Below are 115,343 nucleotides of genomic sequence, written 5' to 3'. Positions count from 1 at the left end.
AATGGCAAAACCTTTAACGGGCCCGTAGCCTATGCCATATAAGATAAGTGCGGTGATCATGGTGGTTATATTGGCATCAAATATTGTATTTGCGGCTTGTTTATAACCCTCTTGAATAGCTTGATATGGTGCACGGCCTTGGCGACGTTCTTCTTTAATGCGTTCAAATATTATTACGTTAGTGTCTACCGCCATACCTATGGTTAACACCAGGCCTGCAATACCCGGAAGCGTTAACACAACCCCTGGTAATAATGACATTAAGCCCACAAGCGACGTTAAATTTAATATAAGTGCCACGTTTGCAATAAGGCCTAAACGACGATACCAAAGCGCCATAAATGCAAGCGTAATACCCATGCCTAACATAAGCGCGGCTAAGCCATTACTAATATTTTCGCTGCCGAGGCTTGGCCCTATTGTTTGTTCGTGCACAATTGTAACGGGCGCTGTAAGCGAGCCTGCGCGAAGTAACAATGCCAGATCGGCTGCCGCTTGTTGGCTTTTCATATTGGTAATACTAAAACGCGAACTTAAATGCTGAGCAATATTGGCAACGTTAATAATTTCGCTTTTTTTAACGACTTCGCCTTTAGCGTTTTGAGAGTACTCAGAGTAAACCGTCGCTATTGGCTTACCAATATTGGCTTTTGAAAACGCCGACATTGCATCCCCGCCTTGGCCGTCTAGGCTTAGCTGTACCAATGGTTTACCCCAATCGTCGCGGCCTATGTTTGCATTATTAATATGATCGCCTGTAAAAATTGGCACAGGATCGAGCTTTATGGTCCCGCCCGATTGCATATTAAATGTTTGCCCGCCAATTTCTTTTAATTGATAAAAACCAAGCGATGCTGTTGCACCAATAATACGTTTTGCTTCGGTTGGATCTTGCACGCCCGGTAGCTCTATACGAATGCGATGTTTTCCTTGTTGCTGTGTTACCGCTTCGGTAATGCCTAACTCTTCAATACGTGAACGAAGGGTTGTGAGTGTTTGCCCCATTACTTCTTTATCAAAGCTGCTTCGGCCTTGCTCCGAATAACTAAATTTGGCAGTTTTAACGCTGCCGTTATTGCTTGTTACAACGGCTAAATTGGCAAATCGGCTTTGTAGCTCTTCAATAACGGGGGTTAACTTGTCTGTTGCATTAGGCAATGCGTTTATTTCAAACCCGTGCTGAGTTTGCTGCGCTTTTACGCCATGTGCTTTTTGTTTAATAATGATTGATTTAGCTTGTTGATACGCACTGACTAACTGCTCATCAACGGCTTTATCTAAATCTACGTCTAGTACAAATAGCACACCGCCATTTAAATCAAGGCCCAGCTTTATTGGTGATAAACCAAAATCTTGTAACCATGTAGGGCTGGTTGCATGCTCAACAATTTTAACTTGCGTGTTTGGGTATTGCGCTTTTATAGCCGCTTGCGCCTGAGCGCTTTTAGTTGGCTCGTTTAAAAGTACATTAATAGTTGATTGCTTATCTAAGCCCTGCTCAACCTCTAACCCTTGGTTATTTAAAAAAGTAACTAAGGTTTTAGTGCTTGGTAAAGATTGTGTTTCGCTGTGCGGCACGGCACTGATATGCAACCACGATTTATTTGGATATAGGTTTGGTAATGCGCTAATAGCTAATAAAACCAATACTATTAGCATGGCGATATAGCTTAATTTAAACTTAGCCGTAGACGGCTTTTTATCTTTTTTAAAACTTAACATGTTTAATCCTTATTGCCAGCAAAGCTAGCAACGTACTTTTTAAAAGCACAATTAATCTGCAGGCTAAAACTTTAAAGTTAAAACCTAATAAAATTAAATAAGGAAAATCAAGCGTGGTAGGTAGTTACAGCTCTGTAGAGTAAGTTTACGTCTTTCCAGCCACTCAAGCGCGACTTTTTACTATTAGTTACAAGCGTATACCAAGGCTGTATAGGATTAACGGCTCTTGGTGGTAAGAATATATGCCTAACAAGATTTTGAGCAAAAAATTCAAAAACCACATCGTATTCTGGCTCACTTTGAACAGTGTGCAAAAACAATGATGAATTATTGGCTGTTAACCTTGGTTGGTGCGCGTCAAAATCGGTTTGATGCGTTTTTTTATGCTGCGCAGTATCTACAGACTTACTAATAGGCTGTATTTTAGTTAAATCACCAATATCAGTAAGCGAAACCTGCGTACTAACAGTAATATTTAAATTTTGTGAGGCGCCCATAGCATTGCTCTGCACACTAAAAAGTGCAGCAAGTAGCAAAAAGGCAGTTAAAAACACTCTAAATTTAAACATTCACGTTTTAAAACTAAAATAAGGGATGCGTAGTATATAAGGGCAAGCATTTAAAATACAATACTTATTAATTAAGTATTTAGTTTTAACAGAGATCACTAATGCGCCCCAAACAAAGCACAGAAAAACGACCAGATGCCATGAATTTACGCCAAAGTGTAAAAACACTGTGGCCCTACCTTACAAAATTTAAAGGCCGTGTTTTTATTGCACTTATGGCGCTTATAGGCGCAAAAGGTGCCACTTTGTTGATGCCGTGGGCACTTAAAGAAATTATAGACTCGGTAGATAAGTCAATTAACCCACTGTTAGTTATCCCCGCTTTATTGTTATTGATGTACGGTGCACTGCGTTTTGCTAGCGTATTTTTAGGTGAGATAAGAGATGCTGTATTTTCTCGCGTAACCGAGCACGCAATGCGTGATATTGGTTTAAAGGTATTTAAGCATTTGCACTCACTTGAGCTGGCTTTTCATTTAGATAGGCAAACCGGTGGTATTAGCCGCGATATAGAACGCGGTACAAGTGGGTTAAGCTTTTTAATGCGTTTTTTAATGTTTAACATTGTGCCTACTTTATTTGAAATACTGACTGTTGCGATTATTTTTGGCACGTTGTTTTCTGTTTGGTTTGCGCTGATTACATTATTGGCAGTCGCTATTTATATTACCTTTACTGTGGTGGTTACTCAGTGGAGAAACCGCTTTATTAGAGAAGCAAACGCTGCCGACAATCAAAGTAATACCCGCGCTATAGACAGCCTACTTAATTATGAAACTGTAAAATATTTTAATAACGAACAGTTTGAAGCAAAAACTTACGACACCTTTTTAGCAAACTGGGAAAAAGCCCGTTTAAAAAATAGAATGTCGTTGCTCGCCCTCAATTCAGGCCAAGCACTTATTATTGCTTGTGCTATTACCGCGTTAATGTGGTTGGGCTCAACCGAGGTAGTTGCAGGTACGCTTTCTATTGGTGAACTTGTGATGATTAACGCGTATATGATTCAATTGTTTTTACCGCTTAACTTTTTAGGCTTTGTGTACCGCGAAATAAGACGAGCCCTAACCGACCTTGAAAACATGCTTGGGCTACTTAACAAAAAACCACAAATAACCGATGCACTTAATGCTAAAGAGCTCAATATTAGCCAAGGTGAAATAACATTTAATAATGTAAGTTTTAGTTACGATGCGCATCGCCCTATTCTTAATAACCTTAGTTTTAGTGTTAAAGCTGGCAGCAAAGTAGCCATTGTTGGTGCCAGTGGTGCAGGTAAAAGCTCATTGGCGCGACTGCTTTATCGTTTTTATGATGTAAGCACCGGTGAAATTAGCATTGATAATCAAGTAATAAACTCAGTAACACTTAATAGTTTACGAACAGCCATTGCAATAGTCCCGCAAGACACCGTGCTGTTTAACACCACCATTCGTGAAAATATCGCTTACGGTAGACCATCAGCAAGCGATGCTGAAATTGACGAAGCCATTGCTATGGCGCATTTAAAAGACTTTATAGGCACACTTGATAAAGGCGATAAAACACTGGTTGGTGAGCGCGGTTTAAAAGTATCCGGCGGCGAAAAACAGCGTATTGCTATTGCGCGCGCCATTTTGAAAAAGTCCCCTATTTTAATTTTTGATGAAGCAACATCTGCACTCGACTCTCATTCTGAGCAAGCAATACTTGCTGCAATGCGCGAAGTTGCCAGTAATCATACGAGTATTGTTATTGCTCATCGCCTTTCTACAATTACCGATGCAGACACCATTATTGTGCTCAAAGCCGGGCAAATTATTGAGCAAGGTAAGCACGATGAGTTACTTACTCTCGACGGAGAATATGCCCGTATGTGGGAGCTCCAGCATAAAAAATAAATAGTGTGTAACCCCTCTTAGCTCGGATACTTTTAAGTATTCGAGCTAAATAAAGCGTTTATAGAACCTATTAGCCTTTCTCTTTTCTCCTATATTAGTTTTACCGAGCACTGTGGTGATTCACCTCAAAAGATTTGTTTGTCTGATTAATATCAATAACAATCGATAAGTTAAATATTCGTAACAATAAAAATAATTCACTGCTGCTTTAATTCAATCAGTGATATTCAGGAGTAAGTAATGAAAAAGAGTTTAATTGCCGCAGCATTAGCTGCCACATTTATTACCGGTTGTTCAGAGCCGCAAACAACAAAAACACACGAGCAACAACCTAAAGTAGCCACTGCAGCAGTGACAGAAAAAGCAGAGTTAGGTAGTTTTGGTGTTGATCTAACAGCTCGTAATGAAGCCGTTAAACCAGGCGATGACTTTTTTATGTATGCCAGCGGCACGTGGTATAACAACTACGAAATGCCTGCAGATAAAACCCGCTATGGTGCATTTTCTGGATTAGCTGAGCGAAGCGAAGACGATGTTAAAGCTATTATTGAAGAAATAGCCGCACGTAAAGACTTAAACGCAGAAGAAAAACTCGTTGCTGATTTTTACAATGCCTATATGGATACCGAAACACTCAATAAACTAGGTGTAGCACCTATTAAGCCATTGTTAAGTGAAATTAGTGATATAGCGTCGACCGACGATTTAGCTGAGATGTTTGGTAAGTCTTGGTTAACCGGTAATAAAGCCCCTTTTGGCGGCGGTATGTGGTTTAATCGCCTAGACCCTAACAAATATGAAATGTCACTAGGTGCTGGTGGTTTAGGCTTACCAGATCGTTCTTACTACCTTGAAGACGCTGAGCGTTTTGTTAAAACCCGTACAGCTTATGTTGCTCACATTGCTGACATGCTTAAGTTTGCAGGAGTAGAAAATACCGCTGAGCGTGCTCAAGCAATTGTTGATCTTGAAACCAAAATTGCACAAGGTCATTGGCCCCGTGAAAAGCGCCGTAATCGCGATTTAACGCTAAACCAAATTGAACGCGCCGATTTAAGCACTACTTATCCTGGTTTTAACTGGGATTTATATTTTGCGCAAACAGGTTATAAAGTACCTCAGATAAATGTATCTCAACCTGAACCTATAAAAGCGATGATTGAGCTAATCAATCAAGAAGATATTGCAGTATGGAAAGACTACCTAACGTATCATGCTATTAGCGGTAACGCAGGCTTACTATCAGAGGAAGTATTTAATACTAACTTTGCTTTTTTTGGCAAAGAACTAAACGGACAACAAGAGCCTCGCCCTCGTTGGAAGCGTGCAATAAGTGAAATGTCAGGTACAAGTTCGCTTGGTTTTGCTATTGGTAAAATATACGTAGCACGTTACTTCCCTGAGTCATCAAAACAACAAATGTCAGAGCTGGTTGAAAACCTACGTACAGCCTTGGGTGAACGTATTGATAACCTAGAGTGGATGGGCGATGAAACTAAAGTAAATGCGCGCGCTAAACTGGCTGCCTTTGTACCAAAAATTGGTTATCCCGATGTTTGGCAGTCTTATGATGGTTTAAACATTACTAAAAACGATTTAATCGGTAATGTGAAAAACATGCGTGAATTTTTCCATGCAGAAAGTGTTGAAAAAGAGCTACAAAAAACAGACCGTAACCGCTGGGGCATGACGCCACAACGCGTAAACGCTTACTACAATAGCTCGTTTAATGAAATTGTATTTCCGGCTGCGATATTACAACCGCCGTTTTTCGATCCAAATGCCGATTCGGCTGTAAACTATGGCGGTATTGGCGCTGTAATTGGTCATGAAATGGGTCATGGGTTTGACGATCAAGGTTCAAAATCAGACGAAAACGGTGTGCAACGTAATTGGTGGACTGATGCTGACCGCGCTGCATTTGACAAAAAAGCCGATCAACTGGCTGCGCAGTACAGTAAATACGAGCCAATCGAAGGTAACTTTGTTAATGGTCGAAATAGCCTTGGCGAAAACATTGGTGATGTAGGTGGGCTATCAATGGCTTATCACGCTTATAAGCTCAGTTTAAATGGTAAAGAAGCGCCTGTTATTGACGGCGTTACTGGCGATCAGCGTTTCTTCCTTGCGTGGGCACAAGTATGGAAAGAAAAACGTACTGAGCAAAGCATGCTTAACCAACTGCGTGGTGGCACACATGCCCCTGGTCGCTTTAGAGCACAAGCGCCGCGTAACCACGATGCATGGTACAAAGCGTTTGATGTAAAACCATGCGATGCGTTATACCTTCCTGAAGATGAGCGTGTACGTATTTGGTAAGTAACACTTACTTTTTATTACTTAGTAAGGCAACCTGTTATACAGGTTGCTTTTTTATTGAATTAAATTTACACATAATAGATATAATTCCAACGTCTAGAACCCTCGATGATCCCATTAATAAAATACAGTTTACATGGCTTTTAAACGTTACCGTTTTAATCTGTTTTAATACTTACTAGCCCTTGAATGCATTTACCTTTAGAATACGCATTATAATCTTATTCTATTATTTACATATATTAAGGCGAAACGCAGATGGGAAGAGCTTACCAAAACAAAAAAGATTCAATGGCTAAAACTGCGGGTGCTAAAACTAAAGTTTATTCTAAGTACGGCAAAGAAATTTATATTTGTGCAAAAAACGGCGGTGTAGATCCAGATGGTAACTTATCATTGCGTCGTTTAATTGAACGCGCTAAAAAAGACCAAGTACCAGCACACGTTATTGACCGCGCAATCGACAAAGCAAAAGGCGGCGGCGGTGAAGACTACGCAGCAACACGTTACGAAGGTTACGGTCCTGGTAACTGTATGATTATTGTTGACTGTTTAACAGACAACAACAAGCGTACCTTTGCTGATGTACGTGTTTGTTTTACCAAAGCAAATGCTAAAATTGGCGCTCAAAACTCTGTGTCACATTTATTTGATCACCTTGCTATTTTTGTATTTGACGGTGATGACGACGAAGCAGTACTTGAAGCTCTTATGATGGCTGATGTTGATGTAACTGACGTAGAGGTAGATGACGGTAAAGTTACTGTTTTTGCTCCTCACACAGAGTACAACAATACACGTACAGCGCTTGAAGAAATGGGCGTGACTGAATTTGACGAAGACCTAATTAGCTTTGTGCCACAAATTGAAACGCCGATTGAAGGCGAAGACGTTGAAGTTATGGAACGCTTTTTAGCAATGTTAGAAGATTGCGACGACGTGCAAAACGTTTACCATAACGCGCAATTCTAAAGAGCGATTTAGTAAGTTAGAACGACTTTAAGCCAACAGCTATGTTGGCTTTTTCATTTTTAGAACATGGTATTAATATGAACTCCCTTAAAGAGCTTAAAAGTGGCAAACTTGTTGGTGCTACTCGCCTGCAATTGGTAGAAGAGCTAACGACATTTCCTGAAGAAATTTTTAGCTTAGCTGACACGCTTGAAGTTCTCGATTTATCAAATAATAATTTATCAACACTACCTGATGAATTTGCCTGTTTAACACACCTGAAGCGTGTGTTTTTATCGTTTAATCAGTTTAAGCATATTCCTAAAGTGCTCGCTAAATGCCCTGCTTTAATTATGGTCGCGTTTAAAGGTAACCAAATTTCTGAATTTGCTTTAAACAGCCTGCCAAAAAATATTGAGTGGCTAATACTCACCGATAATACGTTAAGCGAATTGCCTGAAGATTTTGGTAATTATACCCAGCTTAAAAAGCTCGCGCTTGCGGGCAATCAACTTAAGCAACTGCCAAGTAGTATGGCGCAGTGCAAAAACCTTGAGCTTGTTAGGCTCTCTGCTAATAACTTAACACACGTAGACGGCTGGCTGTTTGAATTGCCTAAACTTGCTTGGCTTGCATTCGCCGGTAACGATTTTAATAAAGCCCAGAGCCTTACAAAATGCAGCTTAGAAAATAAGCCTCTTGACGATTACACGCTTAGTCATGTTATTGGCCAAGGTGCATCGGGCGTTATTCATTTAGCGCAAGCTGCTGATAGGGCTGTAGCTATTAAATTATTTAAAGGTGCAATTACCAGCGACGGCTACCCGCTTGATGAAGTAAATTGCTGCTTACAAGCAGGCGATCACGCTAATTTAATTAAGGTACTTGCCTACATAGAGCAAAGTGATCAGCTAGGTTTAGTGATGGAGCTAATAGATAAAAGCTTTACTAATTTAGGCCTGCCTCCAAACCTTGAAACCTGTACGCGTGATACCTTTGATGATGATTGCCATTACTCAACTCACGCTATTTTAAAAATTGCACAGCAAATGGTAAGTACGCTGCATCACTTACATATTTGTAAAGTAAGCCATGGCGACGTGTATGCGCATAACACCATGATAAACAAAGATGCTGATGTATTATTTGGTGATTTTGGTGCAGCCACAAACTTAGCCATGTTAAGTGATTATCAACAAAAGCAAATCGAGTTAATTGAAGTACGTGCATTAGGGTGTTTAATTGAAGACTTATTAGGCACGGTAACTGGCGATGATAGACAAAGTGAGCTCTTTGTTAAAATGTCCGATATGGCAAAATGTGCTATGCAACCTGCATTAAATCAAAGACCAACATTTACTGAGCTATTAGCTGAGCTAAAATAAGTTTAATATTAATAATATAAGCGAGCAAAATGTAACACCTTGCTCGCTTTTATTTTATGTTTATTCGGATTTTCCGCACTTATTTAGTGCGCTTAAACGGGTAAACCTGTTGTTTAAGCATACCTACGGGCATGTAATCCCCGACTACACCATACGCTTGTGGCCACTCTTTTTGGCCTTTAACAGCAGTACCAAACACATAATCTAAAAACGAAAAATGTGCAGCGTAATTTCGGTCAATCGCGGCTTTATCTGACGCATGATGCCAATGATGAAACTGCGGTGTAACCATAAAATACTTTAGTCAGCCAAATTTCACACGTACATTTGCATGATTAAACACAGCCTGTAAACCCACAATTATTACGTACAAACTAATTATTTGCTGTGAAAAACCAAGTACAAATATAGGCGTGAGCACTAAGCTGCGCGTTACGAGTATTTCAAGAATATGCTGGCGAGAGCCCGCTAACCAATCCATTTCTTTAGCACTGTGATGTACGCCATGAAAGCGCCATAATAAAGGGACTTCGTGATAGGCACGATGCACCCAATACTGCATTAAATCTGCCACGAGTATTATTAAAAACAACTGCACTATAAAGGGTGTTTGCTCTATATAACCTTGTACTGTAGATGATACAGCCCAGCCAAAGCCATAATGCACAAAGTGGTTAGTAACGAGTAATACAAAACCAATAATTAAATGATTTACAAAAAAGTGGTTTAAATCGCCCCGCCATTCGCTACGTAATATTTTTTGATCTTTACGATGAGGTAATAACTTTTCAATCACAATAAATATGAGTGTTGAGCCGAGTAAATCTAAAATAAACCAATCAAGCCCTATATAAGGTGTGTCGGTAGCAAATTCGTTTACTTCAACGTTTGGTCCGCCAAACATAATAGCGAGTAAAATAAAAAACCACGCTGTAGCCCCTAAACGCTTATTGGTATTACGTACAAAGTTAAGTAATCCTAAACTGCCCGAGACCAATAATCATGCAAACATAAGCTGACGTAAAAAGTCGACGCTGTAGCTTTTTCTCAGCTCTGGTGTGGTTAAGTATTCAGGGAAGTGAAACGCTAATACGCCTAAGCAACTCAGTATTGCTAAAAAGCAGGCTATGTAGCCACTTATGTTGCCCTCACCTATCTGAAGATGATTTGTGCGAAATACTTTTCGCGATAAAGCTCTGATCATTTTTATTATTCCTTGCGTCGTTGAGTTGATTAAATACAACGAAATTCCTTTGATTTACACACCCACATATTAACAAAATTTAGGGTATAAAAAATACAAATAGTTCCCTCCTAATTTTGAATTGCAAATATACAGATAAACCAAACGCAAAAAAGCCACGCAATGCGTGGCTTGGTTGGATAAAGCTAAACTTTTACAAGGTCAATTATAAGTACTGACCTAATGCTTTAACTTGGTCTAACATGCGGTTTGAGAAACCCCACTCATTGTCGTACCAAGCCATTACTTTAACTAGTTTGCCATTGGCTTTAGTTTGCGTTGCATCAAAGATAGACGACGCTGGGTTATGGTTAAAGTCGATAGAAACAAGCGGAAGCTCGTTATATTCTAAAATACTCTTCATTGAACCCGTTGATGCTTCTTTCATGATTGCATTGATTTCTTCTGCAGTCGTATCACGCTTAGTGATAAACGTAAAATCAACTAAAGAAACATTGATTGTAGGTACACGTACCGACATACCATCTAATTTACCAGCAAGTTCTGGTAATACTAAACCAACAGCTGCCGCAGCACCTGTTTTAGTTGGGATCATAGATTGAGTTGCACTACGCGCACGGTATAAATCTGGGTGGTATACGTCAGATAAGTTTTGATCGTTGGTGTAAGCGTGAATAGTCGTCATGCTACCTTGCTCAATACCTACTGTGTCGTTAATTGCTTTTGCAATTGGCGCTAAACAGTTAGTAGTACAAGAAGCGTTAGAAATGATATTGCTATCAGCATTAATTACATCGCTGTTTACACCATGCACTACTGTTGCATCTAAACCAGTACCTGGAGCAGATACGATTACTTTTTTAGCGCCTGCAGTAATGTGCTTAGCAGCGTCATCACGTTTAGTGAAAAAACCAGTACATTCTAAAACGATATCTACGTTTAGCTCTTTCCACGGTAAGTTTGCAGGGTCACGCTCTTGCGTTAACGTAATTACGTCATCCCCAATTAGCATAGTGTTGTTTTCAAGTGTTACTTTTTTAGAAAATTGACCATGAACTGAGTCATACTGCGTTAAATGTGCATTTACGTTAGCTGGTGCTAAATCGTTAATTGCTACAATTTTAATTTCGCTGTTTTGAGCTGACTCATAAAGTGCACGTAAAACATTTCTACCGATACGGCCGTAACCGTTAATTGCTACATTAATCATTTTAGACTCCTATTTAAGTTCACTTGCTTGGCGAGCAAGCGCTTCAATTGCTTGCCAGTCTTTATTTTCAATTAGTTGTTTATCTAGCATCCACGTACCACCAACACAAATAACGTTGTTAAGCGCTAAATAATTAGGAGCAGTTGCTAGGCTAATGCCGCCAGTTGGGCAAAAAGTAATATGTGGTAATGGGCCACCGATTGATTTAAGCATAGCTGTTCCGCCTGCAGCTTCTGCTGGGAAGAATTTTAAATACTTAAAACCATGCGACGCAAGTTGCATAACTTCACTTGCAGTTGCAGCGCCTGGTAAAAATGGTATATCTGATGTTTTAGCTAAAGCAATAAGCTCATCGCTCACACCTGGACTCACCATAAAATCTGCACCAGCAGCAACCGAAAGATCAAAACTTGCCTTGTCTACTACCGTACCAGTACCTACATAGGCTTCAGGTACTTCTGCTTTCATTAGCTTTACAGCTTCTGCAGCAATGGGTGTACGTAGTGTTATTTCTAAGGCTTTTAAGCCACCGTTGTATAAAGCTCTTGCAAGTGGTGCTGCATCTTCTAATTTTTCGATTACAACCACTGGCACTACGGGTGCCGATGCTAAGATTTTTTCAATACTCATTACTTGTTCCTCATTACCCAGTATGGCTAATATTTATTCAAGTCCAAAAGCACTCGCGCCTAAATCGGCACTGCTTACGATATTTCTAAATCCAGTAAATAATTCACGACCTGTACCAAATGTTGCACTTGGCAGGCTAAGCTCTGCTTCACGCTTAGCAAGTTCTTCGTCGCTAACATGTACTTTTAATATTCCGTTTGGTGCATCAAGCGTCACTAAATCGCCTTCTCGGATTTTAGCAATAATGCCGCCTTCTACTGCCTCTGGTGCTAAGTGAATAGCAGCAGGTACTTTACCTGATGCACCCGACATACGACCGTCAGTAACAATGGCTACTTTAAAGCCTTCATCTTGAAGCGTTGCCATTACTGGCGTTAACTTGTGTAGCTCTGGCATACCTTTCGCTTTAGGGCCTTGCTCTTTTAGCACGGCAATAAAGTCTTGGTTTAATTCGCCACGAGTGTATGCATCTTGCAGAGCACTTTGTGAACTAAATACTTTTGCAGGAGCAGTAACGGTTTGATGTTCTTCAGCAACAGCTGACACTTTGATAACAGCTTTACCTAAGTTGCCAGTTAGAAGTTGCAGACCACCTTGCTTACTAAATGGGTTACTCACTGGGCGAAGTACTTCTTCATCGTGCGAGTTTGCTGGGCAATCTACCCATTTAACTTTAGTTGGGCCAGTTGAGTCGCTCATGATCAAGCTATCGTCTTTATCCAAACGAGGCTCTGTCATGTATGGTGCTAAACCATCGCCAAGCATTGTTTTAACGTCTGTATGTAAGTAACCAGCGCTTGCTAGTTCTCTCATTAAGAAACCCATACCGCCTGCTGCTTGAAAGTGGTTTACATCAGCTGAGCCGTTAGGGTAAATACGTGTAAGAAGTGGTACAACTTCTGATAAGTCAGACATATCTTTCCACGTAACCTGAATGCCGGCAGCTTTTGCTATCGCAACAATATGGATTGCATGATTAGTAGAACCACCTGTAGAAAGCAGGCCTACTAAACCGTTTATAATCGTTTTTTCGCTGATCACATCGGCTAAACACGGGCTTTCTTTATCATCTATAAGCTGCTTAAGCATTGTTTCTACAGCATTCCCTGTAAGGCCATCGCGAAGCTCAGTGTAAGGGTTAATAAACGAGCTACCTGGAAGGTGTAAGCCCATTATTTCCATCAACATTTGGTTTGAATTGGCAGTACCGTAGAACGTACATGTACCAGCGCTGTGATAAGACGCACTTTCAGCTTCGAGTAAGTCTTCGCGGCTCACTAAACCTTGTGCAAACTTTTGGCGAATACGTGCTTTTTCTTTATTCGGAATACCTGATTGCATTGGACCTGCTGGTAAAAAGAACACAGGTAAATGACCAAACGACAATGCACCAATTAATAAACCAGGAACAATTTTGTCACAAACGCCTAAACAAAAAACGCCATCAAACACATCGTGCGAAAGAGAAATTGCTGTAGACATAGCAATTACATCGCGAGAAAAAAGTGAAAGTTCCATGCCGTCACGCCCTTGCGTAACACCATCACACATTGCAGGCACGCCACCAGCAACTTGAGCTGTAGCATCGTATTTTGTTGCAATTTCTTTAATTAAATCTGGGTAGTCTTTGTATGGCACATGAGCCGATAACATATCGTTATATGAGTTGATAATAGCAAGATTTGGCTGCTCATCTGCCTTTAAGCGCGCTTTGTCATCACTGCTACATGCAGCCATAACATGGGCTATATTTCCACAACCTAAACCGGCACGAACTCTTGTTTGTTTTTTTGCGTGCGAAATGCGATCTAAATAATCTTGACGGGTATTTTTACTGCGTTCGATAACGCGCTGGGTAACTTCTTGAATACGAGGATGTAACATAATTTAACTCATCTCTATTAGTTAGAGGATAAAGGCTCAGTAGCAACTACAGACTCCACGTAAATAACTGTACTGAGCATCTTTGATTTACCCGTTCAAAGGTACGCTACCAGGGAGCCTCTCACAACAACCCTGACACCGGTGTCACTGTATTAACGCATAGCAATGACACCGGTGTCAACCCCGGGTAACAAAAATAGTTTAATATTTTAACATGACCGAATAATGACCTAATTGATTTTTAGGCACAAACCATGTTTTAGCAAGTTCAGAGTAAAAAAAGCCCGAATAAGCGTCACTCATATTCGGGCTACTGTGAAAGTGTTTTAAACTCACTATTTTATTGCTGAGGTAGACTCGCGTGTAATCAAGCGCGACTCAAGCGTTACCTGATACGGCTGCTCTTGTGGTTGAGCTATGTGTGAAATAAGTTGCGTTACGGCTTGTTTAGTCATTTCTTCAACGGGCTGTGCAATCGTTGTTAACCCAGGCCAAATATGACGTGCAATGGGCGCATTATCAAACCCAGCTATTGAAATGTCATCAGGCACTTTTAATTGGCGCTGAGTTGCTAATTTAAGTACGGCAGCCGCCATGTAATCGTTTGATGCAAATACAGCGGTTGGCCTAGGGGATAAATCTAATATGCTGCGTGCACTATCTACACCTGAGTGATAACTAAAGTTACCCTCCTCGACTAAGCGCTCATCAAATTCTATACCATGGCTTGCAAGTGAACGCCTGTAACCTTTAAAACGTTGTTGCGTGGCACTGTGATCCGGGTGCCCTTTAATAAAAGCTATAGATTTATGACCGAGGTTAATTAAATGCTCGGTAATCTCAAATGCGCCTTGCTCGTCGTTACTACGCACTGAAATTGAATCATCTTGTAGTAAAGCTGAAGCAACTCTTGCATAAGGAATTTTTTTAGATTTTAAAAAAGAAGCAAGCTCAGCAAAATCACCAAAAGGAGGTGTTAGCACAATGCCATCTAATCGAGAAGTTTGTAGTAATTGCTCAATATTATTTATAAGTGCTTCACCACGAAACTCACAAGGGTGTATCAATAAATTATAATTGTTTTCTTTACACGCTTCTAAGGCGCCCGTTTGCACTCGGGTAATATAACTTTTACTTGGGTTATCGTATAAACAGCCAATAATAAAGCTACGATTTTGAGCAAGACCTCGTGCAATTGGATTTGGGGTGTAATCAAGCTCTTTAAATACCGCAAGCACCTTTTCTCGGGTGGCGGCACTTACATTAGGCTCATTGTTTAACACGCGTGAGACGGTTTTTTTAGAAACCCCTGCATGGCTTGCTACACTATTTATGGTTACTTTTTTCATCTGTCCATTATCCAAATACAACCTGTAAGACAAAAGCCCTATTTGCTATTGTGTAAACACGCAGCAGCGCCAATAAGCGGTATGTTGTCTTGTGTTACGAGTGTTACAGGGATTTGTCCTGCGTACTGCGACATAATACCCTTTTGCGAAAATCGTTCAACAAAACGACTCTCAAGAAGTCTCGCTTGCATACGAGGTAGTATTCCACCGCCAATAAATAATCCACCTAACGCGCCATAAACAACCGCTAAATCACCGGCAACACTGCCAATCCAATCACAAAACTGGTTTAAGGTTGCATCACACACATCACATTCACCACTATTTGCAAGGCTGCTAATTTGTGCGGCATCTAAATTTTTAGCTATTACACCCTTAACCGCAGACATTGCTTTGTATAAATGCGCTATGCCAGGACCTGAAAAAACTGTTTCGATAGAAACATGGGGATGATCTTTACGTAACTCATTTAATAATAAAGTATCGAGTTCATTAACAGGTGCAAGTGATATATGCCCCCCTTCTGAACTTAGCACTGCGGTAGATTGAGACGTTCTAACTAAGCACGCGGCACCAAAACCAGTACCTGGACCTATAACACCAATGTTTGCGTTATCATCAGCTTGACCTGATTTAACAATGACATTTTGTTTAGGATCTAAGTAAGGGGCAGCGTAAGCAAAGGCAGCAAAATCATTAATGACTTCAAGTTGTTGTAAATCAAAATGAGTTTTAAATTCACTGACGCTAAAATGCCAACCTAAATTGGTTAAATGCACTTGCCCGGCTTTTATTGGCCCTGCAACGGCTAAACATGCGCGTTTGGGGGCAATATGTGGGGCTGTTAGCAAATATTGCTCGAGCGCACTTTCAAGAGAACCAAAGTTGGCACTAGGAAAAATATTAATGTGCTCTATTATAAATTGGTTAGTCTGTTCATTAAAAGCAGTTATTAAAGCAAAGCGGGCATTAGTGCCGCCGACATCAGCAACTAAGATGGGATCAAATTGGGCAGAAGCGTTTGGGCTCATAGTATTATCTCTTTTGTTAAGCGACTCATGCTTATTATTTTACAATGGTGTACCATTGTTATTTATACTTTGAGCTATCACCTCAAAGTAGCTATCACAGTAAAAAATGCTGCCTATAAAGATATAGACAGCGAATACGTTTTGACAACAAAATGATAAAACACTGACATTATGACACCGGTGTCAGGAATTTATCAATAAAAATATACGTTAATTCACAAAAAGCTTGAAATTATTCATCAATAAACGAAAATGACACAATTATTTATCAATTTAATTAAGTTGTAACAATGAAAGGTAAAGCTACCTCATTTGATATTGCCCACTATGCAGGGGTATCTCAATCGACTGTATCTCGCGCTTTACGTAACAGCCACCTTGTTAATGAAGAAACACGCAAGCGTGTTTTCGATATAGCTAAAAAGCTTAATTATAAAGTTGATAAAAATGCGAGTAACCTTCGCACTCAACAAAGTAGTACGCTTGCATTATTGTTGTTTGAAGATCCCACTTCTGACGAGTCCCAAATAAATCCTTTCTTCTTAGCCATGCTTGGCAGTATTACCCGTGCTTGCGCTACAGAAGGTTACGATTTATTAGTTTCATTTCAATCGGCCAGTGCTGATTGGCAAGCAGACTACGAAGACAGCCACAGAGCCGATGGCATTATTTTACTCGGGTATGGCGATTACATTGATTACCAACCAAAATTTAACACCTTACTTGAACAAAATACTAAGTTTGTTTGCTGGGGTGCAACGGTAGATAACCGTCCCGATTTAACTGTTTGTTGTGATAACTACGGTGGCGGTAAGCTCGCCGCTGAGCACTTTATTGCGCATAGCAGAACTGATTGCGCTTTTATTGGTGATGCATCTGATCACAGTCCTGAATTTTTTAGTCGATTTCAGGGTTTTAAGGATGAGCTATTGGCTAACAACGTTAAAATAAATGAGCGTAAAATGGCTAATGCTATCTCTACTGAAGAATCTGGCTATCACGCCACACGCTCACTAATTGCTAATAATATTAAATTTAACGCCTTATTTGCTGCAAGTGACTTAATTGCTATAGGGGCTATACGCGCACTTAAAGAAGCAAATATCAACGTGCCGAAAGATGTTGCGGTTGTCGGCTTTGATAATATAGCCATTGCAAGTTATGTAAACCCACCACTAACTACAATAGAGCAAAACACCACTATTGCTGGGCAAATGTTAGTAGAGAACCTATTAAAACTGATACGTGGTGAAGAAGTTCAAAGCACCCTGTTGCCTCCTATTCTCATTCCTAGAAGTTCAAGCTGAGCCGGGCTGATAAAATAAAGTAGAATTTATAAACGGTTTTAATTGGAAGTTACAACGACACTAATTTATTCAGTATATTTTTATCCATTCATTTCACTTTTCTTTCTGATCTATTCATATCTCATGAAAATTCAAAATTTAGATATAAAAAAAGCCTCTAACGAGGCTTTTTTATTAAACAACTTTTAACTCATACTAACAAGTTATTAGAAATCGTAAGACGCTGATAATTGAATTCTACGAGGAGACTGGTAAGACTGAGCTAAACCAAATGTAGCATTTCCATCGCCAGCAGCTATTTCTGCAGCTTCGTCGTAACGAGTTTCAGTAGAAGCATCAAATACGTTAAATACATCCATAGCTAAACGAACTTTCTGATCGTTAAAGCGAAGGTTATAAGTAAAGTTAAGATCTAAACGTGCTGTCCATGGTGTAGTACCCATGCTGCCACGAGGGAAACGTTTGTCACCTACATAGTAAGTATCACCATATTGGTATTGATCAGGATCTGGAGTATAACCTTGACCTAAAGCAGTCCAAGGACGTCCAGATGCGATATTAACATTAGCACCAATTAAGAAGTCTTCTGTAACAGCAAAAGCACCATAAATTTTAATGTTATGACGACGATCTGCAGGTAGATTACCATTAGCACCATCCATTAAATAAGGGTAATCCCAATCTTGCGTAAGACCAGCATCATCTTGACCATTATCAGATTTAACAAAACCTTCTGTATTACCATAGTTGTGAGACCATGTGTATAGCGCTTTTAAAGACCAAACCTGATCCCATGTTTTCTCTAATGTTAAATCAACTGATGCGTATTTACGCTTAGCTTCCGGGTAACCTAACTCTTGTGCAGTAAAGCTATATTCTTCAGTGGTACCGTCACCATCAAGATCGAAATTGAAAGTAGCGCCATTACCAGGATTAAATAAGAACCAGTTCTCACCTAAATATTCACCATTTTCATCATTAAAGATATAAGAACCATCATCAATTTGATTACCTAAAACACGGTAAGTTGCCTTGATACCCCATGACCAATCATCATTAATTGCTGCTTGATAACCAATCATATACTCATCGTTATACATTGGTTCAAGATCTTTATCAGATAAGGTATTTGATGGTTTCGCAGTACCGTCACCACCATTAGAAATAGCAGGATCACCTAGCTGAGTACCTAAACCTACAGGAGTACCGTCAGCATTTAAGCCTTCATAGGCGTACCAAGTTTGGATAAATGTTTCTGCACCCGCTAAACGAATATTTGTATTAGCTGCTACTGGTAGGTAATAACGACCAGCAGTGAAGAATAACTTACTATCGCCATCTCCATTAATATCCCAAGAACCACCTATACGAGGGGCAATTTGGTTATCAATAGAAACAAACTCTTCGCCATCTGCATTGTAGTTAGTAAAACTATCATTACGAAGGCCTAATGTTAATGTTAAATCTTCAGTAACTGACCATTGATCTTCAATATAAATAGCCCAGTTTTCTACTTCAAACGAACCGCCATTTTTATAATCGCGTACACGTGTTGTCTTCATTTCTTCAGGTAAGACATAACCATTAGCCAGCCTTGCGCCTTCTTCATATGTACGATAATAGTAGTAAACGCCACCAGAGTTTTGTGTTGTTGAATCAGCTGTATTAGTTTCAGAATCATAGCCAAATCTTAACGTATGCTCATCGTTTAGGTAGTAATCAAAGTCAACTCGCAATTGCTCACGTTTATCTTCATTTTCACCAACAGTAAAGTTTACATAACATGTAGTATCCTCACCTAAATCGGCATCATAACCTGTAGGACAATCATCGAAGTCTGAGTAATCAGTTTCTGAAAACTTAACTTGGCCAAACATTGCTGACATACTTAGATCATCTGTAAGGTTACCAGTATAGCGAACTGCAAAACTTTCTCCGCCTCGCTTATGATAAGCTGTACCACCATCTACAGTATAATTACCATTTCCTTGAGGATCTGAAATTGTTTTTTCTGAATAAGTGCGTTTGTCACTAAAGCCCCAAAGCATTAGTTGATGATCTTCGTTAATATTCCAATCAAAACGAGCTAGGTAATATGGGTCATCATCTTTTTCAACTGTTAAATCTGTTTGAGATGCATTACCGTATTCGTAGTCATTATCTCTTGCAGTGTAAATACCATAGAAGAATAATGTGTCTTCAACTATCGCACCTGAAGCATAAATACTTGTTTCAAATGAATTGTCGTAGTCGTCTTGGTTATTAACATATAAATCACCAATACAATGGCCATCCGCGTCTTCACAGCGATCATTTTGCTTGTAAAGTGAATCAGGAGCTTGCTCACTTAACGAGTCAGATGAATAAATCGTTTCAACACCAAAGTGAAAATCATTAGAACCAGATTTAGTAACTGATGAGATTAAACCACCGGTAGTACGCCCGAACTCTGCAGAATAACCACCCGTTTTAACTTGGAAGCTATCGTACGCGGTAAATGGGATTGTTGCACCGCCAAGACCATTTCGGAAATTAGTCATATTTAGACCATTCACGTAATAAGCATTTTCAGCTACAGAAGCACCACCAAATGAAGCTTGGTCGCCAAAACGACTATCCCCTTCAGTTGCGCCTGGCGCAAGCAATGCAACTGAAGTTACAGAGCGAGATATAGGTAAAAGTTCTAGTTCTTCAGAGCTAATATTGAGTGAAGATTCTGATGCAGAAACATCTATCGCACGAATAGAACCACCGACAACTGCAATTCTTTCGATATTACCTGTAGTTAGTGGAATTTCAATAAGAGCTGTTTTACCAACTCCTATTACTACATCTTTAACTTGAGCTTGGTCAAAACCAGCTTGTGAAACTACTATATTATACTTGCCTACCGGTACCTGTTTTAGATCGAACTCGCCGTTAGAATCTGCAATAAGCGTTTTTGAATAACCTTTAGTGTCATCTGTTATTGTTATTGTTGCACCCGCTAGCGAAACACCTGACTGAGCCGTTAAGCTACCTTTTATAGCGCCGTTAACGTTATCTGCCATTGCAGGCATTGCCGCACTCAACGTCATTGCAACTGCTGCTGCAGTAAATGAGCGTTTAAATGTCTTAGAAAAATTGTGGTTCATCTTGATTTATCCCTAGATAATTAAATTATTATTTTTTATGTATTACATTATTTAAATTCACATAAAAATTACTTATATAAATTAAATAACACCTCTTAACCTACAAGAGAAACAAATTAATAACACAACGAAAACGAACTTACCAACTAAATGCGACAGAAATTAACAGAAAAACAATCAACAAAAACAATAAATCAACATAAGAACAAAGATAAAACCAAAAAACAGAACGGCAAACATAATATTTACATAACCATCTATGCATAATTATTTACGAGACCAATAAGCCAAATTTAAAAAGTGAGTTTAAGACATCAACATCGCAAGGCTTTAAAGTTAAAACAGGAACAAAAACCACACAAACATTTCATTATTCTATGAGGCATATAGCAACGATTAGTTAGCATAAATATTCAAAACAGATTCACCCTAACCGAGGTTATTGTAAAAAACAAAATTAATTTAAGTAAAAAAAAAGCTTCAAATAGAAGCTTTTTTTCATGTTTCGTAATTTATAAAACCTAATTAAGTGACTCGCCAACCACTGGATAATAATCCCAAACTTGTTTATCACTGAGTGAGCGTACCAGCTTAATGTATTCTGCATGAGTCCATGCAAGTGGTGTTGCTGAATTTGTGCCTTCACCTAGCTCATACCCAGCTTTATTTTCACCTACACCATCCCATACTTGCTCTGGTAGCATCATTCCATTATTGGCAAATTGCTCTAACCCTTTAACATAGCTGTTTTTAATTTGCGCTTGTTTAGCATCATCAAGGGCGTTGTTTGCGTTAGCTGCAGCTATTTCATAATGCCCACGTTCACCTGTGAAAAATGGCCAAACACGACCACGTTGGCCTGGTGTATTACTGCCATCCTCTGCGTAATTAGTACCTGTTACTTCATCTTCGCCGTAGCCATCATTACCATAGCGGCGGTAGCCTGCAAATGTGCCGCTGCCGTCGTCAAAGCTAAAGCTGTATTTAACCTGTAGGTTATCTTCAAGCGTTTCGTCATCGTACTCAGGCAGTGTTTTAACAATGCTTTCGTCGTTAGCATCACGTACGCCATAGCGTACTAGCTCTAAGAAGCCGCCATCTAAAATTTGCTTTTTATTAAACCCTTCGCGGCCATTATTAGCGTTAATTTTAGTGTTTGAGTTTGCATCGGTATCTTGGCCTATACGGATAAAGTATTCACCATCACTATTTTCGCCGTTTAAGTTACCTTTAGTGGTAAACATTTGCGATTCAATATCGTTGTTATACTTTTTAGCCGTAGCTAGGTAACGCTTTGCGTTTTTATCATCACCGCTAAGCGTTGCGATATCGCTTGCGGTAATAAGGCCTGCCACTATTGCTGCAGTTGTAGAAGGCGAATAACCACTTTGCTCTTCCCAGCGCTCTTGTTGGGTTGCCGGTGGTGTAATTTGCGTGTCGTTCCACAAAATTTTAGCAAGTCCCCCCTCAACCAAAAAATCAGCCGCGGGTTTTAACATTTTTCCGTACCAGCTTTTTAGCTCTTCATCACTAAGTACATTGGCTTTATGTAACTTCCAAGCAAGCATAATAGGCATAGCTGTTTGGTCAAGCTGTACGCCGACCCATTCTAATTCACCATCGACGTGCGTTTTTTGTAAAAACCAGCCTGTATCGCCTTTATTACCTGGTGTTTTGCTATTTACTTGCACTTTTTCAAGGTATTCAAACGCTGTTTTTGCTGTGGCAGTATCGCCAAGCGCCATAAAGGCCATGGCTACTTGATAAAAGTCGCGCACCCATACCGCTTTATAGCCAGTAGAGCCCTCTTTAGCCGAAACCGTTTCGCCCCATGGATTAGATAGAGAAGCAATTAATGCCCCTGCGTGTGTTTTATCTTCTTGTGCTTTTAGAACCATGGCGCTGGTGTATAAAAGCTTACCGTTATCGGCTGTTTGTTCAATCATTTTATTGAGCGGTTTGAGACTTTGTAGGTAATCTTCCCAGCCTAGCGCTTCACCTTTACCGTTATAGTGATCAAGCACCGCTTGGTACCCTTTTGCTAAGCTTTTTTCGCCTTGCTTTATACTTTGCTGCTGCGTTTTACCAAAACTAAGTGCTAAATCAAAGGTGGTATTCGCGCTTATGTCGCCAAGCTCTGCAAGCATGCTTACATTACCTGCTGTATCGCCGGTATTTGTGTATTGTGTATTTATAGATTGCGTAGTTTTAAGTGCGTTAATGCCGTCACTTTTTCCTGTAAACCCTACCGTTTTTGCTTTAAATGGTGATGTGGATTGAAGTAATAGATAGTTATCATCGTCCCATGCTACAAGCCCTTTCTCTGTTGTTTTAGCGAAGTCACCTAGCCCGTTATTATTAATATACGGATTAACAGACACATACGCTTTTAGCCCTTCAAGCTCAGTGTTAAATACACTGCGTACAAATAATGTTTGCCCATCTGGGTCAGTAAAAATGTGTTTTTCTAGGCTAAAGCGGCCTTGTTTATCAGTGCTTGTTACTTTGTAGGCAAGCGATAACGGGCGACCTTGTGCATCTTTATGTAAGTAATCAATGGTGACATCTAAATCATCAGCTTCACTAACGGTAAAGTCTTTACCTGTTACTATAAATTGCATGTCTTTTATTTGTGCCTGGTGAATAAGCCCAAACATGGTTTCGGTGATCATACCTTTAGCGATTGAAAACCATACTTTAGATACATCCCCCGTTGCAGCTGTATCAGTGTATTGGCCGTTTTGGTATTGCTCGTACGATGTACCAATACCGGTTTTACCCGCGTAAGCCCAAAATGGTTCAGCACCTGGGGCGCCTGGTGCAGATTTAATCTGTGCGCCGGTACTTTCATTGGTTGTGCTTGTGTTTTTAGCGCCACAGGCGGTTAAACCTAACGTTAAAAGTGAGGCGGTTATAAGGTTATATTTTTTCATTGTGTGTCCTTAATGTGAATTTTTAACGCGCATTACTGCAACGGCAGCGACAACGAACGAGGCTGCACCAATTAACAATGCGTAAATAGGCTGATTAGAAAATACGTGGCGTAAAATGAGCCCTAAAATGCTGGCGGCAAGTAACTGAGGTATAACTATAAAAAAATTAAAAATACCCATGTAAACGCCCATTTTATTACTTGGCAGTGCGTTACTTAGCATGGCGTAAGGCAGCGATAAAATAGACGCCCACGCAAACCCCACCCCAATCATAGGAATAAGTAACATTTTAGGGTCTTGAATAAACATAAAGCTTGCAAGACCTAATGCGCCCAGCAATAAATTAAAACAATGCGCGCCTTTTAAGCCCATTTTTTTAACTAAAAACGGAATACACATAGCGGCAATAGCTGCAAAGCCATTGTAGGCGGCAAATAAAATACCCACCCAGTCTGCACCATCGTTAAATGCTTTAGAGGTTGCATCGCTACTACCATAATGAAAGCTTGTTACTGCTGCGGTGGTATAAATCCACATGGCAAATAAAGTAAACCAGCTAAAAAACTGCACCCATGCAAGCTGCTTCATGGCTTCTGGCATTGTAAATACATCTTGTACTACTTGGTAAAAACCACCTTGAGTTTTGTTAGCACTTTTAAGCGCTGCTGCAATCCACTGCACAATACCAAACGCTAATAAACCACCAGCTAATAGGTATAATTCTTTTTCAAGCGATAAGCCCATTACTAATGCAAGGGTTGCTAAACCCAGCACTACAAAAATAATGGCGCCTTTATTAAAGTTAATATCAACCAGTTTGCTGGTAGTAGGTTGAGCGCTTTGCTTTTCAAACTCAGCTAATTGCTCTGGGCTGTACTCTTTTGTACGTGCAACGGTCCAAAGCACTGCAACAAGTAGCACCACCCCACCCCAATAAAATGAGTATTTAACAGACTCTGGAATTTGCCCAGGCGCTGCGGTATTACTTACATCAAACCAGTTGGTCATCATCCACGGTAGTGCTGAGGCTAGTACCGCACCAATACCAATAAAAAAGCTTTGTAACCCGTAACCTGTAGCGCGTTGTTTTTCTGGCAGGTTATCGCCTACAAGTGCTCTAAACGGCTCCATGGTTACGTTGATTGACGCATCCATAATCCATAACATACCGGCAGCAATCCAAAGCGTTGGCGAATGCGGCATAATAAATAGTGAAAGCGTTGTTAACACTGCGCCTATAAAAAAGAACGGACGACGGCGGCCAAAGCGCCCCCACGTTTTATCGCTCCAGTAACCAATAATAGGCTGTACGATTAAGCCAGTAAGCGGTGCTGCAACCCATAGAATGGGAATATCATCAACTTGTGCGCCTAATGTTTGAAATATTCGGCTCACATTGCCGTTTTGTAGTGCAAAGCCAAATTGAATACCTAAAAAACCAAAGCACATATTCCATATTTGCCAAAAACTCAGGTTTGGTTTGTTGCTGTCATAATTATTATTTTGATTATTCATGATTAGCCTTATTAGTTAATACTGCGCTGCTAAATGCATCAAGTGTGAGTTTAAATGTAGCGCCTTGCGGGTGAGCTTTAAGCTGGGTGGTGTGATTTTCAAGTAAATCATTTAATAGCGTATTTTCACTCATTGCACCTAATTGTGCCTTTGATAAATTAACCGTAACTATTTGTGGCTGCTCGCTAAAGTTACTTAACACATGCACACTTTGCTGGCCTAAAGAGCGGGTAAAACCAACAACACGTTCACTTCCTACAAGGTTAAGTGCCGACATTTCTCCGCCTACTACAGCAGGTAAACTATTAAGTGACATAACCGCTTTGTAGTAATCACGAAGTGCTACTTGCTCTTTTGTTAAATTAGCGCCATCAAATTTTCCGTTATTCATCCATGCTTGGTGCGCTGGCACGCCAATGTAGTCAAAAATACTGGTGCGTGTGGCTGTGCCAAATCCTGCGTTTTCAGAGCCATCTTCTCCCACATCTTGAGCAAAATATAAAAGCGTTGGCGCGCGACTAATTAGATTAGAAACTACTAAAGCAGGTTTACCCCACTGGGCATTACCTGCAAAGTCTGGACTTGCGATACGTTGTTCATCATGATTTTCTAAAAAGTGCAGCATGTGTGCTTCAATATCAGTAACTTGGCTTTGGGCAGCAAAAATAGTATTAGCAGCTTGCTTACCCTGCATAATGGCTTTTAGTGTGTCATAAAAGCCCACTTTATCGTAAAGGTAGTCCATTTTACCTTGGTGAATATACGCACGGTACATTAGCGGGTTATACACTTCGGCTAATAAAAAGGCGTCGCTTTTTTGCATTTTTATCGACGAATTTAAAAAACTCCAAAATTCTACAGGCACCATTTCGGCCATGTCGTATCTAAAGCCATCAACGCCTTTATCTAACCAAAATAGCGCTATGTCTCTAAATTTGTACCAGCTATTAGGGAGCTCTTTATCTTGCCAAAACTCGTAGTGAGCACGGTAATCCTTGTCTTTATAGTCGTTTGGCAGCTGAGCAAAATCGTAGCTGCCATCAGACTTTACACCGTAATTCACTTTTACAGTTTCGTACCAATCGTTAATGTCGGGTTTTGGTGCACGGGCACCGTTACCTGTCCATTTAGCAGGTGTTTCATCAAAAAAGCCATCAGCAAGTGGGTGAGCTTTTCCACCTAATACGTTATAGGTTGTAGAAGTAGGCACTTGAAATGACTGCCCAGGCACATAGTAAAAATTGTTGTTTTTATCGTACGTTTTACTGGTGTCGTCTTGCGCGCCAAAATCTTCAACCCCTTTAGGCTTTCCTAATGATTGATAATTTCGCGCAACATGGTTAGGCACGATATCAATAATGACTTTCATGCCATGGCTGTGCGTACGCTCAATGAGCTGGCTAAACTCTCCCATACGATTCGTCACGTTAATTGCTAAATCAGGATTTACATCATAATAATCTTTTATTGCATATGGCGAACCTGCTCGTCCTTTTACAACATCAGGATCATCTTGAGAAATCCCATAATCGCTATAATCGCCTACTAAGGCATGGTGTAATACGCCGGTATACCAAACGTGCGTTGTACCTAGCTCCTTTATACCTTTGAGGGCGGCATCGTTAAAGTCGGCAAATTTACCTACACCATTTTGCTCTTTAGTGCCCCATGGCACATTGGCAGTTTCGGTATTACCAAACAAACGGGTAAATACTTGATATACAACCGGCTTGGTAAGCTCATTTTGTGTGTGTGCGGGTGTTTGCTGTTGTTCAGGTTTGTTATTTTCTGAACACCCTGTAGCAATAAGTGCACTACAAAGTACTGCGGGTACATAAACTAATTTTTTCATTGTGTGTCTTTTTTGTCAGTATTGTTATTACTTTATACTAAAGATTACTGCAGCAACCATACAGTTGCTGCATACGTATTCAGGTAAACTATTGAGAGGTATTTATAATTAATACCGTTGCACTCATTGCCGGTAAAGCAACTGTATTACCCAACACCTGTGTTTTGTGGGTGAATAAGTTAAGTGCTTTGGTATTTTTTGGTATTACTTCCTGCATATACTCAATATTCTTAGTTAGCTCTTTTGTGTTTTTATTCATAAATACCAACACAGTTTGCTCGTCGCTAATACGCGCGTAACTATACACGCCTTGTTGAGGCGTAAAATGCACAAGTTTTCCTTTATCAAGTGCTGGGCTGCTTTTTCTAAAATTAAGCAAGGTACTAATTGTTTTGTGCATGTCTTTTTGCTGTTTTGTTAGCCCCTCGCCCGTAAAGGCGTTCCGAGTTTGGCCTTTAAATCCACCCGGGAAGTCTATTCTAATATCGCCATGATCTTTACTTGGGGTGTTATCTAATAGCACTTCCGTACCGTAGTACATTTGGGCTATACCTCGTGTGGTTAAAAATAGAGTCATTGCCATTTTAGTTTTGGCTTCGTCTTGGCCAAGCTCGGTGTATACACGGCTCATATCATGATTATCTGCAAATACCATAATGTTATTAGTATCAGGGTATAAAAAGTCATTAGCTAACGACTCATAGACTTTAACCCAGCCCGTGTTCCAGCTTTCTTCTTCATTTAGCGCTTGAATTACCGACTCTTGCAACGAAAAGTCCATAACGCTTGGTAAGCTTGATGTATATCCATCTTGGTTATGCTTACCACGTTGCCAGTAAGAGGCAATAGCAGGGTTAGAGGTCCACTCTTCTCCTACAATATTAAAATCCGGATACTCTTGCATAATTGCTTTTGTCCAATCGCTCAAAAATGCTTTATCTGAGTAAGAGTAAGTATCAACGCGAATACCACTTAAATCTGCGTATTCAATCCACCAAATCGCATTTTGAGTTAAATATTCGCTCAAGAGTGGTTGGCGCTGGTTTAAATCCGGCATGCTGGCTACAAACCAGCCATCGTTAAACTGGCGTTTATCGTAATCGCTTGCGTGTGGGTCTTGAATTGTTTGGCGGGCATGGCTTGTCGCATTTTTACCATTTTCAAATTCGCCATTAAAGTTGATCCAATCTTTGCTCGGTTTATCCTTCATCCATGTATGCTCTGCACCAAAGTGATTAAGCACCATATCCATTACCAAGCCTATACCCTGCTCTTTGGCCTTTACTGAGAGCGATTTATAAAGTGAATTAGAACCCATGCGTGGGTCTACGTTATAAAAATCAGTAATAGCATAACCGTGATAAGAGTAATCGGGCATGTTGTTTTCAAGCACCGGCGTTAACCACAACTGCGTTACACCTAAATCTTTTAAATATGGCAATGCATTAATAACACCTTGTATATCACCACCGTGTCGCCCTCCTTTAAATGTTGGATTTACTTCCTCCAACATACCGCTCACGGTGTCATTTTGTTTATCGCCATTTACAAAACGGTCAGGATTAATTAAATACACAGTATCTTTACTGCTAAAACCTTCTCGCACAGCACTATTTTTTGTTCTCTCAAGTAAAGAGAAAATGAAATTATTCTTACCATTGCTATTAAATTTTAATGTGCCTGCTTGGGCTGTATCGCTAATGGCTATATGTAAAAATACGTAATTAGGGTTTTCGGTGCGCGTAATATTGGCCAGCTCAACTCCTTGATAAGGTAAAAGCTTAAATTGGGTGTTTGCAATGTTTTGTTCATGCAACATTAGCGTAATTGTATTTTTTTTCATGCCCACCCACCAATTAGCTGGTTCAACGCTAAGAGCATAAGACATGCTTGGTATAGTATATAAACAGATTAAGAGTATTTGCTGTATAAATCGCATTATGACGCCCTTTTAATACTGGCTAAAAATTCTTTGTGGGTAGGAAGTTTTTCAACTGTCGAATTTACTAATGTTTTTAAACTAATAAACAAATCACTTAACTGCTCGTCCGTAAACGAATTAGCAATAGTGCAATAGTCATCAGATATTAAGCCTTGTCCAATCATCACTTGCTGCCATGCTATTTCGGCAAATAACTCATCGTCTTCGCGCATAACCTTACCTGTTTGTTTAAATAGATTAAGTTTATGGATCAGTGAATCCGGTATATCCATTTGCATGCATTGACGCCAAAATGCGGAGTCTTCGCGCACAGTAAGTTTGTAATGCAGAATAATAAAATCACGAATATGCTCTATTTCAGTCACGCTTTGTTTATTAAACTCGCTTGCTAACGCATCGCTGATACCATGGTGTGGAAATAATTTGATCAGCCGTGTAACTGCGCTTTGAATTAGGTGAATGCTTGTAGATTCCAATGGCTCTAAAAAGCCACTTGATAAACCAACCGCGACTACATTTTTATGCCATTGTTTTACACGTCTACCTGTTTTGAATTTAATAAATCTAGGTTCTGTTATTGGATCTGCCGGTAAGTTATTAAGCAACAACGCCTTTGCGTCTTCATCCGATAAGTAACGACTACAATAAACCAAGCCATTGCCTATTCGGCTTTGTAACGGAATTTGCCACTGCCAACCGGCACTGTGAGCAATTGATTGCGTATAAGGTTTTAATTCATCGTTTGATTTTGTTTGTACTGCGATGGCACTATCGCATGGTAAATAATGAGACCAATCTACAAATCCGGTATTGAGTGTTTTCTCAATAAGCAACGCACGCAACCCTGTGCAATCTATAAATAAATCACCGTTGATTTGCTTATTATCATCGAGTATGAGTGTTTCTACATTACCCGTTGCTAAACATTGTGTAACTTCACTAATTTTGGCATCAATGTGTTTTACACCGCGCGATATTGCCAGCTTTTTTAAATATTCAGCGTAAAGTGTGGCGTCAAAATGATAAGCGTAACTTAGCCCAGGTAATTGGGTATTGGGTATTGTGTTTAAGGGAGCAAATTTATGCTGTTTAGCGGCTTGGTAATTTAACGAAAAATCCCATAAATCGTCTTCGCAACCCGTGATTCGACCTTTTAACCAAAAGTTATAAAAGTCGCAAAACGGGAAGTCTTTTCCAATCGGGCCAAACGCATGCATATAACTGTGCGTTGGTTTTTTCCAGTTTTCGAATTCAATACCGAGTTTAATTGTTGCGTTGGTTTCGTTTATAAACTCTTTTTCGTTAATGCCTAATGCGTTATTAAGTTGGATAATAGGTGGTATGGTTGCTTCTCCAACTCCCACGGTGCCAATAGATGATGACTCTATCAATGTGATATTAATTACTTTACCTAACACTTTATTAAGCAGTGCTGCAGTTATCCAACCTGCGGTACCACCGCCTGCGATCACGACGTGTTTTATTGATTTCATCTTATTATCCACGTTTTATTAAATCAAAGTATGATTAAAAAGTTAGGTAAAGTAGCTATAAAAAAGCCCTTGTAAAACAAATTACAAGGGCTCCTACACACAACCTTTATTATAGCTTGTAGCTAAAGCCTAACAAGTAAGTACGACCGTAATCTTGGTAGTCACGAACTTGTAGCGCGTTATCGCCAGAAAGCGATGTAAACGGCTCTTCTGTTAAGTTTTGAACTTGGAACTGAATTGATAACCCTTCAAGGCTTTCAACACCGCCCTCACTAAAGTCGTAGCCTGCTTGAATATCCCAAATTGTTTCGCCTAGGATATCTACTTGTTCAGTATCAAAGCCTAGCCCGTATACATCACCTTTAAAGGCACTACGTTTACGCATGCTGGTGCGCAGCTGAATACCATTCATTTCGTAGTAAACCGTTAAGCTTTGAATTTTGTCAGACAGACCCGGTAGCTCGTACTCATTACCGTTTTGATCTTCAATGTCTGATTCAATACCGGTATGGCTTGCAATTAAACCAAAGCCTTCAAGTGATGGGTGGAATATTTTAAATGGAAGCGCCAGTGATAGCTCGTAACCGTATAGGTCACCCCCACCGCCATTGATTTTACCACTCCCCGTACCCTCAGATGTAGCAGGAATTTCACCTGTTGATGGGTCAGCAACGCCCGACATATCAATTTCGTATGTGCCGTCAAAAATCCACTGGGTTAAATCTTTATAAAAGAATGCAGCAGAGAAGTAACCTTCATCACTAAAGTAGTTTTCGTATGTTAAATCGTAACCAGTGGCCTCTTTTGGCTCTAAATTAGGGTTACCACCCGATACAGACCAGTAGTTACCATTTTCATCAGGTATTGTGTTGTATGACGCATCAATAGATGAATTCATTTCGTCTAAACGTGCACGAGAAATTGTTTTAGCCGCACCAAAACGCACTGTTTGTTGCTCATCAATCGCAAGTGATAAGTTTAAGCTTGGTAATACGTGTGAATAATCGTGGCTAATATTAGTAGGTGAAGCCACTACAATACCATCTACAGTGCTAAATGCATTACCCTGAGATGATTGGTCGGTATGAACATAACGTACACCCACATTACCTGTAAGTGCTAAGCCGCTAACTTCTGCATTTATATTTGCTTGAACAAATGCAGAAGTGATTTCTTCTTTTACAGTCCACGATTTAGTCGCATGACTTGTATTTGTTAAGCTCTCTGCAAGTAAGTCATAATAACCATCGTTAACTAAGCCATTTACGTCATAAGCAATCATGTCGCCCATGCCAATAAAGCCTAAATCAACACTTCCGTTACGGTGCTGTTCTGGCACGCTAAGCATGCCTGGGTTATCAAGCGAAAAGCTAGATAACGTCATGAAGTAACCTTCTGAATCTTTTGTTTTCTCACGTTCTTTGTAAGACATACCAAATTCAATAGAGCTTATGTACTCGTTTTCTAATACCTTTGAAGCGGCTATTTTTAATGTTGATAATTCATCTTCAATAGTAGGTGCATTTATAAAACCGTCTTGCGCTTGGTTTTCATATTCAGTACCAGTTAAACCGTATTTATCGTTAAGTGCAGAGCTTTCACCCCACGAAAGCGGGCCACCTAACTGAATTAAACCATAATCGCTATAATCTAAATCATGTGAAAAAGTAGCCCCAGTGTTACCACCATTAAATGTGTAACCCAAGTTATCTGCAATACCGCGAGCATCGCCACGGCCAGTGCCTGAATAGCTTTCAACACTCCAGATTTTACGTTCTACTTGTGAATAACTTGCATCAAACTCTACTGACCACGAATCGTCAATATCGTATTTAGTATTAAAACCAAAAGCTGTAAGTTCTGCTTCGCGTTCTTCATAGTCATTACGAACTACAACACGCTGTCCTTGGGTTACTGCGCTTGTTATAAAGCCTGACGCTTCATCAACTACTACACTGTTTGAGTCGATACTACCTTGTCCCCACGCGAACGGAACTTCAATACCGCGTAAGATTTTTTCATCTGTAAAATCTACGTATAGCGCATCAAACGTCATACTTAGATTGTCTGTAGGTGCAGCTTCTAAAACAAGCATTGCCGAGTCACGTTCAAGCGTTGATGAGCGCACGTAAGGTTTAGCACCACCTAAAATTGAATAATCGTTACCATTTTCATTGAATTCTGGATAACCCCACGAGTTCCAACGCTTTTCTTGATTTGGTGAACTCATCGTATTTAAAGCAAATGCAACACCAATGGTATCGTCTGCAAACTGGTCAATGTATGAAACTGTACCTCGGTAACCGTCGTCGTTACCGTCTGGGTTTAATTTATCAAAGCTAGTTTGCTCATACTGTCCATTTACTTGTACAACACGTTCGCCTTTACTTAAAGGACGAACTGTTTGCATGTTAATTACACCTGCAATGCCTTCAGCATCAATACTTGCATTTGGCGTTTTATATACAGTTACACCGCTCATAATTTCTGAGGGGTAAAGGTCAAACTCTACGCCGCGGTTATCACCAATAGAGACTTGTTCACGACCATTAAATGTAGTACCACTTTCGTTTTCACCAAAACCACGAATTGATACTCTACTTGCGCGACCATCTAAGCGTTGCGCTGTTAAGCCAGGTAAACGTGCAATAGACTCAGCAATAGATGAATCAGGTAGCTTACCTATATCTTCTGCTGAAATTGACTCAACGACTTGAGTAGAAAAACGCTTTGTGTTGATTGATTCTACAACACTGCCACGAAAGCCTTTTACTTCGATAACCTCAACGTCATCATTTTTAACTGTATCTTCTTGTGCTGCTACAGAGGCAAAGCTTGCTAATCCTGCAGTAGCCATTGCCAACGTTAATATACTTGGTTTGAACATAGACATGATGTTTTTCCCGTTACCCATATTGTGATACTCGCTTCTTTATTTGAGTGATAGTCAAACAGGCGAGCTAATTTTGTTGTCAGGATGGATATTAACGCCAGTTTTATTTTATTAACAACTTTATGCATACGTATTCAACAGTTATAGCATGACTTCAGATTAATAAAAACCTTACCAAACAAACATTAAACAATTGATTTTGTTATAAATAAAATTATTTAAAATGACGCAATCAACATTACATGTAAAATCTACTGTATCAAAAACTAAAAGTTAACAGGACGCAATGTAAACAAAGTGAAACTAATTAGTATCGCTATTCAAAATAAGAAATATTAGACACAATTCAAATGTTTAATTGGTCAGACCATTAAATTCAAACATAAAATATATTTTCTCTTGTATGACAAACCGTTATGTTTAATAAAAGTCAGAAAGTAAGTGAGCACCATAATTGGTAAAAACCCAACACATAAATAAAACACCTTTAAACTAGCTATAAGTACTTATTTTTAATAATTTAATTGCGTTAATTTTAGTGCATACGTATGCAGACTTTTTACAGTGCACAAGGCTTCACGTATGCTTTTTGCAAATAACGTGATTAATCGTAATCACAAATAAAAATAGTCTAAATACTGTGTGGAATGAAGGAGAAAAGCATGACCCAAAAGCAGTGGTATAAAGGTGCGGTTATTTATCAAGTTTATCCGCGTAGCTTTCAAGATAGCAACAACGATGGCATTGGTGATTTAAGAGGGATTATTAATCGTATTGATTACATTAAAAGCTTAGGCGTTGATGCTATTTGGATTTCACCTTTTTTCAAATCGCCAATGAAAGACTTTGGCTATGATATTAGCGACTATCGTGACATTGACCCGCTTTTTGGTGACCTAAATGATTTTGATGAGCTAATAAGCGAAGCCCACACTCGTAATATTAAAATAATTATTGATCAGGTGTTAAGCCATACATCAGATCAACACCAATGGTTTACTGATAGCCGTGAAAATCAAAATAACAGTAAAGCCGACTGGTATGTTTGGGCTGACGCAAAAGATGATGGGACAGCCCCAAACAACTGGCTATCTATTTTTGGTGGTGGTGCTTGGCAGTGGGAGCCTCGTCGCGGGCAATACTACCTACATAATTTTTTAACCGAACAACCGGATCTTAACTTTCATAACCCAGATGTTCGAAAAGCTGTGCTTGATAATGTTGAGTTTTGGCTTAAAAAAGGCGTTGACGGTTTTAGGCTTGATGCAATTAATTTTTGCTATCACGACGCGCAATTACGTGATAATCCGGCTAAACCAAAAGATAAGCGCCAGGGGCGTGGTTTTAGTGAAGATAATCCGTATGCATTTCAGTACCATTACTACAATAATACTCAGCCTGAAAATATTGAGTTTATGCAAGATATTCGCACATTACTTAATAAATACCCAGGTACTGTATCGCTTGGCGAAATCTCATCAGAAGATTCATTAGCTACAATGGCGCAGTACACCCAAGGTGGCGACAAACTGCACATGGGTTATAGCTTTGAGCTATTAACAAATGATTACTCAAGTGAATATATTAGAACTACGGTTCAAACTCTAGAACAACGTATGACTGAAGGCTGGCCATGCTGGGCATTCAGTAATCATGATGTAGAGCGCGTAGCGAGCCGCTGGAGCGAAAATGGCGAAGTAAACCCTCAACAATGTAAAATGCTAACCGCCCTATTAGCTTCTCTTCGTGGCAGCGTGTGTATGTATCAAGGTGAAGAGTTAGGTCTAGGTGAAGCAAGTGTGGCATTTGAAGATTTACAAGACCCATACGGCATTACATTTTGGCCTAATTTTAAAGGGCGTGATGGCTGTAGAACACCAATGCCTTGGGATCTAGCTGATTCATCTCATGCAGGTTTTAGTGAAGTAAAACCTTGGCTACCCGTTGATAATGCACATAAGCAGCAATCAGTAGCTATACAAACAGATGATAATAACTCAATTTTAAATGCCTACCGTGAGTTTATGGCATGGCGAAAAGGTCAAACAGTTTTACTTGAGGGTGATATTGAATTTATTGAAACGCCAGAGCCTGTGCTTGCTTTTTATAGAACGCTTGGAAAGCAAAGAATGCTTTGTATGTTCAATCTCAGCGCTAAGCAAACAAGTATTGATATGCCAACATCAATCGTTAAAGAATACACCGAGCTTAGCCACCACAGCGCAAAGTTAGACCAAGGCACCACAACGCTTGAGCCTTACGCATGTTTTTACGCTCAGTGTTAATCACTCAAAAGTTGCGTTTAATATTTACCTAAGTGCGTTACACACGAAAAAGCCCAAGCTATTCACTTGGGCTTTTTTGTATTTAACGCATTCTAGTGACTTTTAGTTTCACCATTTAGACATTCAGTTAAAGCAAATAATACGGCTGATATTACAAACTTAAAATATCCTCATAGTAGAAATAAACAATGACGCTTATCCATTTCATTTTTGAACCTAAGAAATCAATTTTCCCTAAAACAATCTAAAGGTTATTAATATAAAGCGTAGAATCAGGTTTTCGTAGCTACTAAATATATTACTCCAGCTAATAATGCTGTACTTACTAAAGTTAAAAAACTGACAAGTAAATTACTCATCCTCACGATAAAAAAATTTCGTTATCTTTTATTTCAATTTCGATTAAAAATCAGTATACCAACAGAGTTGTTCTGAATTGGGCACTACTGATTTATACCTAACCTTAAACTGGATAAATTAGTCATCACACCATTTTTTTAGGAATAAACGAATGAAAAAAGCATTGCTAGCATTAATCGTAGCACCACTATTTGCAGTATCTGCGACTTATGCGGTTGCAGACGATGCGCCAACAGCTTCAGCCGAAATAATAAAAGAATACACAGAAATGTGTGTTAATTGGGCTAAAGATGATGACGTAAGCAATGAAGAGCTAAATGCCTACGTATTAAGATGCGTAAATGATGAGCTTGAATCTGAAGGGTATAAAAAAGTATCTTCTGTTAAGATTTAATTATACCAATTGCATTAAAGTAATGATCAATTATAGCGCTAAGAGTATAGCTCAATAACTAAGCGAAAAGCATAACATATATTTGTTCTCGGCAGCTGCTCCCTGCAATGCCTACTTTCTGCACCTTTGCAGTCATATATGAATAGTTTTTAACGCAGTAGCTGAGTTATTTAATACGCTATAATGACCATGTATTTAATCAAATTGGTAACACGCTCAGGTGAATGTACTGCTAATAAAGCCGTTGCGAAAGCATTCAACTAGGCACAAAAAAACCGGAATAGACACAAGCTGTGCATTCCGGTTTTTTTATGACTTTTTAAATCTACAAAAGCTATGAATAAGCAATAACGAGCTTATTCATCTTCTTTTTTAGCTTTCGCTTTAGGCTTAGCTTTAGCTGGTGCCTTTTTTGCAGCTGCTTTCTTTTTAGGCGCTGCTTTTTTCTTCGCTTCTTCTGTCCATTTACCTGCCTCATAATGAGCAGTCCAGCCGGTAGCTTTACCGTCAACTTCAGTCATAACATACTGAGATTTATTTTTACGGCTATAGCGTACAACAGCAAGATTACCATCAGGATCTTTAGCTGGTGCATCTGCTAAATAATAAAACTTAGGCGAAATGCGGTCTCTAAAGCGTTTTAGTTCTTCAACCTTAGGTGCACGTGTTTCACGTGACTTAGGAAAAGTATTTGCGGCTAAAAATATACCCGCAGCGCCATCACGTAAAACAAAATAAGCATCTGACTTTTCACACTCTAATTCAGTAATGTGAACAGGATCTTCTTTTGGTGGAGCAGCCTCGCCATTTTTAAGTAACTTACGTGTGTTCTTACACTCGTCGTTATTACAACCAAAGTACTTACCAAAGCGACCCGATTTAAGCTCCATGTCAGAACCGCACTTATCACATTCGATAATTGGTCCGTCGTAGCCTTTAATTTTAAAGGTACCTTCTTCAACTATATGCCCTTTACATGCTGGGTTATTACCACACACATGTAGTTTACGGGTTTCGTCAATTAGGTATGAGTCCATTGCAGTTTCACAAATAGGACAACGCTTCATCTGCATTAATTTTTCGGTTTCTACGTCTTCGACATCAGCAGCAACCGCTTCATCGCCCGACACTAAGTTCATTGTTGTAGTACAACGCTCTTTTGGTGGAAGGCTGTAACCAGTACACCCTAAGAAAACACCGGTTGAAGCCGTACGTATGCCCATTTTGCGGCTACATGTAGGACATTCTATATCGGTTTCAACCATCTCATTAAGACGCATGCCGCCATTCTCTGGCTCGTCTTTAGCGACAGTTAGTTGCGTTGAAAAATCAGCATAAAACTTATCTAAAACTTGAGTCCATACACGCTTGCCTTCAGCAATGTCATCTAAACGACCTTCCATTTTAGCTGTAAAATCAAAGTTCATTAAATCAGTGAAGTTTTCAACTAAGCGGTCAGTAACAATTTCACCCATTTTTTCAGCAAAGAAACGGCGATTTTCTACACGTACATAACCACGATCTTGAATTGTTGATATAATCGACGCATAAGTAGATGGACGACCAATACCACGCTTTTCAAGCTCTTTTACTAAACTAGCTTCACTAAAGCGAGCTGGCGGCTTAGTAAAATGCTGCTTAGGATCAAGTTCTATTAAAGTAAGTATTTCACCTTCTTTAACAGCTGGCAGTGATTGATCTTCTTCGTTCTTTTTACGCACCGCAGGTTGTACTTTTGTCCAACCATCAAAGCGAAGCACGCGGCCTTTTGCTTTGAGCTGGAAATCGTTAGCTGCAACAGTCAGTGTTGTTAAGTCGTATTCAGCAGGTACCATTTGACACGCTACAAACTGACGCCAAATTAGCTCATACAGCTTTTTAGCATCGGCATCTACGCCTTCGATATGACCAGACAACACAGTAACGCTTGAAGGACGAATTGCCTCATGCGCTTCTTGTGCATTGCCTTTAGAGCTATAGTTAATTGGATCTTTTGGTAAATATTTAGCACCAAACTCGTTCGTTACATACTCACGACACATTTCAACCGCATCTTTTGAAAGATTGGTTGAATCGGTACGCATATAAGTAATATAACCGCCTTCATACAAACGCTGAGCGAGCATCATAGTCTTTTTAACGCCATAACCTAGGCGTGTACTTGCCGCTTGTTGCATGGTTGAAGTAATTAATGGCGCACTTGGGCGACTTTTACTTGGTTTTTCTTCAACGCTAATTACTTTGTATTCTGCACTCTCAAGGCTTTTAACAGCTGCGCTAGCCTGAGCTTCATTTACAGGCTTAAATGCCTTTCCTGCTTGTTTGGTTACTTCTAAGCGTAACTCAGACTCAGTATTCTTAACATCAGCGTGAATATCCCAAAACTCTTCAGGGATAAATGCCTTAATTTCACGTTCACGCTCAACTAATAAGCGTACCGCAACAGACTGAACTCGTCCTGCAGATAGACCACGTGCAACTTTTGCCCACAACAAAGGAGAAACCATAAAGCCTACAACACGGTCTAAAAAGCGTCGTGTTTGCTGAGCGTAAACCATGTCAGTATTAAGCTCGCCAGGTGTTTCGAAAGCTTGCTGTATTGCGTTTTTGGTAATCTCGTTAAAAACTACGCGCTTATACTTTTCAGGTTCGCCGCCAATGATTTCTTGAAGGTGCCAAGCAATTGCTTCCCCTTCTCTATCCAAATCCGTTGCGAGGTATATTTGATCTGCATTTTCAGCCAGCTTTTGTAATTCTTGAACAACCTTCTCTTTACCTGGCAGGATTTCATAATGCGGCTCCCAACCTTGCTCAGGATCAATACCCATACGCGCGACCAGGTTAGTATAATCTCGTTGCTTTTTATACGCTGCTTTCTCTTCAGGTTCCATTTTGCGAACTTCTGCTGGCGTTTTAGTTGCCGGCACTTTAGCTTTGCTCGAACCTGAAGTAGGTAAATCACGTACATGCCCAATACTGGACTTTACGATGAAGTCATTACCTAAATATTTATTAATTGTTTTAGCCTTAGCAGGTGACTCTACAATTACTAGCGATTTGCCCATAGTTGCCTATTTCTAACCAAATATTAAAAATGTGTTTTGCCGACATAAGCGGCGCGAATATTTATAGGTATATCTACAAACACTAGTTGTTACAAGCTTTTAATACAAACTTTTCAGTATTTACTGAATAAACGAACAATTTTTGTCGTTAAATTAAACAAACAGGTGTTTTTAGATTAATTGATGTGGAATATATAGAACAGAAACAAAAATGCCAACCTAAAGGTTGGCATTTTTTATTTTAAACGATTATAAATCGTCGATTACTGAAACTGAAAATGGCGAAACTAAACCTGAAGGAGCTTCAACTGAAATGTTTAAGCTACCCGATGGACTATCGTTACCACCTGTCAAAGGTTCCCGTTTAATACCAAAAGAAACACCTACTGGAACAAAGCTCGTAGTATTAGGAAATACATAACTAGTTTCGCCAGTAATTTCACCGTTATCAGTACTAATAGTTACCTCAGTACCTGCAGGCATAGGATTATTATACATATCTGCAATATACATAATCAGACTGACACTACTAGTCCCTGTTGGACTCTGGGTTAAATCTATTTCACTGACTTGACACATCTGTTGGCTTGTTGGATCAGCTTGTGAGCGACGTACTAATGGGCTCGCTGGATCACTGTTTATATGCACCTCAGATGCTGTTACGCCTGCAATAGCCGAGCAATCATCAGCATAGGTTACTAATCTAAAGAATGCCGCATCACCCGACATAACAATCTCTTGGTTTTGAAATACATTAACCAATTGACGGCTACATAGCCCTGCGGTTTCGTCTTCTTCACGACATAGTAAACCATTGTATAAACCGTTTTGGGTAGTCCAAGAGCCATTACCATCAAAATCTACGAACTCTTCAAACTCATCACCTGTTGAATTGTCACGAGAACATGGGTCTGTTCCATCACTACAATCTTTGCCGCCAAAAGTACCATCTTCATTGTTATCAATAAAAGCTTCTGGGATATCAAATAAATCATCAAAGAAGTCTTCGCTATCAAAGTAACCATTACCATTTAAGTCTGAAAAAGTCTCTTCACCAATAGCATATGCATGAACGGTTGCTCGTCCACCAAGTGGTAAATCTATTGTAAGATCATTATTTAAAATACCTAATGGGCACGGTAATCCACCATCACATTTTTGAGCAATTGTATTTTCGTACATTGAATCAGTAAAAGGACGCGGGTTGCTACTTGTCCAAGTAACGCTACATGCTCCATTCGTTGTAGTACAACTTGGCTCAATAACTCCACCTTCTGTAATAAAAGTAACGGCCGTACCATCTGGAACAGGATTATTAAAGTGATCGGCTAAACGTGCGTTAACCGCTACTGTATTACCATCAACATTTAATGCATGGGGATTGAAAATAGAACGCGATAGCGAAAAACTATTTTGATCGGCAATACCCGTACTAACAACAAGAATATCTGAGGGAGCCGTAACAATGACTGTATTGCCTCCAACCTCTTCCTCACTTGATGCAATAACACGTACAGGTGTTGCAATCGAACCAGATAGTACTGATGTTTTCACTTCGCCACTGGCATTAGTAATAGCGCTTGCTGTGCCTAATGTAATGCCACCTACAGCAGTTGAAAGTTCAAAGTTAACCGTTCTTGACGCTAAATCGTTCCCGTTTGAATCCACAAGTTTGAAAGTCACTTCTGAAATTTCAGTACGGTCAGCACCACCTGTACCTTTTAATGCAATTACAGGCTCTGTAACATCTATAAACTGTAAAAAACCAATATTTGCAGGTGATACATTAATTGTAGTATTTGCAGAAACCGTATCTCCACCAGTAATAACCGTTGCAGTAATAATATCACCACCCACACAAGTTAAAGGGCGATAAGTTGAACGTGCAAATCCACCAATACTTGTCACAGTTTCATCAATTGATGCCTGCTCCGAACTTACACAGCCCGATGTAAATTCAACCGTTAATGGCGTTGTATATAACTCACCATCTTTAGTAATTTCAATAGAAACTAGAGCCGTAGCCCCTGCCGCTAATAGCTCATCATCAGCAATAGAACTCGAAATAGAAATTTCAATATCTACCGCAGCAATCTGAAACGCCTTAGTCAAGTTACTATCAAGTACAGACACGGTGATTTCACCTGCCCCTACATCCAGTCCAGGAACAATATCGAGTAGTGCAATACCATTAGAATCTGTAATTGCAGTACCTGTAGTAGGTGAAATTGCACCAATAGTGGTAGTAGCGGTTACTAAAGTTTGAGTAAGTGGTGTTGTTGAATTTTCATTAGTCACTTCAATAAATAAAATAGCTGAAGAATCACCTGAGATACTTGTTATCTCTTCACATAAACTTGCATCTCTAGTTGTTTTAAAACCAACCGGACAGTTTTGCAAAATTTTAAAATTGATATCCGCAGTGCTTTGATTAGGGTCGATAGCATCACCACGAGTATAAAACCCTACCGTTTCTGTAATAGCTTCGTACTGTGCTGTAACATTACCGGCTCCTTCAATTGTACCTGGTGTTAGATTTAGAGTAGCAATACCGTTAATATTTGTTAGCGCAGTACCTGAACTAGGTAATAGGTTACCTAAAGTAGAGCTAAAAGAAACCACTTTTCCAATTACTGGGGCACCATTTGAATCTAGGACTAGAGCTTCTACTAGGCCATTATCGTTGGCACTAATTTCGCTTATTTGGTTTCGTGTTGTTGACGACCTTAAGCTCAGATCAATTGTGAAATTATCTGCATCACCTTGGGCTGGAGAGTCCCCGGCAGTTGTATATGTAAAAGCTTCAGCTGTGTAACTCGTGTTATCGCTATCAATATATTCGGCCGTTATTGAGCCAGCCCCAGCTTCTGTCCCTGCTAATAAATCAACCTTCGCAATCCCCTTCTCATTGGTCAGTGCAGTACCATTAGAAGGATTAATAGTCCCTAAGCCTGATAAATTAAATGCGACTAACTTAAACGCACCTGGTTCACCGTTTAATAAGAGTTGCGCCTGGGCAACAGCAGGGTTTAAAAAATCCACATTGCGAGTTGTCGAATCATCACTTGCTAATAAGCTAACTGTAATTTCCGCTTTTTCAACAATGATAGATTCAAAGTCAAAGGCTTCCGATGAGTACGTAACACCATTATTTATGTAAGTTACAGATAATTCTGAAGCACCTTCAATATTTCCAGCTAGGAGCTCAATAGCAGCTATACCATTGCTATTGGTTAAAACACTTCCAGAACTAGGGTTTAAAACACCGATATTACTAGCTAACGAAAAATTAACACTTTGTGAGCTAACTGGAGTACCGTCATTAAGTAACGTTGCTCTTAGTTCAAGTGGCGCTAATGAAGTAACTGTATTTGATTGAAGATCCGTTCCATTTGAATACCCTTGCAAAGTTAAACTATAAGCAGGTTGGTTACCTTCTTTACCGTCGGATTGAAACGAGAAACTTGAGGTGTAAGTAACACTATCAATGTTGAAACTTGCTACAACTTGACCAGCGCCTTCAATTGTTCCTGATGTTAATTCTACTTTCGCTTGTCCATTAGTTTGTGTAAGTGCTGAACTTGCATTTAAAGAACCCACATTACCCGATAGAGAAAATGTTATTACCTCACCAGATACTTGATTACCGTTATTAGTAAGAGTGGCGATTAAATCGATTGGAGTATCCCCTGAAACTGAATTGGTTTCAGATCCATCCCCTTGAGAGAAGCCTTGTAATTGGATCACGTATTCATTATTTGGATTTAGTCCAGCATCACCTGTTGAGCTAAACGAAAAACTATCTGTATAGGTCGTGCCATCAACTGTATATGTGGCAGTTACTTCTCCAGCACCTTCGACAGTACCAGCCATTAGTTCAACTTCGGCTTCCCCATCTGTATTTGTTAGTGCAGATGTCTGGCTTAAAGCCCCTACGGTATCGGTTAAAGTAAACGTAATTCGCTGACTATCAACAACATCACCGTCGTTATCAGTGAGTATTGCTCTTAAGTTTAAGGGAGAATCTGCCGTAACAGCATTTGACTCTGTTTCGTCTGTTTGAGAGTATCCCTTTAATGAAACCGAATATGTAGCAGCCTCTGTAGTGGAATCACCATCACTTATAGAACCGTCTTTTTCAAGTGACCCACCGCCACCACAGGCTGTGAGTAAAAAACTTAGCAATGAAATGCCGAGCAGTCGCATTAAAGGCATGAACCTCTCCCTAGCGTTGTTATTATAATCAAAATTAATTTACACTTAATATTAACCTATAACTTAGTCTAAAATCACAGTTTTTTATTACTTTTTTGTGCAAAATATTTTTAAATAAATACTAACTTTTTCTGTAGTAAATATTTCCTTGCTGGTAGTCTATGGCAAATTTATAAAATGTAGATCAGGAAATATGTCAAAAATCCGTTCAATGAGTTTAACCACTCGCATCATGATTGGTATGGCGCTTGGGGTTGCAGTAGGTTTTATATTTCAGGCTATATTAGCTGGTGAAGACGATTATCTAATACCACTTGGGTTATTCTCTTTGCCAATTAAAGCCTTTTTTGTTGATGGTATTTTCCATGTTGGTGGCCAAATATTTATTGCCAGCTTAAAAATGTTAGTTGTGCCTCTTGTTTTTGTATCGCTCGTTTGTGGTACCTGTAGCTTAAGTGACCCTAAAAAACTAGGCCGCCTAGGTGGTAAATCTATTGTTTTATACTTATTAACTACGGCTATTGCTATAACGGTGGCTATTACACTTGCCTTATTATTTAGCCCTGGTGAAGGTATAAGCTTGCCATCTAATGCAGCTTACGACGCGAAAGAAGCGCCTACCCTAGCGCGTGTAATTATAGATATGTTTCCTACAAACCCTTTTGAAGCGATGGCCAAAGGTAATATGCTTCAAGTTATTGTGTTTGCACTTTTATTTGGTGTAGCAATGGCATTAAGTGGTAAAGCAGGAAAGCGTGTTGCTACCGTATTTGAAGATTTAAACACTGTGATTTTAAAACTAGTTACGCTGTTAATGAATATTGCCCCTTATGGCGTGTTCTTTTTAATGGCAAAACTGTTTACAACAATTGAGCTTAACTTAATTGTTAGCCTAGCCAAATACTTTGGCGTTGTAGTGCTTGCACTGTTATTACATGCTTTTGTAAACTACACATTGCTTTTAAAAGTATTAACGGGCTTAAACCCGCTTATTTTCTTAGCAAAAATGAAGCACACATGCTTATTTGCATTTAGTACCTCGAGCTCAAGCGCAACTATGCCTATTACACTTGAAACTGCTACTAAAAAACTAGGTGCTAATAACTCGGTTGCCTCATTTACTATCCCACTGGGTGCTACCATTAACATGGATGGCACTGCCATCATGCAAGGTGTGGCTACCGTGTTCATTGCACAAGTGTTTAGTGTCGATTTGACAATATCTGATTATTTAATGGTTATATTAACAGCAACACTTGCCTCTGTAGGTACAGCAGGCGTACCTGGTGTTGGTTTAATAATGCTGGCCATGGTACTTAACCAAGTTGGCTTACCTGTAGAAGGGATTGCAATTATTATCGGTGTAGATAGATTACTTGATATGACACGTACAGCAGTTAATGTAACCGGCGATTGTATGGTTACCTGTGTTGTTGCTAAATCTGAAGGGGAACTTGATGAGAGCATCTTTAACGACCCTAATGCAGCTAAAGACTTAGAAGATTATCATAAGTCTATTGACTCTTAAGCTACATTTATACAGCTATAAAAAACCTTGATGCAATACATCAAGGTTTTTTTTGAGTAGAAAGAATTAAACTGAATCGTAAAAAAAATTCTAATCTAAGGATTTAGGGATTTAAATTTAGAGAGTAAGTTTATTCCCACTTTATTTACACCACTACTCAGGCCAAGAGCTAGCTTATCGCTTAATCCCTTTTTAATTTTGTATTTAATCTTATAAATTTGGCGCTCATGTTGCTGCTCCAGCAATGCATCATCACTTGTCTTTATGACATCTACCAAACCTTTATCAATCGCTTGAGTTGCAAACCAATGCTCGCCTGTCGCAACTAAGTTTATATCTAAGCTTGGACGTTGAGTGCTTACAAACGTTTTAAATAAATCATGTGTTTGTTCAATTTCTTCACGAAATTTTTCACGGGCCTTATCTGTGTTTTCACCAAATAAAGTAAGCGTACGTTTAAACTCACCTGCAGTTATTTGCTCAAATTCCACATCATTTTTCTTTAATATTTTATTAAAGTTTGGTATTTGAGCTATCACACCAATAGATCCAACTATGGCAAAAGGGGCTGCAAGTATCTCATCGGCTACACACGCCATCATGTAACCACCGCTCGCTGCTACTTTATCAATTGCAACACTCAGAGGAATACCTGCACTTTTAATACGCTGTAACTGAGATGCAGCAAGTCCGTAGCCATGCACAACACCACCACCACTTTCTAAACGAATAAGTACTTTGTCTTTACTTGGATTGGCAATAGAGATAATGGCCGTTATTTCTTCTCGTAAGCTTTCTACTTCGTGAGCGTCCATACTGCCTACAAAGTCAATTACATATAAACGAGGTTTAGGCTCATCTTTATCTGCTTTTTTACTTTGCGATTTAAGCTGTTTTTGGTGCGCTTTAAGCTCTTTTTTACCCAGCGTATTTTGTAAAAAGCTTTCTTTAAGCTCAACTAATTGCTCTGATATGTCGTCAATTTGTATTTCGCCTTTTTTGGCTTTAGGCTTAACTGCAGCGCCAACTATTAGCATTAGAATAACTGCTATAGCAATAACAAAAGTAATTGTTTTAGCAAAAAACAAACCGTATTCGTATAAAAATTCCAACTGGTTTCTCCATTTATAAATTTCAGCTAATTTAGCATGCTTTAAAGCAAAAAAAAGCCACTTTTCAGTGGCTTTTAAAGGTTAATTATTTTATTGGCTATTAATCAGTCACAACCTCAGGGTTGGAAACTAATAACATTCGACCACGAGCAGCTAAGTAAGTAGCTACTTGCAACTGCATTTCTGTATTAGCGGCCGCACTACCTTCAACAGTTGCAGCTTGTGCATCATCTTGAGCTGGCGTTAATATAGAACCATGATGCCCTTTAGTAAATTTAACTAAGTAGCTTGCTGGTATTTCACTCAATGCTTGCGAAGTACTTACTGTTTCAAGACCCATCAAGTTAGCTAATGGAATTGTGCCAGAAATAGGATTATTAGCTGCCATTGGTGGTATCACTTGGTCAGGCTTGTTATCAACACCATCACCCACAACAACATTAGTATAAACAGGAGTACCTAATGCTTTCACAGTGGCTGCGTAGTTCGTAGGGTCGCCACTATCTAATGCTGTTTGAGCCGCAAAAGCAAACTGTGTAAATACACCTTGAATGTTAGTAAGTTTAGTCGTTTCACCCGCAGTAGTAAGTGATGTAATATATTCTCTGTAACCACATGTTAAATAAGCTTCCATATCCTCCGATGCAAATGAACCACAGTTAGAAAGCGCAGCGCCCTGTAAGTAAACGTTAAGTTCATCAGCTTCTGTTGTACCCGCTTGTGAAAGTACTGAACCTTGAATAAATGGACCAAACGCAGCGGATTCAAGTAAGAAGCTTGCTATACCGCCACCGCCACTTGCAAGCGCTACCGTATTTACATTAAATAGCGGATCAAGCGTTTCTGCCATTGGCGTATTAGCTTGAGCAATAAATGCTGGAGCAACAATTGAACCCAAAGAGTGTCCAACGTAAGTTACATCTTTACTGTTAATAGTTGCATCATTAATAAAGTTTAAGCCTAAACGCAAACCTAATAAATCAGCAGCCGATTGACGTAGACTATCACGTGCAACTAGTAACGAACTTAAGTTCATGTAGCTAAGGACAGAGCCCGTTGTAGCATTAAAATCGTCTGTCCCATCATCACCAACATCTATACCACGCTCACCGTGGCGAGGATGATCAATAGCAACCGTTGCAAAGCCTTGAATAGAAAGCTGCGCCGTTAAAGCAAGCATACTTTCTTTTTGTGTTGTAATACCGTGTTGCATAATAACAACTGGCCAGCCACCTTCTGGGATACTTTCAAGCTCAGGTAAACCATAAGCTGAACGATAAACATTTATATCTGCTAAAATTGGCTTTGTGATTTGTACAGGTATAGTCTCACTGCTTTGAGCTAGTGGAACTGGGTTATATTTAGTTAAATGCCGAGTAATATCTATTTTTGGATAGTCATGTAGACGAGCATTTATTTGCTGGCAAACGTCTTCATAAGGACCTTCATCAAACATAGTTGCATCAATATCTTCTTCTTTACCCTCATCTCGTAACTTTTGATCCGCAGCTAACTGATTTAATACTGCAACAGGGCTTGAACACATTGCTTTCCAGTATGTGTCATTCAAAGCGCTTATATCTTTACCTGTTGGTGTGCCTAGATACATTGGTAAAGTAATCTCGCCTTTAATATATTCAACAGCATCAAATGGAGCAAAAGTAGCTATATCAGGAAATTTTAAAAAATCTTTAACCGTTTCAACCTCATCAGACTTTGTAACAGTTATTTTTGGTATAGTTGCAGGGTTTATCAAACTACCAGCTAACAATTGTTTAATAGTACCAAGCACTGGCCCTGCTGATTGAATAGTCATTGCACTAGAAAAAATAATATCGCCTTTTGAAATGTCGCCTGAACTTACCACTACATTTTCGTAGCTATTTACAGCACCTTGCAAACCAAGTTGGGCTTCTGTAATTAACGGCGCTTCTTCACTCACAGAGGCATAAGTAGAAGAAGGTTCAATAGAACGCCCTAATGAATCTTTAAGCCCTGTAGTTAATACATTGATGTATGAGCTACCGGCTGTAAATGGTTTTAAAGGAATAATGGCAACGGCATCACCTGAAGCTTGAGTTACAAAGTCAACGCCAAAAGTAAGTTCACCCACTAATTTACAAGCAGTGCCTGCCGCTACAACAGAACATTCTGCGTCAGTTAAGCTTGCACCCATTACAACTTCAAAAATCCTTACCGTTCCAGGGCTTCCCGCAGACGCTTCATCTAAACTTACATTTGGTGGGAATGTTAAATCAATTTTATAAGGAACCTGCGAAGACCAACCATCAAGTGCACCTAGAGCAAGCTGAGGGTCTGCATAAGCTGCACGAGAAATAGATGCATTATCGTCATCTAATTCGCCAGGGATATTAAGTGTACCGTCTTGAGTCCCACTCATTAATAAATCATTAGGTACCGATAAGATACCTGCAGCAGGGTCAAATGTAACTGTTGCTGTTGGAATAACGGGTGCTGTGTCATTTTTGACATCTGTTAACGTTTCTCCACCGCCACAGCCTGCTAAAGCAGCTGTAACCGAGAGTGAAAGTAGCATTTTTTTCATATTGTTGGCTCCGCACATATTTTATTTTTATAGTGTGTTTAATCAGTGTATTAAGTTAAAACAATGTAATCAGGTTATTAATGAGACATTAGACCAGTTAAACTTAACGTAAAGTTTCTATTTTCGCCACCTAATTTTACAATAAATTCGATTACTTCACGTTTCGCTATGTTAAAATCAAAAAAAATAGATGAATGGGTACTTTTATGCACACATATCAAGCGGCTGAAAACGCACTTAAAGATAAAATTATTTTAATAACAGGCGCCGGTGATGGTATTGGCCGAGTAGCAGCAATTACGTATGCAAAATACGGCGCTACAGTTATCTTATTAGGAAAAACAACTAATAAACTTGAATGTGTTTACGATGAAATTGTTAATGCGGGTTACCCTAAACCTGCAATTGTGCCCATGGATTTAAAAGGCGCAACTAAACAAAACTATCGTGACCTTGCTGCAACAATTGAATATCAATTTGGCCGCCTTGATGGCTTGCTTAATAATGCAGGTATTTTAGGGTCACTTGGTCCACTTGAACATTTTTGCTCATCTACGTTCGAAAACATAATGAAAGTAAACGTGACCGCGCAAGCGATGATCACTAAAGCGCTTTTTCCTGTTCTTCGTAAATCTGACAATGCATCAGTGGTATTTACATCATCAAGCGTTGGTCGAAAAGGCCGTGAATTTTGGGGGCCATACGCCATCTCAAAATTTGCTGTAGAAGGCATGATGCAAACATGGGCATGTGAAGTAGGCAAAACGAATATTCGTATAAACTGTATTAATCCAGGCGCTACTCGCACTTCTATGCGTGCTGCTGCATACCCAGGAGAAGATAGAGACGCGCTTGCTACACCAGAAGATTTAATGCCAACCTACTTATACTTGATGAGCGATGATTCTAGTAAAGTGAATGGCGAATCGTTAGATGCACAAGTAAAAAAGTAATTTAGTGTTTAAAAAATTTATACAACACACATTAAAAAAGCCGCAATTAGCGGCTTTTTTGTGTTCAATAAATAACTAATTTATTATTTACGTTTAGTAGGCTTAACACGTTGATTGTGTTTTTTAACTGCTTTGCGGATCTGGTTGATTTTAGCGCGTTTATCTTTGCGTTTTTCAGGCATAACAGAAAGCTTAGTTTGTGTCTCGCGCCCTAATTTAACGGTTTTGCGTAAGTAGTTTACTGTTTCTAAATCATACTCCATCCAACCACCTTGTGGCACGCGCTTATCAAGCTCTAGTTTACCGTAACGAATACGAATAAGACGAGATACTTCCGCATCTTGAGACTGCCATAAACGACGTACTTCACGGTTACGCCCTTCATTTAACGTTACGTTAAACCAGCGGTTAACGCCTTCGCCACCCATAGGGGTTACAGTCGTGAATTTGGCTGGACCATCTTCAAGCTCAACACCACGTAGTAAGTTTTTAACCGTTTCATTGGTTACTTCACCAAATACACGCGCAGAGTATTCACGCTCTACTTCATAGCTTGGATGCATTAAACGGTTAGCTAATTCACCATCATTAGTAAAGAGCATCAAACCCGATGTATTAACGTCTAAACGACCCACTGCAATCCAACGTTCACCATCAATGCGAGGAAGTCGATCAAATACTGTACGACGCCCTTCTGGATCTTTACGTGTGCTTAACTCACCTTCTGGTTTGTTATACATAATTACACGACAGATTCTATCTGCTTTTTCTTCAATCTTTACAGTGTGTCCGTCAACACGAATCAAATCGGTTTCTTCAACACGGTCACCTAACTTTGCCACTTTACCGTTTACGCTAACGCGGTTTGCGTCAATGTATTTTTCCATTTCACGGCGTGAGCCTACGCCTGCACGGGCTAAGACTTTTTGTAACTTTTCACCTTGTATAATACTCATTCGGATGGTTCTCTCACAGAAGGATCGCTCAATAACTGGTTAATTTTACTTTGCTGCTCAGTTGGCAACGCAGGTAAATTTTCAAGCCCAGTTAACGAAAAATAATCTAAAAATTGCTTAGTAGTTGCATATAAAGCCGGCTTTCCCGGAACCTCTTTATGCCCTACCACTTTAACCCACTCTCTTTCGAGTAAGGTTTTAATAATATTCGAACCCGTAGTAACACCTCTTACTTGCTCAATTTCGCCGCGTGTAATGGGCTGCCTGTATGCAATAAGTGATAATGTTTCCAGTAAAGCACGTGAATACTTAGGCGCGCGCTCTTGCCACAAGTTATTTAACCAAGGGCTTAAACTACTGCATGCCTGAAACCGATACCCACTACCAACTTCAACTAAGCGAATACCACGAGTTTGAAAATGTTCTTGTATTGTATCTATTGCGTCGTTTATTCGCGCCATAGAAATAGCTAAATCTATTAATACAGTGTCTTTAAGGTGGCGTTTACTCACAGGCTTATCTGCAACAAAAATAGCTGCTTCAATGATCTCAACTAGTTGTTCATCACTAATTCGCCGACCCGCCATACACACTCTTAACAAATAAAAACACACAGCCATCTATTATGACAGAACAACACCAAACTAGGAAAATATATCTATCAAATAACTAAATTTAAAACACAAAAAAGCCAGTGACTAGCACTGGCTTTAATCTTACTTACTAAAATGGTAACTATTAGTTACTTTTAAAAGCTTCTAATGCATCATCTTCAGCTACTGCGTTACCATATTTTTTAATGTAACCCATAAACTCGCTTTTACTGATGCGCTTATCTTGGTTTTTATCCATGTAACCAAAATGATTTGAAATATCATCATCGTTACCTTCAACTACCGAGATATAGCCATTGCTGTCGTTATCTAGACTTGCAAAGCTGCTTTCAATTTTATCGAATTTAGCAATTTCAGCTTTAAATGCCGACTCACTTACTTCAGAATCAGTGGCTACTTTACCATTGTTTAACTTCATGTAAGTGTTGAATTCTTTGCGGCTAATTTCGTTATCCATATTGGTATCAATATTTGAAAAATGGCCCCAAATGCTATCGTCATCAGCTTCAACTTTTGAGATGTAGCCATCGCTGTCATTATCTAAACTTGCAAAGTCACTGTCTATTCTTTCAAGACCTTGATTAGATGAACAAGCCGCTAGGCTTAATGATGCTAAAATAGTGGCTGCTAATGTTAACTTTTTCATAAGACGTATCCTTCGTAATTAATTAAATGTCACTTTAACTAATACAAATCCAATGCCAATAATAGTTAACTTATAATAATCAACAACTTAATCTCATTCTGTATATTTATTAAACAGTTTCAGTAAGTTAAGCTTGCAAGCTTTGCAAACAACCTTGTAATTTTTGCAAAAAAACACCCGGTAAAAACCAGGCATTTCAATTTTACTTATATAGTTAAGCTAACAATTAGATTGCTGCGTTTTGGTAGCGTTTAACAAACTCAGTAACTTTTTGGCCATTACATTTTAATGAGTTTAGGTTACCAATTTTTTGACGAACAGGTGCTAAACCTTGTTTTAAAGCCGTCATACATAATTGAGTTTCTTGTTGAGCGTCTTTTGCAAATACTTCTACTTTCTCAACTGATGCGTTGCTTAATGTCGTTTTTTTAGCAATATCACGAATATCTTCACCATTACATAAAATGCTTTTAGAAAAACGAGATAGGTAAACACCGTGCTGGGCAGCTTCTTTACGAGCAACGCTAAAGCCTTCGTTTGCACTTAGTACACATAACTTAGACTCAATTTTGTTATCTTGGCTAAAGTAAGTATTGCTTTGAGCTGACGCAGTTGCAGATGCTAGTAAAGCAGTGGCTAAAAGTAGTTGAGTTTTCATGAGAGATCCTATTTGAACGAGCTAAACAAGTGAATTTTGCGCATTATATATTCAATAAAGTTAAGTTCAATTGAATTTTTTATTTATTTAAATAATTAATATTGTATTCACAATGTTTAAACTTTACCCATCATTTGATCAACATTTGCGCAGCTATTATCTCAATTCAGTCATGTTATGTACGCGTATTTACTGATACAATTTAATCTATTAAATAGATCCAATTTTAAGGTAAATTTTATGAAAGTGATTTCTTTCAATATCAATGGTCTGCGTGCTCGTCTTCACCAATTACAAGCAATTATCGACAAACATCAACCAGACGTTATTGGCTTGCAAGAGATTAAAGTTCACGACGAAGCATTCCCACTAGAAGATGTACAAAAAATGGGATATCACGTCTACTTTCATGGCCAAAAAGCCCATTATGGCGTAGCTATGTTATGCAAAAAAGAGCCTAAATCGGTCTTAAAAGGCTTTGCTACCGATACAGAGGAATCGCAAAAACGCATGATAAGCGTCACTGTTGAACAAGATAACGGTCGCGACCTTACCGTCATGAATGGCTATTTCCCACAAGGTGATAATATTAATCACGAAACTAAATTCCCTTATAAACGCCAATTTTATAAAGATTTAATGACACACCTTGAAACCAATCACACACCCGATCAAGACGTCATCGTTATGGGTGATATCAACATATCACCTACCGATTTAGATATTGGTATTGGCGAAGTAAATGCTAAACGTTGGTTAAAAACGGGTAAATGTTCTTTCCAACCGGTAGAGCGTGAATGGCTTGCAACATTACTTAATTGGGGTTTTAAAGACACCTTTAGAGAGCAAAACCCCGAAACAGACGATCAATACTCGTGGTTTGACTATCGCTCTAAAGGGTTTGTAGATAATCGAGGACTTCGTATAGATGTAGTGCTTGCAACCAATGAGCTTGCAGCACGCTGCATAGATACAGGTATTGATTACGAACTTCGCGGTATTGAAAAACCCTCAGATCATGCCCCTATATGGTCAACATTTAAGTAATTATTATGCTCAGCCTAACAATGCAGGGGCTACTTTGGGCTCTTGTGATTATTATTGCTCTATTAAGCTTTGATAAAAAAACATATAAAACATTGCTTAATACGCCAGTCCGTCAAACTGGCGTACTTGCGTGTGCGTTAGTGTTTGCAGTGCTTTGGCGAATAAAGGCTGGCATTTTAACTGGCCTTGATTTACACATACTAGGTGTTACGGCTGCTACATTAATTTTAGGCTGGCGATTGACTATTTTAAGTAGCCTACTTGCCACAGCCCTACTCGCTGCCTTTGGTCAAATTGAACTTGAGCTATTACCAGTACAACTGCTTATTGGTGCGTTTATTCCTATTTTATTGAGCTATCTTGGCTTTATAATTAGTTACCAATATTTACCTCGTCATTTTTTTGTTTATATATTTGTTTGTGCGTTTATAACCGCAGGATTTATAGCCTGTATAAAAATAAGCCTAGGTGCTTTATTTTACTTAGCTATAGGGCAATATAATTGGCAAGAACTTGCAGATAACTACGTTTATTTAAGTGCCATAATTTGGTTTCCTGAAGCAATGCTCAACGGCATGGCTATAACAATTATGATCACCTATCGCCCGCATTGGGTAAAAACTTTTTACGATAAGGACTACCTAGACTCATGAGTCTTGAATATCAATGCCCGCTATGTAATCTCGCACTTTTGAAAGCTGATTCAACACTTCGTTGTGCTAATAACCACAGCTTTGATTTTGCCAAAGAAGGGTATGTTAATTTACTGCCTGTCCAACAAAAAAATTCAAAACAACCGGGCGACTCCCTTGAAATGGTACAAGCTAGACGCGCATTTTTAGAGCGTGGATACTACCGCTTTTTACAACAAAATCTTAGCGATTTAGTCGGTCGAATAAGTGCGAATACGGTTATAGATTTAGGATGCGGCGAAGGGTTTTATACCCAAGCAATCGCAAATAAAACAAATGCTGTTGTATACGGTGTCGACATTTCAAAATCAGCGGTTAAATATGCAGCTAAGCGCTACCCTAATTGCCATTTTAGTGTTGCATCAATTAGCCAAGCGCCCTTTAAAAGCCAATTTGCTGATGTACTTGTAAGTGTATTTGCACCTTTGTTTGAGCAAGAGCTTGAACGCCTAGCAAATCAAAACGCAACATTAGTGGTTGCAAGCCCAGGACCTTGTCATTTAAAAGAGCTAAAATCGTATATATATTCAGAAGTAAACGAACATACTGAAATAGCCACTCCAAAAGGATTTCAAAAATCAGAGCAGATCCTTTTAACAGAGCATGTAGCGCTTAGCTTTACTGATATTAAAAACTTAATAATGATGACGCCATTTGCATGGAAATTTAGACCCGAGCACTGGACAGCACTCGAAGAAAAAGGTGAACACACTGTCACCTTATCGTTTTATATTACTCAGTTTACCAAAATAGATAATGATGTAACTCTCTAAAACTGCTCTTTAGTAAATGCCCTGTCCATTTTATCAAACATATCTTTAAGTAAATTGGCAAGCTCCATATAACGGGGCTTGTTTTCACTTAACTGCGTTTGATATCCATTAGCTGCCATTTTAGTGTACAGCTCGTTATACCATTTTTGCATCGCAGGCTCTAAAGGCGTTTGCGCTCGCTTACCCAACCAAAATAAACCTTGTAATGGTAACGATATAAAAAATAATGCACTTGCAATGGCTTGCGGTAAAAAATCAGAACCCAAGTAATTTAGCTGAAAAAACAATGTTAGCATGGCTAAGATTGGCATTACTGTAATGGCAAGCTCAGTCGCTCTAATTACTCTAAACTCTAAAAACAAAGGCGCAAGCTCTTTGCGCATTGGCCATTTTTTACCATACAAACGGCCAGTTTGTAATTGTGACATCACACTTTTTTGCATCATGACTCCTCACAGATACTGCTTTTAAATACAATGGAAAAACGAGCTATACTCAAAGTGTAACACAAAATGAAAGAGTTACACTTTCTCAGTAAAACAGCTTAAATTTACCTTTTAATGGCGAACAATCCTAACTTAAACATCATAAATAAGGTAAAATATTTAACATTGAGTTAACCACTTTGCAGTTGAACATTTAATTGTTTTAGCCTTATTTAATACCGTAAGTGTAACTATTACGTATTCACTTACTAAACTTGTTTATGGAAATTGAATTTATGCCTACAAGCTCTCCTAAGTCACAACACGTTTTAGTGCTAAATAGCGGCAGCTCTAGCTTAAAGTTCGCCATTATAGATCCAAATAATGGTCACGAGGTTATCTCTGGTTTGGCTGAGCGCTTAGGAAGCGAAGCCCCTTCAATAAAATATAAATATAAATATAATGGGACTAAGACCGCTATTAATTTGAAAGCTAACGAAGCTCACGCTGAAGCAATCAATACCCTAGTGGCATTAATTAAATCACATAAATTAGATGAGCATTTAATAGCAGTAGGTCACCGTGTTGTTCACGGTGGTGAACATTTTATACAATCAATACTTATCGACGAAGATGTTATTTTGGGAATTACACAAGCTGCTACACTTGCTCCACTGCACGGGCATGCTAATTTATTAGGCATTTCATCTGCAAAAGAATCTTTTAAAGGATTACCCCAAGTCGCGGTATTTGACACCGCGTTTCATCAAACTATGGATGAAGTCGCTTATCTATATGCCCTTCCTTATAAGTTATATAACGAGTTTGGCGTAAGGCGTTATGGTTTTCATGGTACAAGCCACTGCTATGTTGCAGATCAAGCCGCTCAGCTATTAAATCAATCCCTTGAAGAAAGTAATTTTATTAGTGCTCATTTAGGTAATGGCTGCTCTGTATGTGCAATAAAAAGCGGTAAAAGTGTTGATACAAGTATGGGCTTAACTCCCCTTGCAGGCTTAATTATGGGTATGCGCAGTGGTGATATCGATCCCGGTTTATTTAACTTTTTAACTACACAACTAAATTATAGCGCTCAGCAAATTGACGATTTACTAAATCAAGAAAGCGGTTTACTGGGCATAAGTGGGCTTTCTAACGATTGCCGTACAATTGAAGAGGCTTCGCTTTCTGGGAATCAAAGAGCAACTCTAGCAATCGATATGTTTTGCTATCGGCTTGCCAAACAAATTGCAGCCTACATGGTGCCATTACAGCGCCTAGACGCTGTAATTTTTACTGGCGGTATTGGCGAAAATTCAGATCTTATTCGTAAAAAAGTAATCTCTCAACTTGCCTTTTTAAACATTGATTGCGATGAGGAAGCTAACCTTAAAGCCCGATTTGGACAACAAGGGATTATTAGCACTAAAAAAACAAAAATTAAAGTTATCGTTATACCTACAAACGAAGAGTGGGTAATAGCAAACGATGCCGCAAGCATAGTAAAGGAGCTTTAATTATGGCACGTCGTATTATGTTGATTCCTGTATCTACCGGTGTGGGTTTAACGTCTGTATCGGTTGGTTTAGTGCGTGCACTTGAACAAAAAACAGTTAAAGTTAACTTTTTCAAACCCATCGCTCAGCCTCGTTCAGGCGAAACTGGTCCTGAAAAATCAACACAAATAGTCACTCAAGGTTCACCTATTAACCCACCCACCCCTTTTGCTCTTGATTATGCTGAGCAAATGATTGGCGACGGTAAAGGTGATGATCTACTAGAGGAAATTGTTGAACGCTTTGAAAGTAAAATAAACGACGATGAAGTAGCTATTATTGAAGGTATGGTGCCTACTCGTCGCCAACCTTATGCTGGGCGTGTAAACCGCGAAATTGCGCAAACACTCGGCGCTGAAATTGTATTTGTACTTACCCCTGGTAATTACACCATTACTCAAATAGAAGACCGCCTAGAAATTGCAGCAGGTAATTACGGTGGAATCGATCATCCTCGTGTACTGGGCTGTATTTTTAATAAAGTAAATGCGCCACTTGATGAAGAAGGCCGTGCACGCGCCGATTTAGTCGACGCTTACAAACCCGAAGAGCTTGAAAACGAGTTTAATCGTTTAGCGTCTTTACCTATTTTTAAAAAAAATCCGTTTATGTTACTTGGTGCAATCCCGTGGGATTTTGACTTAGTAGCCCCGCGCGTAAAAGACTTAAGCGCATACTTAAAAGCCACGATTATTAACGAAGGAGATATGCTTCATCGTCGTCTGCGCCGTATTACTTTTTGTGCTCGTACGGTTTCAAATATTTTAAATTATTTTACGCCAGGTGCTTTATTAGTAACACCAGGCGATCGCTCAGACATACTTGTTGCTGCGTGTTTATCTGCTATGAACGGCACTAAACTTGGCGCTATATTACTCACCGGTGGCTTTGAGCCAGAGCCACGCATTATGGCTTTGTGTGAACAAGCCATGCAAACCGGTTTACCAATACTCGCAACCGATGCCGACACATGGCGCACATCACTATTACTGCATAACTTTAATATGGAAGTACCAAATGATGATGACCAACGCATTGAAAAAGTAAAAGATCACAATGCAGAACATATCAATTCAAGCTGGCTCGATACTCTAGCTCAAAGTGTAGGCAAAACGCGTAAGTTATCACCACCTGCATTTCGTTATTTATTAACCGATAAAGCACGTAAAGCAGATAAAACCGTAGTATTACCAGAAGGGAATGAACCTCGTACAATTAAAGCGGCTGCTATTTGTGGTCAACGTGGCATTGCTAAAACTATATTGCTTGGCGATCGCGAAGAAATAATGCGTATTGCACAGCAGCAAGGTATTGAGCTAAACGAACATGTAAGTATCATCGAGCCAAAAAGTATTATAAATGATTATATTGCGCCTATGGTCGAAATTCGTAAAAGCAAAGGCCTAACTGCCGTTGTAGCACAAGAGCAACTACAAGATAACGTCGTACTTGGCACAATGATGCTTGAGCAAGGTAAAGTAGATGGTTTAGTATCGGGCGCGGTTAATACCACTGCCAATACAATTCGCCCGCCCCTGCAGTTAATTAAAACAGCGCCAGGATCATCACTAGTATCATCCGTATTTTTTATGCTGCTACCTGATCAAGTGTTAGTTTACGGTGACTGTGCTATAAACCCCGACCCTAATGCTGAACAACTTGCTGATATAGCGATTCAATCTGCCGACTCTGCAGCTGCATTTGGCATAGAGCCACGTGTAGCAATGATAAGCTATAGCACGGGTACATCAGGTACGGGTGCCGATGTTGAAAAGGTACGTGAAGCCACAAAAATAGCAAAACAAAAACGTCCTGATTTAATTATCGACGGCCCACTACAATACGATGCCGCTATAATGGAAAATGTAGCACTTAAAAAAGCACCTAACAGCCCTGTAGCTGGTAAAGCGACTGTATTTATATTCCCAGATTTAAATACAGGTAATACAACATATAAAGCAGTTCAACGCAGTGCCGACTTAATAAGTATCGGCCCTATGCTTCAAGGTATGCGCAAACCCGTAAACGACTTGAGCCGTGGTGCATTGGTCGATGATATTGTGTATACAATCGCCTTAACTGCAATTCAGGCAGCCCAAGCAGAAGCGCTAATAGCACATTAAACACAACGTGTGCTTTTTATAGCCTAGCTATTATTTATTTAATAATTAACTAGTTAGGCTATTTATACCCTGCAACCCCCATACTTATCCACAGAAATTGTGGGTAAGTTTTTAATCTCTATTAAAACCCACTTCCAATTGCTCATTTTAGTCACGCTTACACCTTTAACTTGAAGGCAATAATCTATACTATAAAGCTATCAATAATGCTGTATCGCAGGCGTTTAATGTCAAAACAAACATTACAATTACACAGCACGGTTTTATCTATTCACAGTTTAGATGTTGACGCCGATATACCTGCGGCGCTACTCAAGCTTCCTTTATTTTTTATATCTAAAACCCAGGATGAACTATCTATTGTTTGCCCTAGTAGCTTTGAAATAGAGAGTTTAGATACCGAATCTGATTGGCAAGCACTTGAGGTGGTTGGCCCACTTGGTTTTTCGCTGACCGGAATAATGGCTAATATATCGGGTGTATTAGCACGCGCTAAAATTTCTATTTTTTCAATCTCAACCTACGATACCGATTATATTTTAGTAAAAAAGCAAACGGCCTCACTAGCACTTAACGCCTTAAAAAAAGATGGTTACAACGTGGTGGCGCAATAGCATATGAAAGCACAAACAATTGAATATCTAGCACTCAATAAAACGCCTCGTAGTGCCATCCTTATTACAAGCCCATTTACAGGTAAAGTAATACCGCTTCAAGAACACCCCGAACCTATTTTTAGGTTTGGTATTCTCGGACCTGGTATTACTGTAAAGCTCAGTAGCCACAAAATTTTAGCGCCGTTTGATGGCACGTTATTACAAGTAAAAAACGCAGGTACTGAGTTTATTTTACAGGCTAAAAATGGTTTAAAAGTTTTAATCAACTTAACTATTACCGGTTCACAATCAATTACACATACCCATATTGCACAATTAAATGGTAGTGAAATAAGTAAAGGCCAACGCCTCGCTTATTTTGATTTACGTGAACTAGAAACGCCTATGCTGGCCAGTTTAATCTTACTTAACGGCCATAATCTCGGCACATTTCATTACTCACATTCGCATGTAAATGCGGATGTTGATACCTTATTAACTATTATTAAGAAGAACTAAATTTATGATCACTCTATACGGTATTAGCAATTGCGATACGATAAAAAAAGCAAAAAAATACTTAGCCGACAACAACATCGAATTTACGTTTCATGATTACCGCAAAGATGGCGTAGATGAGCAAATGGTAAGTGATTTTGCAGATAAACTCGATTGGGAACAGCTTGTTAATAAACGTGGCACAACTTATCGCGCACTAACTGATGAGCAAAAACAGAGTTTGACTAAAGAAAGTGCTATCCCATTGTTAGTTGACCAACCTGCCATGATCAAACGCCCAGTACTTATTAACAATGGCAGTTACCATTTAGGTTTTAAAGCAGCTCAATACGATGAGATATTTAAATCATGAAAGATGATGTAATTGCACTTGCCCAAGCACTAATACAACGTGAGTCAGTAACGCCCGAGGATGCTGGCTGCCAACAGATGATGAACGATCGCCTTGCTGCGGTTGGTTTTAATATAGAGTCATTATTTTTTACCGACACATTAAATACATGGGCTCGAAAAGGCACACAATCACCGCACTTTTGTTTTGCAGGCCACACTGATGTTGTGCCAACAGGCCCAGAGAAAAATTGGCAACACCCGCCGTTTTCAGGATTAATAAAAGACGGTTTATTACAAGGGCGCGGCGCTGCCGATATGAAAGGCTCGTTAGCTGCAATGCTTGTTGCAACCGAGCGTTTTGTTACTAAACATCCAGATCATAAAGGCTCGATTTCATTTTTAATTACCTCCGACGAAGAAGGCCCGTTTATAAACGGGACTACCCGTGTAATTGATACGCTAGAGGCGCGCGGTGAAAAAATTGATATGTGCCTAGTTGGCGAGCCTTCATCACGGGATGTATTAGGTGATGTTGTTAAAAATGGCCGCAGAGGCTCACTCACCGCTTTTTTAACCGTTAAGGGTGTACAAGGGCATGTCGCCTATCCACATTTAGCACAAAACCCAATTCACCTCGCAACCCCTGCCCTTACTGAGCTTAGCCAAACAGTGTGGGATAACGGAAATGAATACTTCCCTGCTACCAGCTTTCAAATTTCAAATATTAATGGCGGCACAGGTGCAGGTAATGTGATTCCAGGGGAGCTAGAAGTACAGTTTAACTTTAGATTTAGCACGCAAGTAACACATGAGCAATTACAACAACGTGTAAATAACATACTGCAAAAGCATAACTTAAATTATGAATTAAGCTGGATAGTAAATGGCTTGCCTTTTATTACCGAGCACGGCCCACTTGTTGATGCCACAGTAAAAGCGATTAAATCAGTAACCGGTTTAACTACGAATCTAGAAACTACTGGCGGCACATCTGATGGTCGCTTTATTGCACAAACAGGTGCTAAAGTAATTGAACTTGGCCCACGTAACGAAACTATTCATAAAGTAGATGAATGCGTAAGTACCGATGATTTAATAGCCCTTACCGACATTTACGAGCAAATACTAGAGCAACTTTTAGCATAATGGATGTAACTAAACCGACACCAATACTGTGTATTACAGGTCAAAATGATACACATTTAACTGATATACAAAATCATCGTTTGCATAGCAACATTATTAGCGACTTTTTAGCGTTACAAAGTGCAGCAAAAAATGCGGGATTTGAGCTCACGATTGCATCAAGCTTCCGTGACTTTAATCGTCAATCAATTATTTGGAATAATAAGTTTTTAGGTATTCGACCTGTTTATAATAAACAGCAAAAGGTTGTAGATTTAACTAAATTAAATGATGTAGATAAATGCATAGCAATAATGCTCTACTCTGCACTACCTGGCGCAAGCAGACACCATTTAGGGACTGACTTAGATGTGTTTGACAAAGCTGCGGTGAGTGATGGTTATAAGCTACAGCTAACACCTGAAGAATACCTGCAAGGTGGCCCGTTTGCATCTCTAAGTAATTGGCTTGATACTAACTTAGTTAAATTTGGTTTTTATCGCCCTTACCAGCACGATTTAGGTGGCGTAGCGCCTGAGCTTTGGCATATAAGCCATATTAAGCAATCACAATTATTAGTGAATAAGCTTAGCGAGAAAGTACTTTTTGAATGCATAAAAAACAGTGAACTACAGGGTAAGCAGGCAATACTTGATAACTTACCTGCTATTTATAAACGCTTTGTAAAAAACGTAAGCCCACACCTAAAAGAAGGTTAGGTTTTATTAAGCCTTCTTTTTATTTAAAATAAACACCAGCACGGCCCCTAATATTAACGAGCTTGCTACTATAAACTCAATTGTTACCTGCTCTGATAAAAACATAACACCAGCAATGGCAGCAAGTACCGGCACACAAAGTTGCACAACCGCAGCTTGGGTACTTTTAAGTAGTGGCATTGCTACATACCAAACACTATAACCAACTCCAGACGCTATTGCCCCTGAGGCACACGCAAGTAACACCCCTTCAATACTCATATTTTTTAAATAACTCATACCTACAAGTAATAAAACAGGGATAGCAACTAAGCTTCTTATAAAGTTAAACCCAGTAGTACGCAGTGGCGATACACACACTTTACCGCGAATACTGTAAATACCCCATGCCACACCACTGAGTGCCATAAGTGATGCACCTAATAATGAAGGCACCGCTGCAGATGGCAGCATTAAATATACAAAACCAGATAACGCCACTATAAATGCACACCACTGAAGTACGCTTAATTGCTCTTTTTGATAAATACCCCAGCCAATCATAGTAAGTTGCACAGCAGAAAATAAAATTAGTGCACCGGTACCGGTATCTAGCTCTACGTAGGCAATCGAAAAACAAAGCGCGTAAACAAGCAGGCTAATACTGCTTCGCCAGCTTCCTCTGTCACTTAAAATAGCGGGATTGAATGTGCCTTTACGTTTTAAATTATGGGTATAAATAGCCATTATAATGCCCAAACATGCAGCCCCGCTGAGTAAGCGAATAACAGTAAAGTTCCAAGCATCTATATAACCTTCTGCTAAGGCCATTCTGCAAAATAGAGAATTTGCGGCAAACGCAATTAAAGCAATTAATGTGTATATGGTGGCTTTCAAAAAAATTCCTTCGCAACGAAAAATAACTATATTGTTTAAACTCACTCGCTAATTAACCAACCACGTTCAAGCCATTGATTAATTTTAGTAATTAAAAACCCAGCGATTTTCTCACCCGGGAGTTCATTTAAACAGGATTGACATAACTGTGCAAAGGGTGTGTTTTGTTTTAATAAACTCAGTAAGCGGTATTCTTGTGCATCAACGCTTAAATATTGTGTACGCCTTTGAGCATCACGTGCTACAACCCAAAAGCGAGGTTCTGAGACTCTTGGCTCTGGCGGTGTTTGCTTTTGTTTTATTGCCTACCAACTTTCAACCGCCATAGTATTAAACACAACTAACTGTACACTTGGATGTAATTTTAATAGTAAAGTTGGCCATTGCTGAGGTTCAATACTTTCAAGCTCTAATACATTAAGTAATGTTTTATCGCTTGCATCAAAAGTACTTAGTAATAGTCGTTCAAATTTGGCTATATCTGCAAGTATGGGGTAATCACTAAAAGGAGTATTAGCGGCTAAATAATCTGGTAGTTTCTCTGCAAAAATTCGTAGTGACGTATGAGTTGAAGGATATAAAGCTAAATAACCATCAACCATCATCCATCATCTCAAATAAATCATCACCTAAGTAAATGCCCAACTGTTCGTGATCTTGCTCAATCACGGCTCTTAAGCGAATTTTATAAATAGAGAGTCGCTGTTGTGTATTTAACTGCCCTTGCTGCGCAATTTGCTCGCTAATATCCGAACTTTCTCCTTGCAGTAAATTCATAAACTGTTGTTGCAGCTTTGCTAAATCACTCATGATCTTATATCCCAAAACGGTTTCACTAGCGTTTTAGCATGCTCAAGCTCAGTAATTAAATCATCAAGGGAGCCAATATTATCATCGCGTTCAATCATGGTACTTACCGGATTTAATGTTTTTGCATACTGAGCATATAAGTCCCATACCGCATCGGGAACATCTTCATCGTGAGTATCTATAATATGCGTACCAAAGTCTTGATGTCCTGCTAAGTGTATTTGTGCAATAGCTGTACTCGGAATAGCTGATAAATAATCCATTGCATTAAAGTCGTGATTTCGTGCACTTACATAAACATTATTTACATCCATTAAAAACTTACAGCCTGTTTGCTTATGTAATTGCGCTAAGAATTCCCACTCACTCATTTGTGAATCGTTATAGGTTAAATAGCTCGATACATTTTCAAAAATCATTTCGCGCCCTAGGTAGTCCTGAACTTGCGAAATTTTATTTGCTAAATGATCAAGCGCCTCTGAGGTGTAAGGCATTGGTAGTAAATCGTGGCTATTAATACCGCCCACTTGGGTAAAACATAAATGATCAGACACCCACTGCGGCTCAACCCTCGCAATTGTGTTTTTTAACTGATTTAAGTAGTCCTTATTAATAGGGTCAATACTACCAATCGACATTGATACCCCATGCATAACAATCGGATAATCTGCTCTTATTTTATTTAAATAATGCCAAGGTTTTCCACCGGCTACAAAATAGTTTTCTGAAATAATTTCAAACCAATCTACAGCTGGTTTCTCTGCAATAATTTGCTCAAAATGCGAGGCTCTTAGTCCTAACCCAAAACCTAAAAAACGATTTGTCATAAACTTCCTTAATAAGCCTGAATAATAAACACATCGTTCAAGCTTATTTTATGCGTTCGATAAATTGGTATTAGCTACCTACAGAACCACCAATATCACCACATGCTTTTGCAGGCATTGATACAAAACCGGTGCCTTTACATGATGCATGTCCAGCACAAGCATTATTAGCAGTCTTACAATCGTTATGACCGCCACACACATTTACATCGTTACAATGTACTAAATCTGCTTTAGCTACACTGCCAACCCATTTATCTTTTACTGTACCGCCAACGTCAGCACATGATTTTGCAGGCATTGCTACAAAACCAGTCCCTTTACATGACGCTTGACCTGCACATGCATTCTCAGCTGTTTTACAATCGTTATGGCCACCACATACATTCGCATCATAACAATGAACTAAATCAGTTGTTGCGCCATTATTAGCAACTGCACTTGATGTTGCCGTTTCTGCCTCTGTTGCATTACAACCAACTAAACCTGCTACCATTACAGCCATTGCTGCACCTGTAAACTTTTTCATTTTTTAATTCCTCTGAGTGATATAACTCTTAGCAAGACCGCTAAAGCGAAAGTACTATTTCAGTGGAGTTGATAATAAACCAAAAAAAATTCACACTTTGTTCACTAATGTCACTTTATATTTCTTTATTAGCAGGCAGTTTTACTCTACGATTTTTTACAATATTTCACACATTTAGCTAAAAATAGTATGTTAATGTATACAGGTAAATTAAGAGGAGTGCTCAGTGCGCCGCAGTATAATTTTAAGCTTTTGTTTTATTTTAAGTGGGTGTAGCACAATGGGTTTTAATGACCTATTTAATGACTATGCCACGCAAATGACACCAATAAGAAATGCGATCGAGAAAAACAACATCGAAGAAGCGCAATCCCTTATTGCTAATAATAGCACCCTGCACAGCAGCTACTTACTTAACCAACTTGAGCAAGCTCGTTTAAACGACTTAGCAAATACACCAGATGATGCACAAAGTAAATTTGAGAACGTGTATACGCAAATGCAAAAAAAGCGTGAAGCCGCCAAAATACAAGTTAGTGCGGGCCTTGAACAAAGTAACGCTTTATTTACCAACGACTCAGCAATAACTTATGTGCCACCCGCTTACGAAATGAGCATGCTTCATAGTTATAAAGCACTTAACTACGTGTATAAAAATGATGTTGAAGGCGCATTGGTCGAAATTCGCCGAGCTAATAAAGTACAAGTTGATGCGCTTAGCGAGAATGAAGCAGAAGTAGACTCAACCGTTAAAGAAGCTCAGCAACACTACCCAAGCATGAGCAATGTAACCAGAAACATAAAAAATGGCTTTCAAAATGCCTACACATTTTACTTATCTGCTTTGCTTTACCAAAGTGCTAAACAATACGACGACGCCTATATCGATTATAAAAAAGCATTGGCTATACAACCTAACAATATTTATTTACAGCAAGATGTAATGCGCCTTGCTAAAAAACAAGGGTTTGACCAAGATCTAAATGAATTTAAAAAACGCTTTGGCGATACGCCCACTATTTCTTCATCACAAGGCGAAGTAATTGTTTTATTTGAACAAGGATTAGTACCAAAACAAGATGAATTTAAACTGCGCTTGCCAATTTATTCATCACATGGCGATGCACGCTTTTACAGCTTGGCGATGCCGGTATATAAAGATAATGCCTATGTGCGCCGCCTTAACAATATAAATATAGATGCACAAAGCTTGGCGCTTAGCCCATTAGTACACATTGAAGCACTTGCAGCTAAAACTCTAGAAGATCAAATACCTGCAAAAGTCGCTCGCCAAGTACTTAGATTAGTAGCTAAAGAGAAAGTGCGGGCAGAACTTGCTCGCAGTGCCGGTGATGTAGGTAACATACTTGCTAATATTTATAATTTGGCGTCTGAGCAAGCTGATACACGCAGCTGGCTTACACTTCCAAATCAAATAAGTGTCGCAAGGCAAAGCCTAAATACAGGTGAGCATTCTGTGCATATAGGCACACAAGCACCTATAAATTTTACCATTAGTAAGCAAGGGTTAACGTTAATTTACTTAACCTCTATTAATAACTACTTTAATTACCACGTAGTTCAACTTTAGGAGCCATCATGAAATACATAGCGCCATTATTAGCAGCCTTAATGCTCAGTGCATGTTCCAGCCAACCGGTTACATCGGGTATTTCTGTTGAACAAAATAAAAACCAGTTTAATGAGCAATTACGTGTAGATAACCCAGAGCTTGGTAAAAAGCTTGCCATTACTGATGTGAAAACACGTCAAACCAACCAGTTAACCGATGTAGTAGTGACACTTTCGAGCCAGTATAAAAAATCACAATATTTGCAATATCAGTTTAATTGGTTTGATAAAGACGGCTTTGTAATTAAAGGCAACCATTCACCTTGGCAAGCACTCACCTTATTTGGTTTTGCAAAAACACAATTACCAGGCTTAGCACCGAGCTCTGATGCGGTTACCTTTTCTTTAGCAGTTAGAGAAGTGTCTACCGAATCACAAGAATTTAAAGATTAAAGGAAACAACCATGATCATCAGTAACAAATTTAAAACAGTATCAACTTACGCTTTAGTTGGCTTGAGCGCTTTAGTATTAAGTGGCTGTGCTAATAAAGCCGTAGTAAGTTATGGCGATGCACAAGCAGTAGAAACAACCGATATTAATTTTGGCTCTACCGACTTACAAAAAGTAGCGAGCCAAATGACCGATTCATTACTCAGCTCACCCGTTGTTGGCACAATGACCGCTAATAAACGCCCTGTAGTATTTGTTGAGCGTATTAAAAACAAAACTAGTGAGCACATTGATACTGAATCAATCACCGATTCAATCTCAACGCAAATGCTACGCAGTGGTAAGTTCCGTTTTGTAGATATGACGCGTGTTGAATCAGTACGTGAGCAATTAACGTTTCAAAACGAAGATGCCCTTGTTAACCCTGCAACAGCCGTTGCATTTGGTAAACAAATTGGCGCGCAATATATGTTATACGGAAATTTATCGAGCATAGTTAAATCAAACGCTGATAAATCAGATGTTTATTACAAATTTACAATGCGCTTAATGGATATGGAAAGCGGCCTAGTTGAATGGGCAGACGAAACTGAAATTCGTAAAACTAAAGAAAAATCAACCTTTGGCTGGTAGTTACTAAGCCTTTACGGGCTAATAAGCCCATAAAGGCTACCAATAGGAGATTATTATGAAAGCAATTACTGTAATTGTGTGCGCTTTACTTACAATAAGTGCGCCTACGTTTGCTAAATACGAGCGCAATAAAGCAGTCCCTGTGCAGCAAGTTTTATTTGGTGACGTAAAATCGGTGCGTAATATTACCGAACAAGAAATCATTCAAGACAAAAACAACGGCTGGAAAACCTTCGGCGGTGCATTACTCGGTGGTGTTGTAGGCAACCAGTTTGGTGGCGGTAGCGGCCGCACAGTAGCAACAATATTAGGCTCGGTAATTGGCGGCAGTGTCGCGCATAACAGGCAGCAGCAAAGTCATTATCACCAAAATCATTTTGTAGAGTTATTAATACAAGTTGAAAACGGCGACCAGTTTATGGTTGTTCAAGATCAAGACCAATCAATGCGCTTTAGCAAAGGCGATAACGTAAGATTAGTGTACTTGAACGACAACACTGTGCGTGTAGATAAAGCGTATTAGCCAATATATTCATGACTAAAGTAAAAAACGAGCCAAATTTGGCTCGTTTTTTTATTTTTTAAATAACTATACTTGGCGATAGTCTTTAAAAAAGCGCTTCATTTTTAACATCGCATCCGATAAATCATCTTTGCTTGGTAAAAATACCAATCTAAAATGATCCGGCTCGGGCCAATTAAACGCCCTGCCATGTACAAGTAATATTTTTTCGGCTTTTAGCAAATCGTACATCATCTTTTCATCATCTTTAACGTTAAAAAGTGCTGTATCTACTTTGGCAAACGCATAGAGCGCGCCTTTAGGTTTTTTACAACTAATGCCTTCAATAGCGTTTAACCCGCGCCATGCTATATCGCGCTGCTCGTATAAGCGCCCACCTGGGTTAATTAAATTATCAATTGATTGCACGCCGCCCAACGCTTGTTGAATTGCATATTGCGCAGGTACATTGGCGCACAAACGCATAGATGAAAGTATTTCAAGGCCTTTGCGTAAATCATCCATTACCGAGGTACGACCGCTTAGAACCATCCACCCCATTCTTAGCCCCGCTGCACGGTAGGTTTTTGCTAAACCATTGAAAGTAATGATTGGTACATCATCACACAGTGAGCCGATTGAAGTATGCGTTATACCATCGTATAAAATCTTTTCGTAAATCTCATCGCTCAATAACAGCAGTTTATGTTCACGCGCTATATCAATTAATTGCATTAACAAATCATCACTGTAAACCGCACCTGTCGGATTATTAGGATTAATTAATACTAAAGCTTTAGTTTTAGACGTTATTTTGCTTTTTATATCTGCAATATCCGGAAACCAATCTTGCTCTTCATCACATAAATAATGCACCGGATTACCACCCGATAATGTGACAGAAGCAGTCCAAAGTGGATAATCTGGAGCTGGAATAAGCACTTCATCGCCATTATTTAATAGCGCTTGGGTGATCATCTGAATAAGTTCGCTTACGCCATTACCAATATATATGCTATCTACATCTAAATTATGTAATCCACGTTGTTGGTAGTGCTGATAAATAGCCACGCGGGCTGAATAGAGGCCTTTAGAGTCACAGTAACCTTGGGCTGAATATAAGTTGCGGATAATATCGCGGTGCATATCTTCTGGCATATCAAAACCAAAAGCAGCTGGATTACCTATATTCAATTTTAATACTTTTTGACCTTCGTCTTCCATTTTTTTAGCTTGTGCTAAAACCGGCCCACGAATGTCATAACATACACCTTCTAATTTGTGACTCTTTTTAATATCAGACATTTTTACCTCTTTAGGGCGTATTGACTTTATGGATTAAATTTGTTCAACCTAGGGGCGATTTAATCGCGGCGCGAGATTTGTAACCTAGTAGGCTAAGTAAAAATTGAGTAACAAAGAGAAAATAGCCCCTAGGAAGAACCCTCTGGGCAATGCGTGTTTGGATTTTATGTGTTGTTATCGCCTATTTATGTGGAAAAACCACACTGCATAGGCTCTGCCTAACCTAAAAACCAGACACTCGTTGCAAATTCAATCCCGAAAGATCAACACGCCCTAGTGAGCCTTTAGACTAACCTAGTAAAGGCGTAAAATGCCAGTCAATTTAGGTGCTTAATACTGAAATAAATTCACGTTTCAGCTTCAATAATTAACGAGATGCTAACCATTCATTTAGCTTAGCTTGAGAGCCTGTTACTTGAGCCATTAAGCTATTAGATGCGTCGATAGCTTCAGCTAAGTTATCTAGGTTTAAATTTTGTTCAATAACACGCGATACTTCAGCAAGGCTTGAAGCTCCAAACTGTGCCGCATTCGATTTTAAGCTATGGGAGTGGCGAATAGCTGCTTCTTTATCTTTACCAATTGTTGCTAACACTTCTGAGCCTAAACGTTCAAACTCTGAGCAGCAAAAATCAAGTGTATCAGCAAACTGCTCACCCAATAACGATTCCATACTCTCTAATGCTGATGTATCAATATTTATTTCTGTCATATTTTAAGCCCTTAAAACAATCCATGTAAGTTACAGTTTAATAGTACTACTTTATATTGATGCGTAAAAAAAACCAACTTAATTACCTTATAAATGTATAATTGCGAGGATCATACTGGCAACAAAAAGTTTATTAAATGGCACGCACACTTTGTAATCATTGTAACTTTTCACTAAACACCTGTATTTGCAACGCAATTACAAAAATAAACAACAAAGTTACGGTTATTATTCTACAGCACCCGAGTGAAGAAAAAATAGCAAAAAATACCGCTAAACTACTCAATTTATGCCTAACTGATTGCCAAATAATCAAAGGCGAAAATAATGATGACTTTTCCATACTAAAAACACTGCCAGTAAGTTCAACTGTTTTACTCTACCCTAACGAACACGCTGTAAATTTAGACGATAACACTGAGCAGCCAAATGTAAAAAACATCACCCATTTAATCGTGGTTGATGGTACATGGAAAAAAGCCTACAAAATTTTGCAGCTCACCACATTACTAAATCAATTTAAAACGGTCAGTTTTAAACAGCTACCTAAAAATCGTTATGCTATTCGTAAAGCCCCTCGGGCCGACAGCCTATCCACACTTGAAGCTGTAGCGCATAGTTTGTTTTTAATAGAGCAGCTAAATCCCGCACCACTTTATAATGCACTAAATGAATTAATACAAAAACAAACCCAACACATGCCTGAGCACGTAAAAGCACGTTACTTAGATTAAATTCGTTACTATATGAAACTTGCAATGCGTAACTACCCTAACAGACTAAAACGTGGCTTTACTCGCCAAGGACCCGACTATCGCTTTGACGACCAAGTCGACTTTAGCGATATAAGAGATACCTTCGGCTTTAGGTCAATGGTCGTTGGTAAATGGGTAACTAAAGAAGAGCGCTACATTAGCGCCAATTTAATTTACGATGCACTGGCCGACCTTGCACAAATACTGCATTTACCACCTAAAGCAATTGGCCTGCGCGGCAAGCTTAACTTTGCATTTGGCCATGGTGGTCAAAAAGGCGTGCAAGCGCATTATAATGCAGCCTCTCAAACACTTGCTCTTGCAAAAAATGCAGGCGGTGGTGCACTTGCTCACGAATGGTTCCAAAAGATCAAAGATATTAATTCTGAACACATTTCACTTTCATAGGAGATAAAATTTAATCAAGATTTTCTTGCATTTCAGCTTTTATTTACTACTGTAAAGATAAAAGTAAAAACAGAACACTTATTATGCCACCAAGAAAGCCAAGAATACGTTCGAGTAAATTGAAAGTCGTTTTAAAGTCTAAGACTGAAGCCGATACTTTAAAAGAAATACCGTTATCTGAAACTATAGATTTGCCAAAATATAAACGATTTATAGATATACAATCCTCGGATCACAAATACCCAACTCGCGTATTTTTTGAAGCACCTCTTGTTGATGAACTACCAGACAAAACATACAAATTGATTGGTGTTCCCACTGTACAATCTCTTACACCACCATTTGTTACTTACATATCTGAATTTTGTGGTGAAATACTCGCAACGGACTTAGCTAGGCTATGTCAAAAATACTTAACATCGAAAACATTCTCTAACGCAAGAGTTGCCGGCTCTTTGCTGGCTCTAAAACGCATCTGTGAATACGCAAAAACTTTGCCACAGACCGAAATTCCAAAGTCTCTACAAGAGCTAAATGCTTTCTTCTTTTCTAATTTAATAGTCTTTCAACCCAAACATAGGCGGGCTAATCTAAAATACAGTTTGAATCCTATTTTTAAATGCTCACGTCATTATGACTCTTGTGGGTTAAAAAAAATAAGAACTAAATTAACCTCTCCAAACACTACAGTTCAAGAAATAAATATCGATGAGTTAGAAAAAGCATTCGGGGAGAATGAATATTCAGATTCGGTACTGACACAATTATTAGCATATAGCTTTTTTATTATAGAAGATGCGATGAAGCGTTGGGATTCATTAGAAAAAGTTTCAATTGAATCTTTAGGAGACGATTATATATCAATAGATGAAATAAGTGTTTATAACCCTAAACTTATGAAGATGTTGAAAAATGAAAATGGAGGACATGAGAAAATAAAGCGTAATTTGTGTCTACTTATTAAAAACAACATTCCTCAACTTCAGAAATCCTGCCACAATAAAGACATAGTCGCTCCCTCACTTTTTATGAAAAAGATACATGATATTTATACCTCAAAAGAAGGTATTGAGATACTAGAAAATCAACCTTTTTCTAATCTAACTAATTGGATGTTTGCTAGTTATTACCCTACAAGGGTAAAAGCTAACAGAAAACATGAAGATCACAAACTGAGTAAATCGCTTTGGAACTTCTTGATGTTTAATACTAGACAAGTAGAGTTACCTATTCTCATTTATACGATGATAACTACCGGATTAAACAAAGAAGTCATCACTAGCTGGAAATGCTCTTATAATGGTATACCTTGGTATCAAAACTGGAATATAGAATTAGGCTTAAATGAAAATACATCGATTAGAGATCAAGAAGTAGTACTGACGGGTATTAAACGAAAGGTTGGTACACGTCCGCCGAAACAAATCGGATGTCCAATTAAAGTTAACAGCCCTTTATTTAAGTACCTTAAATTTTTGGATACGTTCAGCGATCCTAATCGTAAATATATATTTTCGTCAGTATGGGATGCTAAATATAAATCATCCTTCTTAAAAAAATTCCAAGTACAAGACGATGATGGCAACCAACTTACTTCTTTAGATAGCCTAAAGTTTCGCAAAGTGTATGCGGGCCATAAATTAATGTCATTATTAGAAGACGTTAAAAGTGCAGGAGAGCTGGTAGCAAAGCTAAAAGCAACTCTTGGCCACAATAAATTCGACACAACATTTTTTTCTTATTTAATGAAGAGCGGTAATGCAAACCTTGTATTAAATGCTGCAATCGTTGCCTTAACAAGTGAGCTATTAGAAAAGTCAGTTGAGTTCCAAGGTCAAATCAATAACAACTCTAACGAACGTGTAAAAAAACGCGAGCGCTACTTATGTGATTGTACAGATCCTGAAAAGCCAACTCATAACTTGCCAATAGCAAAAAAATGCACACGCTATGATATGTGTCTTGGATGCAAGCGCTCTGAAGTATTTAGCGAACATATTCCAAATATATTATACCGAATTCTTCAATTAGAGGAGTATAAGTTCATGAAAAAAGGACCTTCCAATGATTTGATTGACGATAGACTATGGATCGCCAAAGATACTATTAGGAAATTTCGCAATTATCACCCTCGTGGTGAAGGGATAATAGAAGCAGGATATCATACAGCAAATATTGCAATGCGAAAGGGTGAAATACTCCTCCCCCCTATTTTGCAATTTTAAACGGAGTATCCTATGCCTAATACCATTCCCTTCAATACCAAAGATACTTTAGCTGATTATAGCAGTCACACTTCAATAGGTGAAAAACAATGGGCGTGTTTAACTCACCTCGAAGAGCAATACAAAAATCAATCAATGAATCGAATAACCAATAATGCATTTTCTGATGAATACTGGGATTGCACAGGTTCAAATCGTTATAATTTTAAATGGATAGATTGGCTTCCTGAGCCAGAGCAAAAGCCATTACTTATTCTGTGCAAAGTAGCGACCTTCATCTTAATACAGATTCGAGGTGCTAATATTTCGACGGTTCAGCCTCGTGTAATTGGTTTTATTAATACATTTAAAGAAATGCTAGCAAGTAAAAGAATATTAATCGCCAATGAAGGTGAGCAATTCAGAGGGTTAAGTGATTTACTTTCAGATGATATTAGTCTAGCTGCAAATAGAAATTTACAACTAAAAGGCACTCTTGGACTGGCGCCTTTTTCTTTCATTAATGATCTAACAACGATAGAGGCTCCTTCTTATTTCAGTGCATATTTTATGGTATCAAATATAATCACACCTTGGAGTAAGGCCGGTTTAGACGTTCGTAAATGGGTGCCAAGTTTAAAAAAAGCACTTGGTTTAAATAATGAAATAACTCACTATATGCCTTTAACACAAGAATGCTGCAGCTCAATCATAACCACATCTTTGATGATTATAAATGACTACGGAGACACAATTATAGATTTTTTTAATGAAGTCGAAAATAAAACAAAAAACCTACCTAAAAATAGGTGTAGAAGATTCCCTAAGTCCCTCAACACAATTATCAAGAATAAATTTCAAACAAAGTTAGAAAATATCATGCCGATGACATTCTCATCAGAGAGGCAATTACCTCAAAGTTATTACTCTAACTTACAGCAACTCACACAATCTGCCTGTGCTTGGATTATTTTACTTACGACTGGGCTGAGGAACATAGATTTAAGGAAGTTATCACCAAAAGCCTGCATCGCTTCAAAGCGCAGTGACAATATATTTTATATAGTAAGTAATATTCAAAAGACTGATTTAATTAATTACGTATTACCTATCCCTCCACAAACCGCCAAGGCCTTTATGCTAGCAACAAAAGCTAAATTAAATAGAGATGGAGAGGTTGTCTTTCATAAGACTCTGGCTAAAGTTGCTGATTCATCAATAAAAGACGAATATTACATGGGAGAAGAGTCAGCCTTTAATAAACTACTTAGGTTTCTGCCTAACCACTTTAATATAAAATTAGAAACAATTGATCCCAATGTTCCTGTTTCGGCTCATTGCGGACGTTCTACTCTTGCAGGTTTTATCGGTGCCAACAGTACAGCTGCTATTTTAATATTGAAAAAACTATTCGGCCACTCGAATGACTTAATGCCTGATGCGTATATTAATTATAACCCTCTTGTGATCGCCGAACGTAACAGAAATATCACGACTGCTCAGCAATCTTTAGCTGAAGATATGGCACTAGCAATATCTAAAGGTAGCGTCGCAGGTGTAAAAGGTGAACAACTTAAAAAAGGGGCTGAAACTATTAAGGCGGAAATAGAAGAAAAGTATAAAAGTGAATCTCTTACTGAAATGGATTTACAAGTAAAGCTATTGGAGCGATTAAAGGAAATGCTTTTACAACGCATGACTAATAATCATATCTTTGCCCTACTAACACCGATGAGTGTTGTTTGCTTACGCATGACAAACGATACTACTGACTCTCCTTGCGCCTCCCAAGAGAATCAAGCAGCTCGAAAAAAAAGCGGGTTTAGTAAAGCTGTTACTGATGTAATGGCTACTTTACCTAACCCAGCGCAATGTGTAGGTATTAAGTGCTCTGATGCTCTTATAGGAAAACCTTGGAGCGATGGCTTGTTTGAGACGTTTAAATTTTACATTAGTTATTTAAATTCTACTAACCAAGTATTTGACCTGATACAAGAAGCTAAACGCTTTGTTACTAATTATAGGGACGTTTTGGAAGAGCTCTATAAGGAGGAACTAAATAATGACTGAAGCTAAAAAGCCTGATGTTTCTATAAAGGAGCAAGGTCATATAACAAAGATAAAAGCTTTAGAAGCTTCGTTTTCTCGACATAAGGGGAAAGCTATAGCGAATGCTTCGGTCAACGAATGTTCGTTAGTTAAAATTAGTGAAGATGTAGGTGTACACCGAGATTACTTTAAAGGAATCAAGCCTAAAACACTTCCTCACATAGCCAAACAATATAAAGCTTTTGCTGACAGTGTATCTCAGTGGCGCGCAGAATTTCAAAATAAAAAAATAAACAATGAAGTTGAATCAGAGCTAGGTAAATTACAAAAGCAAAACGAACTATTAGAAAATGAGCGAAATCAAGCTCATATGAGTTGTGCCGACTTAGTTGCTAAAAATGAACAATTTAAGTTTGAGTTATCTCAGGTTGTAGACCAATTATCTAAAACACAAGAACATGCTATTGAAGCATCATATTCAGCGTTACAGCGCGATCAAAATCGCTTTACTACGTTTGCTAAAGCAGAAGTAATATCACCTGATCAGCAGCTATATAACGCAGAAGGTATTTATGAATTTGACAATAAAGCACTTAAAGATGTTGCATGGCGCTCTTCAAGAGAAGCCCTAAAAAATTTTTTACAACGAAGCCTACCTATGCGCATATATTTGCTATCAGGTATGCCTGGATCTGGTAAGACAACTTGGCTCACGTCTAATTGTTATTATCCTGACCGCCACCCAGTCGTGATTGATGCCACCAACCTAACTCTTCGTTCTCGAATGCAATGGTTAAGCTTAATTTTACCTTATAAAATGAAATTGACTACTGACATAAAAGTGTGTGCAGTTATTTTTGATACGCCATATGACGTACTTGTTCAACGAAACTTCAAACACCGAAGAATCGAAGAAGGCACATTCAGAGAGCTTTATGAAACTCAAGATGAAATTAGTGTGTTAGACGAACAGTTCGATGAAATCATGATCATAAGACATATATAAAACTTATTAGTTAAGGATAATCAAAATGAGTTACCTACAACTTAATTGCCTCACTGGAAACCCTGTACCCATACCTTATTACCCTGGTTCCGGTGTAAATATGCATCTATTGCAATTTTTAACAAAACGGTTTTATCACCCGACAGCGATGCCCGGTAGGTTAAAAAAGGTCGGAGGTAAAAGGATTTATGATATGGCACAAAACATCAAATTTATGCTTAACTGCATAGAGAATGAGGTTTTGTTTGTTGATGAAAATGGTGATTTACTTGAAGCTGGAAGCATAAACTATCTAAACATTAACTATTATCAATTAAAGCAAATTGTAAACTTGCTTCACAATGACTGGGGCTGGAAAGGACAGTCAATCAAAAATTATATTGCCCCTCTGCGTGAGTTTTATGATTACCTCCGCTCTGAAGGAGTAATTCACAATATGTTTTTTGAAGGTAAATATAAGGCTACTGTATCTAAGGACCGAGATGGAGACTTTTTGTCACACACAAAACAATTTAGTAGCCATTATGAATATGATATAGAACCACTCATTCCAAAAGAATGGTGCGAATATTCAGATGATTATAGAGGAAAGGTTGTCTCGATGTCTCAATTTAAGAAACTCTATAGTGAACTAGACAATCAAGATCCTGTATATGCTGTAATGGCTGCAACAATGCTACAAACATTTTTGCGAATTGGCGGTGTTATGCAAATACCAGTTAAATCCAATAGATTAAACCCTAATTGGAAACGATTCGGTCAAATGGACTCTACTATTGGTTTTCAAGAATTACGCTATAAAAACAAAGGTGGTTCCATTGCAACATGTCTTATTCACATTGAAACGATGAAATTAATTCATGAAAAATTTATAATTCCCCACCGTAGTAAGCGCCAAGAATTATATGAAAGGTGTTATTGCAAGAGTAAACATGCTAAAAAGCTGTACCGGAACGAACAAGATAGCTTCTTATGGCTAAATAAAACTGGGAAGCCAGTCTCAGTTCCTGAGTTACAGGAAGCTTTTAACAAGGCATCTAAAGCCTTAGGTTTTCATGTCACTTCTCATTTTATGCGTCACACTGGCGCAACTCAGTTGCTACATCGCTGGGGTAAAGTAAACGACACTTATATTTGTGAAACGCACAAGACCACTATCCATTCGTTTCTTAAACGTCAATTAGGTCACAAGGACCTGGAAACTACAATGCACTATATTAGGACTATAGAGAGATTAACGGGAGAACAGGTATACATCGAATTCTTCCCATCTTCATTATCTTTAGATGACACTGACAATGATACTGATTTAATTCATGATGTTAAATCAGCATATAACAGGGCTATGGAGTTGCACTTAGGATAACTATCGAAGCCGAAAGGTTGAGTCATGCATCATCCCTATCCTCTGAATGATACTTAAATGACAAAGATGTCTAAACACCACAGGTAATCGTTTTAAAGAAGCACCGTTAGCTTTTGTTGTATTCATTTATTAGCTTTTGTTGTATTCATTTATTAGCTTTTATTGTATTCATTTATTAGCTTTTGCTGCAGAACTAATAACATTTACAGCATAATATTCCTTATCTTTGTTTAGCAAAGACCTCAAGTATCTACTTTAAGTAGAGCCAGCTACCTCCAAAAGTAAAAAATAGACTGATTGTAAGGCGCTAAGCGCCTTATTTATCTTCCAAAATATCTTTAAGTGATATGCGTTTTAACTGTGTGCCATCGCGATATCCTATTGCTAACAAATTGTCTAATACAGCACCAGTGTAGAAGGTGTAGCAATTTTCTTCACCAACGGGGAGCTCATATATAGAGCCTGATATCTGAGGCCAAATCCAGTAATTTTCACAAGATGACAAGTGAGGTAGAACCATTGAACCTGAGCTTACTCTCCATTCATCATCATTTCTCCAAGAACAAAACAACACATAGCAGGATTTACTATCAACTGTTTGAAACGTTAAAACAACCCAGCCTTCTGGCCTATGTTTCATATGCAGCTCCATCTCTTTTACATTACAAATAAGTTCAAAATCTCCATTAACCTTAACTTAATTAAAGTGAGTAACCCTCAGTAGTGGCATATTGCTTTGTCTGTAATTCTGATGCAAATAAGTTAATTAGAAAAGTATCACAAATCATATCTGATATAAAAAGCAAAAAGTACAACCAGTAATTATTGATGATTCAATTATACTACAGACCCTATTAATAGAGCATGAAAAAGAATAGCTGAGGAAGAGCAACGAAAGTTGGAACTTGTTGAGATAGCTGTTGCGTGGAGAAAAGCTAACGGAGTATCAAAGTTTAATGATTTTTAAATGTACTAGCTCAGACTTGATCTGACAGTTTAGATTTGAGCTAAATTCTTTTCAGCTGTACGCTTTAGAATATCACGCCATTTGTTTTCTTGCTAACAATGAGATAAACGCATATATCCATCTCTAAACAAACGATTATCCCTGATAAAGACAAATGGAGGTGTGTGATATCCTGATACGATGGCAGTTGGTGCTCCTCCTTGATACTCAGTAGTCACGTTAACTAGCTTCTGTCCTTAGACAGGGTTATAAGGGTAACTCGCCTTTGCCCCACTAAAAGTTTGAACGGTTAGGAATAGCTTAATCAAGCTACTCCCATTTTTCTTCATTTCCACAGAATCATGCATTAAAGTGAGTTGTATTATTTATACTATATGATTAACTGCCTGAAATTTACAGTTATCAAGTAGTAAATCAAACACTGGTTTGACCGAGTTATAGGTGGAGTTTCTATTATCATGCCACTGTGTTACCCGATGCTCTCTGTTACAGCAGTAGGTTACGTATATCTTTTCTTTGGCTCTTGATAATGCGACGTATATTGCACAATTATTTTCAAATGGTTCATTCTTGTACTTCCAAAATGCTTGATCTTCCAGTCCCATGAGATATACCGATTGATATTCTAACCCTTTGCATTTATGGATATTCATTATCTGAACAGCATTGTCGGCGGTAAATAACTGCGCCGTTTCACGAATACTGCCAGACTGCACGTACATATCTCTAAAGTGCAACTCAAGCGATTGCAAAACGCTTGAATAATAGGCTGGTGATTTGTATTGCTTCCAGCGTCCTTTAATTTTTTGTACACCTAAGAAATGAATAAAACTTTGTATATCTGAAATGATGTTTTCAATCGTTGCATTCAAAGTAAATGTGTTTTGTTTCTCAGAAATAAAATTTGCAATCAATGAAGTAAATTCAGCTTCTTTATCATCGCCTAATTCAACCCGATTTAAACTTCTATAAATGTCATATAGCTCAGTTATAACTTTTGGTTCTGGACAAACAACAGCTTTTAAGAATAGAGAAAAAATCCTACCAAGCGGCTCTTTCAAAGCATCCTGCAAGTCACTCATCTCTAAATTATTGATACTTAGCCTAGTAAGTTCACTTCTAAGTAGCTCTGTATACTCAGCAGAATGCTGTTTGGTTAGTACACAGATTTCACTTTCTTTAATACCGCCTTGAATGGCACACTGTATCTCATTAGCAATAAACTGAGCTTCTTGTAGCTCGTCACTAAAAAGATGCACTGTACAATTTGTAGGTGGCTCTTGCAGTACAGTTAGTGGTGCGGCAGCTCCTTCAACAAACTCTAAAACGACATTTAAAACGTTTTGCACTTCTATTGATGCTCTATGATTTTTAAGAAGCAGCATTTTCTCTGCGGCAAAATCATTTGAGAAATCTGTAAATACTGAGGGTCTAGCTCCTGCCCACAGCATAATACTTTGATTAACATCGCCCACAGTTATAATTTTAGTCGTAGTATTACAAAATAGTTGCTTTAGCAATGAGTACTGTTGGTTTGTAGTGTCTTGAAATTCATCAACAAAAACATATTCGTAAGACATCGAAAAAATACTTTTTATATCTTCTCTTTGAGCTATTATTTTAAGTGCTAACGTGGGTAATTCGCTCATTAGTATTTTATCGGAACCGTTTGCTTCTGCTTGCTTGAGGACAATATCGTAATTATCCGTTGGTCGTTCGGCTTCATTGAGAATATTCTTAAATCTGTCAATGATACTCTTGCAAAAGCCATGAAACGTGAATGAATCAAAACGTTCTGACTTTTGCCCGCAGCGACGATCTATCCTTTTCTTTATATTTTCTTGGGCTTCTGTTTTGAAAGTCAAAGACAGTATTCTTTTAGGCCAAGAACATTTATTTGTTGCGAATAAATAATTTGCTTTTTGCGCGAGCAATTCTGTTTTACCAGCGCCTGCTCCCGCCAGCACTGAGAGCGAACCTTCAAAATTAATAATATCCATCAACTCGTCAGTTGCTTCAATACCAAGTGATGGCTTCCATTCCACCATTATTCGATTACCTGTTCAGCAAGGTTGATAACTTTTTCCATCAATCTGGTTAATTCAGGTGGTAGCATCTCTTTTATTTCTTCCGCATCATATTTTTCTTCAATTTTTAACATCATGCGAACATGAGATGCTGGCTTGCTTTTATTCGATAAAAAGCGATATCTATACCAAAGAAAGTTTCTTTCCCATTCATCGCCAAAGGGGTAGCGTATTCCTGAGTTACCTTTTTTAAGTACAGCTTTAATCAGCGCAGTTTCTCGTTTGGGTTTATCTGTATCTTCTTCGTCTTCTTTGCCTTCAACAGGCCCACGTTCACCATAACCGCTATCTTTTTCACAAAATATATCTGGGAATGCGCAAATCATTGAGTAGTCAATATCAAGAGGGCTTGAGAAAAATACATTATTGTCTTCGAGTTTCGATAGTATGTTGATACTTTCTGTTTCTGAGGTTCCATCGACTTCATAATTAATGCAATAACTAACAGGGTTATCTGATGAATCCCATGCTGGTATTTGTTTTAAAATCCCATTGTGGAGATAGCGTATATTTGGATTAAATTTGGATAACTGCTCAACACAATAATAAATCCTTCCAAATCCACCACCATTTCTATCTATGTCAAAATCTAAAAGGGTAACAAACGGAATCTTTAAAGCATTTAATAGTCGCCAAAAGTGGTTTACATGTCTGCCACCTAAAGGAACAACTGATATAGCGTGAGAGTCAACATCTGTATCGTAGAATTCTAATAATCTTGGTAAAATCACCTGTTCACTGTCACCTTCACCTAAGACTACTAACTTAGCAAAATAAATTTCTGGGTAAGCCTTTATCGCTTCACTAATATATTTCGCCTGTTCATCTGCGTCATCAGGTAAAGTTAATGACTGAATTTGAGTGCTCTTTGTATCAGCGTCTAACCTGAAATGTCTGATCTGAAGTGGTTCAACTCTTCCTACTAAAGAAGGTGAATGAGTCGATACAATGGCCTGACATAATTTACTACCGCCGTATTCCTTAACTAGCTTTATGACTCTACCTAAATAATGGGGCGATAAATGATTTTCAGGCTCTTCTAAAGCAATTAAACTAAAGATAGGAAGCTTCATCTTTTCAGGGTCAAAATTAGAGTCTTCTCCCTTCATAACAGCTTCTCTGGTTGCTTTGTCTATTTCAAGTAAAGCTTTAGTTAAAGCAAAATAAACCAGAGATTTCTGTCCGTCACTTAAACGGCTTGTATCAACCTTATTCCCTGTAGCATCAGACATAAATTGAAGCTGAATTAACTTTAATATTTCATCGATATCTCCAACGGGAAAATTGAGGGTTGCTTCATTTAGGTGTTGCCCCTTGTATATATTTTGCCAGTTTTTATTAATTGCAGTAGCAATCTGAACTAAAGCAGAGTTTTCCGCTGTTAATTCATTTAACTCTTGGGCTTTGGCTTCAAACTGTGCCTGCTCTCCTACTTGCCACTTTATTGCTCTAAGAAGCCGACCTAATACGGCTCTTGATGAATATTTTAATTGGACGAGTGGATCACGGTTGGCCGGAACATAATGAACTTGGATTCCATTTCGTTGCACTGCCGATAACCGATGTTTGTTATCGTCTTCAGGAACTTGCATATCACCATCAATAACCCATACTTTTTCATCAACATCACCAAGAGGATTGTAATCAAAGCTTAAACTAGCCTCAAGTCTTACCCTGAAGATAATCTTGCCATCGGCACTTGTTGCAGTTAAGCCATTAATAAGGGTTGGAATAGAGATGTTTCCATCAGAATTTTCAAAGTTAAACCAAGCTTCAATGACCAAATTACGAGGAGTAAATTTGTCATCTTCGTTAGATAGGTGGAAGTCGGATGGTGAAACTCCACGAAGTGAATGATCTGTTGCGAATATTTTATTCAGGGCTTCAATTGCGGTGCTTTTACCTGTGCCATTGTGTCCTATAAACGCAGTCACATTCTTATCAAATTCGACTGTTTGTGGGTGGTCATTAGAGATGCTTTTATAGCCCGAAATCCATACTTTGTTCAATTTCATTTAGTTCCCTTAAACGCAATGTATCTTAGAGTAAAATCTATTATTATCGATTCATCACTCACACTATCAATAAAAAATTTGAAAGAAATTAACCCTAACGGCAATTAACTTTTATTCAAGGTATATTATATATCACATGTAAAACAATGTGATAATAAACTAAATGTTGTCTTTTAGACCATTTGTGATTAAGAACAAAACGGCTTATTAATACCTATAAGTTGTAAGGAGTTGAGGGTTACTGGTAAACGCTTGATTACTTCAACCAAGAGAATCATGGCTGGGCTTATGGTCAGTCTTTACTTGAAGCTATTTGCACAAGAGCGGACATATGGACTTCCGATAGTTTGCTATACACCCAATAAGTGATATTGGCTTACTTACTCCAATCCTGTACGTTCTTGGTTGAAACTCTAACTCGCTTTTGCCCTTTATTGTTTTCACCAAGACTTTCTTGTGAAATATTAAATCCAGATATTCAGTATAAAAATTCACTTCTAAATATTCCTCTAACAAAACTACAGTTTTGCAGCGATATTTGATATTGTTACAAAAACAACTATCGAGAGATATGTATGACTTCTGGTATAAACGGTGGGAACTGCATACTCAGCTCTATGGCTAAAGAGCGAGTAATGAGCGGGATTCTAGATAGAGCACAAATTGTGGGTTTTAAAGGCGAGTACACCGTCATTTTTGACGGGACAGAGTGGAATGGTGAGCCATTGGTACTAAGTAGTTCAAGACAGCCTTATGAGGCTCGTGTGTTTAAAAGTTTAGATGGTGCGATTGCAGAACTGCAACGCATTGGTCTTACAGAAGCATCTATCAAAATTGTTTAGAATTTGGGATAAAAATGAACACTAAAGAAGAAACAGTATTCGCAAATATAGAAACAACAAACAGTAAGCAGATCGCTATTTTGAAAAAACACTTTCCGAATTGTTTTGATCGTGATGGCAACTTCATCCAAGAACGAATGCTTGAAGTTGTCAATGAAAGCGATGTTGAGTTGTCGAAAGAAAGCTACTCGTTGAACTGGCTAGGAAAGTCATACTCTCGTCTACTAGCAAACTTGCCGCCAAAGACTTTGATTCATGCAGATGTAGAGCACAACTCACAAGAACAGCACAAAGATAGTGAAAACTTGCTGATCAAGGGAGACAACCTTGAAGTGCTTAAACACTTGGTTAATGCGTACAGTGAAAAGGTCAAGATGATCTACATTGACCCTCCGTATAACACTGGTAAAGACGGATTTTCGTATAATGATGACCGTAAATTCACGAAAGAACAACTCTCTGAACTAGCTGGTGTGGATATTGATGAATCTGAACGCATTCTAAGTTTCACAGATCAAGGTTCGAATAGCCATAGTGCGTGGCTCACTTTTATATATCCACGTCTTTATGTGGCGAGAGAGCTTATGGAAGAAAGTGGAGTGATTTTTATATCGTTGGATGATAATGAACTTGCTCAACTGAAAATATTATGTGACGAAATATTTGGTGAGCAAAACTTTCTAGGTAATGTTATTTGGAAAAATGTAACCGATAATAATCCTACAAATATTGCTACAGAGCATGAATATATCATTGCTTATGCTAAAAATAAGTCTCAAGTAGCACGTAAATGGAAAAGTAATCTATCTGATGTAAAAGATATATTGGTAAGTATTGGTGAAAAACTGATTTCACAATATTCTGATGCAAAAGAATTACAAAACGCATATACAGAATGGTTTAAAGAAAATAAATTCCAACTTGGTCAACTGGATAGATACAAATTCATTGATAAGGGCGGTGTTTTTACAGGTAGTCAAAGTGTACATAACCCGGGCAAAGATGGATACAGATATGATGTATTACATCCAGAAACTCAAAAACCATGTAAAGAACCCCTAATGGGCTACCGCTTTAAAGAATCAACAATGAAAGAATTAATTGCGGCTGACAAAATCCTATACGGAAAAGATCATAATAAAATCATAGAATTGAAGCTTTATGCCAATGAATTTGAAGAGAAGTTTTCTAGTGTAATTGAGCTTGATGGTCGTTTAGGGGCAAATCAGTTACGCTCTCTCTTTCCTGAGATGAAAAAGGCATTCACAAATCCTAAGCCTACTCAGCTCCTTGAAAAACTAATATCTTACGTTTGCGATGGAAATGAGTTGATATTGGATTTTTTTGCAGGTTCGGGAACAACCGCAAACGCAGTAATGAATCTAAACCGAAACGAAAATACTACTTATAAGTTCATAACTGTTCAGCTGGATGAACCATCAAAAACTAATTCTGAAACATTCAAAAATGGTTATAAAACCGTTTTTGAATTAACAAAAGAACGCTTAAACAGAGTTAACTCTGACAACAAAACTAATGGCTTTAAGATTTTTGAAACTGTTGAAGATTTCCGTGTTGAAGATGATGAAAATGAACTATCTCTGTCAAACTACACCATGTTCAATGACGTACTTTTATCAGATGAGCAATACAGTACTTTGTTAGCAACTTGGGCTTTGTATGACGGTAGTGAATTGACAACACCGATTATTGATATTGATCTCGCTGGTTATACAGCGCATCTATGCGACAGACATTTGTATATGATTGCACCAGATTTCAGTGCTGATGCACTGAAAGCACTCCTTCATAAGCTTGATGATACAGACGATAAAGATTTTGGCCCTAATAAGATTGTTTACTACTCAAACAACTTTGATAGCAGTAAACAGATGGATTTAAACGAAGCGTTAAAAAGCTACACAAACAAGAAGTCTATCGAAATCGATTTGGTGGTACGCAACTAATGTCTACTCAAAAAAGTAAAGGTTTTACATTTGAAAAGAACTTACCGCACCAGAAAGCTGGTGTAGATTCCGTTCTGAGTATGTTTGTTGGTGCAGAGCCACAGTTAGATGATGATCAAAGTATTCGCATGCTCGCTAACCCCGAGTTAGTGATCACTAAACAACAGTTGGCTTTGAATATTAAAAAGATTCATGAATTCAACAATATTGAGCACACTAAAGAATACTACAAAGAAAATAGTAATGTGATTGACGTCTCTATGGAGACTGGTACGGGTAAAACCTATACCTATACCAAGACAATGTTTGAGCTAAACAAAGCATTTGGTATCAACAAGTTTATTATTATTGTACCGACACTTTCAATCAAAGCAGGCACTGTCAATTTCTTAAAAAGTGATGCGTTAAAAGATCACTTTAGAAAAACAGACCGTGAGTTGAAAACATATGTTGTTGAAAGTAAAAAGTCATCGAAGAAAAACACCAAGTCATACATGCCGCATGCCGTTCATGATTTTGTAGAAGCCAGCAACTTTAATAAGAAATACATACATGTGATGGTTATTAACTCTGGAATGGTAACGTCACCATCTATGACAGAGGTGTATGATCGTGGTTTACTTGATAACAAATACAACACACCTATAGAAGCTATCGGTGCAGTTAAGCCGTTTATTATTATTGATGAACCACATAAATTTCCCGATGGCGGTAAAACGTGGGATGCGATCAAGAAATTCAATGCACAGAACATTATTCGTTATGGTGCAACATTCAATGAAAAATACACCAATCTTGTCTATCGCCTGACTGCGGTTGATGCGTTTAATGACGATCTTGTAAAAGGAATCAACACATTTATTGAAGAAATGGTCGGTGATGATGTCGCCAGTCTGATACTCAAGAAATTAACAAGTAAAGAAGTTACATTCGAGCTTAATGAAAATGGCACTAAAAAATTAATAAAGATCGGTAAAGGTGAATCTTTAGTGAATGCTCATTCGGAATTACACGATTTAACTATTGAAAATATAGCGGTTAAAGAGAAGCTGGTTCTTTTGAGTAATGGTGTTGAGCTTAAAATTAACAAAGCTATAAACCCTTTCGCCTACTCAGAAACACTCGAAGAGAACATGATGCGTAGGGCAATTAAAGAGCACTTCAAAGTTGAAAAAAAAATGCTTACGCAACGTCCACGCATCAAGCCACTTGCTTTGTTTTTCATTGATGATATTGAAGGCTATCGTGATGGTAATAACATCTCTGGCAGTTTGAAAACAAAGTTTGAAGAATGTGCATTAGCAGAAGCTAAAGCACTGCTGAAAAAAGAACAAGATCCGTTTTATAAACAATATCTTGAGAAAACCATAGCCGACATTAGTAGTGTTCACGGTGGTTACTTCTCTAAAGATAACAGCGACAAAGATGAAAAAATCGAACAAGAAATCAATGAGATCTTGCATGACAAGGAACTGCTTTTGTCACTAGACAACCCTAGACGATTTATCTTCTCTAAGTGGACGCTTCGAGAGGGTTGGGACAATCCCAACATCTTTACGCTTTGTAAACTGCGTTCTAGTGGTAGTACAACATCGAAACTACAAGAAGTTGGTCGTGGTTTGCGCTTGCCCGTCAATGAGTTTATGGCTCGTGTAAATGGTGAGTTCCGTTTGAACTACTTTGTTGATTTCACCGAGAAAGACTTTGTTTCATCATTGGTGCAAGAAGTTAACAAAACATCGTTTAAAGAAACAGTGCCATTAAAATTAACAGTTGAAATCAAAGACAAGATAGCGGCTCATTATCCCGACTTATCTTCACTGAAAGTGATGATGGATTTGGTAGGCAAAGGCATCATTGATGAGAATGAAAACTTTATTGGTGCTGGAGCTTACACGAGGCTGAAAGAAGAATATCCGAGTGCTTTCCCATCTGGTGTTAAGCCAAACAAGATAAAAATAGCTACAGAGGGCAAAAGCAGTTCAAAAATGCGAGTAGGCAAGTTTGACGAGCTAAAACAGCTTTGGGATATAATCAACCAAAAAGCGGTTCTTGAGTATAAAATTGCTAATGAAGACGAATTCTTGAACTTATTCAAAAGCTACTTAGTTGAAGAATCAGACAAGTTTAAGAAAACAGGTATTCAGACACGTAAAGAGAAGGTTTATATCAGCAATGATATTGCTATGTCTCAAACGTTGTTGGGTGATGATGACGACTTTACTAAGTTTTGTACCATGACTTACAAAGAATTTGTTAATCGTCTATCACAAGCTGCTTTTATCAAACCGTCTACTATACACAAAGCTTTTATTGCGGTACAAGATACTATTGATATTACAGACTATTTGAATATTCAAACGATCCGTAAGATAAAGTCTGGATTCAGTAAGTTTTTGCTCTATAACTCGTTTAGTAAGTTTGGTTTAGGTTACAACATCATATCTAACAGCGTACATCCAACTAAGTTTACAAACGAAACTGGTCAGCCGCTAACAGATGTTGCAGCTAGTGATCTCGGTGTTAAGTCTGATGAAACTGTTAATCCACTAGATAGCTATCTGTTTAAGGATGTATTCTATGACTCTGATTTAGAGAAAAAGAACATCACTCAAGGCGAGATCAACGGTGATTTGTTATCTGTCACTGTATTCACTAAGATACCGAAGAATTCTATCAAGATTCCAGTATCAGGCGGTTATACGTATTCACCCGATTTTGCTTACGTGGTGAAAACAAGCAAGGGTGAATACTTAAACTTCATCATTGAAACAAAAAATGTCGATGGTAAAGACAGTTTAAGAAAAGAAGAAGAACGAAAAATTGAGCACGCCAAAGAGCTGTTCAACCAAATTAGTAAAGATGTGAAAGTTGAGTTTAAAACGCAATATGCTGATGATGTGATTTATGATCTAATCAAGAAATCTATTGCTGCTGAGTGTTTGTAATTTAGGGAGGGCAATCCTCCCTATTCACAATGAATGAATACCCATTCAAAATTATCGTGTTTCCATTTCATTATTAGAGTAATTAACTACTTTATATAGTTTTAACAAATAACCTAAGGTATTACTATCAATAAGTTTTTTTAACTTTTGAGTAAAGTTAAATGAACCAATATGCGCACAGCGCTCATTTTCATGAATATATGCGCAAAGAGCTGTTTAACAAATCAATTAGCGACGATATTTAGCCAACCTCAATGACCGGTTATCGCTCCAAGCCCAACTGCGCCAAAGTACCAATTTCAGACATAGTTAACGTCCTTATTCGACTGGTTTAGAGTGCAGCGGAAAAATTGTTCGAAAACATGCGCTTGTTAGGCTCCTATTTCGTTGTCAGTAATTCTCTGAAAGAATATGAAAGCCTCATCAACATACGATTTCCCAGTCTTTTTCTCGAATTCATCTAAAAGATAATCCTCGAACCACAACCAGTAGCCTTTACTATTTTTACTATTACCTTCTAGCCCTCGAACTCCCTCTGAGTAACGTGAAGTGTTTTTCAGAACTTCTTTATGAACAAGGAAGCTCTTGTCTTGATTGTCTTCCTCAAGTAACTCAAGTAATTTCTCTGCATGCTCGTTATATTCTAGGAATGATTTTACCTTTGATTCTTTTTCGGCTGACCATTGCTCTTCTATGAAATCGATGATGAGAGGGTTAATTTGGGTCATGTAATTCATCAAGTTGACATTTACTAGCCTTTGAATATATCCATTTTTCTCTAGCGCTGAATTATTTGGCTCAGACATATCTAGTGTCTCATTTTTCAGAGTTAACTTTCTTAAAGTAGATTTCTGTTCGAAATGTAGATGCTCAAAAGAGCTTTGAATATTTGTTAATAGTAACTTTTCCTTTTCTTCTTTTTCAATTCTTTCACTCTCGGCCTTTTCTAATTCTATCTTTTGTTTAAGCGCCGCTTCTTTTTTTGACTTATGCTGTTCCGATAAGAAATCAGCAACCCAAGATATTGCTTCTCCCACAAGTGAGCCAACTCCTACACCAAGTAAGAGTAATACAATTGATAGTTGTTCTTTTGATATTTGAGTCTCAGAGATAACTGGCTCAAGGTGTTTCCAAGAAATCAATAAAGTAACGGCAACTATTATGTATTTAATACATGCCTTAGGCGAAGTAAGAGCTGCTAGCAGCTTTATAATCGTACCCGCAGTTTCACTCATTTATCCCCTCCTAGAGGCCTAACACTACCGTAAATAGCAAACTGTTTTTGCCTACACAAAGGTCTTTTAAGGTTTTAATACTCATTAAAGTCAGGCTCATATGATGCTTCAACTTCGTTTCTTGCTTCCTGTAATTCATCTTCTGTATACAGCTCAAAATACTCTGCTGCCGTATAAGTTGTTTTTGCAGAAAATGTATCACCTAACCCACAAGCAGAAAGTTTTGAAAAACCAGAGATTTTAAGACCACATGCAATACACTCGAAAGCAGAAGGTAGCATTGATTGTCTTTGAATTACTTCGTCATCTCCATCAATGATTTCTGTTGATACTGCTCCAACAGGCGCACCATGTAAAAGTGAAGTCGATGAACAAGATGGGCATTCAACCCTATGTCCGAATTGCCTTGTAGCCCAAGTCTTAGCTTGTAATGCAGCATCTTGTTTCTCTGCATCTGACTTATTTGACCAAGCTTTCGAATGAGCGCTTATATCTTGTTTGACACTTTTAGCCGCTACATCTGTAAGAGATTTAATTAATGACTCAGCATGATCAGAGTCATCTATTAAATCATCTAACGTCTTACCCATTGATTTTAGTAATGTCTCACAAGCTTGATAAAACCGGGGTAACCAATTTGCCGTTCCAGTTTTGCCAAATATAACTTCACCTGTATGTAATTCAGCATTTCTATCATCCGTATGCTTTGAACAAAACCCAGCCATTTCTTCTGTAAAGTCTGGCAATAGTTCTGTAAGCCTCGCTAGAACTTCCTTAGTAGAAATTGATATAGGGTTAAATTTTTTGGCTGTTGGCGCATTACCTAGTGCAAATGATATATTCCTCCAATTTTTGGCATCAGCCAACAAAACGGGAGATATATTTGATAAGGCAGATCTTGCCAATAATTCTAAAGCTAGCGATGACCAAAGACCATATTGCCAATCCTCAGCAATATTTTTTTCCATCTGTTGAATATATGTAAGTGCTTTAGCGTAGAGAGAGTCTGACTCCCAAGGGTTATTTGTTGTTATTGTCATATGTTTCTCTAATTAAAGTAAATCCGTTCAAGTTCACGTTTAACACAATCGTTGGGGATACTAGAGCGGGCATGGAGATGTGAGTGATTATTTATAATAAGAGTATCACCTTGATGGACTAACCTGATATTGATCGCCATATCCCAAACTTCATCTTTCAAAATAAATTTTTGGATTAATTCAGCTTTATCGTTTGCTGCCTCCAAAAACAATGAATCCCAGCGAATACATTTTTGATTATTGTTTTGAAATGATAGAGGTAGTAAACACCCCCGCACTGCACGCTCATTATTTTTTGGTTTTACTACAGAGCGAGCAAACCCAAGTTCTGTTATTTGCGGTAATATATACTTTAACGGTAAAACCTTTGTTGAAACTTGTTCAAAACCACGTATACATCTCAACATTAGATAGTTTGGAGGTTTAGACCAATGGGCTAAATCAGTATGAAGAGGAAAAGAGTCTAAACCAAATTTTCCGCTGTATTGGTTTTTTAATGATTTGCTTCGTTGCTTAGGTATAATTTTTTGTACGTCAGGTATTCCTGAATGATCTTCATAATCACTGATCTTTATTACATTCCCTAGCTGCTCAGCTAAAGAGTCGATTTTGGTACTAGGTTGCCACTTTGGTATAAAAACAAATCCTTTATCCAATAATTTTTTTTTAATATCCATATCAAGATCCACCAAGTTCCGAGGAAGCCGTAACAGTTTTATCAGAGTGCAATTACCCTACTTTAGCACAAAAACATTCTTATTTTATGAACTTATATTAATAGTAAATAGCGTAAACTATTGCCAACTATAAATATTATGCTTGCTGTAGCCTATATAAACTTGTAAAAAAGAGGAAACTTTCCTCTATTCTTACTAAGTTAATGATTACTTAACTAGATCACCGCTTATCGCTCAAATAAGACCCCGAAAAATGGCTCATATAGCTATCTAGGTTAACGCTTTCAAAAACAGAAGTATATTTCCGATAACTACCTTTGAAGCCCTTGAAACGGAAGTTTGCTTCCGAAATATAGCAATACAAGCTTACAAAGCGGAAGTTTACTTCCGTTTTGTACTTTAAGATTATAAGCAGGTGTCTAGTGATAGTTGGGAAGTCCAGGAATACGCTTTGAGATGGTTCTATGTGACTTTCATTTTCTTTAAACCACGGTCGCCCGTTACGAGAAATAAATCGTTTTCAATATCTTGAATAGTTACCTCATGTATTTCTTGACGCATAAAAACTTCTTTTAAATGTTGTTTCTAATATAGATATGTACAAGCTTGAAAGCTTTATTTGAATATACAGCCACTTCAAGACAATATAGTTAGAGACCCATATTCTCACAGCGGCTTTTAACTACATCATTTTGATTCTTTTGTAGCTTTGAAATCTTCTCAGCTCTAGTGCACTCCCAAGCATCAACAGGATACATTTTATCCCAGGCATTCATTAGCTGGCGTTGCGCTTTACTCATGTTGTATCGTTTATAGGTGGTTTCCATATACAAATAAGTACGTGCAATTTGCCCTCTGGCTATTTCAGGTGGCTCTGCTTTTCTCTCGTCAATTTTCATCGCACAAAGTCCAAAGTCGCTTTGGGCTGCTGGAAGCATAGTAAAGTTATAATTGCTTCTGAGAGCATTCACAGCGCCAATGGCCGGATAAAGGTTAAACATATCAGCTTGCATAAAACGATATTCTTTATTTACCTTTTCCGCACACCTTCGACCTTTAAATGACTTACCCATACTATTTACACACTGCTTATGCCCGTCTCGCCATTCGCTAAAAGTACGACCAAAGTTTTCTGCTGGAACAACGTGCTCCCATTCAATTTTTTTAGCTCGTTTGACGTACTTTGTTGTAGAAAAACCCTCAAGTGCGGTTACTTTTTTACTAGCATCAAATGTCGCACCACAATAAAGGGTAATGCGGTGATTGTTATAAACTTGTTTTTCTAGCAGTCGTTTAGCTTTGCTAAATGAGTCAATTTCTTGATTTGCTGAAGAGGCAGCAGAGAAAATAAGTGTTGCTAACAGTGAAATTGTGGATGCTTTCATTATGATTCTTGGTACCTATTTCGGTTTAAATATGTCACGTATAATAAATGAGTTAATAAGCTAGTTCTCATTTGTGGTGACTGACAATTTTAATTGTAGAACTAAGATATTGTGCTTTTAAAGTTTAATCGGAAAGTTGCTTCCCAGTCCATGTATTGTCATTTTGATATTGACCAGAGCAAGCGCTGTTATATGCAAATTGGCCCGTAGACTTATCTCGACAGCGCCTGACTAAGTTGTAGTTACCATCATAAAACTGGTCCCATGCATAACCAGAAGAATAGTTATTTGACCCGCCAGCTCTTGGCGCAGCGACAGATAATATCTCACATTTGTATTGAGTGAGTGTTCTATATTTAACTTCTCTGTTAAGCGCGTAGATATAGTTCGCTTCATCAGTATTTTCGGCGGTGTAACTTTTAGCGAGGATATCTTTATCATTAAGGTAATTTCGACACACTTGAGCATCTGTTAATTCAGAGTCACCGGCAATGATAGCGTGTCTAGAGGCTGAACAGCCAGTAATAAAGCTAAGCATCAGCAAAGATACAATAGTGTTTTTAACTAAAGTCATCAGTAAATTATTCCATAATTAAAATAAGCTTTGAGTAAGCTCATAATTCCCTAGTGAAATTTTAACAAACCGATGGCAATTTTACTAATTGTTATTAAAGGGGTTTTTCATCTTTAAGTCTAAAACATGCTTATATCAGCTCTAATTAAACTATCGTCTCACAAAAAGAACCTTGGCATAATTTAAACCTTAAATTACACTGTACATATAAACAGTATTTGAGGTGTGTATGTTCGTTATTCCAATTTTTATAGAAGCAGGCATTACCGGCTTTGAGTCTCCTGCCGCAGAATATGTTGAGCTCGGTATTTCAATCGATGAACTAATCATTAAACACCCGAATGCTACTTTTATTGGTATCGCTTCTGGGCAATCCATGCAAGAAGTAGGAATATTCGATGGTGACTTATTAGTCATTGATAGAGCTGAGGATGTAAATACTGGCGATATTATTGTTGCTAGTTATAACGGTTCGTTTGTTTGTAAAATCATAGATAAATCGAAACGCTTACTTATCTCTGCCTCTAAAGATTATAAGTCTGTTTATATTTCTAATGATGATGACTTTAAGCTCGAGGGTGTCGTTACTGCGAGCATCCGCCTACACAGAAATAAAGCTGAAGTGAATCGATGTTTGCCCTCGTAGATGCTGTCGCTTTTTACGCGAGTGCTGAGAAGGTATTTGACCCCTCAGTTCGCTTTAGACCAGTGGTGGTGCTTACAAATAATGATGGGTGTGTTTGCGCCATATGCCCTATTGCAAGAAAGCTTAACATTCCTAAATTTCAGCCTTACTTTAAGATTAAAAACTATTTAGAGCAGCACAATGTTGTGGTTCGCTCTTCCAATTATGAGCTTTATGCTGATTTAAGCGAAAGAATGATGACAGTTATAAACAGGTTTTGTGACGACCATTATGTATACAGTATCGATGAGTCGTTCTTACGATTTACGGGATTCTCTAATATCATTGACGATTGGGCTGACTATGGGCAAACAATCCGGCGTGCAGTTTGGCGAGAAACAGGGTTACCGGTTGGTGTAGGCTTTGGCACAACACCTACCTTAGCAAAAGCGGCCAACCATGCAGCAAAAAAACTATCAGGTTACAACGGTGTGGCCGTTATTAACGATGAAAAATCTCGTAAAGAAATACTCATGCGAATGGATGTCACTGATGTCTGGGGTATCGGCTCTCGTTTAGGAAAAAGACTTAAGTTAATGGCGATTAATACAGCCTGGGACTTGGCTTGCCAAAACCCTAAAGCAATGAGGCGCATGTTCAGTGTTGTCGTAGAGAGAACTGTTAGCGAATTAAATGGTATTGCCTGTCTAAGTTGGGATGAAATAAAGCAAGATAAAAAAGAGATATACTCAACTAGAAGTTTCGGGGAAAGAGTAAGTGATTTAAATACATTAAAATCGGCCTTAGTAACACACGCCGCCATTGTTGGGCGAAAACTCAGAAGACAGCAATCATTAACAAAGCGTGTAGTTATTTTTGCTGCCAGCTCACCGCATGAAGATGAGCACTACAAAAAATCACTTCTATATGAGTTTCCCATACCGACATCAGACACCAGCGTTATAGCTAAGGCTGTTTCAGATGTTATTGATGATATTTTTAAGGCTAACACGCGCTTTTATCGCTGCGGTATTGGCGCAATAGAATTAGAAAGTGAGTTATTTCAACAAGCCGATATGTTCTCTGTTAGTGAGGATAAACCTAAAATGATGGAATGCTTAGATGCGATAAATAAACGCTATGGTGTGGGGACTTTATCAATAGGGAGTGAAAAACTAACACAGACGTGGAATATGAAGCGGACTTTCTTATCGCCACGTTATACGACTCGCTGGACAGATATACCTGTAATAAAATGTGATTAGGATGATGAATAGTATAGGAGCTAGCATTTCAGCCATAAATTGTGATTGGGTCACCTTTATCAAGAATTAAATATGATAAAAACCTATTTGTACTAGCTCATACTTTTACTATGGTACAAAGCATAGATTGGAATATTGCTTTTTTAGTTCCTTTTCATATGCTGGAAATTTCTGAAAGGTCAGCTCTAGAGCATTGTATCCTTTTGCAAAAATAGAGAGCAGGTAGTAAAAAGTAGTTCTACTTTTTACTACCTCATTTACCCACATCTACAATAATAAAAATGGATATATTGACTTTGGGGTGGCATATATAAGACATTTAAAGTGTGCTGCTGTAATCAGTTTCAGGCACTAACTCAATCAAATTGCACTCAAGTACTTTAGCTATACGGCATAATTTAATGACTGTAATGTTTACGGTACCGTTTTCAACTCGACTTAGATAGCTTTGATCTAAGCCAGACTTAAAAGATAACTCAGCCTGATTTTTGTCTTTCAAAACTCTCATCATCTTGATATTTTTACCTAATTTTTTTGAAAAATTATCCATTGGTATGTCTCAGGCACAAAAGACTAAATATCCCACATTGCGTTGACTTAAACGATTGCATATAATCATAATTAATGCATATATGCATATCTGATGTAGTTTTATTATATTTATTAAGGTTTTTACATGGAAAAATTCGAACTAGACAAAACTGTCATCCAAATTCTGTGTATGCCCAACGTCAATCACTTCACTGCAACTGAAATTAGAACGGCATTTATAGCAATAAAGCAGGATGCAGAACTTAATCCGACGGCTTCCCGCCGTTTCGTTTATGAGGAGCTTTTAAAATTAACCAGAAGGGGTTGGTTAATAAGAAGCACAACCAAAAAAAAAGGGCTTACTCATTACACCAAAAGTGACTTGTTTGATCACGCAACTTTAAAAGGAATGGTAGCGGCAAAGGAGTCAGAGGAGGCACATGAATGTTCACCTATCAGCTACTCCCAAATGCTTTTTCAACGTTTAAATCAATATAACTCAGCATTACTAGAGGGCTTAGGCGCGGTAAAAGAGTATGTTGCATTGAAAGAAATTTACCCTGACCAACATGACAATTTAAAAGATCGTTACATGGCAGTTCAGGAAAAGAATTATATTCTAAAAGGAAAGATTTCAGTTCTAAACGAACTTATTGAATCAAAAAGAGAGGATTAATATATGAGACTAAGAAATTGGCAGTCAGAGTGCATTCGCTCTGCGATTTCTAAATATGAAACAAGTAAACACTTTTTAGCCCTTGCAACGCCAGGTGCAGGTAAAACCGTGATGTCCTCAGTTTTAGCTAAATTACTGTATGACCAAGGTGATATTGATCTAGTACTGTGTTTCTCTCCTTCCTCAATAGTAGCGCATGATTTTAGTGAAGCGTTGAGTGAACAATTCGAAGCGCATTTTGATGGAACTATTGGTGCACTGGGTAATTCATTTACCTATCAGGCTTTAAGTACACTGGATAATAAGGTATGGCGCTTATTTGATAAATATCGAGTATTCGTGATCTTCGATGAGATTCATCATTGCGCAGGAACAAATATAAAAGATGCTAATGCTTGGGGTAAGCAGATAATAACAACTATGAAAGAAAAAGCTACTCACACAATCGCACTAACTGGCACACCGTGGCGAACCGATGCGCTGCCTATCGCACTGGCTGATTACTGTAATGAGACTGGGCAAATACAATGTGATTACATATATGGTTTAAAACAAGCAACTTCTGACAATGTATGCCGAATTCCGCAAATCGTTGCCTTAGATAATGATCAGATTACAGTTGTTGAGGGTGATGAAACAAGTCACTTCACAAGCTTTATTGACCTGCTTTCAAAATCAATTATCCCATATTCTGAGATTGTGACTTACATAAGCGTCATAGAGCAACTATTAATCCACTCTAATTATAAGCTAAATGAGCTTCGAACAATAAATAAAAATGCAGGCGGACTAATCGTTGCTTCATCTATTACCCATGCTTGGCAAATAAAGCTAATTCTGCACCAGACTATTGGAGATAGCGCTGTTATTGTAACGAGTGATGAAGGCAACGGAAATGACCTTATTAAATCTTTTAGATATAGCCACCAAAAGTGGATCATCAGTGTGGGAATGATATCTGAGGGCACCAATATTCCGCGCCTTCAGGTGTGCTGCTACCTTTCAAACGTGAAAACAGAGATGTATTACCGCCAAGTAATGGGGCGTATATTGCGTATTACTGATGCGCCAGACCAACAGGCGTTTCTATTTATGCCTGCAGAGCCAAACCTTGTTGAGTATGCCTACCGCGTGGCTCTAGACATCCCAGATGAATTAGCAAAAGTAAAATTCGCTTTAATGGACGAAGATATAACGACTGAAGTTAGAACGACTAAAGGGAGTGAGGGGGTTAGTACTGACGGATATCCTGAAGATATTTTTATTGACGAACCAGTTATTAGTATCGGAAATAAAAAAGACATAACCGATAAAACTCTAGGTCCTATTGATGAAACACTAGAGAGCAAAATAACCTTAGCCACTGACAAGATAATGAGAATCTTTGGTCAATATAATCATACAGAGATTGAAATTGATGGCTTCAACCAATTAATCATTTCTGACAAATCTTTGGCTAAACTTAATCAATACGGTACAAAGATGTTTTAAAATTTTTATTCAAATAAATATAATTATGCAAACCATTGATTATTAGTTTTAATATAAAATTTGGGGTAGGAAATGAGTTATACACCACAAGGTTGTGGTCATTTAAAAATTTACCCCCTGTCATCATATTATTATAAAAACATTAGCTAACTGCATGATATACGGTGGTTAAGTTCAGGTACAGCAGCTTCCCTAAATTATCTACTTGCGGTGATTTTCGGGTATGGCCGCAAAAGATCGGTTCGTGCTACATGTTTCCTATAGATGGAGAAGGCGGATGTTCTTTTTACTCAGAACATATGCTTAATAATATATTAGCCCAATCTGGTGTTGGTAAACATGTTATCGAGCGTATTAATTGATCCACATTACTAACTAACATTCAGTCATCAACATGAGATGATTACTGAATATTTAAAACCATCTGTAACTCCCCCCAAAAAATGAAATAGTTCGATTCAACCATTTCCAGTTTTTTATGTTGATAAACAAATTTAAGTGAAAATTTTTTTAGAGAAAAAGTTTTTTGATTTAATACAGATCCGTATTCAGACTAGCTAATTAACACTATTTTTTTCTGAATACAAAATAAATCATTAACTACTGAATTATAGCAATAAATTTCATGTACTGATTTATAACCTTATATTCTTTCCATGCGTTTGACCATCATATAAGCGAGCACTTATTTGCAGCAAAACCACAATTTGGTTTTGCATCAAAATTATGGCTTTCAAACACGCCAAATTTATCGCATCCACTTAATAATGCTTTGAACAGTTTTTATAAACATGTATTTTTAGATCAAGATGGTATTGATGCAAATAACTTTGTACAAACGTGTATAGAACACGATAAAGCCCACAATATGAATTATATGAGCATGCCAGAAGAGCTTGCAGCGCGGTGTTTTGAAGCCTGTATTGAAGGCCACACATATATAAAAAATAGCTTTTTAGTGGGAGGCTTAAAAAGTAGTAATTTAATCTACCCAAATAGTGAGCATATTAATAAAGCAAATGAAGCACTTAACCACTATTTTGAACTACTGGGCTATGCGCTTCATAAAATAGACGAGTGATGTCTATATTTGGTGATTATTTATCGTCACTAATACGACTTGCTACTGCGCTGCTTTGATCTTTATATTTTGCATCTTTACGAATATTGTATGGGTTTTCACACGGGCCCGATAACATTTCAAAGCTCATAGCACCAATTTTCATCAGTGGGCGTAGTGCCAGTGGTAATTTACCTGAGTTGTAAAACTCTAAAACAATATTGCCGCTCCAGCCTGGGTCTATTCGATGCGCGGTTACATGCACCATTAAACCCAAACGCGCAAGCGATGAGCGTCCATCTAACCAACCTACTATATCTGCTGGTAGAGTTACTTTTTCATGGGTAATAGCTAGTGCAAGTTCACCTGGGTGTAAAAAGAATGCTTCACCTTCATCAAGCACTATTTCTTCACTCATGATCGATTCCATGGCCTTATTTAACTGATCTTTTGGACCACTTAAATCGACGTATGCCGCGTTATGCGCATTAAACGTTCTAAATTTATTTCCCAAGCGTAAATCGGCAGTCACGCCTGAAATCATTTCGCTCGTTGGCGCAGGCTCAATAACAATGCGGCCATCGCTTAGGTATTCTTTAATATGTGTGTCTGAAAGTCTCATTATTTATTAATCTTCCGTAATCACAATTTCAATTGCATTGTGATGCTGTTGATAATAAAGCGTGCTGGCTATTAACCTTGCTGCTGCGCTGTATGTTTTGCTTATTGTGGCATCGTTATCGCTTGCAATAAGTTTACCTTGCTCAGAATACTCGCGTATATCTATTGCAAGTGGAATATGGCTAAGTACAGGCACGCCGTGCTTATGCGCCAGTTTTTGTGCACCGTCTTTACCAAAAACGTGGTTAGCTTCACCACAGTGAGTGCAAATGTAGTGGCTCATATTTTCTATTAAGCCAAGCACCGGTACGTTTACTTTATTAAACATAGCAATGCCTTTTTGCGCATCGGCTAGCGCTAAATCTTGCGGTGTAGTGACAATAACAGTGCCGCTAGCGGGTACTTTTTGGCTCATTGTAAGCTGAATATCACCGGTGCCCGGTGGCATATCAACAATTAAGTAGTCAAGCTCGCCCCAATCGGTTTCGTTAAGTAACTGGCTCAGCGCGCCTGACGCCATTGGCCCACGCCATACCGTGGCATCATCGCTTGGAACTAAAAAGCCAATTGATTGCGCTTTAATGCCATTGGCATCAAAAGGCTGTAGCTGTTTGTTATCTTTAGTGACGGGCTCCGCGCCCACTAATCCTAAAAGCATTGGGATAGATGGGCCATAAATGTCAGCATCTAAAATACCCACCTTTGCGCCTTCATTTTTAAGCGCGCCTGCCAAGTTAACAGCAGTAGTCGACTTACCTACCCCACCTTTGCCTGAGGCAATAAGTACAATATGTTTAATCGCTTTAAACTTAGCCGCCTCTTTAATGATAACCTTGGCGCTAATTGTTACAGGCACATTTAAGCTTTCACTTACGTGTTGCTCAACTAAAGGCATTTCTGATTGCCCAGCAAATGGCAGAGTTAATTTAATGTGTAGTGATTTATCGTCATTTTGAGTAATAGTATCAATGAAGCTTTCGTCAATACCGACGGCAAAAGCCGCACTACGATATGCCGCTAAGGCAGTTATAATCGGTTGTTTTTGCACCGATTTAGAAGAGAATAGTTTCGACAGTCCAAACATAGCAATTAAATAGCGTTTCTTTGATGAAAAGTGCCACGGAATTATGTAACATTCAGGGCATTAACACCAGTCAATTAATAAAAATCCATAAGCTGTGCGCACTCTAAGCAGATAGCTTGTAGATAAATTAATGATAATTGCCGTTTGTATAATAAAAACGGCGTTTTATCCTCAATTCGGAATGATTATGACGCAGCGAAAGATCCTGATTACCAGCGCATTACCTTATGCAAATGGCCCTACTCACCTAGGTCATTTATTGGAATATATTCAAACTGATATTTGGTCACGTTTTCAAAAACTACAAGGCCACGAAGCTTATTATGTTTGCGCAGACGATGCCCACGGCACGCCAATTATGCTTAATGCGCAAAAGCAAGGGATCACGCCTGAAGAAATGGTAAAACAAGTGAGCATAGAGCGCCAACGCGACTTTGCTGACTTTAATATCAAATTTGATAACTACCACAGCACGCACAGCCAAGAAAACAAAGAATTAAGCGAACTTATTTATAACCGCCTAAACGATGCCGGTCATATTAAAAAGCACACTATTTCACAATTATTCGACCCTGAAAAAGGTATTTTCTTACCAGACCGCTTTGTAACAGGTACTTGCCCAACGTGTAAGTCTGAAAACCAAAACGGCGATAGCTGTGATTCGTGTGGTGCTACATACAGCCCTACCGAACTTATTAATCCGCGTTCTGTAATGTCAGGTGCTGAGCCTGTACTTAAAGATTCTGAGCATTACTTTTTTGACCTGCCAGCATTTGAAGGCATGCTAAAGGAATGGTTACACTCGGGAACTATTCAACAAGAAATGGCTAACAAGCTAGACGAATGGTTTACCGATGGCTTGCAACAGTGGGATATTAGCCGTGACGCACCTTATTTTGGTTTTGAAATCCCAAATGCACCAGGCAAATATTTTTACGTTTGGTTAGATGCACCTATTGGTTACATGGCGAGTTTTAAAAACCTATGTGACGAAAAAGGCCTCGACTTTGATGCGTTTTGGGCTGAAGGTTCAGACGCAGAGCTTTATCACTTTATTGGTAAAGACATTATCTACTTCCACAGCTTATTTTGGCCAGCAATGCTAGAAGGCGCTAATTTTAGAAAGCCAACTAACGTATTCGCTCATGGTTTTGTAACTGTGAATGGCGAAAAAATGTCTAAATCAAAGGGTACGTTTATTAAAGCGCGTACTTATTTAGATAACTTAAACCCAGAATACTTACGTTACTACTACGCAGCAAAATTAAGCAGCGGTATTGTTGATCTGGATTTAAACCTAGAAGACTTTGCACAGCGCGTAAATTCAGACCTAGTAGGTAAAGTAGTCAACATAGCGAGCCGTTGTGCTGGCTTTATTAGTAAAAAGTTTGATGGCAAGCTAAGCAGTACTATTATGCAACCAGAGCTGTTAGCAGAGTTTCAAGCGGCTGCACCGAGCATTACAACACACTATGAGAACCGCGATTACAGCCGCGCAATTCGCGAAATAATGGCGCTTGCCGACAAAGCAAACCAATTTATTGATGGCGCAGCACCTTGGGTATTAATTAAAGACGAAACTAAGCAAAAAGAAGCACACGAGGTCTGTTCTCTTGGTCTTAACTTGTTCCGCGTTTTAATTACTTACTTAAAACCCGTGCTACCAGGAATGGCAGACAACGTACAAGCGTTTTTAAATGACGACCTTGCATGGGACCGCGTTCAAAATGCACTCGTAAGCCACCCTATCAATAAATTTAAACCGTTAATGCAACGTGTTGAAATGGATAAAGTAAACAAAATGGTTGAAGAATCTAAAGAAAGCTTAGCATCAAAAGTAACAATTGACCCTAACAGCCCACTTGCAAAAGAGCCGATTAGCGACGAAATTGAGTTCGATGATTTTGCAAAAGTAGACTTACGAGTAGCTAAGATTGCTAAAGCAGAGCACGTAGAAGGCGCAGATAAACTACTTAAGCTAACACTTGATTTAGGCGGCGAAACTCGCCAAGTGTTTGCGGGTATTAAATCAGCTTACGCACCTGAGGATATCGAAGGCAAGCTAACCGTTATGGTTGCTAACCTTAAGCCTCGTAAAATGCGCTTTGGTATGTCTGAAGGCATGGTATTAGCAGCAGGCCCTGGCGGAAAAGAAATTTATATTCTTAACCCAGATGACGGCTCAGAGCCTGGTATGCGCGTAATGTAATATTACTCATACAATAAAAAAACCGCTGATATGTCAGCGGTTTTTTATGGGCTAAAGTAATGTTTAGTCGTATATTAAATACCGAACACGAGCGTAGTGTTCTTACCAAGCTTGTAAAAAAATATATAAGTAAACTGCCTAAATAGGCAGTTATATTTTAACTCTAAAATCAATTATCTTATTTAATTGAGCTTTTTCAATACGCGGTCTTTTCTTGGTAGGTAATAGTTATCGTAATCAAGTGAGACTATAACGCGCTCTGCTTTTCCTAATAACTCATTACGCGGAATTAAACCTATTACACGCGAGTCAGCGCTATTGTCGCGGTTATCGCCCATTGCTAAATAATAATCATCAGGAATTGTAATTGCATCAAAGCCCGATAAACGTGAAGGAATATTTGCCACTCTTATCGAATGCGCTAACCCGTTTAAATCTTCGATTTTATCAAGCGAGTCTATGTTGCTTTGCTGATCTGCATAATTAAGTTTTTTACCATTAATAATGAGTTCATTATTTTCAAGCGCAACGGTGTCTCCTGGCACACCAATTACACGTTTAATTAAACGGTTATCGGCAGCTTGTGAGTCAAAAACAATAATATCACCGGTTTGTGGGTCCGCTAGTTTAAGTAGTTTTATATGCGTAAATGGGACACGAATATCGTAGGCCATTTTATCGGTAAGTATTCTGTCACCTTCTTGAATTGTTGGTTTCATTGAGCCTGTTGGCACTTCGTACCAATCGGCTACAGCGCTTCTAAATACGCTCATCAGTGCAATAAATACGATAAGAGAGCGGTTATTTTTCCAAAACTTATAAACTAATTTCATGCCTATTCCCTTCAATTGAACAAGTCTTTAATTAAGTAACTGTTTATATGACTTTGTTAATTAGCTGCAGTTCAATCAATGATGTAACAAAACATGTTGGCTACTAATTTTAATTGATCGATTAAATTTAGAGCGTCGTAACATTTAACGAAACCAACGGGTATTAACTTAAAGGAAAAATAAAATGTTTAAGAAAATTACTACTGCATTATTGTTTACAACTGCAAGCCTTGGATTTACTACAATGGCTTATGCTGATCATCATGGTATGAAAAAAGACGTTGTTGAAGTAGCCGTTGAAAATGGTTCGTTCACTACTCTTGTTGCTGCTGTTAAAGCCGCAGGTTTAGTTGAAACACTGCAAGGTAAAGGACCCTTTACTATTTTTGCACCAACAGATGCTGCATTTTCTAAATTACCTGAAGGCACTGTAGAAATGTTACTCAAGCCTGAAAACAAAGATAAGCTAACGGCGGTATTAACTTATCACGTAGTGTCTGGAAAAGTGATGGCAGCCGATGTAATGAAGGTAGATAGTGCGAAAACACTACAAGGCGAATCAGTTATGGTTAAAGCCGACAGCATGGGCGTAATGATAAATGACGCTAAAGTTGTAAAAGCTGATGTAAAAGCAAGCAACGGCGTAATTCATGTTATCGACACAGTACTACTTCCAAAAGAGTAGTCATAAAAGAATGAGCCAACTAAAAAAGCATAAGTAAATACTTATGCGCTTTTTTAGTTATTTTTGTTTCATGACATAACAAATTATTGATTTAGTTTTTCTTTCGCTTCTTTTACTTTTTCAAAATCTAAACCAAGTTCGTCAGTCGCTTCTTTAATAAGATGCGGTTGAGTCATCACGACTGCCATTAATTGTTGTAGCTTTTCTGGCGGAATACCAAGCTCTTGAACAAGCGCCATTGCCATCATTGGGTTTTGAGTAAACGCTTCAAACAATGCTTTTACTTTTTCGTCGCTTACATTGTGCTCTTTAAGTATTGCTAGTATTGGATTCATTATTAAACCTTAAGTGTTTTTTTATAGAGCTTAGTATATGGGCTAAACCCTAAAATTAAAGAGTTACTCTACAAGTAAAACCACTTTTCCTGCGTTTTCATTACGCTCTAAAATAGCATGGGCTTCGTTTGCGTCGCTCCAAGGCAATGTTTTATACAAGTTAAAGTCGTACTTTTTAGTGGCAATATCATTGTAAAAGCGTGCTACAAAGTCGTCGCGCACCTGGCGTTTAAACTCAATACTGCGATTTCTAAGCGTTGAGGCATGAAACGAAATACGCTTTTGTAAAAGCGCGGCAAAATCAACTTCAGCAAAACGTCCATCTAAAAATGCAAGCATCACAATTTGGCAATCCATGGCTGCAATAGCGGCATTTTTATTTAAGTAACTACCCGAAACAGGATCTACAATTGCATTTGCTGTTAACTCATTTGCTTTCATATATTCTACAAAGTCAGTGGTTTTGTAGTTAATTGCATGATCGGCACCGAGTTCTTTTGCGTGTTGGCATTTGTCATCCGTACCGGCAGTAATAACTACGGTAGCACCTGCGCTTTTAGCCATTTGAATTGCTGCACCGCCCACACCACTAGCACCTGCATGAATAAGCGCTGTTTGCCCTTTTTGTAATTTACCAAGCTCAAATAACGCGCCAAATGCCGTTAAATACACTTCGCTTATTGCGGCGCCCTCAGCCATTGTTACATCATCGGGTAATTCCATAAGCTGTTTTGCATCAACTGCTACATATTCGCTATAAGCACCACCTGAGCACAACGTAAAAATACGCTTGTTTAGCCAGCTTTTATCTACATCTTTTCCAAGCTCAGTAACTGTACCCGCACATTCTAAACCTAAAATCGGGCTATCTCCCGCAGGGGCCGGGTATTTACCTTGGCGCTGCATACTGTCTGCACGGTTTACACCTATTGCTGCAACTTTAACAAGTACTTCATGGCTCTTTAAAACCGGCTTTTCGGTTTCACTAAATGCAAGATTACCATCTTCATGAGAAATATATTTCATTGTTGCTCCAAGCTTAAAAACTGTAATAACATATAGATGGGGATGAACACAGATTCAAACAACCTCAAAAGCGCCAACTTTGTTTGTAAGGATAAACATCGGGTAGATAACCATTATGTACTTGTTGCTGACAACCTTGCCAAAACGTCGCTAAAAACAAGTTACTGTGCTCATTATTAAAATAACTAAACGCAATCTCGTTGGCGCTAAAAAACACCTTAAATTGGCTCGGAAATATATCATTTTCAGCTATATCAAAATACGAGTTACTACTTAGCTCTTCAAGTGCATTTTGGGTGTGTGGCACCTCTCTAAAGTTGCAATCGGTTAGTGGGCAAATTTCGTCAAAGTCGTAAAACACCACTCGCCCCCATCGCGTTACGCCAAAGTTTTTCATTAGCATGTCGCCCGGAAATATATTAGCGCCCGCTAACTCTTTAATTGCTTTACCGTAGTCATGCATTACTCGCTCTAGGGTTTTGTTATCGCATTGGTTAATATATAAATTAAGCGGGGTCATTTTACGCTCAACATAAACGTGCTTTAAAATGAGTGCCTTACCCGATATAACCATACTGCTACCAATTTGGTTTTTCATCTGCTCAAGCAATTCATCACTAAAACGGCTTAAATCAAACGCTAAATATCTAAACTCGTGCGTATCTACCAAACGACCAACCCTATCGGCTTGTTTTACAAAGTTATACTTGTCTATCACTTGTGCTTTGGTGGCTGTTTTTGGCGCACTAAATTTGTCTTTAATTACTTTATAAACGTAATCTAGCCCTTCAATAGTAAATACCAGCATTACCATACCCGGCGTACCTGGCGCTTTAACATACTTGAAGTTGGCTGGGCTATTTTTAGTCGTATCGACCTTATACCGATAAAACTCAGTTTTGGCGTGCTTTATAAAACCAATGGCGTTAAATAACTCAAAGCGTTGTTTGTGTGGCATTAATACACTTAGGTAATCTACATAACGTGCGGGCTTATCGGTATCAACCATAAAATAGGTGCGTGCAAAGCCAAATAATAAACTTAATTGATCGGCGCCCATCATTACAGCATCAAGCTTTAGTCCCTCATCGGTATTTAAAATAGCGATAGCAAAAGGCATATTGTCGCCATTTTTAGCAATGCAGCGCCCAATTAAATAACAGGCTTTGTTTCTAAAAAATAATGAGTTGGCGTATTCAATATACCCGTCGTTTAAATTGATAAGTTCGTACACCTGTTTGCATTGCTGCTTAGCGCCTTGCATTAACGTACTTTGTAATGTGGCTACATCACGTTCTAAATTACTAAACGGCACTCTAAATACTTGATTAGTAATAAGCGTTTTAACAGCTTTATTAAACCCATTATGTAGCGATACTCTACTCACTAAGCTTTCATAAGAGCGCGGCTCACTACGATACTTTGCTTTTAATACGAACAAATGCACAGTACGAATTTTTTTATCGTCCCAAATTGCGCCAAACGTTGAATTAAAAAAGGTATGCGCTATGGGTTTATTTTCGTGATTTTGTACCATATCGCCATAAATATTTTTAGCTAACTGCCACGTTTGCGGGCAAGTAAGCTCAGCATAAGCAATAACTCTGACGGCTTCACTCACGTTTTTTACCTCACGCTCATACACTTGTAAACGTTCACGCATAGCACTTTGTACACTGTGATGCTGTCGTTGCTCAAACCGGCTCTGCGCACCCAGTGTAATATTTAAAAATTGCGAAAACATCGCCTCAAATCCAGCAAAAACAGATCGTGCAAGCTTACTGGCTACAACGTGTTGTAGCGCATTATTAGATTGATTTGTTAGCCTATTTTGCATAAATACAGCACTTATATTGATGCCAGTTATGGCGGTTATTTTTATTAATTGTTTACACCTTAGCAAGCAGGCTTTAATTTAGATAATTAATAAAGCATATAATTTAAATTGATCATATGAATATAAGAAACGTCGACCTCAACTTGTTAGTTTACTTAAATGTACTCATTGATGAAAAAAGTGTTTCAAAAGCTGCGAATAAGCTCGCGCTTACGCAACCTGCTATGAGTAACGCATTAAAACGTTTGCGCGATTTATTTGACGACCCGCTACTGGTGCGTGCCGCAGGCTCTATGACGCCAACAGCTAAAGCACTTGCATTAAAGCCTGAGGTTGAGACGCTATTAAAAATGGCCGAAGCTATTACGCAGCCTAGTGAGCAATTTAACCCTGCAACAGCTGAAGTTACGTTTAGAATAATGGCAAACGACTACATAGAGTCGACCTTAATAGCCCCTTTTATAACTGCGCAGCTTAGTAAAAATCCCGGTATTAATTTTGATGTATTAAGCCCAAGCGACGTAAACCTGCAAGACATGGAAAAAGGCACTATAGATTTAGCCATAAACCGCTTTAATGGTCTGCCTCGCTCGTTTCATCAAGCCAGTGTTTGGCGAGATAATTACTGTTGTTTAACGCATCCTAAAAATACATTTTTACAACAATCAGGGTTAGACGACTACTTACAAAAAGAACATATTTGGGTAAACCGTGCAGGCTGGGGGCCTGAGGCCGCAGTTACTAATAAATCAGGAAAGCAAAAATTAGGCTGGGTAGACGAAGCCCTTTGGCAACTAGAACAAACCCGCAAAATACGTGTTTTTACTCGCCACTACATGGTTGCAAGCCTGCTTTGCCAATCAGAGCAACTTATTGCCACCCTACCGCGCAGGCAGGCTAAATTGTTAACCTCCCATACTGATTTAGTAATCAGCCCTGTGCCATTTCAAATAGTCCCTATTGAGGTAAAAATGATATGGAGCCCGCTACTACACCATGCGCCTGCACACCAATGGTTAAGGCGTGAATTATTAGCGTTTGCTAAAACGATTGCAGACAGATAATTAAATATAGACATGCTGTGCTATGAGTTTCAAACAAGCTCGGTTTTAGACAATAACTTCAAATGGAGTAAAAATGGATAGTGCATCAATAATTGCGTGGAGTGTTTTGTTTGGAGGCATAGGTATTGGCTACCTTACTTACGGGCGAAGAAAAAAAGCCGTAGTACCGCTTTGTATTGGTTTGTCGCTATTGGTATTTCCGTATTTTATGAGCAGTGTTAGCATGCTGTTGATTGTAGGCGCTATTTTAGTGGCTATTCCCTACTTTATTAAAATTTAATATTACTATTGTTACGGCTAAATAAAATACACGAGAAAATAAAAAAGCGCCGTGGTATTCAACTTTGGGAAAATACCATGGCGCTTTTGGAAATCGTCGATATAGGAGTCTACCTACAGAGTATAGTTAGCAAGCTTAGTACCGACTTCATAAAAAAATTAAAATTCAATAAAAACAATTAACTAAGCATCCAACTTAACTCATCAACTAATCCCCTTGTTCCAGTTTTGTGCACGTTTTTACCGCTCTGCACCAAATTAATTAGTATAATTTAGGTATGTTTTCTATTTTTTATTTAGTTTTAAAACTTACTATTGATGAAATCAATGTCAGTTATTGAAAACAACAATTTCATTAATAATACACTTAGCGCTAGAGTGAAGTTAAGCCAACAAACTAAGAGTAATAATTATGACAACATCAAGCTTCACACAACAAGACGGGTTATTTATTGATGCTAATTTACATCAGTTTATTGAAGAGCAGTTATGCACAAAAGCTGACACCACTGAAACTTACCAAGCATTAGCTACTTTAGTTGATGAGTTTGGTTGTAAATGCCGTAAAACAAAGCACCAACCAAATGATGTATTAGAAGTGGATACATTGCTAAACGCATACCAACTTAAAAACCACCCACTTTGCCATGTTGATGCACAAACGACAGAAGCCGTTTTAGACGAATATTGCTGCCAGGTTCCTGCAATTATTGTTGTTGCGTTAATGGATACGCTTAGTGGTACGCAGTGCGATGAACCTCAAGCACATGAGATTTACCATCGTGCAGCGCAGTTAACCAACCGCCCTTGCATGCACAGAGTAAAAACTGCCTCAGCAGCTTAATAATGAATGTGTTTAAAAGTGCTCGATAACCTTCTTTGCAAAGCCAGTACAAGTTAAGGTTGTCGAGTTATGAATACTTGAGTTATCGCTCTGCTCTTGCGCTAAATCAAAGGTTACTTCACCGCTTTTAAATGTTTGCTCTAACGCATTTTCTATTAGTAATGCGGCCTCGTCCCATCCCATAAATTTAAGCATTAATACCGCACTTAAAATACTACTGCTGGGGTTTGCTTTATTTTGCCCTGCTATACGTTCAAACGTGCCGTGTGTAGGCTCAAAAAATGCGACATCGTTATTTAGATTTGCAGCAGGCATTATGCCAACACCGCCAACTTGTGCGCTCAGCATATCCGCTAAAAAGTCACCATTTTGATTAGTCGTCACCACTACATCAAATTGCTCTGGGTGCATTAAACATTGCTGCAGCATGTTGTCGGCTATAACTTCTTTAATAATTAGAGGTGCTTGATTTACTCGATCTATTTGCAGCCAACGCCCATTTTCATGTGCAGTGGCATTAAATTCGCTTTGTGCAAGTGCATACCCCCAACGCTTAAATGCCCCATCGGTAAATTTAAGTACATTACCTTTGTGTACTAGCGTTAATGATTCACTATCGTTTTTAAGTGCATAGTTAATGGCAAAGCGCATTAGTCGCTCAGAGCCTTCTTTAGATATATTTTTAATACCAATACCGCATTCTTGTGAAAACCTTAAGCGGGTTACGCCCATTTCCTCACATAAAAAATCGAGCATTTTTTCGCTTTCTACACTCCCTGCTTGCCACTCAATACCTGAGTACACGTCTTCGCTGCTATCACGAAGCACTGTTATGTTTGTTAAAAAAGGATTTTTTAAAGGAGAAGGAAGTGCACTAAAGCCTTTTATAGTGCGCATATTTACAAACAAATCCATTTCTTGCCTGAGTGCAACATTAAGCGATCGAAAGCCACCACCCAGTGGTGTGGTTAACGGCCCTTTTATGGCAATTTTGCAGGCACGTACCGCGTTAATTGTTTCTTGCGGGAACCAGTCACCGTCATACAGCTTTGCGGCCTGCTCGCCATTATAAACTTGCATCCAATGAATTTTCCGTGCACTTTTATAACAATGCTCAATTGCACTATCAACAACATGGCGCATTACCGGCATAACATCTAAACCCACGCCATCGCCATCAATAAAGGCAATTATAGGTTCTAACGGTATTTGCCAGTGTCCTTGTGCATCAATAGTGATATTTTGGCCGTGCTCAGGAACTTGAATATGCTGATACGTCATGGCTAAACCTAACTTAAAATAACGATTAATTGATTAAACCATGCTTAGCTAGAGGTGTCTGTATTTGTACTTTTATAGTTACTATCATTTTAAAAAATAAAGAATTAGGCGTGATTATTTATCCATTTAGTTGGTCTTGTATATTAAGCCTGGCGTACCAGTTATTAAATTACAGTAGAGCATTTTAATGAAATACTTTTTTGTACTGCTACTATCAATCAGCTCTTTTAACGTATTAGCCGCTGAAGTAGTCATACATAACCTTAGCTCGCTCTCAAGTAATGCTCAAAATACGGTGTCTACATGGGTTAATCAAAGTGTTGAAAAAACACAAAATACACTGGGGCCTTTAAAGCAAACCACTTTGCCTATTTATTTAAAACCGCAATACTTTGCTTTTGAGCCTGTACCTTGGGCTACAGTTAAGCGCAATAACCCCGATGGGATTGAACTACATATAGATCGCTACGCCAGTTTAAATGCATTCACTAAAGATTGGACGCTATACCATGAACTTTCGCATTTATATTTGCCGCTACTTCCCTACTCCGGTTTTTGACTAAGCGAGGGTTTTGCCAGTTATATGCAAAACGTAATAATGCGTGACAGCGGTATAATCACCCAGCCACAGTTTGTACAACGTTTAAATGCAGGATTTGATCGTGCCTGCCTGCAAACCAAAACTAAAACACAGCCACTTAATAAGCTCTCTGCCGATATGTGGAAACAACGCGCCCAGCAACGTGTTTATTGGACGGGTGCGGCTTTTTTTGCACAGGCCGACCTTAAGCTACAAAAACAAGGTTTATCTGTCGCGGGTATAATAAAACAGTATCAAACATGCTGTAGACCCGGTCGTTCTAGTGCTAAAACCTTTATAAAAGAGTTAGATAAGTTATCCAGCAGCAGCATTTTTACAACGCTGTATGCAAAATATAATACCCGTACTGATTTTCCTGATATTAATAAAAAGCAGCTAAACACGCTTTAACGGCTGCTCTGTTTTATATAGCTACTATATTTAACCAGCCCTTGCGCATTAAAATTGGTTGAGTACTCGTTCATAAAACTATGCAAAAAATTGGTTTTATAGCACTTAACACTCGCTTTGGTGCTTAAAGCTTTAATAACTTCATCAACATTAAAGTGACTCTCACTTTCTGGGAATATGAATTCACAGGGTACATTTGCATCTAACGCTAAATAATTACGAATTTGCGACGGATAAAAGCCAATTAACTTTTTAAGGTGTGTATTGCCTGTTAATAACTGTGCCCGCCATGCTGCACTTGCCCCTGCGCTAAACGCAATACATGTGGTCGGCACTTTTAAACTCTCAAAGCATTCTAGAAGTTTGTCCGTGTATTTGTCATGGCCACACTGCTGTATAAAATTATTATAACTATCTTTTTCACTTTCAATAGCTTGAATCTTGTTGTTGTATGGGTCAACAATCACTAAATTTGAACTAATTGCCTGTGATAACTTACTTAAAGCAGGGGGTTAAACCATAAATATCACTCACTATTAAGTAATTCATACTTATCCTTTGGTAACTAAAAATGGGCTTTGTAAGCAGTTGATAAGATTTATTATAAATATTTTTATAATAAATAGCTTGCACACAATTTATATATAAGTTACCTTCCCTCTCTGGTTTAAAGAAACCGCCGCGGTTAACCATTTACCCTGATCCAGTAAGCCCCGCAAAACGTATATTTGAAAGCTAAGTTATTGTACGGCGAGAACCCCTTGAATAATACCGAGATGATTTTTTATTATCATCGCAAAAGTGTCATAAAGATCGTCAACACTGTAATGAAGCTAAACACAACATCGTTAATTTATTGACTGCAATTTGCTATACAAATATAGCGCAGAATAAATAACAAGAATAAAGTGAGTTTTATTATGTCTTATAAATATAACGGGTCTATGATCCAAATAGCACATCCAGTGCAATCAATTTCAGTAAACAAACATCGTGTAATCTTCAGTGATACACAAGGTTTAAAAAATGCATTATTTCAAAAAGCGAGTGATGCACGCCAGTTTGTTAAGTGGCTAAAAGCTAACTAAGCAACATATAACTTTAATTGCCATTCTATTATTGCAATTATTGATAAGATATTATGCCAGCCTTGTTGCTGGCATTTTACTTTTTAGCCCTTTATTGGTTACAATAGTTTTACAATAATAATTACTGGTAGCTGTTGTAATGCTCCGTATATTTTTAACTTTCTTACTTTTTTTCTGTCTGAGCTCAATAAGCAATGCTAGAACCATAAACTGGCTAGCGCACGATTTTGCACCCTATTATATTTTAAATGGTCAATATCAACACCAAGGCCGTGACGAAAGCATAATTTCTTTACTTGAAAAACAACTTCCTAATATTACCTTTAACCGCATGCTTATCCCCTCAGGTAAAGTAATTCAAGAGCTGTCCAATACTTCAAATAATGTTTGTGCGTTATCGCTTTATAAAAATGATTACAGAAAAGAGCATATTTATTTCACAGAGGAGAGCTCAACAACGGGCCTCTCGCCTTCAATAGCAATGCATAAAAAGCTCGCAAAAGCGCTAAATATAGCGGAATCTAAAGAAGTATCACTACTCAATTTAATACAAGATAAAAAACTAACTCTTGGAGTTTCTATGAGCCGCTCTTACGGCCAAGAGATAGATACTTTAATAAACAGTACGCCTAATATAGATTTAGTAATTAGACCCACTCGCGATAGCCTAGCGAGCCTTACATATATGCTTAACCTAAAACGAATTGATATTTTGCTGGGTTACCCAAGCGAGCATTACTATTTAGCTAAATCAATGCACTTTGAAGAAAACTTAACCCAACGTCCATTAACCGAATCTCCCGCGTTAAGTTATGGTTTTATTGGTTGTACTAAAAACGAGCAAGGCGCAAAAGACATCGCTATTCTTAATGAGCAGCTTAAAGTTATTAAAAAAACGCAGGCTTATAACGATTTACTTATGCGTTGGTTGCCTGAGGATTTAAGGCCTCTATTAAAGTCACGTATTAATAGCACAAAATAAACAAATACAAAGTCGCATAATTTGAGTTTCTGTTAAGCAAAAAAAACGCCACAGTAAGTGGCGTTTTTATATTCAATAATGGTATTACTGACGAACGCCTTCTATTGATAAAATAATATCAACATGAGTAGATGCAGGCCCTAAGTTGTAATCAATACCGTAGTCGGTAAGTTTAAGGCTGGTTTCGCCTTCAAAACCTACGCGGTAGCCGCCCCACGGATCTTTACCTTCGCCCACTTTATCTATTTCAAAGGTAATAGTTTTAGTTACGCCATGCAGCGTAAATTCGCCGGTTACGTCGGCCTCTTCACCATTTTCATCAAATTTAAT

At 38.5% G+C, this 115,343-nt stretch carries 90 protein-coding genes and 5 pseudogenes (2 of these 95 running past the window's edge); 45 read left to right on the top strand and 50 right to left on the bottom strand.

What is annotated here, in order from left to right; genetic code table 11:
- A protein-coding gene (secD, locus tag I6F10_RS02915) for a protein translocase subunit SecD (RefSeq protein ID WP_197098414.1) crosses the window boundary here: on the bottom strand, positions 1–1,722 show its 5' portion. 117 nt of this gene lie to the left of the window's left edge; only the first 1,722 of its 1,839 coding nucleotides appear in the window; it begins with the start codon at positions 1,720–1,722; the stop codon falls past the left edge of the window.
- 107 nt (positions 1,723–1,829) lie between these two features.
- Complete coding sequence (locus I6F10_RS02910) at positions 1,830–2,291, bottom strand: hypothetical protein (RefSeq protein WP_197098413.1); 462 nt, start codon at positions 2,289–2,291, stop codon at positions 1,830–1,832.
- A 101-nt stretch (positions 2,292–2,392) separates the two neighbouring features.
- Here I6F10_RS02910 and I6F10_RS02905 point away from each other — a divergent pair, with 101 nt between their 5' ends.
- The 4 genes from I6F10_RS02905 to I6F10_RS02890 all read left to right on the top strand — a co-directional run bounded on the left by I6F10_RS02905 (position 2,393) and on the right by I6F10_RS02890 (position 8,826).
- The gene (locus tag I6F10_RS02905) at positions 2,393–4,171 is read left to right on the top strand and encodes an ABCB family ABC transporter ATP-binding protein/permease (RefSeq protein WP_197098412.1); all 1,779 of its coding nucleotides are present in this window, start codon (positions 2,393–2,395) and stop codon (positions 4,169–4,171) included.
- A 240-nt stretch (positions 4,172–4,411) separates the two neighbouring features.
- Complete coding sequence (locus I6F10_RS02900) at positions 4,412–6,490, top strand: M13 family metallopeptidase (protein WP_197098411.1); 2,079 nt, start codon at positions 4,412–4,414, stop codon at positions 6,488–6,490.
- Positions 6,491–6,748: 258 nt separating this feature from the next.
- Positions 6,749–7,462, top strand: coding sequence for a YebC/PmpR family DNA-binding transcriptional regulator (locus tag I6F10_RS02895; RefSeq protein ID WP_002959761.1), 714 nt, complete (start codon positions 6,749–6,751; stop codon positions 7,460–7,462).
- Positions 7,463–7,503: 41 nt separating this feature from the next.
- Positions 7,504–8,826, top strand: a complete 1,323-nt coding sequence (locus I6F10_RS02890) for a leucine-rich repeat domain-containing protein (RefSeq protein ID WP_231619865.1) — start codon at positions 7,504–7,506, stop codon at positions 8,824–8,826.
- Between the two features lie 79 nt (positions 8,827–8,905).
- Here I6F10_RS02890 and I6F10_RS02885 read toward each other — a convergent pair.
- From I6F10_RS02885 to glk, 6 genes and pseudogenes are all read right to left on the bottom strand, one after another.
- A pseudogene (locus I6F10_RS02885) lies at positions 8,906–10,030 on the bottom strand (sterol desaturase family protein).
- Between the two features lie 205 nt (positions 10,031–10,235).
- Positions 10,236–11,240: a type I glyceraldehyde-3-phosphate dehydrogenase gene (gap, locus tag I6F10_RS02880; protein WP_002959757.1), complete on the bottom strand. Its 1,005-nt coding sequence runs from the start codon at positions 11,238–11,240 to the stop codon at positions 10,236–10,238.
- Positions 11,241–11,249: 9 nt separating this feature from the next.
- Positions 11,250–11,870 carry a bifunctional 4-hydroxy-2-oxoglutarate aldolase/2-dehydro-3-deoxy-phosphogluconate aldolase gene (eda, locus tag I6F10_RS02875; protein WP_002959756.1) on the bottom strand — a complete coding sequence of 207 codons (621 nt, stop codon included), beginning with the start codon at positions 11,868–11,870 and terminating at the stop codon, positions 11,250–11,252.
- A gap of 33 nt (positions 11,871–11,903) precedes the next feature.
- Positions 11,904–13,754: a phosphogluconate dehydratase gene (gene edd, locus I6F10_RS02870; RefSeq protein ID WP_197098410.1), complete on the bottom strand. Its 1,851-nt coding sequence runs from the start codon at positions 13,752–13,754 to the stop codon at positions 11,904–11,906.
- Between the two features lie 335 nt (positions 13,755–14,089).
- Positions 14,090–15,103, bottom strand: a complete 1,014-nt coding sequence (locus I6F10_RS02865) for a LacI family DNA-binding transcriptional regulator (protein ID WP_002959752.1) — start codon at positions 15,101–15,103, stop codon at positions 14,090–14,092.
- Between the two features lie 38 nt (positions 15,104–15,141).
- A complete protein-coding gene (glk, locus tag I6F10_RS02860; RefSeq protein WP_197098409.1) occupies positions 15,142–16,134 on the bottom strand; it encodes a glucokinase in 993 nt (330 codons plus the stop codon).
- A 290-nt stretch (positions 16,135–16,424) separates the two neighbouring features.
- On the opposite strand from glk, the gene I6F10_RS02855 reads away from it, so the two are divergent.
- Positions 16,425–17,441: a LacI family DNA-binding transcriptional regulator gene (locus tag I6F10_RS02855; protein WP_197098408.1), complete on the top strand. Its 1,017-nt coding sequence runs from the start codon at positions 16,425–16,427 to the stop codon at positions 17,439–17,441.
- 206 nt (positions 17,442–17,647) lie between these two features.
- On the opposite strand, the gene I6F10_RS02850 is transcribed toward I6F10_RS02855, so the two are convergent.
- The 7 genes from I6F10_RS02850 to I6F10_RS02820 all read right to left on the bottom strand — a co-directional run bounded on the left by I6F10_RS02850 (position 17,648) and on the right by I6F10_RS02820 (position 33,203).
- Positions 17,648–20,575 (bottom strand): TonB-dependent receptor, encoded by a 2,928-nt coding sequence (locus I6F10_RS02850; RefSeq protein WP_197098407.1) that lies wholly within the window; start codon positions 20,573–20,575, stop codon positions 17,648–17,650.
- Positions 20,576–21,096: 521 nt separating this feature from the next.
- On the bottom strand, positions 21,097–23,508 hold the full coding sequence (locus I6F10_RS02845) for a glycoside hydrolase family 15 protein (protein WP_197098406.1): 2,412 nt from the start codon (positions 23,506–23,508) through the stop codon (positions 21,097–21,099).
- Between the two features lie 9 nt (positions 23,509–23,517).
- Positions 23,518–25,023 (bottom strand): MFS transporter, encoded by a 1,506-nt coding sequence (locus I6F10_RS02840; protein ID WP_197098405.1) that lies wholly within the window; start codon positions 25,021–25,023, stop codon positions 23,518–23,520.
- Positions 25,016–26,875 carry an alpha-amylase family protein gene (locus I6F10_RS02835; RefSeq protein WP_197098404.1) on the bottom strand — a complete coding sequence of 620 codons (1,860 nt, stop codon included), beginning with the start codon at positions 26,873–26,875 and terminating at the stop codon, positions 25,016–25,018. The genes I6F10_RS02840 and I6F10_RS02835 overlap by 8 nt, the downstream gene beginning before the upstream one ends.
- Before the next feature lie 88 nt (positions 26,876–26,963).
- The gene (locus I6F10_RS02830) at positions 26,964–28,763 is read right to left on the bottom strand and encodes a glycoside hydrolase family 13 protein (protein WP_442448579.1); all 1,800 of its coding nucleotides are present in this window, start codon (positions 28,761–28,763) and stop codon (positions 26,964–26,966) included.
- Between the two features lie 50 nt (positions 28,764–28,813).
- Complete coding sequence (locus I6F10_RS02825; RefSeq protein WP_165724085.1) at positions 28,814–30,310, bottom strand: tryptophan halogenase family protein; 1,497 nt, start codon at positions 30,308–30,310, stop codon at positions 28,814–28,816.
- A gap of 109 nt (positions 30,311–30,419) precedes the next feature.
- A complete protein-coding gene (locus I6F10_RS02820) occupies positions 30,420–33,203 on the bottom strand; it encodes a TonB-dependent receptor (protein WP_165724083.1) in 2,784 nt (927 codons plus the stop codon).
- Between the two features lie 662 nt (positions 33,204–33,865).
- Here I6F10_RS02820 and I6F10_RS02815 point away from each other — a divergent pair.
- Both I6F10_RS02815 and I6F10_RS02810 read left to right on the top strand, forming a co-directional pair.
- The gene (locus I6F10_RS02815; RefSeq protein WP_002959736.1) at positions 33,866–35,488 is read left to right on the top strand and encodes an alpha-glucosidase family protein; all 1,623 of its coding nucleotides are present in this window, start codon (positions 33,866–33,868) and stop codon (positions 35,486–35,488) included.
- A gap of 511 nt (positions 35,489–35,999) precedes the next feature.
- The gene (locus I6F10_RS02810) at positions 36,000–36,242 is read left to right on the top strand and encodes a hypothetical protein (RefSeq protein WP_197098402.1); all 243 of its coding nucleotides are present in this window, start codon (positions 36,000–36,002) and stop codon (positions 36,240–36,242) included.
- Positions 36,243–36,598: 356 nt separating this feature from the next.
- Here I6F10_RS02810 and topA read toward each other — a convergent pair whose 3' ends face one another.
- Entirely contained in the window at positions 36,599–39,307 is a 2,709-nt protein-coding gene (topA, locus tag I6F10_RS02805; protein ID WP_197098401.1) for a type I DNA topoisomerase, read from the bottom strand.
- Positions 39,308–39,556: 249 nt separating this feature from the next.
- On the bottom strand, positions 39,557–43,522 hold the full coding sequence (locus I6F10_RS02800) for a beta strand repeat-containing protein (RefSeq protein ID WP_197098400.1): 3,966 nt from the start codon (positions 43,520–43,522) through the stop codon (positions 39,557–39,559).
- Positions 43,523–43,715: 193 nt separating this feature from the next.
- Here I6F10_RS02800 and I6F10_RS02795 point away from each other — a divergent pair, with 193 nt between their 5' ends.
- Positions 43,716–45,050: a dicarboxylate/amino acid:cation symporter gene (locus tag I6F10_RS02795; protein ID WP_165742943.1), complete on the top strand. Its 1,335-nt coding sequence runs from the start codon at positions 43,716–43,718 to the stop codon at positions 45,048–45,050.
- A 95-nt stretch (positions 45,051–45,145) separates the two neighbouring features.
- Here I6F10_RS02795 and sohB read toward each other — a convergent pair whose 3' ends face one another.
- Complete coding sequence (gene sohB, locus I6F10_RS02790) at positions 45,146–46,162, bottom strand: protease SohB (RefSeq protein ID WP_165742942.1); 1,017 nt, start codon at positions 46,160–46,162, stop codon at positions 45,146–45,148.
- 100 nt (positions 46,163–46,262) lie between these two features.
- Entirely contained in the window at positions 46,263–48,728 is a 2,466-nt protein-coding gene (locus tag I6F10_RS02785; RefSeq protein WP_197098399.1) for a VolA/Pla-1 family phospholipase, read from the bottom strand.
- Between the two features lie 206 nt (positions 48,729–48,934).
- On the opposite strand from I6F10_RS02785, the gene I6F10_RS02780 reads away from it, so the two are divergent.
- The gene (locus I6F10_RS02780) at positions 48,935–49,681 is read left to right on the top strand and encodes a YciK family oxidoreductase (RefSeq protein WP_165742940.1); all 747 of its coding nucleotides are present in this window, start codon (positions 48,935–48,937) and stop codon (positions 49,679–49,681) included.
- A gap of 83 nt (positions 49,682–49,764) precedes the next feature.
- On the opposite strand, the gene rluB is transcribed toward I6F10_RS02780, so the two are convergent.
- The 4 genes from rluB to I6F10_RS02760 form a co-directional block, all read right to left on the bottom strand.
- On the bottom strand, positions 49,765–50,637 hold the full coding sequence (rluB, locus tag I6F10_RS02775; RefSeq protein WP_024595359.1) for a 23S rRNA pseudouridine(2605) synthase RluB: 873 nt from the start codon (positions 50,635–50,637) through the stop codon (positions 49,765–49,767).
- Positions 50,634–51,224: an SMC-Scp complex subunit ScpB gene (gene scpB, locus I6F10_RS02770; protein WP_002959713.1), complete on the bottom strand. Its 591-nt coding sequence runs from the start codon at positions 51,222–51,224 to the stop codon at positions 50,634–50,636. Before scpB ends, rluB begins: the two co-directional genes overlap by 4 nt.
- Before the next feature lie 151 nt (positions 51,225–51,375).
- Complete coding sequence (locus I6F10_RS02765) at positions 51,376–51,897, bottom strand: EF-hand domain-containing protein (protein ID WP_165721507.1); 522 nt, start codon at positions 51,895–51,897, stop codon at positions 51,376–51,378.
- A gap of 226 nt (positions 51,898–52,123) precedes the next feature.
- Positions 52,124–52,555 carry a hypothetical protein gene (locus I6F10_RS02760; RefSeq protein WP_024604862.1) on the bottom strand — a complete coding sequence of 144 codons (432 nt, stop codon included), beginning with the start codon at positions 52,553–52,555 and terminating at the stop codon, positions 52,124–52,126.
- 240 nt (positions 52,556–52,795) lie between these two features.
- Here I6F10_RS02760 and xthA point away from each other — a divergent pair, with 240 nt between their 5' ends.
- From xthA to I6F10_RS02745, 3 genes are read left to right on the top strand one after another with little or no spacing between them, the layout of a single operon-like run.
- Complete coding sequence (gene xthA, locus I6F10_RS02755; protein ID WP_024596546.1) at positions 52,796–53,602, top strand: exodeoxyribonuclease III; 807 nt, start codon at positions 52,796–52,798, stop codon at positions 53,600–53,602.
- A gap of 5 nt (positions 53,603–53,607) precedes the next feature.
- Positions 53,608–54,255, top strand: coding sequence for an energy-coupling factor ABC transporter permease (locus I6F10_RS02750; RefSeq protein ID WP_165742938.1), 648 nt, complete (start codon positions 53,608–53,610; stop codon positions 54,253–54,255).
- Positions 54,252–55,067, top strand: a complete 816-nt coding sequence (locus I6F10_RS02745; protein ID WP_197098398.1) for a putative RNA methyltransferase — start codon at positions 54,252–54,254, stop codon at positions 55,065–55,067. The genes I6F10_RS02750 and I6F10_RS02745 overlap by 4 nt, the downstream gene beginning before the upstream one ends.
- Here I6F10_RS02745 and yfbV read toward each other — a convergent pair.
- A complete protein-coding gene (gene yfbV, locus I6F10_RS02740; RefSeq protein WP_007582569.1) occupies positions 55,064–55,510 on the bottom strand; it encodes a terminus macrodomain insulation protein YfbV in 447 nt (148 codons plus the stop codon). The genes I6F10_RS02745 and yfbV overlap by 4 nt on opposite strands.
- 278 nt (positions 55,511–55,788) lie before the next feature.
- Between yfbV and I6F10_RS02735 the strand changes: the two genes are divergently transcribed.
- From I6F10_RS02735 to I6F10_RS02705, 7 genes are all read left to right on the top strand, one after another.
- Positions 55,789–57,009: an acetate kinase gene (locus I6F10_RS02735; protein WP_197098397.1), complete on the top strand. Its 1,221-nt coding sequence runs from the start codon at positions 55,789–55,791 to the stop codon at positions 57,007–57,009.
- Positions 57,010–57,011: 2 nt separating this feature from the next.
- Positions 57,012–59,171 carry a phosphate acetyltransferase gene (gene pta / locus I6F10_RS02730; protein ID WP_197098396.1) on the top strand — a complete coding sequence of 720 codons (2,160 nt, stop codon included), beginning with the start codon at positions 57,012–57,014 and terminating at the stop codon, positions 59,169–59,171.
- A 227-nt stretch (positions 59,172–59,398) separates the two neighbouring features.
- The gene (locus I6F10_RS02725; RefSeq protein WP_002959696.1) at positions 59,399–59,785 is read left to right on the top strand and encodes an ACT domain-containing protein; all 387 of its coding nucleotides are present in this window, start codon (positions 59,399–59,401) and stop codon (positions 59,783–59,785) included.
- A 3-nt stretch (positions 59,786–59,788) separates the two neighbouring features.
- Positions 59,789–60,286: a PTS glucose transporter subunit IIA gene (locus tag I6F10_RS02720; protein ID WP_002959694.1), complete on the top strand. Its 498-nt coding sequence runs from the start codon at positions 59,789–59,791 to the stop codon at positions 60,284–60,286.
- A gap of 4 nt (positions 60,287–60,290) precedes the next feature.
- Positions 60,291–60,638 (top strand): ArsC family reductase, encoded by a 348-nt coding sequence (locus I6F10_RS02715; protein ID WP_165742933.1) that lies wholly within the window; start codon positions 60,291–60,293, stop codon positions 60,636–60,638.
- The gene (gene dapE, locus I6F10_RS02710) at positions 60,635–61,765 is read left to right on the top strand and encodes a succinyl-diaminopimelate desuccinylase (RefSeq protein ID WP_197098395.1); all 1,131 of its coding nucleotides are present in this window, start codon (positions 60,635–60,637) and stop codon (positions 61,763–61,765) included. Before I6F10_RS02715 ends, dapE begins: the two co-directional genes overlap by 4 nt.
- Positions 61,765–62,463, top strand: a complete 699-nt coding sequence (locus I6F10_RS02705) for a M15 family metallopeptidase (RefSeq protein ID WP_197098394.1) — start codon at positions 61,765–61,767, stop codon at positions 62,461–62,463. Before dapE ends, I6F10_RS02705 begins: the two co-directional genes overlap by 1 nt.
- 6 nt (positions 62,464–62,469) lie before the next feature.
- On the opposite strand, the gene I6F10_RS02700 is transcribed toward I6F10_RS02705, so the two are convergent.
- The 6 genes from I6F10_RS02700 to bufA2 form a co-directional block, all read right to left on the bottom strand.
- Positions 62,470–63,339 (bottom strand): DMT family transporter, encoded by an 870-nt coding sequence (locus I6F10_RS02700; protein ID WP_024595107.1) that lies wholly within the window; start codon positions 63,337–63,339, stop codon positions 62,470–62,472.
- A 41-nt stretch (positions 63,340–63,380) separates the two neighbouring features.
- Entirely contained in the window at positions 63,381–63,641 is a 261-nt protein-coding gene (locus tag I6F10_RS20515; protein ID WP_442960855.1) for an HvfC family peptide modification chaperone, read from the bottom strand.
- A gap of 3 nt (positions 63,642–63,644) precedes the next feature.
- Positions 63,645–63,944 carry a hypothetical protein gene (locus I6F10_RS20110; protein WP_231619864.1) on the bottom strand — a complete coding sequence of 100 codons (300 nt, stop codon included), beginning with the start codon at positions 63,942–63,944 and terminating at the stop codon, positions 63,645–63,647.
- Positions 63,934–64,149, bottom strand: coding sequence for a hypothetical protein (locus tag I6F10_RS20105; protein ID WP_231619863.1), 216 nt, complete (start codon positions 64,147–64,149; stop codon positions 63,934–63,936). Before I6F10_RS20105 ends, I6F10_RS20110 begins: the two co-directional genes overlap by 11 nt.
- Entirely contained in the window at positions 64,146–64,976 is an 831-nt protein-coding gene (gene bufB, locus I6F10_RS02690; RefSeq protein ID WP_197098393.1) for an MNIO family bufferin maturase, read from the bottom strand. The genes I6F10_RS20105 and bufB overlap by 4 nt, the downstream gene beginning before the upstream one ends.
- A gap of 70 nt (positions 64,977–65,046) precedes the next feature.
- A complete protein-coding gene (gene bufA2 / locus I6F10_RS02685) occupies positions 65,047–65,505 on the bottom strand; it encodes a BufA2 family periplasmic bufferin-type metallophore (protein ID WP_182724280.1) in 459 nt (152 codons plus the stop codon).
- Between the two features lie 226 nt (positions 65,506–65,731).
- On the opposite strand from bufA2, the gene I6F10_RS02680 reads away from it, so the two are divergent.
- The 4 genes from I6F10_RS02680 to I6F10_RS02665 are packed head-to-tail and all read left to right on the top strand — an operon-like array spanning position 65,732 to position 68,685.
- Positions 65,732–67,096: a COG3014 family protein gene (locus I6F10_RS02680; RefSeq protein WP_197098392.1), complete on the top strand. Its 1,365-nt coding sequence runs from the start codon at positions 65,732–65,734 to the stop codon at positions 67,094–67,096.
- 8 nt (positions 67,097–67,104) lie between these two features.
- Positions 67,105–67,530, top strand: coding sequence for a YcfL family protein (locus tag I6F10_RS02675; RefSeq protein ID WP_002959678.1), 426 nt, complete (start codon positions 67,105–67,107; stop codon positions 67,528–67,530).
- An 11-nt stretch (positions 67,531–67,541) separates the two neighbouring features.
- Complete coding sequence (gene lpoB, locus I6F10_RS02670; RefSeq protein ID WP_002959677.1) at positions 67,542–68,162, top strand: penicillin-binding protein activator LpoB; 621 nt, start codon at positions 67,542–67,544, stop codon at positions 68,160–68,162.
- A gap of 55 nt (positions 68,163–68,217) precedes the next feature.
- Positions 68,218–68,685, top strand: a complete 468-nt coding sequence (locus I6F10_RS02665) for a glycine zipper 2TM domain-containing protein (RefSeq protein ID WP_197098391.1) — start codon at positions 68,218–68,220, stop codon at positions 68,683–68,685.
- 66 nt (positions 68,686–68,751) lie between these two features.
- Here the strand turns inward: I6F10_RS02665 and I6F10_RS02660 are convergent, their stop codons facing one another.
- Positions 68,752–69,969 carry a pyridoxal phosphate-dependent aminotransferase gene (locus I6F10_RS02660; protein ID WP_024597609.1) on the bottom strand — a complete coding sequence of 406 codons (1,218 nt, stop codon included), beginning with the start codon at positions 69,967–69,969 and terminating at the stop codon, positions 68,752–68,754.
- A gap of 367 nt (positions 69,970–70,336) precedes the next feature.
- Positions 70,337–70,681 (bottom strand): Hpt domain-containing protein, encoded by a 345-nt coding sequence (locus I6F10_RS02655; RefSeq protein WP_002959674.1) that lies wholly within the window; start codon positions 70,679–70,681, stop codon positions 70,337–70,339.
- Positions 70,682–70,818: 137 nt separating this feature from the next.
- Here I6F10_RS02655 and I6F10_RS02650 point away from each other — a divergent pair, with 137 nt between their 5' ends.
- The 6 genes and pseudogenes from I6F10_RS02650 (at position 70,819) to I6F10_RS02625 (ending at position 78,469) form a co-directional block, all read left to right on the top strand.
- Positions 70,819–71,415: a tRNA-uridine aminocarboxypropyltransferase gene (locus I6F10_RS02650; protein WP_165742922.1), complete on the top strand. Its 597-nt coding sequence runs from the start codon at positions 70,819–70,821 to the stop codon at positions 71,413–71,415.
- A 24-nt stretch (positions 71,416–71,439) separates the two neighbouring features.
- A pseudogene (locus I6F10_RS02645) lies at positions 71,440–71,832 on the top strand (CLCA_X family protein); the annotation flags it as partial.
- 95 nt (positions 71,833–71,927) lie between these two features.
- Complete coding sequence (locus I6F10_RS02640) at positions 71,928–74,069, top strand: hypothetical protein (RefSeq protein WP_197098390.1); 2,142 nt, start codon at positions 71,928–71,930, stop codon at positions 74,067–74,069.
- A gap of 12 nt (positions 74,070–74,081) precedes the next feature.
- Positions 74,082–76,118: a site-specific integrase gene (locus tag I6F10_RS02635; protein WP_197098389.1), complete on the top strand. Its 2,037-nt coding sequence runs from the start codon at positions 74,082–74,084 to the stop codon at positions 76,116–76,118.
- Positions 76,111–77,103: a hypothetical protein gene (locus I6F10_RS02630; protein WP_197098388.1), complete on the top strand. Its 993-nt coding sequence runs from the start codon at positions 76,111–76,113 to the stop codon at positions 77,101–77,103. Before I6F10_RS02635 ends, I6F10_RS02630 begins: the two co-directional genes overlap by 8 nt.
- A gap of 25 nt (positions 77,104–77,128) precedes the next feature.
- Positions 77,129–78,469, top strand: coding sequence for a tyrosine-type recombinase/integrase (locus I6F10_RS02625; RefSeq protein ID WP_197098387.1), 1,341 nt, complete (start codon positions 77,129–77,131; stop codon positions 78,467–78,469).
- Between the two features lie 316 nt (positions 78,470–78,785).
- Here I6F10_RS02625 and I6F10_RS02620 read toward each other — a convergent pair whose 3' ends face one another.
- The 3 genes from I6F10_RS02620 to I6F10_RS02610 form a co-directional block, all read right to left on the bottom strand.
- A complete protein-coding gene (locus I6F10_RS02620) occupies positions 78,786–79,109 on the bottom strand; it encodes a hypothetical protein (RefSeq protein ID WP_197098386.1) in 324 nt (107 codons plus the stop codon).
- 692 nt (positions 79,110–79,801) lie between these two features.
- Positions 79,802–81,484, bottom strand: a complete 1,683-nt coding sequence (locus I6F10_RS02615; protein ID WP_197098385.1) for a UvrD-helicase domain-containing protein — start codon at positions 81,482–81,484, stop codon at positions 79,802–79,804.
- Positions 81,484–83,538 carry an ATP-dependent nuclease gene (locus tag I6F10_RS02610; protein ID WP_197098384.1) on the bottom strand — a complete coding sequence of 685 codons (2,055 nt, stop codon included), beginning with the start codon at positions 83,536–83,538 and terminating at the stop codon, positions 81,484–81,486. Before I6F10_RS02610 ends, I6F10_RS02615 begins: the two co-directional genes overlap by 1 nt.
- A 575-nt stretch (positions 83,539–84,113) precedes the next feature.
- Here I6F10_RS02610 and I6F10_RS02605 point away from each other — a divergent pair.
- From I6F10_RS02605 to I6F10_RS02595, 3 genes are read left to right on the top strand one after another with little or no spacing between them, the layout of a single operon-like run.
- Entirely contained in the window at positions 84,114–84,380 is a 267-nt protein-coding gene (locus tag I6F10_RS02605) for a hypothetical protein (protein ID WP_197098383.1), read from the top strand.
- Positions 84,381–84,394: 14 nt separating this feature from the next.
- A complete protein-coding gene (locus I6F10_RS02600; RefSeq protein ID WP_197098382.1) occupies positions 84,395–86,347 on the top strand; it encodes a site-specific DNA-methyltransferase in 1,953 nt (650 codons plus the stop codon).
- Positions 86,347–89,295: a type III restriction-modification system endonuclease gene (locus I6F10_RS02595; RefSeq protein WP_197098381.1), complete on the top strand. Its 2,949-nt coding sequence runs from the start codon at positions 86,347–86,349 to the stop codon at positions 89,293–89,295. Before I6F10_RS02600 ends, I6F10_RS02595 begins: the two co-directional genes overlap by 1 nt.
- Before the next feature lie 371 nt (positions 89,296–89,666).
- On the opposite strand, the gene I6F10_RS02590 is transcribed toward I6F10_RS02595, so the two are convergent.
- The 5 genes from I6F10_RS02590 to I6F10_RS02570 form a co-directional block, all read right to left on the bottom strand.
- Positions 89,667–90,530 carry a hypothetical protein gene (locus I6F10_RS02590; protein WP_197098380.1) on the bottom strand — a complete coding sequence of 288 codons (864 nt, stop codon included), beginning with the start codon at positions 90,528–90,530 and terminating at the stop codon, positions 89,667–89,669.
- Positions 90,531–90,604: 74 nt separating this feature from the next.
- Complete coding sequence (locus I6F10_RS02585; RefSeq protein ID WP_231619861.1) at positions 90,605–91,570, bottom strand: hypothetical protein; 966 nt, start codon at positions 91,568–91,570, stop codon at positions 90,605–90,607.
- Positions 91,571–91,578: 8 nt separating this feature from the next.
- Positions 91,579–92,247 (bottom strand): TauD/TfdA family dioxygenase, encoded by a 669-nt coding sequence (locus I6F10_RS02580; RefSeq protein ID WP_197098379.1) that lies wholly within the window; start codon positions 92,245–92,247, stop codon positions 91,579–91,581.
- A gap of 650 nt (positions 92,248–92,897) precedes the next feature.
- Positions 92,898–93,632: an endonuclease gene (locus tag I6F10_RS02575; RefSeq protein WP_197098378.1), complete on the bottom strand. Its 735-nt coding sequence runs from the start codon at positions 93,630–93,632 to the stop codon at positions 92,898–92,900.
- Between the two features lie 124 nt (positions 93,633–93,756).
- On the bottom strand, positions 93,757–94,206 hold the full coding sequence (locus tag I6F10_RS02570; protein WP_197098377.1) for a hypothetical protein: 450 nt from the start codon (positions 94,204–94,206) through the stop codon (positions 93,757–93,759).
- Between the two features lie 229 nt (positions 94,207–94,435).
- On the opposite strand from I6F10_RS02570, the gene I6F10_RS02565 reads away from it, so the two are divergent.
- Entirely contained in the window at positions 94,436–94,852 is a 417-nt protein-coding gene (locus I6F10_RS02565; RefSeq protein WP_197098376.1) for a LexA family protein, read from the top strand.
- On the top strand, positions 94,837–96,096 hold the full coding sequence (locus I6F10_RS02560; RefSeq protein ID WP_197098375.1) for a Y-family DNA polymerase: 1,260 nt from the start codon (positions 94,837–94,839) through the stop codon (positions 96,094–96,096). The genes I6F10_RS02565 and I6F10_RS02560 overlap by 16 nt, the downstream gene beginning before the upstream one ends.
- 319 nt (positions 96,097–96,415) lie before the next feature.
- Here I6F10_RS02560 and I6F10_RS02555 read toward each other — a convergent pair whose 3' ends face one another.
- Positions 96,416–96,646 (bottom strand): helix-turn-helix domain-containing protein, encoded by a 231-nt coding sequence (locus tag I6F10_RS02555; protein WP_197098374.1) that lies wholly within the window; start codon positions 96,644–96,646, stop codon positions 96,416–96,418.
- Between the two features lie 126 nt (positions 96,647–96,772).
- On the opposite strand from I6F10_RS02555, the gene I6F10_RS02550 reads away from it, so the two are divergent.
- From I6F10_RS02550 to I6F10_RS02540, 3 genes and pseudogenes are all read left to right on the top strand, one after another.
- Positions 96,773–97,303, top strand: coding sequence for a hypothetical protein (locus I6F10_RS02550; protein ID WP_197098373.1), 531 nt, complete (start codon positions 96,773–96,775; stop codon positions 97,301–97,303).
- A 3-nt stretch (positions 97,304–97,306) separates the two neighbouring features.
- Complete coding sequence (locus I6F10_RS02545; RefSeq protein WP_197098372.1) at positions 97,307–98,794, top strand: DEAD/DEAH box helicase; 1,488 nt, start codon at positions 97,307–97,309, stop codon at positions 98,792–98,794.
- Positions 98,795–99,446: 652 nt separating this feature from the next.
- Positions 99,447–99,875: pseudogene (locus I6F10_RS02540) on the top strand (LPD1 domain-containing protein); the annotation flags it as partial.
- Between the two features lie 16 nt (positions 99,876–99,891).
- Here the strand turns inward: I6F10_RS02540 and dcd are convergent.
- Positions 99,892–100,476 (bottom strand): dCTP deaminase, encoded by a 585-nt coding sequence (gene dcd, locus I6F10_RS02535; RefSeq protein ID WP_002959670.1) that lies wholly within the window; start codon positions 100,474–100,476, stop codon positions 99,892–99,894.
- 6 nt (positions 100,477–100,482) lie between these two features.
- A complete protein-coding gene (gene apbC, locus I6F10_RS02530) occupies positions 100,483–101,559 on the bottom strand; it encodes an iron-sulfur cluster carrier protein ApbC (RefSeq protein ID WP_165742921.1) in 1,077 nt (358 codons plus the stop codon).
- A 187-nt stretch (positions 101,560–101,746) separates the two neighbouring features.
- On the opposite strand from apbC, the gene metG reads away from it, so the two are divergent.
- Positions 101,747–103,768, top strand: coding sequence for a methionine--tRNA ligase (gene metG, locus I6F10_RS02525; protein WP_165742920.1), 2,022 nt, complete (start codon positions 101,747–101,749; stop codon positions 103,766–103,768).
- A 182-nt stretch (positions 103,769–103,950) separates the two neighbouring features.
- Here the strand turns inward: metG and lepB are convergent, their stop codons facing one another.
- Positions 103,951–104,601: a signal peptidase I gene (gene lepB / locus I6F10_RS02520; protein ID WP_024597614.1), complete on the bottom strand. Its 651-nt coding sequence runs from the start codon at positions 104,599–104,601 to the stop codon at positions 103,951–103,953.
- Positions 104,602–104,785: 184 nt separating this feature from the next.
- Here lepB and I6F10_RS02515 point away from each other — a divergent pair, with 184 nt between their 5' ends.
- Positions 104,786–105,286 carry a fasciclin domain-containing protein gene (locus I6F10_RS02515; RefSeq protein ID WP_165742919.1) on the top strand — a complete coding sequence of 167 codons (501 nt, stop codon included), beginning with the start codon at positions 104,786–104,788 and terminating at the stop codon, positions 105,284–105,286.
- Between the two features lie 83 nt (positions 105,287–105,369).
- Here I6F10_RS02515 and I6F10_RS02510 read toward each other — a convergent pair whose 3' ends face one another.
- The 3 genes from I6F10_RS02510 to aceK all read right to left on the bottom strand — a co-directional run bounded on the left by I6F10_RS02510 (position 105,370) and on the right by aceK (position 108,484).
- Complete coding sequence (locus tag I6F10_RS02510; RefSeq protein ID WP_007582532.1) at positions 105,370–105,621, bottom strand: DUF2999 family protein; 252 nt, start codon at positions 105,619–105,621, stop codon at positions 105,370–105,372.
- A gap of 63 nt (positions 105,622–105,684) precedes the next feature.
- Positions 105,685–106,647 carry a zinc-binding dehydrogenase gene (locus I6F10_RS02505; RefSeq protein WP_024595341.1) on the bottom strand — a complete coding sequence of 321 codons (963 nt, stop codon included), beginning with the start codon at positions 106,645–106,647 and terminating at the stop codon, positions 105,685–105,687.
- Positions 106,648–106,711: 64 nt separating this feature from the next.
- A complete protein-coding gene (aceK, locus tag I6F10_RS02500; protein WP_165742918.1) occupies positions 106,712–108,484 on the bottom strand; it encodes a bifunctional isocitrate dehydrogenase kinase/phosphatase in 1,773 nt (590 codons plus the stop codon).
- A gap of 116 nt (positions 108,485–108,600) precedes the next feature.
- Between aceK and I6F10_RS02495 the strand changes: the two genes are divergently transcribed.
- The 3 genes from I6F10_RS02495 (at position 108,601) to I6F10_RS02485 (ending at position 110,671) form a co-directional block, all read left to right on the top strand.
- Complete coding sequence (locus I6F10_RS02495; RefSeq protein ID WP_165742917.1) at positions 108,601–109,548, top strand: LysR family transcriptional regulator; 948 nt, start codon at positions 108,601–108,603, stop codon at positions 109,546–109,548.
- A gap of 73 nt (positions 109,549–109,621) precedes the next feature.
- The gene (locus I6F10_RS02490) at positions 109,622–109,828 is read left to right on the top strand and encodes a hypothetical protein (protein WP_007375422.1); all 207 of its coding nucleotides are present in this window, start codon (positions 109,622–109,624) and stop codon (positions 109,826–109,828) included.
- Between the two features lie 411 nt (positions 109,829–110,239).
- Positions 110,240–110,671, top strand: a complete 432-nt coding sequence (locus tag I6F10_RS02485) for a hypothetical protein (protein WP_024595338.1) — start codon at positions 110,240–110,242, stop codon at positions 110,669–110,671.
- Positions 110,672–110,683: 12 nt separating this feature from the next.
- On the opposite strand, the gene icd is transcribed toward I6F10_RS02485, so the two are convergent.
- Positions 110,684–111,952, bottom strand: a complete 1,269-nt coding sequence (gene icd, locus I6F10_RS02480) for an NADP-dependent isocitrate dehydrogenase (RefSeq protein WP_165742916.1) — start codon at positions 111,950–111,952, stop codon at positions 110,684–110,686.
- A gap of 187 nt (positions 111,953–112,139) precedes the next feature.
- Between icd and I6F10_RS20440 the strand changes: the two are divergent.
- Positions 112,140–112,943, top strand: a pseudogene (locus I6F10_RS20440) (M61 family metallopeptidase).
- On the opposite strand, the pseudogene I6F10_RS20435 reads toward I6F10_RS20440, so the two are convergent.
- Positions 112,940–113,492 (bottom strand): annotated as a pseudogene (locus I6F10_RS20435) (hypothetical protein). The pseudogenes I6F10_RS20440 and I6F10_RS20435 sit on opposite strands and share 4 nt — an antisense overlap.
- 371 nt (positions 113,493–113,863) lie before the next feature.
- On the opposite strand from I6F10_RS20435, the gene I6F10_RS02465 reads away from it, so the two are divergent.
- Positions 113,864–114,031, top strand: a complete 168-nt coding sequence (locus tag I6F10_RS02465; protein WP_002961566.1) for a hypothetical protein — start codon at positions 113,864–113,866, stop codon at positions 114,029–114,031.
- A gap of 139 nt (positions 114,032–114,170) precedes the next feature.
- Entirely contained in the window at positions 114,171–115,013 is an 843-nt protein-coding gene (locus I6F10_RS02460; RefSeq protein ID WP_149602820.1) for a transporter substrate-binding domain-containing protein, read from the top strand.
- Positions 115,014–115,097: 84 nt separating this feature from the next.
- Here I6F10_RS02460 and I6F10_RS02455 read toward each other — a convergent pair whose 3' ends face one another.
- On the bottom strand, positions 115,098–115,343 hold the end of the coding sequence (locus I6F10_RS02455; RefSeq protein ID WP_165742914.1) for a YceI family protein. 336 nt of this gene lie beyond the right edge of the window; only the last 246 of its 582 coding nucleotides appear in the window; its start codon lies off the right edge, out of view; its stop codon occupies positions 115,098–115,100.

This window comes from Pseudoalteromonas sp. SWYJZ98, assembly GCF_015864495.1.
Lineage (GTDB): Bacteria > Pseudomonadota > Gammaproteobacteria > Enterobacterales > Alteromonadaceae > Pseudoalteromonas > Pseudoalteromonas distincta.
Note: the sequence above shows the minus strand (reverse complement) of the source record. Positions and strands in the feature narration are given on the sequence as shown.

What these genes read in the sequence shown, in the direction of transcription:
- lpoB (WP_002959677.1), top strand. Translation starts at nt 67,542, where the DNA reads ATGATCATCAGTAACAAATTTAAAACAGTATCAACTTACGCTTTAGTT.
- I6F10_RS02785 (WP_197098399.1), bottom strand. Translation starts at nt 48,728, where the DNA reads ATGAAAAAAATGCTACTTTCACTCTCGGTTACAGCTGCTTTAGCAGGC.
- yfbV (WP_007582569.1), bottom strand. Translation starts at nt 55,510, where the DNA reads ATGCAAAAAAGTGTGATGTCACAATTACAAACTGGCCGTTTGTATGGT.
- aceK (WP_165742918.1), bottom strand. Translation starts at nt 108,484, where the DNA reads ATGCAAAATAGGCTAACAAATCAATCTAATAATGCGCTACAACACGTT.
- I6F10_RS02595 (WP_197098381.1), top strand. Translation starts at nt 86,347, where the DNA reads ATGTCTACTCAAAAAAGTAAAGGTTTTACATTTGAAAAGAACTTACCG.
- I6F10_RS02890 (WP_231619865.1), top strand. Translation starts at nt 7,504, where the DNA reads ATGTTGGCTTTTTCATTTTTAGAACATGGTATTAATATGAACTCCCTT.
- I6F10_RS02625 (WP_197098387.1), top strand. Translation starts at nt 77,129, where the DNA reads ATGAGTTACCTACAACTTAATTGCCTCACTGGAAACCCTGTACCCATA.
- I6F10_RS02780 (WP_165742940.1), top strand. Translation starts at nt 48,935, where the DNA reads ATGCACACATATCAAGCGGCTGAAAACGCACTTAAAGATAAAATTATT.
- I6F10_RS20105 (WP_231619863.1), bottom strand. Translation starts at nt 64,149, where the DNA reads ATGAGTGATTTAGCAAAGCTGCAACAACAGTTTATGAATTTACTGCAA.
- I6F10_RS02705 (WP_197098394.1), top strand. Translation starts at nt 61,765, where the DNA reads ATGGATGTAACTAAACCGACACCAATACTGTGTATTACAGGTCAAAAT.
- I6F10_RS02815 (WP_002959736.1), top strand. Translation starts at nt 33,866, where the DNA reads ATGACCCAAAAGCAGTGGTATAAAGGTGCGGTTATTTATCAAGTTTAT.
- I6F10_RS02605 (WP_197098383.1), top strand. Translation starts at nt 84,114, where the DNA reads ATGACTTCTGGTATAAACGGTGGGAACTGCATACTCAGCTCTATGGCT.
- I6F10_RS02505 (WP_024595341.1), bottom strand. Translation starts at nt 106,647, where the DNA reads ATGAAATATATTTCTCATGAAGATGGTAATCTTGCATTTAGTGAAACC.
- I6F10_RS02660 (WP_024597609.1), bottom strand. Translation starts at nt 69,969, where the DNA reads ATGTCTGATATTAAAAAGAGTCACAAATTAGAAGGTGTATGTTATGAC.
- I6F10_RS02570 (WP_197098377.1), bottom strand. Translation starts at nt 94,206, where the DNA reads ATGACTTTAGTTAAAAACACTATTGTATCTTTGCTGATGCTTAGCTTT.
- dapE (WP_197098395.1), top strand. Translation starts at nt 60,635, where the DNA reads ATGAAAGATGATGTAATTGCACTTGCCCAAGCACTAATACAACGTGAG.
- I6F10_RS02575 (WP_197098378.1), bottom strand. Translation starts at nt 93,632, where the DNA reads ATGAAAGCATCCACAATTTCACTGTTAGCAACACTTATTTTCTCTGCT.
- rluB (WP_024595359.1), bottom strand. Translation starts at nt 50,637, where the DNA reads ATGAGTATTATACAAGGTGAAAAGTTACAAAAAGTCTTAGCCCGTGCA.
- I6F10_RS02810 (WP_197098402.1), top strand. Translation starts at nt 36,000, where the DNA reads ATGAAAAAAGCATTGCTAGCATTAATCGTAGCACCACTATTTGCAGTA.
- I6F10_RS02720 (WP_002959694.1), top strand. Translation starts at nt 59,789, where the DNA reads ATGAAAGCACAAACAATTGAATATCTAGCACTCAATAAAACGCCTCGT.
- I6F10_RS02640 (WP_197098390.1), top strand. Translation starts at nt 71,928, where the DNA reads ATGCCACCAAGAAAGCCAAGAATACGTTCGAGTAAATTGAAAGTCGTT.
- pta (WP_197098396.1), top strand. Translation starts at nt 57,012, where the DNA reads ATGGCACGTCGTATTATGTTGATTCCTGTATCTACCGGTGTGGGTTTA.
- I6F10_RS02795 (WP_165742943.1), top strand. Translation starts at nt 43,716, where the DNA reads ATGTCAAAAATCCGTTCAATGAGTTTAACCACTCGCATCATGATTGGT.
- I6F10_RS02865 (WP_002959752.1), bottom strand. Translation starts at nt 15,103, where the DNA reads ATGAAAAAAGTAACCATAAATAGTGTAGCAAGCCATGCAGGGGTTTCT.
- I6F10_RS02515 (WP_165742919.1), top strand. Translation starts at nt 104,786, where the DNA reads ATGTTTAAGAAAATTACTACTGCATTATTGTTTACAACTGCAAGCCTT.
- scpB (WP_002959713.1), bottom strand. Translation starts at nt 51,224, where the DNA reads ATGGCGGGTCGGCGAATTAGTGATGAACAACTAGTTGAGATCATTGAA.
- I6F10_RS02715 (WP_165742933.1), top strand. Translation starts at nt 60,291, where the DNA reads ATGATCACTCTATACGGTATTAGCAATTGCGATACGATAAAAAAAGCA.
- I6F10_RS02655 (WP_002959674.1), bottom strand. Translation starts at nt 70,681, where the DNA reads ATGACAGAAATAAATATTGATACATCAGCATTAGAGAGTATGGAATCG.
- I6F10_RS20110 (WP_231619864.1), bottom strand. Translation starts at nt 63,944, where the DNA reads ATGATGGTTGATGGTTATTTAGCTTTATATCCTTCAACTCATACGTCA.
- I6F10_RS02465 (WP_002961566.1), top strand. Translation starts at nt 113,864, where the DNA reads ATGTCTTATAAATATAACGGGTCTATGATCCAAATAGCACATCCAGTG.
- I6F10_RS02905 (WP_197098412.1), top strand. Translation starts at nt 2,393, where the DNA reads ATGCGCCCCAAACAAAGCACAGAAAAACGACCAGATGCCATGAATTTA.
- I6F10_RS02490 (WP_007375422.1), top strand. Translation starts at nt 109,622, where the DNA reads ATGGATAGTGCATCAATAATTGCGTGGAGTGTTTTGTTTGGAGGCATA.
- I6F10_RS02760 (WP_024604862.1), bottom strand. Translation starts at nt 52,555, where the DNA reads ATGAAAACTCAACTACTTTTAGCCACTGCTTTACTAGCATCTGCAACT.
- apbC (WP_165742921.1), bottom strand. Translation starts at nt 101,559, where the DNA reads ATGTTTGGACTGTCGAAACTATTCTCTTCTAAATCGGTGCAAAAACAA.
- I6F10_RS02835 (WP_197098404.1), bottom strand. Translation starts at nt 26,875, where the DNA reads ATGAAAAAATTAGTTTATGTACCCGCAGTACTTTGTAGTGCACTTATT.
- I6F10_RS02565 (WP_197098376.1), top strand. Translation starts at nt 94,436, where the DNA reads ATGTTCGTTATTCCAATTTTTATAGAAGCAGGCATTACCGGCTTTGAG.
- I6F10_RS02895 (WP_002959761.1), top strand. Translation starts at nt 6,749, where the DNA reads ATGGGAAGAGCTTACCAAAACAAAAAAGATTCAATGGCTAAAACTGCG.
- I6F10_RS02910 (WP_197098413.1), bottom strand. Translation starts at nt 2,291, where the DNA reads ATGTTTAAATTTAGAGTGTTTTTAACTGCCTTTTTGCTACTTGCTGCA.
- I6F10_RS02850 (WP_197098407.1), bottom strand. Translation starts at nt 20,575, where the DNA reads ATGAACCACAATTTTTCTAAGACATTTAAACGCTCATTTACTGCAGCA.
- I6F10_RS02725 (WP_002959696.1), top strand. Translation starts at nt 59,399, where the DNA reads ATGTCAAAACAAACATTACAATTACACAGCACGGTTTTATCTATTCAC.
- I6F10_RS02585 (WP_231619861.1), bottom strand. Translation starts at nt 91,570, where the DNA reads ATGACAATAACAACAAATAACCCTTGGGAGTCAGACTCTCTCTACGCT.
- I6F10_RS02495 (WP_165742917.1), top strand. Translation starts at nt 108,601, where the DNA reads ATGAATATAAGAAACGTCGACCTCAACTTGTTAGTTTACTTAAATGTA.
- bufA2 (WP_182724280.1), bottom strand. Translation starts at nt 65,505, where the DNA reads ATGAAAAAGTTTACAGGTGCAGCAATGGCTGTAATGGTAGCAGGTTTA.
- I6F10_RS02610 (WP_197098384.1), bottom strand. Translation starts at nt 83,538, where the DNA reads ATGAAATTGAACAAAGTATGGATTTCGGGCTATAAAAGCATCTCTAAT.
- I6F10_RS02825 (WP_165724085.1), bottom strand. Translation starts at nt 30,310, where the DNA reads ATGAAATCAATAAAACACGTCGTGATCGCAGGCGGTGGTACCGCAGGT.
- I6F10_RS02750 (WP_165742938.1), top strand. Translation starts at nt 53,608, where the DNA reads ATGCTCAGCCTAACAATGCAGGGGCTACTTTGGGCTCTTGTGATTATT.
- lepB (WP_024597614.1), bottom strand. Translation starts at nt 104,601, where the DNA reads ATGAAATTAGTTTATAAGTTTTGGAAAAATAACCGCTCTCTTATCGTA.
- glk (WP_197098409.1), bottom strand. Translation starts at nt 16,134, where the DNA reads ATGAGCCCAAACGCTTCTGCCCAATTTGATCCCATCTTAGTTGCTGAT.
- I6F10_RS02820 (WP_165724083.1), bottom strand. Translation starts at nt 33,203, where the DNA reads ATGTCTATGTTCAAACCAAGTATATTAACGTTGGCAATGGCTACTGCA.
- topA (WP_197098401.1), bottom strand. Translation starts at nt 39,307, where the DNA reads ATGGGCAAATCGCTAGTAATTGTAGAGTCACCTGCTAAGGCTAAAACA.
- I6F10_RS02630 (WP_197098388.1), top strand. Translation starts at nt 76,111, where the DNA reads ATGACTGAAGCTAAAAAGCCTGATGTTTCTATAAAGGAGCAAGGTCAT.
- I6F10_RS02510 (WP_007582532.1), bottom strand. Translation starts at nt 105,621, where the DNA reads ATGAATCCAATACTAGCAATACTTAAAGAGCACAATGTAAGCGACGAA.
- xthA (WP_024596546.1), top strand. Translation starts at nt 52,796, where the DNA reads ATGAAAGTGATTTCTTTCAATATCAATGGTCTGCGTGCTCGTCTTCAC.
- I6F10_RS02580 (WP_197098379.1), bottom strand. Translation starts at nt 92,247, where the DNA reads ATGGATATTAAAAAAAAATTATTGGATAAAGGATTTGTTTTTATACCA.
- I6F10_RS02545 (WP_197098372.1), top strand. Translation starts at nt 97,307, where the DNA reads ATGAGACTAAGAAATTGGCAGTCAGAGTGCATTCGCTCTGCGATTTCT.
- I6F10_RS02735 (WP_197098397.1), top strand. Translation starts at nt 55,789, where the DNA reads ATGCCTACAAGCTCTCCTAAGTCACAACACGTTTTAGTGCTAAATAGC.
- I6F10_RS02765 (WP_165721507.1), bottom strand. Translation starts at nt 51,897, where the DNA reads ATGAAAAAGTTAACATTAGCAGCCACTATTTTAGCATCATTAAGCCTA.
- I6F10_RS02800 (WP_197098400.1), bottom strand. Translation starts at nt 43,522, where the DNA reads ATGCCTTTAATGCGACTGCTCGGCATTTCATTGCTAAGTTTTTTACTC.
- I6F10_RS02600 (WP_197098382.1), top strand. Translation starts at nt 84,395, where the DNA reads ATGAACACTAAAGAAGAAACAGTATTCGCAAATATAGAAACAACAAAC.
- I6F10_RS02675 (WP_002959678.1), top strand. Translation starts at nt 67,105, where the DNA reads ATGAAATACATAGCGCCATTATTAGCAGCCTTAATGCTCAGTGCATGT.
- I6F10_RS02590 (WP_197098380.1), bottom strand. Translation starts at nt 90,530, where the DNA reads ATGAGTGAAACTGCGGGTACGATTATAAAGCTGCTAGCAGCTCTTACT.
- I6F10_RS02620 (WP_197098386.1), bottom strand. Translation starts at nt 79,109, where the DNA reads ATGAAACATAGGCCAGAAGGCTGGGTTGTTTTAACGTTTCAAACAGTT.
- icd (WP_165742916.1), bottom strand. Translation starts at nt 111,952, where the DNA reads ATGACGTATCAGCATATTCAAGTTCCTGAGCACGGCCAAAATATCACT.
- I6F10_RS02485 (WP_024595338.1), top strand. Translation starts at nt 110,240, where the DNA reads ATGACAACATCAAGCTTCACACAACAAGACGGGTTATTTATTGATGCT.
- I6F10_RS02845 (WP_197098406.1), bottom strand. Translation starts at nt 23,508, where the DNA reads ATGAAAAAATATAACCTTATAACCGCCTCACTTTTAACGTTAGGTTTA.
- I6F10_RS02830 (WP_442448579.1), bottom strand. Translation starts at nt 28,763, where the DNA reads ATGTCTTATGCTCTTAGCGTTGAACCAGCTAATTGGTGGGTGGGCATG.
- I6F10_RS02615 (WP_197098385.1), bottom strand. Translation starts at nt 81,484, where the DNA reads ATGGTGGAATGGAAGCCATCACTTGGTATTGAAGCAACTGACGAGTTG.
- I6F10_RS02665 (WP_197098391.1), top strand. Translation starts at nt 68,218, where the DNA reads ATGAAAGCAATTACTGTAATTGTGTGCGCTTTACTTACAATAAGTGCG.
- I6F10_RS02855 (WP_197098408.1), top strand. Translation starts at nt 16,425, where the DNA reads ATGAAAGGTAAAGCTACCTCATTTGATATTGCCCACTATGCAGGGGTA.
- eda (WP_002959756.1), bottom strand. Translation starts at nt 11,870, where the DNA reads ATGAGTATTGAAAAAATCTTAGCATCGGCACCCGTAGTGCCAGTGGTT.
- I6F10_RS02460 (WP_149602820.1), top strand. Translation starts at nt 114,171, where the DNA reads ATGCTCCGTATATTTTTAACTTTCTTACTTTTTTTCTGTCTGAGCTCA.
- I6F10_RS02560 (WP_197098375.1), top strand. Translation starts at nt 94,837, where the DNA reads ATGTTTGCCCTCGTAGATGCTGTCGCTTTTTACGCGAGTGCTGAGAAG.
- edd (WP_197098410.1), bottom strand. Translation starts at nt 13,754, where the DNA reads ATGTTACATCCTCGTATTCAAGAAGTTACCCAGCGCGTTATCGAACGC.
- bufB (WP_197098393.1), bottom strand. Translation starts at nt 64,976, where the DNA reads ATGACAAATCGTTTTTTAGGTTTTGGGTTAGGACTAAGAGCCTCGCAT.
- I6F10_RS02555 (WP_197098374.1), bottom strand. Translation starts at nt 96,646, where the DNA reads ATGGATAATTTTTCAAAAAAATTAGGTAAAAATATCAAGATGATGAGA.
- I6F10_RS02745 (WP_197098398.1), top strand. Translation starts at nt 54,252, where the DNA reads ATGAGTCTTGAATATCAATGCCCGCTATGTAATCTCGCACTTTTGAAA.
- dcd (WP_002959670.1), bottom strand. Translation starts at nt 100,476, where the DNA reads ATGAGACTTTCAGACACACATATTAAAGAATACCTAAGCGATGGCCGC.
- I6F10_RS02635 (WP_197098389.1), top strand. Translation starts at nt 74,082, where the DNA reads ATGCCTAATACCATTCCCTTCAATACCAAAGATACTTTAGCTGATTAT.
- I6F10_RS02900 (WP_197098411.1), top strand. Translation starts at nt 4,412, where the DNA reads ATGAAAAAGAGTTTAATTGCCGCAGCATTAGCTGCCACATTTATTACC.
- I6F10_RS02650 (WP_165742922.1), top strand. Translation starts at nt 70,819, where the DNA reads ATGGCACGCACACTTTGTAATCATTGTAACTTTTCACTAAACACCTGT.
- I6F10_RS02840 (WP_197098405.1), bottom strand. Translation starts at nt 25,023, where the DNA reads ATGAATAATCAAAATAATAATTATGACAGCAACAAACCAAACCTGAGT.
- I6F10_RS02550 (WP_197098373.1), top strand. Translation starts at nt 96,773, where the DNA reads ATGGAAAAATTCGAACTAGACAAAACTGTCATCCAAATTCTGTGTATG.
- gap (WP_002959757.1), bottom strand. Translation starts at nt 11,240, where the DNA reads ATGATTAATGTAGCAATTAACGGTTACGGCCGTATCGGTAGAAATGTT.
- metG (WP_165742920.1), top strand. Translation starts at nt 101,747, where the DNA reads ATGACGCAGCGAAAGATCCTGATTACCAGCGCATTACCTTATGCAAAT.